Annotated in this window: 101 protein-coding genes, 4 tRNA genes, 3 rRNA genes and 3 pseudogenes (1 of these 111 running past the window's edge); 84 read left to right on the top strand and 27 right to left on the bottom strand. The window is 45.2% G+C overall.

Annotation, left to right across the window (positions count from 1 at the left end):
* The 9 genes from J699_RS03730 to J699_RS03770 all read left to right on the top strand — a co-directional run.
* On the top strand, positions 1–78 hold the 3' end of the coding sequence (locus J699_RS03730) for a sugar transferase (RefSeq protein WP_032870875.1). It extends 528 nt beyond the left edge of the window; the window shows 78 of its 606 coding nt (coding positions 529–606); its start codon lies beyond the left edge, outside the window; the stop codon is at positions 76–78.
* On the top strand, positions 75–734 hold the full coding sequence (locus J699_RS03735; RefSeq protein WP_032870878.1) for an acetyltransferase: 660 nt from the start codon (positions 75–77) through the stop codon (positions 732–734). Before J699_RS03730 ends, J699_RS03735 begins: the two co-directional genes overlap by 4 nt.
* A 31-nt stretch (positions 735–765) precedes the next feature.
* Positions 766–1,935, top strand: coding sequence for a DegT/DnrJ/EryC1/StrS family aminotransferase (locus tag J699_RS03740; RefSeq protein WP_032870881.1), 1,170 nt, complete (start codon positions 766–768; stop codon positions 1,933–1,935).
* A gap of 152 nt (positions 1,936–2,087) precedes the next feature.
* On the top strand, positions 2,088–3,962 hold the full coding sequence (locus tag J699_RS03745; protein WP_032870884.1) for a polysaccharide biosynthesis protein: 1,875 nt from the start codon (positions 2,088–2,090) through the stop codon (positions 3,960–3,962).
* 12 nt (positions 3,963–3,974) lie between these two features.
* Entirely contained in the window at positions 3,975–4,850 is an 876-nt protein-coding gene (gene galU, locus J699_RS03750; RefSeq protein ID WP_032870887.1) for a UTP--glucose-1-phosphate uridylyltransferase GalU, read from the top strand.
* A 20-nt stretch (positions 4,851–4,870) separates the two neighbouring features.
* Entirely contained in the window at positions 4,871–6,130 is a 1,260-nt protein-coding gene (locus J699_RS03755) for a nucleotide sugar dehydrogenase (RefSeq protein ID WP_032882949.1), read from the top strand.
* A gap of 2 nt (positions 6,131–6,132) precedes the next feature.
* Positions 6,133–7,806 (top strand): glucose-6-phosphate isomerase, encoded by a 1,674-nt coding sequence (gene pgi / locus J699_RS03760; protein ID WP_032870893.1) that lies wholly within the window; start codon positions 6,133–6,135, stop codon positions 7,804–7,806.
* A complete protein-coding gene (gene galE, locus J699_RS03765) occupies positions 7,799–8,815 on the top strand; it encodes a UDP-glucose 4-epimerase GalE (RefSeq protein ID WP_032870896.1) in 1,017 nt (338 codons plus the stop codon). Before pgi ends, galE begins: the two co-directional genes overlap by 8 nt.
* A gap of 117 nt (positions 8,816–8,932) precedes the next feature.
* Positions 8,933–10,249: a hypothetical protein gene (locus tag J699_RS03770; protein WP_032870898.1), complete on the top strand. Its 1,317-nt coding sequence runs from the start codon at positions 8,933–8,935 to the stop codon at positions 10,247–10,249.
* A gap of 75 nt (positions 10,250–10,324) precedes the next feature.
* Here J699_RS03770 and J699_RS03775 read toward each other — a convergent pair whose 3' ends face one another.
* On the bottom strand, positions 10,325–11,695 hold the full coding sequence (locus J699_RS03775) for a phosphomannomutase/phosphoglucomutase (protein ID WP_032871046.1): 1,371 nt from the start codon (positions 11,693–11,695) through the stop codon (positions 10,325–10,327).
* Positions 11,696–12,078: 383 nt separating this feature from the next.
* Between J699_RS03775 and lldP the strand changes: the two genes are divergently transcribed.
* From lldP to dld, 4 genes are all read left to right on the top strand, one after another.
* Positions 12,079–13,746: an L-lactate permease gene (gene lldP / locus J699_RS03780; RefSeq protein ID WP_171076942.1), complete on the top strand. Its 1,668-nt coding sequence runs from the start codon at positions 12,079–12,081 to the stop codon at positions 13,744–13,746.
* 19 nt (positions 13,747–13,765) lie between these two features.
* On the top strand, positions 13,766–14,518 hold the full coding sequence (lldR, locus tag J699_RS03785; RefSeq protein ID WP_005228317.1) for a transcriptional regulator LldR: 753 nt from the start codon (positions 13,766–13,768) through the stop codon (positions 14,516–14,518).
* Positions 14,515–15,666 carry an FMN-dependent L-lactate dehydrogenase LldD gene (gene lldD, locus J699_RS03790; RefSeq protein ID WP_032882946.1) on the top strand — a complete coding sequence of 384 codons (1,152 nt, stop codon included), beginning with the start codon at positions 14,515–14,517 and terminating at the stop codon, positions 15,664–15,666. Before lldR ends, lldD begins: the two co-directional genes overlap by 4 nt.
* Before the next feature lie 288 nt (positions 15,667–15,954).
* Entirely contained in the window at positions 15,955–17,661 is a 1,707-nt protein-coding gene (gene dld, locus J699_RS03795; RefSeq protein WP_032882945.1) for a D-lactate dehydrogenase, read from the top strand.
* 59 nt (positions 17,662–17,720) lie between these two features.
* On the opposite strand, the gene J699_RS03800 is transcribed toward dld, so the two are convergent.
* Positions 17,721–18,935: an aromatic amino acid transaminase gene (locus tag J699_RS03800; protein WP_032870908.1), complete on the bottom strand. Its 1,215-nt coding sequence runs from the start codon at positions 18,933–18,935 to the stop codon at positions 17,721–17,723.
* Between the two features lie 453 nt (positions 18,936–19,388).
* Between J699_RS03800 and J699_RS03805 the strand changes: the two genes are divergently transcribed.
* The 13 genes from J699_RS03805 (at position 19,389) to J699_RS03860 (ending at position 32,129) form a co-directional block, all read left to right on the top strand.
* Complete coding sequence (locus tag J699_RS03805) at positions 19,389–20,099, top strand: GntR family transcriptional regulator (protein WP_032870911.1); 711 nt, start codon at positions 19,389–19,391, stop codon at positions 20,097–20,099.
* On the top strand, positions 20,092–20,976 hold the full coding sequence (prpB, locus tag J699_RS03810) for a methylisocitrate lyase (protein WP_032870913.1): 885 nt from the start codon (positions 20,092–20,094) through the stop codon (positions 20,974–20,976). Before J699_RS03805 ends, prpB begins: the two co-directional genes overlap by 8 nt.
* A 270-nt stretch (positions 20,977–21,246) precedes the next feature.
* Positions 21,247–22,404, top strand: a complete 1,158-nt coding sequence (gene prpC, locus J699_RS03815; RefSeq protein WP_032870915.1) for a 2-methylcitrate synthase — start codon at positions 21,247–21,249, stop codon at positions 22,402–22,404.
* Positions 22,404–25,010 (top strand): Fe/S-dependent 2-methylisocitrate dehydratase AcnD, encoded by a 2,607-nt coding sequence (acnD, locus tag J699_RS03820; RefSeq protein WP_032870917.1) that lies wholly within the window; start codon positions 22,404–22,406, stop codon positions 25,008–25,010. The genes prpC and acnD overlap by 1 nt, the downstream gene beginning before the upstream one ends.
* Positions 25,011–25,088: 78 nt before the next feature.
* Complete coding sequence (locus J699_RS03825) at positions 25,089–26,519, top strand: HEPN domain-containing protein (protein ID WP_032882944.1); 1,431 nt, start codon at positions 25,089–25,091, stop codon at positions 26,517–26,519.
* 270 nt (positions 26,520–26,789) lie between these two features.
* Positions 26,790–26,933 carry a zinc ribbon-containing protein gene (locus tag J699_RS19260; RefSeq protein ID WP_004637424.1) on the top strand — a complete coding sequence of 48 codons (144 nt, stop codon included), beginning with the start codon at positions 26,790–26,792 and terminating at the stop codon, positions 26,931–26,933.
* A gap of 127 nt (positions 26,934–27,060) precedes the next feature.
* Complete coding sequence (locus J699_RS03830; protein ID WP_032882943.1) at positions 27,061–27,636, top strand: DUF4126 domain-containing protein; 576 nt, start codon at positions 27,061–27,063, stop codon at positions 27,634–27,636.
* 40 nt (positions 27,637–27,676) lie between these two features.
* A complete protein-coding gene (locus tag J699_RS03835; RefSeq protein ID WP_032870922.1) occupies positions 27,677–28,375 on the top strand; it encodes a hypothetical protein in 699 nt (232 codons plus the stop codon).
* Positions 28,376–28,447: 72 nt separating this feature from the next.
* On the top strand, positions 28,448–29,335 hold the full coding sequence (locus tag J699_RS03840) for a DMT family transporter (RefSeq protein ID WP_032870923.1): 888 nt from the start codon (positions 28,448–28,450) through the stop codon (positions 29,333–29,335).
* Positions 29,336–29,907: 572 nt separating this feature from the next.
* Positions 29,908–30,360 (top strand): hypothetical protein, encoded by a 453-nt coding sequence (locus tag J699_RS03845; protein ID WP_032870925.1) that lies wholly within the window; start codon positions 29,908–29,910, stop codon positions 30,358–30,360.
* A gap of 102 nt (positions 30,361–30,462) precedes the next feature.
* Entirely contained in the window at positions 30,463–31,128 is a 666-nt protein-coding gene (locus J699_RS03850; RefSeq protein WP_032870928.1) for an RluA family pseudouridine synthase, read from the top strand.
* A gap of 25 nt (positions 31,129–31,153) precedes the next feature.
* Complete coding sequence (locus tag J699_RS03855) at positions 31,154–31,627, top strand: GNAT family N-acetyltransferase (RefSeq protein WP_032870930.1); 474 nt, start codon at positions 31,154–31,156, stop codon at positions 31,625–31,627.
* Positions 31,628–31,760: 133 nt separating this feature from the next.
* Complete coding sequence (locus J699_RS03860; protein WP_005228335.1) at positions 31,761–32,129, top strand: ribonuclease E inhibitor RraB; 369 nt, start codon at positions 31,761–31,763, stop codon at positions 32,127–32,129.
* 62 nt (positions 32,130–32,191) lie between these two features.
* Here the strand turns inward: J699_RS03860 and J699_RS03865 are convergent, their stop codons facing one another.
* Entirely contained in the window at positions 32,192–32,659 is a 468-nt protein-coding gene (locus tag J699_RS03865) for an Lrp/AsnC ligand binding domain-containing protein (protein WP_004773316.1), read from the bottom strand.
* A 139-nt stretch (positions 32,660–32,798) separates the two neighbouring features.
* Between J699_RS03865 and J699_RS03870 the strand changes: the two genes are divergently transcribed.
* The 4 genes from J699_RS03870 (at position 32,799) to J699_RS03885 (ending at position 37,183) form a co-directional block, all read left to right on the top strand.
* Entirely contained in the window at positions 32,799–34,055 is a 1,257-nt protein-coding gene (locus J699_RS03870) for a D-amino acid dehydrogenase (RefSeq protein WP_032870935.1), read from the top strand.
* 24 nt (positions 34,056–34,079) lie between these two features.
* Positions 34,080–35,183, top strand: a complete 1,104-nt coding sequence (gene alr, locus J699_RS03875; RefSeq protein WP_032870938.1) for an alanine racemase — start codon at positions 34,080–34,082, stop codon at positions 35,181–35,183.
* A gap of 10 nt (positions 35,184–35,193) precedes the next feature.
* Positions 35,194–35,553, top strand: coding sequence for a RidA family protein (locus tag J699_RS03880; protein ID WP_032870941.1), 360 nt, complete (start codon positions 35,194–35,196; stop codon positions 35,551–35,553).
* A 193-nt stretch (positions 35,554–35,746) separates the two neighbouring features.
* Positions 35,747–37,183: an amino acid permease gene (locus J699_RS03885; protein ID WP_032870943.1), complete on the top strand. Its 1,437-nt coding sequence runs from the start codon at positions 35,747–35,749 to the stop codon at positions 37,181–37,183.
* Positions 37,184–37,249: 66 nt separating this feature from the next.
* Here J699_RS03885 and J699_RS0218855 read toward each other — a convergent pair.
* Positions 37,250–38,132, bottom strand: a pseudogene (locus tag J699_RS0218855) (LysR family transcriptional regulator).
* A gap of 165 nt (positions 38,133–38,297) precedes the next feature.
* On the opposite strand from J699_RS0218855, the gene J699_RS03890 reads away from it, so the two are divergent.
* From J699_RS03890 to J699_RS03920, 7 genes are all read left to right on the top strand, one after another.
* A complete protein-coding gene (locus J699_RS03890) occupies positions 38,298–39,815 on the top strand; it encodes a CoA-acylating methylmalonate-semialdehyde dehydrogenase (RefSeq protein WP_032882941.1) in 1,518 nt (505 codons plus the stop codon).
* An 11-nt stretch (positions 39,816–39,826) separates the two neighbouring features.
* Entirely contained in the window at positions 39,827–40,717 is an 891-nt protein-coding gene (gene mmsB / locus J699_RS03895; protein ID WP_032882940.1) for a 3-hydroxyisobutyrate dehydrogenase, read from the top strand.
* An 81-nt stretch (positions 40,718–40,798) separates the two neighbouring features.
* The gene (locus J699_RS03900; RefSeq protein ID WP_032870951.1) at positions 40,799–42,448 is read left to right on the top strand and encodes an AMP-binding protein; all 1,650 of its coding nucleotides are present in this window, start codon (positions 40,799–40,801) and stop codon (positions 42,446–42,448) included.
* 10 nt (positions 42,449–42,458) lie between these two features.
* On the top strand, positions 42,459–43,586 hold the full coding sequence (locus tag J699_RS03905; protein WP_032870952.1) for an acyl-CoA dehydrogenase family protein: 1,128 nt from the start codon (positions 42,459–42,461) through the stop codon (positions 43,584–43,586).
* A gap of 21 nt (positions 43,587–43,607) precedes the next feature.
* Positions 43,608–44,381 carry an enoyl-CoA hydratase gene (locus J699_RS03910; RefSeq protein WP_032870954.1) on the top strand — a complete coding sequence of 258 codons (774 nt, stop codon included), beginning with the start codon at positions 43,608–43,610 and terminating at the stop codon, positions 44,379–44,381.
* A 12-nt stretch (positions 44,382–44,393) separates the two neighbouring features.
* Positions 44,394–45,419 (top strand): enoyl-CoA hydratase/isomerase family protein, encoded by a 1,026-nt coding sequence (locus J699_RS03915; protein ID WP_032870957.1) that lies wholly within the window; start codon positions 44,394–44,396, stop codon positions 45,417–45,419.
* A 121-nt stretch (positions 45,420–45,540) separates the two neighbouring features.
* On the top strand, positions 45,541–46,896 hold the full coding sequence (locus J699_RS03920) for an MFS transporter (protein ID WP_032870960.1): 1,356 nt from the start codon (positions 45,541–45,543) through the stop codon (positions 46,894–46,896).
* Between the two features lie 188 nt (positions 46,897–47,084).
* Here J699_RS03920 and J699_RS03925 read toward each other — a convergent pair.
* Both J699_RS03925 and J699_RS03930 read right to left on the bottom strand, forming a co-directional pair.
* Positions 47,085–47,160, bottom strand: a tRNA-Gly gene (locus J699_RS03925).
* A 45-nt stretch (positions 47,161–47,205) separates the two neighbouring features.
* Positions 47,206–47,281, bottom strand: a tRNA-Gly gene (locus J699_RS03930).
* Between the two features lie 189 nt (positions 47,282–47,470).
* Between J699_RS03930 and J699_RS03935 the strand changes: the two genes are divergently transcribed.
* The 5 genes from J699_RS03935 to J699_RS03955 all read left to right on the top strand — a co-directional run bounded on the left by J699_RS03935 (position 47,471) and on the right by J699_RS03955 (position 50,305).
* A complete protein-coding gene (locus tag J699_RS03935) occupies positions 47,471–47,779 on the top strand; it encodes a BolA family protein (protein ID WP_005228347.1) in 309 nt (102 codons plus the stop codon).
* A 9-nt stretch (positions 47,780–47,788) separates the two neighbouring features.
* Complete coding sequence (locus tag J699_RS03940) at positions 47,789–48,181, top strand: SirB2 family protein (protein WP_032870963.1); 393 nt, start codon at positions 47,789–47,791, stop codon at positions 48,179–48,181.
* Between the two features lie 82 nt (positions 48,182–48,263).
* Complete coding sequence (locus tag J699_RS03945; RefSeq protein WP_032870966.1) at positions 48,264–49,106, top strand: ParA family protein; 843 nt, start codon at positions 48,264–48,266, stop codon at positions 49,104–49,106.
* Positions 49,107–49,115: 9 nt separating this feature from the next.
* Complete coding sequence (locus J699_RS03950; protein WP_005228352.1) at positions 49,116–49,505, top strand: hypothetical protein; 390 nt, start codon at positions 49,116–49,118, stop codon at positions 49,503–49,505.
* Between the two features lie 209 nt (positions 49,506–49,714).
* On the top strand, positions 49,715–50,305 hold the full coding sequence (locus J699_RS03955) for a LysE family translocator (RefSeq protein WP_005228353.1): 591 nt from the start codon (positions 49,715–49,717) through the stop codon (positions 50,303–50,305).
* Positions 50,306–50,317: 12 nt separating this feature from the next.
* Here the strand turns inward: J699_RS03955 and J699_RS03960 are convergent, their stop codons facing one another.
* Positions 50,318–50,956, bottom strand: a complete 639-nt coding sequence (locus J699_RS03960; protein ID WP_005228354.1) for a DedA family protein — start codon at positions 50,954–50,956, stop codon at positions 50,318–50,320.
* A gap of 236 nt (positions 50,957–51,192) precedes the next feature.
* Between J699_RS03960 and J699_RS03965 the strand changes: the two genes are divergently transcribed.
* A complete protein-coding gene (locus J699_RS03965; protein ID WP_005228355.1) occupies positions 51,193–51,609 on the top strand; it encodes a DoxX family protein in 417 nt (138 codons plus the stop codon).
* 141 nt (positions 51,610–51,750) lie between these two features.
* Positions 51,751–52,119, top strand: coding sequence for a NirD/YgiW/YdeI family stress tolerance protein (locus J699_RS03970; RefSeq protein ID WP_005228356.1), 369 nt, complete (start codon positions 51,751–51,753; stop codon positions 52,117–52,119).
* A 47-nt stretch (positions 52,120–52,166) separates the two neighbouring features.
* Here the strand turns inward: J699_RS03970 and J699_RS03975 are convergent, their stop codons facing one another.
* Complete coding sequence (locus J699_RS03975) at positions 52,167–53,393, bottom strand: DUF445 family protein (protein WP_171062171.1); 1,227 nt, start codon at positions 53,391–53,393, stop codon at positions 52,167–52,169.
* A 443-nt stretch (positions 53,394–53,836) separates the two neighbouring features.
* On the opposite strand from J699_RS03975, the gene guaA reads away from it, so the two are divergent.
* Entirely contained in the window at positions 53,837–55,405 is a 1,569-nt protein-coding gene (gene guaA / locus J699_RS03980; RefSeq protein WP_032882938.1) for a glutamine-hydrolyzing GMP synthase, read from the top strand.
* Between the two features lie 62 nt (positions 55,406–55,467).
* Positions 55,468–56,262, top strand: a complete 795-nt coding sequence (locus J699_RS03985) for an ANT(3'')-II family aminoglycoside nucleotidyltransferase (RefSeq protein ID WP_032870968.1) — start codon at positions 55,468–55,470, stop codon at positions 56,260–56,262.
* A 139-nt stretch (positions 56,263–56,401) separates the two neighbouring features.
* On the opposite strand, the gene J699_RS03990 is transcribed toward J699_RS03985, so the two are convergent.
* Positions 56,402–56,743 (bottom strand): DHCW motif cupin fold protein, encoded by a 342-nt coding sequence (locus tag J699_RS03990; RefSeq protein WP_032870969.1) that lies wholly within the window; start codon positions 56,741–56,743, stop codon positions 56,402–56,404.
* 226 nt (positions 56,744–56,969) lie between these two features.
* Between J699_RS03990 and J699_RS03995 the strand changes: the two genes are divergently transcribed.
* The 6 genes and pseudogenes from J699_RS03995 to J699_RS04015 all read left to right on the top strand — a co-directional run bounded on the left by J699_RS03995 (position 56,970) and on the right by J699_RS04015 (position 60,522).
* Positions 56,970–57,497, top strand: coding sequence for a PadR family transcriptional regulator (locus J699_RS03995; RefSeq protein WP_032870971.1), 528 nt, complete (start codon positions 56,970–56,972; stop codon positions 57,495–57,497).
* A 145-nt stretch (positions 57,498–57,642) separates the two neighbouring features.
* Positions 57,643–57,939, top strand: a complete 297-nt coding sequence (locus J699_RS04000) for a DUF3861 domain-containing protein (RefSeq protein ID WP_005228360.1) — start codon at positions 57,643–57,645, stop codon at positions 57,937–57,939.
* A 51-nt stretch (positions 57,940–57,990) separates the two neighbouring features.
* Positions 57,991–58,260, top strand: a complete 270-nt coding sequence (locus J699_RS04005; RefSeq protein WP_005228361.1) for a DUF2798 domain-containing protein — start codon at positions 57,991–57,993, stop codon at positions 58,258–58,260.
* A 168-nt stretch (positions 58,261–58,428) separates the two neighbouring features.
* Positions 58,429–59,375 (top strand): annotated as a pseudogene (locus J699_RS0218850) (pirin family protein).
* Complete coding sequence (locus J699_RS04010; RefSeq protein ID WP_032870975.1) at positions 59,372–59,770, top strand: OsmC family protein; 399 nt, start codon at positions 59,372–59,374, stop codon at positions 59,768–59,770. Before J699_RS0218850 ends, J699_RS04010 begins: the two are co-directional and overlap by 4 nt.
* A 98-nt stretch (positions 59,771–59,868) precedes the next feature.
* Positions 59,869–60,522, top strand: a complete 654-nt coding sequence (locus J699_RS04015; protein ID WP_032870978.1) for a glutathione S-transferase — start codon at positions 59,869–59,871, stop codon at positions 60,520–60,522.
* A 56-nt stretch (positions 60,523–60,578) separates the two neighbouring features.
* Here the strand turns inward: J699_RS04015 and J699_RS04020 are convergent, their stop codons facing one another.
* The 3 genes from J699_RS04020 to J699_RS04030 form a co-directional block, all read right to left on the bottom strand.
* Entirely contained in the window at positions 60,579–61,187 is a 609-nt protein-coding gene (locus tag J699_RS04020; protein ID WP_032870980.1) for an SPOR domain-containing protein, read from the bottom strand.
* Between the two features lie 141 nt (positions 61,188–61,328).
* Positions 61,329–63,119: an arginine--tRNA ligase gene (gene argS, locus J699_RS04025; protein WP_032870982.1), complete on the bottom strand. Its 1,791-nt coding sequence runs from the start codon at positions 63,117–63,119 to the stop codon at positions 61,329–61,331.
* A 173-nt stretch (positions 63,120–63,292) separates the two neighbouring features.
* On the bottom strand, positions 63,293–64,213 hold the full coding sequence (locus J699_RS04030) for a Dyp-type peroxidase (RefSeq protein ID WP_032870984.1): 921 nt from the start codon (positions 64,211–64,213) through the stop codon (positions 63,293–63,295).
* 154 nt (positions 64,214–64,367) lie between these two features.
* Here J699_RS04030 and J699_RS04035 point away from each other — a divergent pair, with 154 nt between their 5' ends.
* Positions 64,368–64,991: a LysE family transporter gene (locus J699_RS04035; RefSeq protein ID WP_009510468.1), complete on the top strand. Its 624-nt coding sequence runs from the start codon at positions 64,368–64,370 to the stop codon at positions 64,989–64,991.
* 8 nt (positions 64,992–64,999) lie between these two features.
* Here J699_RS04035 and znuB read toward each other — a convergent pair whose 3' ends face one another.
* The 3 genes from znuB to J699_RS04050 are packed head-to-tail and all read right to left on the bottom strand — an operon-like array spanning position 65,000 to position 67,071.
* The gene (znuB, locus tag J699_RS04040; protein WP_032870988.1) at positions 65,000–65,809 is read right to left on the bottom strand and encodes a zinc ABC transporter permease subunit ZnuB; all 810 of its coding nucleotides are present in this window, start codon (positions 65,807–65,809) and stop codon (positions 65,000–65,002) included.
* Between the two features lie 3 nt (positions 65,810–65,812).
* Positions 65,813–66,601 (bottom strand): zinc ABC transporter ATP-binding protein ZnuC, encoded by a 789-nt coding sequence (gene znuC, locus J699_RS04045; RefSeq protein WP_032870990.1) that lies wholly within the window; start codon positions 66,599–66,601, stop codon positions 65,813–65,815.
* Positions 66,574–67,071 (bottom strand): transcriptional repressor, encoded by a 498-nt coding sequence (locus tag J699_RS04050; RefSeq protein WP_005228375.1) that lies wholly within the window; start codon positions 67,069–67,071, stop codon positions 66,574–66,576. The genes znuC and J699_RS04050 overlap by 28 nt, the downstream gene beginning before the upstream one ends.
* A gap of 220 nt (positions 67,072–67,291) precedes the next feature.
* Between J699_RS04050 and J699_RS04055 the strand changes: the two genes are divergently transcribed.
* The 11 genes from J699_RS04055 to J699_RS04105 all read left to right on the top strand — a co-directional run bounded on the left by J699_RS04055 (position 67,292) and on the right by J699_RS04105 (position 76,618).
* A complete protein-coding gene (locus J699_RS04055; protein ID WP_032870992.1) occupies positions 67,292–68,131 on the top strand; it encodes a metal ABC transporter substrate-binding protein in 840 nt (279 codons plus the stop codon).
* 170 nt (positions 68,132–68,301) lie between these two features.
* A complete protein-coding gene (locus J699_RS04060) occupies positions 68,302–68,700 on the top strand; it encodes an ATP synthase subunit I (RefSeq protein ID WP_004773236.1) in 399 nt (132 codons plus the stop codon).
* A gap of 99 nt (positions 68,701–68,799) precedes the next feature.
* Entirely contained in the window at positions 68,800–69,675 is an 876-nt protein-coding gene (gene atpB / locus J699_RS04065; RefSeq protein ID WP_004773235.1) for a F0F1 ATP synthase subunit A, read from the top strand.
* An 82-nt stretch (positions 69,676–69,757) separates the two neighbouring features.
* On the top strand, positions 69,758–70,003 hold the full coding sequence (atpE, locus tag J699_RS04070; protein ID WP_000424060.1) for a F0F1 ATP synthase subunit C: 246 nt from the start codon (positions 69,758–69,760) through the stop codon (positions 70,001–70,003).
* Positions 70,004–70,042: 39 nt separating this feature from the next.
* A complete protein-coding gene (locus J699_RS04075) occupies positions 70,043–70,513 on the top strand; it encodes a F0F1 ATP synthase subunit B (RefSeq protein ID WP_005228377.1) in 471 nt (156 codons plus the stop codon).
* An 11-nt stretch (positions 70,514–70,524) separates the two neighbouring features.
* On the top strand, positions 70,525–71,061 hold the full coding sequence (locus J699_RS04080) for a F0F1 ATP synthase subunit delta (RefSeq protein ID WP_004773231.1): 537 nt from the start codon (positions 70,525–70,527) through the stop codon (positions 71,059–71,061).
* Positions 71,062–71,103: 42 nt separating this feature from the next.
* Positions 71,104–72,648, top strand: a complete 1,545-nt coding sequence (gene atpA / locus J699_RS04085) for a F0F1 ATP synthase subunit alpha (RefSeq protein WP_004773229.1) — start codon at positions 71,104–71,106, stop codon at positions 72,646–72,648.
* Positions 72,649–72,725: 77 nt separating this feature from the next.
* A complete protein-coding gene (gene atpG, locus J699_RS04090; protein WP_004773227.1) occupies positions 72,726–73,595 on the top strand; it encodes a F0F1 ATP synthase subunit gamma in 870 nt (289 codons plus the stop codon).
* 30 nt (positions 73,596–73,625) lie between these two features.
* Positions 73,626–75,020, top strand: coding sequence for a F0F1 ATP synthase subunit beta (atpD, locus tag J699_RS04095; RefSeq protein ID WP_004656517.1), 1,395 nt, complete (start codon positions 73,626–73,628; stop codon positions 75,018–75,020).
* Positions 75,021–75,048: 28 nt separating this feature from the next.
* Positions 75,049–75,468, top strand: a complete 420-nt coding sequence (locus tag J699_RS04100; RefSeq protein ID WP_005228378.1) for a F0F1 ATP synthase subunit epsilon — start codon at positions 75,049–75,051, stop codon at positions 75,466–75,468.
* A gap of 187 nt (positions 75,469–75,655) precedes the next feature.
* Positions 75,656–76,618, top strand: coding sequence for a hypothetical protein (locus J699_RS04105; protein WP_032870994.1), 963 nt, complete (start codon positions 75,656–75,658; stop codon positions 76,616–76,618).
* 81 nt (positions 76,619–76,699) lie between these two features.
* On the opposite strand, the gene J699_RS04110 is transcribed toward J699_RS04105, so the two are convergent.
* The 5 genes from J699_RS04110 to J699_RS04130 all read right to left on the bottom strand — a co-directional run bounded on the left by J699_RS04110 (position 76,700) and on the right by J699_RS04130 (position 81,680).
* A complete protein-coding gene (locus tag J699_RS04110; RefSeq protein WP_032870996.1) occupies positions 76,700–77,296 on the bottom strand; it encodes a hypothetical protein in 597 nt (198 codons plus the stop codon).
* A 173-nt stretch (positions 77,297–77,469) separates the two neighbouring features.
* A complete protein-coding gene (locus J699_RS04115) occupies positions 77,470–78,015 on the bottom strand; it encodes a glutathione peroxidase (protein ID WP_032870999.1) in 546 nt (181 codons plus the stop codon).
* A 118-nt stretch (positions 78,016–78,133) separates the two neighbouring features.
* Positions 78,134–78,907, bottom strand: a complete 774-nt coding sequence (locus J699_RS04120; RefSeq protein WP_032871001.1) for an AraC family transcriptional regulator — start codon at positions 78,905–78,907, stop codon at positions 78,134–78,136.
* Positions 78,908–78,923: 16 nt separating this feature from the next.
* Positions 78,924–80,138 (bottom strand): MFS transporter, encoded by a 1,215-nt coding sequence (locus tag J699_RS04125; protein WP_032871002.1) that lies wholly within the window; start codon positions 80,136–80,138, stop codon positions 78,924–78,926.
* Positions 80,139–80,459: 321 nt separating this feature from the next.
* Positions 80,460–81,680, bottom strand: coding sequence for an MFS transporter (locus J699_RS04130; RefSeq protein ID WP_032871004.1), 1,221 nt, complete (start codon positions 81,678–81,680; stop codon positions 80,460–80,462).
* A gap of 136 nt (positions 81,681–81,816) precedes the next feature.
* Between J699_RS04130 and J699_RS04135 the strand changes: the two genes are divergently transcribed.
* Both J699_RS04135 and J699_RS04140 read left to right on the top strand, forming a co-directional pair.
* Positions 81,817–82,470, top strand: coding sequence for a TetR/AcrR family transcriptional regulator (locus J699_RS04135; RefSeq protein ID WP_165569319.1), 654 nt, complete (start codon positions 81,817–81,819; stop codon positions 82,468–82,470).
* Positions 82,471–82,573: 103 nt separating this feature from the next.
* Positions 82,574–83,494 (top strand): DMT family transporter, encoded by a 921-nt coding sequence (locus J699_RS04140; RefSeq protein WP_032871005.1) that lies wholly within the window; start codon positions 82,574–82,576, stop codon positions 83,492–83,494.
* Between the two features lie 393 nt (positions 83,495–83,887).
* On the opposite strand, the gene J699_RS04145 is transcribed toward J699_RS04140, so the two are convergent.
* From J699_RS04145 to J699_RS04155, 3 genes are read right to left on the bottom strand one after another with little or no spacing between them, the layout of a single operon-like run.
* Positions 83,888–84,457: an L-threonylcarbamoyladenylate synthase gene (locus J699_RS04145; RefSeq protein ID WP_032871008.1), complete on the bottom strand. Its 570-nt coding sequence runs from the start codon at positions 84,455–84,457 to the stop codon at positions 83,888–83,890.
* 37 nt (positions 84,458–84,494) lie between these two features.
* On the bottom strand, positions 84,495–85,625 hold the full coding sequence (gene dprA / locus J699_RS04150) for a DNA-processing protein DprA (protein ID WP_032871009.1): 1,131 nt from the start codon (positions 85,623–85,625) through the stop codon (positions 84,495–84,497).
* Between the two features lie 8 nt (positions 85,626–85,633).
* Positions 85,634–86,785, bottom strand: a complete 1,152-nt coding sequence (locus J699_RS04155) for a LysM peptidoglycan-binding domain-containing protein (protein ID WP_005228394.1) — start codon at positions 86,783–86,785, stop codon at positions 85,634–85,636.
* 123 nt (positions 86,786–86,908) lie between these two features.
* Between J699_RS04155 and def the strand changes: the two genes are divergently transcribed.
* From def to J699_RS04175, 4 genes are all read left to right on the top strand, one after another.
* Entirely contained in the window at positions 86,909–87,439 is a 531-nt protein-coding gene (gene def / locus J699_RS04160; RefSeq protein ID WP_005281196.1) for a peptide deformylase, read from the top strand.
* Between the two features lie 19 nt (positions 87,440–87,458).
* Positions 87,459–87,896 carry a DUF2946 family protein gene (locus tag J699_RS04165; protein ID WP_032871014.1) on the top strand — a complete coding sequence of 146 codons (438 nt, stop codon included), beginning with the start codon at positions 87,459–87,461 and terminating at the stop codon, positions 87,894–87,896.
* A gap of 73 nt (positions 87,897–87,969) precedes the next feature.
* Positions 87,970–90,090: a TonB-dependent copper receptor gene (locus J699_RS04170; protein ID WP_032882937.1), complete on the top strand. Its 2,121-nt coding sequence runs from the start codon at positions 87,970–87,972 to the stop codon at positions 90,088–90,090.
* Between the two features lie 64 nt (positions 90,091–90,154).
* Positions 90,155–91,342, top strand: coding sequence for a hypothetical protein (locus J699_RS04175; protein ID WP_032871019.1), 1,188 nt, complete (start codon positions 90,155–90,157; stop codon positions 91,340–91,342).
* Between the two features lie 47 nt (positions 91,343–91,389).
* Here J699_RS04175 and J699_RS04180 read toward each other — a convergent pair whose 3' ends face one another.
* Complete coding sequence (locus J699_RS04180; RefSeq protein WP_032871022.1) at positions 91,390–92,151, bottom strand: hypothetical protein; 762 nt, start codon at positions 92,149–92,151, stop codon at positions 91,390–91,392.
* A gap of 315 nt (positions 92,152–92,466) precedes the next feature.
* Positions 92,467–95,961 (bottom strand): PAS domain-containing hybrid sensor histidine kinase/response regulator, encoded by a 3,495-nt coding sequence (locus J699_RS04185; RefSeq protein ID WP_165569318.1) that lies wholly within the window; start codon positions 95,959–95,961, stop codon positions 92,467–92,469.
* 184 nt (positions 95,962–96,145) lie between these two features.
* Between J699_RS04185 and J699_RS04190 the strand changes: the two genes are divergently transcribed.
* From J699_RS04190 to J699_RS04195, 3 genes and pseudogenes are all read left to right on the top strand, one after another.
* Positions 96,146–96,478 carry a DUF485 domain-containing protein gene (locus J699_RS04190; RefSeq protein WP_005228407.1) on the top strand — a complete coding sequence of 111 codons (333 nt, stop codon included), beginning with the start codon at positions 96,146–96,148 and terminating at the stop codon, positions 96,476–96,478.
* Between the two features lies 1 nt (position 96,479).
* Positions 96,480–98,196: pseudogene (locus tag J699_RS0218845) on the top strand (cation acetate symporter).
* Between the two features lie 200 nt (positions 98,197–98,396).
* Positions 98,397–99,053, top strand: a complete 657-nt coding sequence (locus J699_RS04195; RefSeq protein WP_005228409.1) for a tetratricopeptide repeat protein — start codon at positions 98,397–98,399, stop codon at positions 99,051–99,053.
* A gap of 230 nt (positions 99,054–99,283) precedes the next feature.
* Here the strand turns inward: J699_RS04195 and J699_RS04200 are convergent, their stop codons facing one another.
* Entirely contained in the window at positions 99,284–100,492 is a 1,209-nt protein-coding gene (locus J699_RS04200; RefSeq protein ID WP_032871028.1) for an oxygenase MpaB family protein, read from the bottom strand.
* 85 nt (positions 100,493–100,577) lie between these two features.
* On the opposite strand from J699_RS04200, the gene J699_RS04205 reads away from it, so the two are divergent.
* Entirely contained in the window at positions 100,578–101,174 is a 597-nt protein-coding gene (locus J699_RS04205; protein ID WP_005281178.1) for a TetR/AcrR family transcriptional regulator, read from the top strand.
* A 46-nt stretch (positions 101,175–101,220) separates the two neighbouring features.
* Entirely contained in the window at positions 101,221–101,904 is a 684-nt protein-coding gene (locus tag J699_RS04210) for an ion channel (protein WP_032882953.1), read from the top strand.
* On the opposite strand, the gene J699_RS04215 is transcribed toward J699_RS04210, so the two are convergent.
* Complete coding sequence (locus J699_RS04215) at positions 101,898–102,854, bottom strand: LysR family transcriptional regulator (protein WP_032871030.1); 957 nt, start codon at positions 102,852–102,854, stop codon at positions 101,898–101,900. The two genes, J699_RS04210 and J699_RS04215, sit on opposite strands and share 7 nt — an antisense overlap.
* Before the next feature lie 229 nt (positions 102,855–103,083).
* Between J699_RS04215 and J699_RS04220 the strand changes: the two genes are divergently transcribed.
* The 9 genes from J699_RS04220 (at position 103,084) to rrf (ending at position 115,336) form a co-directional block, all read left to right on the top strand.
* Positions 103,084–104,292 (top strand): acyl-CoA dehydrogenase, encoded by a 1,209-nt coding sequence (locus J699_RS04220; RefSeq protein WP_005228422.1) that lies wholly within the window; start codon positions 103,084–103,086, stop codon positions 104,290–104,292.
* 225 nt (positions 104,293–104,517) lie between these two features.
* A complete protein-coding gene (locus tag J699_RS04225) occupies positions 104,518–105,834 on the top strand; it encodes an MFS transporter (protein WP_032871033.1) in 1,317 nt (438 codons plus the stop codon).
* A 16-nt stretch (positions 105,835–105,850) separates the two neighbouring features.
* A complete protein-coding gene (locus tag J699_RS04230; protein WP_032871036.1) occupies positions 105,851–107,071 on the top strand; it encodes a CaiB/BaiF CoA transferase family protein in 1,221 nt (406 codons plus the stop codon).
* A gap of 233 nt (positions 107,072–107,304) precedes the next feature.
* Positions 107,305–109,281, top strand: coding sequence for a BCCT family transporter (locus J699_RS04235; protein ID WP_032882934.1), 1,977 nt, complete (start codon positions 107,305–107,307; stop codon positions 109,279–109,281).
* A 713-nt stretch (positions 109,282–109,994) separates the two neighbouring features.
* Positions 109,995–111,531: ribosomal RNA gene (locus J699_RS04240) — 16S ribosomal RNA — on the top strand.
* 59 nt (positions 111,532–111,590) lie between these two features.
* Positions 111,591–111,667: transfer RNA gene (locus J699_RS04245), tRNA-Ile, on the top strand.
* Between the two features lie 54 nt (positions 111,668–111,721).
* Positions 111,722–111,797, top strand: a tRNA-Ala gene (locus J699_RS04250).
* Positions 111,798–112,170: 373 nt separating this feature from the next.
* Positions 112,171–115,063 (top strand): 23S ribosomal RNA (locus tag J699_RS04255).
* A gap of 158 nt (positions 115,064–115,221) precedes the next feature.
* Positions 115,222–115,336 (top strand): 5S ribosomal RNA (gene rrf / locus J699_RS04260).
* Together the 16S, 23S and 5S rRNA genes with 2 tRNA genes alongside form the textbook arrangement of a ribosomal RNA operon.
* The last annotated feature ends 7 nt before the right edge of the window (positions 115,337–115,343 follow it).

Raw genomic sequence — 115,343 nt, 5'->3', positions numbered from 1 at the left:
GCCAAAGATGATATCAATGAAGCTGGTGAAGCAACAATGACAAAATTTACGGGCACTTCATCGGAAGAGAAGGAATGAGCCAATCGATCTATGCGATTTATGGGGCGTCAGGCTGTGGTCGCAGTTTGATGCCTGTGGCACGACAACAGTTACAGCGCTTGAATAGTACAGCCGAAATTTATTTTATTGATGATAGCTTACAAGAAGAAAAAACCATTAATGGTCATAAAGCAATCAATTATCAGGCTTTTAAAAATTTAAATGCTGACAATAAATATGTATTGATCGCAATTGCGAATAGTCAGATTCGTGAAAAAATCGCCAATCAGCTTTTAATGGATGCCATTCACTTATGGACTGTGCAAGCGGATAATATAATTATGATGGACAATATTGAGATAGGTGAAGGTGCTGCATTAAGCCCTTTTGTTTCAATTACATCAAACATAAAAATCGGCAAATGCTTTCATGCTAATTTATACAGTTATGTTGAGCATGACTGTGTGATCGGCGACTACGTTACTTTTGCACCAGGTGTGAAATGTAATGGCAATATTCATATTGAAGACCATGCCTATATTGGGACAGGAGCTGTGATTAAACAGGGCACGCCCGATAAGCCGTTAGTGATTGGTAAAGGTGCGATCGTGGGTATGGGTGCGGTAGTCACCAAAAGCGTGCCGCCAGGTGTAACCGTAATTGGTAACCCTGCAAGAATTTTAGAAAAGAAGTAAGCCGTATTATTTTATAGATCAGGAAATTACAATGTTGAACACAGCATTCGAGCCATGGCCAAGTTTTACGCAAGAAGAAGCGGACGCAGTTAAAAATGTATTACTTTCCAATAAAGTAAATTACTGGACAGGGCAAGAATGCCGGGAATTTGAAAAAGAGTTTGCAACATTTGCCGGTACTCAATATGCAGTGGCTTTAACCAATGGTACCGTTGCGCTGGATGTCGCTTTAAAAGCCTTGGGCATTGGATCGGGTGATGATGTGATTGTCACTTCACGTACCTTCCTGGCTTCAGCCAGCTCAATTGTCACGGCTGGCGCCAATCCTGTATTTGCCGATGTAGAACTGGATTCACAGAATATTTCACGCCGTACCATTGAAGCGGTACTGACTCCAAATACCAAAGCGATTATTTGTGTGCATCTGGCGGGCTGGATGTGTGATATGGACCCGATCATGCAGCTTGCTGAAGAAAAGGGCCTGTATGTCATTGAAGACTGTGCCCAAGCGCATGGTGCCAAATACAAAGGCAAACCGGCCGGTTCGATTGGGCATATTGCGGCCTGGTCATTCTGTCAGGACAAGATCATGACCACTGGTGGTGAAGGCGGTATGGTGACTACCAATGATGAAACGCTATGGAAGAAAATGTGGTCTTATAAAGATCATGGCAAAAGTTATGATAGCGTTTATAACAAGCAACATCCGCCAGGTTTCCGATGGTTGCATGATTCATTTGGTACAAACTGGCGTATGATGGAGATGCAGGCGGTGATTGGTCGTATCCAGTTAACGCGTATGGCAGAGTGGACACAACAACGCACTGAAAATGCAGAGAAAATTTTAAAGGCATTTGAAGGTTCTGCTTATTTTACTGTTCACTTGCCTTCGGCTGACTATGTACATGCTCACTATAAATGTTATGTCCAAGTCAATTTAGCTGCATTGCCTGAGGGCTGGTCACGTGACCGGATCATGCAGGAAATTAATGCGCAAAATGTACCGTGTTTTAGTGGTTCATGTTCGGAAGTCTATCTGGAACATGCTTTTGACGGCACACCATGGCGTCCGCAACAGCGTTTGAAGAATGCACAACAACTCGGTGAGACCAGTTTGATGTTCTTGGTGCATCCGACTTTAAGTCAAGAAAGTATTGATCAAACGATTGATGTGATCAAAAATGTGAAGCAGATCATGTAATCTGCATAATATGAAAGAAGGTAGCAAGAGGGTGATCCAAGGTCAGGCTCTTGCTGCTTATGATTGTGTAATCAATATGTAAAAGTCATTTCTAGTTCTATAAGAAATGCGTATAAAGATCAAACTGTAAAATGGATCATTAGAAGATCATTGTGAAAAAGATTATTCATCAATTCGCCTCAGCGCCAAGATTATATAAACAATTTTTCCTGATTTTTCTGGATGCATTAGCTTTTCCCGTGATTTTATGGTTGTGCTATGTCATCCGTTTATTTGACTTAGGTGCCGACGTTATTCCCGGTATTGATCATGGGATGATTCTGGTTAGCCTGATTACGGTCTTAAGTTTGGCACTCACCGGCGTTTATCATTTTATTGTACGGACATTTAACGAAGTCTTTATCGTTAAGCTGGCGATTGCGGTTGCCTTGACCATGGCTACCTTGTACATCCTGAATGTGATTACGCCAGCCTATATCCCGATGTCGATTCCATTTATGTATGGTTTCATGATGTTTGCCTGGGTATGGCTCAGCCGTGCAGTGATTCGCTTTATGATTAAGGCATCTTACTATTCCGAAATTGGACGTAAACGCATTGCGATTTATGGCGCCGGTGATGCAGGTCAGCAAATTGCTGCCGCATTGCATCGTTCAGATGACCATTTACCGGTATTCTTTATTGATGATTATACTTCTTTACAAGGCCAGACGGTTGGTGGTTTAAAGGTCTATTCGGTTGAAAAAGCCTTACAGCGTTTTAAGAAAGACCGTATCGATGAAATTTTACTGGCGCTGCCTTCAGTGGGGCGGGTGCGCAAAACAGAAATTATCCAGCAGTTTGAAAGCGCACGTTTAAAAATTACTGAACTTCCTGGGTTGACCCGTCTGGTCGATGGCGAAATCCAGGTTTCGGATATCCAGGAAGTGGATATTATCGACTTATTGGGACGTGATCCAGTGCCACCGATTTCACATCTGATTGCCAAAAATATCCAGAATAAAGTGGTTATGGTGACAGGCGCGGGTGGTTCAATCGGTTCTGAGCTATGCCGTCAAATTATTAAAAATAAACCTAAAATGTTAGTGCTATATGAGCTAACAGAATTTGCGTTATATGACATTGATAAAGAGTTAAGACAAACAGCCACCTGTGAAATTGTTCCAATTTTGGGAACGGTACAGGACCAGCAAAAACTTGAACGGATTATTGAACAATACCAGATCCAGACGGTTTATCATGCTGCGGCCTATAAGCATGTTCCTTTGGTTGAATGTAACCCGATTGCGGGATTGAAGAACAACAGCATTGGTACCGCAAACAGCCTGAATGCTGCCGTGAAAAAAGGCGTAGAAACCTTTGTGTTGATCTCAACCGATAAAGCGGTACGTCCGACCAATGTGATGGGGGCATCAAAGCGTATGGCTGAGCTGTATTGTCAGGCCGTGGCTGAAAGCAAACCTGCTACCCAAATCAGCATTGTTCGTTTTGGTAATGTATTGGGCTCTTCCGGTTCGGTTGTTCCACTGTTTAAGCAACAGATCGCCAAAGGTGGCCCGATTACCGTGACTCATCCTGAAGTGACCCGTTATTTCATGACCATTCCAGAAGCTTCGCAACTGGTGATTCAGGCAGGTGCCTTGGGTTCTGGCGGGGATGTATTCCTGCTGGATATGGGTGAACCGGTCAGAATTCAGGATCTGGCGCGCCAAATGATCAAGCTCAGCGGTTTAAAAGTGAGAGAAAGTGGTTCACTGGATGGTGATATCGAAATTGCCTATAGCGGCTTACGTCCAGGCGAGAAACTGTATGAAGAACTGCTGATTGATCAGGACAATACTGAATATACTGAACATACCCGTATCCTGCGTTCGTTTGAGAAGCATTTTGCATTGGACGAAATTCAGGAAGTCTTTGGTAAAATCAGCCAGATGACAGCAATCGATCATGATGTTGACTGGGCCTTAACCCAGCTTGAACATTATGTAGATGGCTATAAGCGTAGTGGCGAAGTTAGAGTAAATTAATCTGAGATAGTAATGATCAAAAAAGCAATTTTACCTGTTGCAGGTCTGGGTACACGTTTTCTACCTGCAAGTAAATCGATTCCGAAGGAAATGGTGACCGTTGTTGATCGTCCTGCAATTGAATATGTGGTACGTGAAGCAGTTGAAGCAGGAATTGAACAAATTATTCTAGTCACCCATTCCTCAAAAGCCTCAATTGAAAACTATTTTGATCGTAATTTTGAGCTGGAAACGACTTTAGAGCAAAAAAAGAAATTTGATTTGCTCAAAGAAATCACCGACATTCTGCCAAAACATGTCAGCGTGGTGAGTGTGCGTCAGCCACAGCCTTTGGGCCTTGGTCATGCGGTACTTTGTGCAAAAGATATTGTCGGCGATGAAGCCTTTGCGGTGTTATTACCGGATGTGCTAGTCAAAAACCAGAGCGCTGAAAATGATCTGTCCTTGATGATTCAGCGCTTTGAAGCATCTCAAGCTGCACAAATCATGGTGGAGGCCGTGCCTGATCATCTGGTTGATCAGTATGGGATTGTGGATGTTGCGGTTTCACCGAATGAAGGTGAGAGTATCGTGATGCAGGGGATTGTAGAAAAACCGGCAGTCGGGACAGCGCCTTCGAATTTATCGGTTGTTGGTCGTTATATTCTGCCTGCCCAAATCATGGAACTGCTGGAAAATACCCCACGCGGTGCTGGCAATGAAATTCAGCTAACAGATGCGATTGCGACTTTACAGCAGACACAAACCGTTGAGGCATATCGCATGAAAGGGCAGACCTTCGACTGTGGTAGCAAGCTGGGTTATCTAAAAGCTGTGTTACATTATGGGATTGAGCATCCAAAACTGGGCGCAGAGTTTAAGGGCCTGATTAAGGAATTGGCCCTGTAATCATTGAGGGCAAGCATGTTATGAAAGTTGCAATCTTTGGCAATACCTTATATGCAGGCGTGATGTCTGCATTATTGTCTGAAACGGGGCATCTGGTGTATTGGTGCTCACAGCTCGATACCAAAGCGGATGATCAGCAATATTCCTTTCATGATGAAAATGTCAGTCATTTACTCGAAAAACAGCTGACCACGGGTTTTATGCGTTATAGCGATTTAGCCAGTATTCCGCTAGATATCGATGCCTATCTGTTCAGTTTTAACCAGACGCAGGAGCAGCAGGTTTTTCAGCTGTTACACTCGCTGAAACAACGTCCGATCATTCATCCAAAACTGATGATCAATGCCTCAACCTTTGGTTTACGCGGAACCGAGAAGTTCCAGCAGATCTTGTCGGATGATGACTGGGTCTATTTGCCGGATACCATGCAGGAAGGTAATGCCTTACAGAGCTTGACTCAGGCCAAGCAGTTGATTGTGGGCTGCACACGCAGCGAAGTGCAGGTCAAGGTCAAAGAGTTGCTTAGACCCTTTTTTCCCTTAGAACAGCAATATCTATTTATGCCTATACTGGATGCCGAGTTTACCAAACTGAGTATTTCCGGCATGTTGGCGACCCGTATTAGTTATATTAATGATCTGGCCGTGGTGGCTGAAAAACTCGGGATTGATATTGCCTCGGTGCGGCAGGGCATGTCTGCAGACAGTCGTATCGGCTCGGCGTATCTGGCACCGGGTGCCGGTTTTGGCGGGGGAAACTTTTCGCATGATATTTTGACCCTTGCCAATACCGTTGCCAATACCGGGGTGAAAAGCCAGTTGCTTGCCCAGGTCTGGGATATTAATGAGCAACAAAAAGAGATCCTGTTCCGTAAGTTGTGGAATTACTATCACGGCGCTTTACAAGCAAAATCCGTTGCCATCTGGGGGGCTTCTTTTAAGGAGAATACCTCCAGCATTCAACACTCTCCAATCCATCAGATGCTTGCCGCCTTGTGGGCGCAGGGTGTCACCGTTCATCTGCATGATCCGCAGGCACTGGATGAAATCGAGATGATGTACGGACAGCGCAGTGACCTGATATTGCATCATGATCAATATGAAGCTGTACACAATGTACATGGGTTATGTGTTTTAACGGCCTGGAAACAATACTGGAGTCCGGATTTCAAACAGTTAAACCAATTGATGCAACATCCCTTAATTTTAGACGGTCGCAATATTTATGACCCGCACTATGTAAAAGCACAAGGTTTTGCCTATATGGGAGTGGGGCGTTAAAGATGACAAAACAGATACATCCTTTTCCGGTCAGGGAACAGACTTCGGTGGTAGAACAGTTAGCGGTTTTACAAAAACAATTTAAAGACCTGCATCTTAATACCCTGTTTGCAGCAGATGAGGCACGTTTTAAACGTTTTTCCGCTGAGTATGACCAGATTGTTTTTGATTTTAGTAAACATCGGATTGATCAGCAGGTTTTAAGCCAGCTGGTAGATTTGGCGCATGCGCAGGATCTGGATGGATGGATTAAACGTCTATTTTCATGTGAGCAGATTAACTACACGGAACAACGCGCTGCGATGCACTGGGCCTTACGTCTGCCTAAATCTAGTCCAACGCTGCCAGTCGTGAATCAGGCGGTCCAAGCGCAACTTGAGCAAATGTATGCACTGGTTGAAAAAATTCATGCCGGCCAATGTCGTGGTGCAACGGGTGAAGTGATTCAGGATGTGGTGAATATTGGGGTCGGTGGATCAGATCTTGGTCCACTCATGGTCACGCATGCACTTTCAGATTTTAAGGTCAAAACCGCAAAGCCCTTAGATATTCATTTTGTTTCAACCATGGATGGCAGCCAGCTCTCTGGGTTGTTGCATCAGCTGCGCCCTGAAACCACCTTATTTATTATTTCTTCCAAGTCGTTCGGGACAATTGATACACTTTCTAATGCTCAGACTGTTCGTCAATGGCTAGAGAAAGCCTTAGGCAATAATGAAAAAATCCTCAAGAATCATTTTGTGGGGGTGTCGACCAAACCGGATAAAATGACCGAATGGGGTATTGCACCAGATAAGCAACTTTTGCTTTGGGATTGGGTCGGTGGCCGTTATTCATTATGGTCGTGTATTGGTCTGCCAATTGCACTGACCATTGGCGTGGAAGGCTTTAAGCAATTCTTGGCCGGGGCATACGCCATTGACCAACATTTCCAGACGGCGCCGTTTGAACAGAATATTCCAGTATTAATGGGGCTGTTAGGGGCATGGAATAATAATTTTCTCGATATCCAGACCCACGCCGTGCTGCCTTATGACGGGCGGCTCAAGTATTTTGCCGCTTATTTGCAACAGCTGGAAATGGAGTCGAACGGGAAATCCATCCAGCGCAATGGCGAAAAGGTCAGTTCAGTGACATGTCCAATTGTGTGGGGTGAAGTGGGGCCGAATGCACAACATGCGTTCTATCAGTTGTTGCATCAAGGCACGCATTCGGTCAGTTGTGACTTTATTGCTCCAGTCAAACGTTATAACGCCAATCAGTTTACCTATGCAGAAAGTGCCGAAGCCTTGGTCGAGCAACATCATCTGGCCTTATCCAACTGTCTGGCCCAGTCACGCCTGCTGGCCTTTGGCAATCAGGCCTTGGCGGCAGATGAGCTGCAAGGACTACCTGCCTATAAGCAATATGAAGGCAATCAGCCGAGTTCAACCATTTTACTCAAAGAGTTGAATCCATATAGCTTGGGGATGTTGATTGCGATGTACGAACATAAAGTGTTTGTGCAGTCGGTATTGTGGAATATCAATCCCTTTGATCAATGGGGCGTTGAAAAAGGCAAGGAAATTGCCAATCAGCTGTTGCCGATTCTTAACCGTGAGCAGGAAGACCTCTCTAACTTTGATGCATCAACGCAAGGCCTGCTTAAAATATTGCTAGGAAAAACAGATGGCTAAAATTTTAGTCACCGGGGGTGCGGGCTATATCGGTTCGCATACCTGTGTAGAATTATTGGATGCAGGCCATGAGGTAGTGGTATTCGATAATCTATCCAATAGCTCGGAAGAGGCTTTACGCCGTGTCGAAAAACTGGCCCATAAAAACCTGGTATTTATACAGGGTGATATTCGCCATGTCCATGAACTGGACCCTGTCTTTCAAAATCATCAGATTGATGCCGTAATTCATTTTGCGGGCTTAAAAGCAGTGGGAGAGAGCCAGCAAATTCCTTTGGCATATTTTGATCATAATATTGCGGGAAGTATACAACTGTTTAAATCGATGCAAAAAGCGGGCGTATTGCGTTTGGTCTTTAGTTCCTCTGCAACGGTATATGGTGAGTTAAATCCTTCGCCCTATCAGGAAGATATGCCGCTGAGTTTGCCGAATAACAATTATGGTTATACCAAACTGATTATTGAGCAGATGCTGGAAAAAATGGCGCTAGCAGATACAAAATGGTCGATTGCCTTACTGCGTTATTTTAATCCGGTGGGTGCCCATAAGAGTGGCCAGATTGGGGAAGACCCACAAGGCATCCCGAACAACCTGATGCCTTATGTGACTCAAGTCGCTGTGGGACGTCGTGAAAAACTATCTATTTTTGGTCATGATTATCCAACCAAAGACGGGACCTGTGAGCGGGACTTTATCCATGTAGTGGATTTAGCTAAAGCCCATGTGCTCGCGGTCACCAACCGGTTAAACAGTCACGGTTGTCGGGCCTGGAATATTGGAACAGGCACACCAATTTCGGTTCTACAAATTAAAGAAACCTTTGAAAAAGTGAACGGGATTCAGATTCCAACCGAATTTGCGGAGCGCAGAGCCGGGGATTTGCCAGCATTTTATGCAGATGCTTCGCGAGCGCAAGCTGAGCTCGGTTGGCAGCCGCAATATACGCTGGAAGATATGTTGGCAGATAGCTGGAACTGGCAAAAGCAAAATCCAAATGGTTTTAACTAAACATTATCTTGTTTCGTCATATTTAAAATGTTTTGCCATGATTGCTTACATTTATCTTGCTCTTTAACCTTAAAAATAGGCGTACCATAGAATAAAAATAAGCCAAGGATGGTTAAGATGAATAGTAAAATACTCTCTTTATTACCTCTCACTGTTCTGTTTTTTCTAAGTTCATGTGGTGATGAAAAGAACAAAAATACTGAAGATAATATCTCTTCAAAATGCATACCAAGCTATGAACAATGGCTACAACTTGAAAAGGGTGATAGCGTTGCTGTAACAGAAACTAAATTAAACTGTAAAGGAACTAAAAGCTCGGAAGAGGTCTATCAAGAATATTCAGGTATTAAGTCGAGTGTCCGTTATAATTGGAATAATCATACGAAAACACCTTTAATAACCATAAATTATGATGACAAAGAGCAACTGGAAAGTAAAAATTATTTTCCTTTAGACAGTAAAAAATCAAGTTGTTTTCCTTCAAAAGATGTAATTGATAGTATCAAACATGGACAAGCTTTAAATGAGGTAGAAAAAGCCATTGGTTGTATAGGCCAATGGGAAGGTAGTTATGTCTCTTATAATGGCGTTGGTAACAAATATTCTGTTGATACCTATAACTGGCAAGACTCAGCAGGTACAAAATTTTTATCATTAATTTTTTATAATGGTGTGTTTTCAGAAATAAAAGAAGATACGCACTGTATTCCTACATATTCAGGATGGGAGAGTGTGAATGCTGGTTGGGGACGCGATGATTATAAAACTGCATTGGAAAAATTAGGTTGTGATGGTGGCTTAAATCGGTACAGTTGGGGTAAAACAGATGGAAGTACAGATTATGTCTCTATATGGGAGCGATATGATGATGAAGGAGTTAAGATTCTGAATAAAGCATTTACACCACAGTGGGGAACAAAAAAAACTTGTACATTTAGATTTGAAGATGTGTGGGATAAACTTACAGATGGTTTAAGCAAGGAAGCGGTTAACCATATCATGGGGTGTCAAGGAATACTTACAGAGGTTCGTTCTTTTGATGATATAGGGCCTTATAGTGGTCGTGAATACTATATGTGGACAGATATAGATGCGGATGGTATCGGGACAAACTATAAATTGGAGCTTGGTGGTTTATTCAGCAAATATTATCGTAATAATATGTCTTCATTTTCTAGTTGTAATCCAACACAAGAAGATTTTGATAAAATAAAAGTAGGTGAAGTATTCAATAGACAGAACGTTTTTGAGTGTAATGGTGTGTTGTCTGAAGCTTTTCATGGTACTTACGAGTCTGCTTCTGGCTTCTCTGACTCGAAAACATATGCCTGGGGCGATGCTGAGGATATTAGGAAAGCTACTAAAAATTATGCAGCAGTTAAGGTAGACAAAGATAATAAGATAGCAAGCAAATATATCTATTTCCGACCTTAGACTAAGATGCTGGATTGGCTATATATATTTATTTTATTCAAAAACCGAGTTAATTTTTTAACTCGGTTTTATTTTTTATCCCTGAATCAACGCAGTCAACTCATCGACATAGTGCTGCATCGGTTGCGGATTTTGATCAGCACGGCTTTCAATATTTAAGCGCAATAATGGCTCGGTATTCGATGCACGAACATTTAAACGCCATGCACCGAAATCTAGGCTGACTCCATCGGTACGGTCCACTTGCGGATTTTGATCGGCATAATGATCAAAGATTTTTTGTACTGTGGCTTGTGTGTCAGCCACTTTAAAGTTGATCTCGCCACTGCACGGGAATTTGGCAATCATGTTTTCAACCAGCGTTGATAGTGATTGACCTGTTTCTGACAGCAGCGCAATGGTGAGTAACCACGGAATCATCCCGCTATCACAATACGCAAAATCACGGAAATAATGGTGTGCGCTCATTTCGCCACCGTATACCGCATTGTGTTCACGCATCACATCTTTAATGAAGGCATGGCCTGATTTCGACTGCACCGCGACGCCTTGGTATTGATCGACGATATCAAAGGTATTCCAGACCAGACGTGGGTCATGCACAATTTTCTCGCCAGCTTGTTTGATCAGGAAGGCTTGTGCCAATAAACCGACAATGTAATAGCCTTCAATAAACTGCCCTTTTTCATCAAACAGGAAGCAACGGTCAAAGTCACCATCCCAGGCAATGCCCATATCGGCCTGATGCTGCAGTACAGCATCACGGGTACTGTCACGGTTTTCAATCAGGATCGGATTCGGAATACCATTTGGGAAATTGCCATCCGCTTCATGGTGGATTTTAATAAATTCCACAGGGATGTTGAGTTGCTGGAATTTTTGTTCAATCGCATCAATCACATGACCTGCTGCGCCATTGCCGGCATTCACTACCAGTTTAAGTGCTTTGATTTTTTTCGGGTCAATATAAGTGAGTAGATGTTCAACGAATTCAGGCAAAATATTATAGTTTTGCGTAGTACCTTTATTCGCAACTTCAGTGAATTGCCCTGATTCCGCTAGTACCTGAATTTCTTTTAAGCCTGTTTCCGCACTGATCGGGCGTGCATTTTCACGCACCAGTTTCATGCCGTTGTAATCCATCGGGTTATGGCTGGCAGTGACTTCAATCCCGCCTTGTACATCGAGATGGAACGCTGCGAAATACACTTCTTCCGTACCGGTCATGCCCAGATCAAGCACTTTGACGCCTGCATCATTCAAGCCTCGAATGGTGGCTTGTTTTAGACTCTCACTGCTTAAACGGATATCACAGCCAATCACGACGGTTTTAGGCTGATAGATCTGTCCATAGGCACGACCAATGTTATAGGCAATCTCTTCATTCAGTTCAGTACCGAGTTTGCCGCGAATATCGTAGGCTTTAAAGCAAGTCAGTTGAGTCATATTGTTCAATTCATGGTGATGTGATTTGAGTTGTGACCACATTATACAGATATCGCCAGCAAGTCATATTTATAGTTCTTTATCAGTAGGTTTAAGTTGAGTATGAAGCTGAATAAAGATCGTAAAGGTAAATCATTTATCAGACTTTAGTCGAATAGCGAATAAAACGGCCAAGCTAAACGGGTTGATTTAATTTAATTATTATTGGTAATACCAATTACTGTGGTTCTGATAGGCTTGATCCTGATAATTCATGTAATTAAGATGCATACAGATTGCAAATGGATAATATTTGCTGGTTTGGTGAATATTGGTCATACCAATATAGAAAGATTCGTTCAAGATCGAAGTGAAAACAAAATGACGCCCAGCATTTCAAGGAGATGAGAATGCTAAATGTGTGGCAACAAATTTATGATCCTTTCAATAATATCTGGCTATCCAGTGCGGTGGCGCTGATCCCAATTATTTTCTTCTTTTTGGCTTTGGCGGTATTTCGTTTAAAAGGCAGTGTGGCAGGGACCTGTACCGTCATCATTGCCCTGCTGATTGCGTTATTTTTTTATCAGATGCCCGCTGAAATGGCATTTGCTTCGGTGATTTATGGCTTTTTTTACGGCTTATGGCCGATTTCATGGATTATTATCGGTGCGGTGTTCCTGTATAAAATTTCCGTCAAAACCGGGCAGTTTGATGTCATCCGTTCCAGTATTTTATCGATTACCGAAGACCAGCGCTTACAAATGCTGTTGGTCGGTTTTGCCTTTGGGACATTCCTTGAGGGTGCGGCAGGGTTTGGTGCGCCTGTTGCGATTACCGCAGCCCTGTTGGTGGGATTGGGTTTTAAGCCGCTTTATGCTGCGGGACTCTGCCTGATCGTCAATACTGCCCCAGTTGCTTTTGGCGCAATGGGCATTCCGATTATTGTGGCGGGGCAGGTCTCGGGTGTCGAGACTATGGAAATCAGCCAGATGGTTGGTCGCCAGTTACCCTTCTTAACCCTTATTGTGCTGTTCTGGATCATGGCGATTATGGATGGCTGGCGCGGGGTAAAAGAGACCTGGCCTGCGGTACTGGTCGGTGGTAGTGCTTTTGCAATCGCGCAATATCTAACCTCTAATTTTCTGGGGCCCGAGCTACCGGATATTACGGCATCGATTGCTTCACTGGTCAGCCTGACCTTACTGTTCCGCGTCTGGAAACCAAAGCATATTTTCCGTTTTGAGGGTGTAGAGCCACAAAATACAAGCTCAGCAGCGCATACGCCACAACGCTATAGCATTGCGCAGATTGCCAAAGCATGGTCGCCGTTTATGATTTTAACCGTGATGGTGACGATCTGGAGTGTGCAACCGTTTAAAGCCTTATTTGCTAAAGATGGAGCCTTGGCGGACTGGATGGTTAAAATCGAAGTGCCGTATCTGCATAAGCTGGTAGAAAAAATGGCACCGATTGTGCCTGAAACCACGGCCTATGAAGCGATCTATAAATTTGACTGGTTCTCTGCCACAGGTACCGCGATTTTCATTGCCGCCCTCATCACCATCATTTTCCTGAAAATGAAAACCCGTGAAGCGGTCAGTACCTTTGCTGAAACCTTGAATGAATTAAAAACCCCGATTTATTCGATTGGTATGGTGTTGGCCTTTGCCTTTATTGCCAATTACTCAGGTCTGTCTGCGACGCTGGCTTTGGCGTTATCGCATACCGGTCATGCCTTTACCTTCTTTTCACCCTTCTTGGGCTGGCTCGGTGTCTTCCTGACGGGTTCGGATACCTCATCCAATGCCTTGTTTTCGGCTTTACAAGCGACTACCGCTCAGCAAATCGGGATTCCGGAAGTATTGCTGGTGGCGGCCAATACCAGTGGTGGGGTAACGGGCAAGATGATTTCACCACAATCGATTGCGATTGCCTGTGCCGCGGTGGGCCTGGTGGGGAAAGAATCAGACCTGTTCCGTTTCACGGTAAAACATAGCATCATATTTACAGTCTTTGTTGGCATCATCGTCACGGTTCAGGCTTATCTGCTGCCGTGGATGATTCCATAACTCTACTCAAGGAAATGTGATGAGAATCTCCGATCAAGTGGTCATGAAATTACAGGCACTCATTGAGCAACGCCAGATGAAACAAGGTGATCGTTTGCCCGCCGAGCGTCAGCTTGCGACCAGTTTAGGGGTCTCTCGTCCGTCCTTACGTGAAGCGATCCAGCAATTGAATAGTCAGGGCGTGCTCAGTAGCCGCCGTGGTGACGGGACTTACATTCAACAGTTACCAGAGCAATGGTCACAACAGTTGATTGTGAATCCGATCAGTAACCTGATTGAAGAAGATCCGTTGTACCGTTTTGATGTGCAAGAAGCGCGTTTGTTACTGGAAGGCGGCACCGCATGGTATGCGGCATTACGCTCAACCGCTGAAGATCGCGCCAAAATCCATCATTATTTTGATGAGATTAGCCGCCATCAGAATGCTGGGGATTCGGCTCAGGCGGCAGTGGCGGATGCTGAATTCCACTTAGCGATTGCTGAGGCCTCACACAATATTGTGCTGATCCAGATGATGCGTGGCTTGTTTGACCTGTTGCAATACAACGTCTTACTGGGACGCAAGAAAGTTTATAACGATCCTGTCAATGGCGACTTGCTCAGTGAGCAGCATTTTCAGGTGATGGATGCGATTGATCGTAAAGATCCCGAAGCTGCACGCCAGGCGGTGTGTGGTCATATTGAATTTGTGATTAATCATGTACGTGCTCTGGATGAAGATGAAGCTCGCCAGAAACGTGCAACACGTTTAAGTAGAGTTGACTCAAAATGATTATTTCTTCTGGCAATGATTATCGTGCTGCGGCACAACGTCGTTTACCGCCATTTTTATTTCACTATATTGATGGGGGGGCCTACTCGGAATACACCTTAAAACGCAATGTACAGGACCTGTCTGAAATTGCCTTACGTCAACGGGTGCTGAATGACATGTCAGCATTGAGTCTGGAAACCAGACTGTTTAATGAAACCTTGTCCATGCCAGTGGCTTTGGCACCTGTCGGTTTAACCGGTATGTATGCACGTCGTGGTGAAGTGCAAGCGGCGGTGGCAGCGGATAAAAAAGGTATTCCATTTACCTTGTCGACCGTGTCGGTTTGTCCGATCGAAGAAGTGGCACCTGCAATCAATCGCCCTATGTGGTTCCAGCTGTATGTGTTGCGTGATCGTGGCTTTATGCGCAATGCCCTGGAACGTGCCAAGGCAGCAGGTTGTTCAACACTGGTGTTTACCGTAGATATGCCGGTACCGGGTGCACGCTATCGTGATGCACATTCAGGCATGAGTGGGCCGAATGCAGCCATGCGTCGATATATGCAATCGATGTTGCATCCGCATTGGGCATGGAATGTCGGGATGTGTGGTCGTCCGCATGACTTGGGCAATATCTCGAAGTACTTAGGTAAACCGACCGGGCTTGAGGACTATATCGGCTGGTTGGGGTCTAACTTTGATCCGTCAATCTCATGGAAAGATCTGGAGTGGATTCGTGAATTCTGGGATGGCCCGATGGTAATCAAGGGCATTCTGGACCCAGAAGATGCCAAGGATGCGGTGCGTTTTGGTGCGGATGGCATCGTGGTCTCCAATCATGGTGGACGTCAGTTGGATGGCGTGATGTCTTCTGCACGGGCTTTGCCTGCAATTGCCGATGCGGTGAAAGGTGATCTGGCGATTCTGGCAGATTCAGGTATTCGGAATGGTCTGGATGTGGTGCGGATGTTGGCGCTGGGTGCAGATACGGTGTTATTGGGTCGTGCCTTTGTGTATGCCTTGGCTGCTGCGGGTGGGCAAGGGGTGTCGAATTTACTGGATTTGATTGATAAGGAAATGCGAGTGGCAATGACATTGACGGGTGCCAAGTCGATTCAGGAGATTAATACAGATTGTTTGGTGCAAGCCATTAAACAAGGTTTTTAAGAATAATTTGCTCAGTGATGCAGTAGGCACTGCCTCATCATTGGGTGACTTGCGTGTTTCTAGTGTAGAGGCGTTTGTCACTTTTGAAAGGTCAAAAGTAACCAAAAACCTTTTGTTGAGCAAACCGTACCTCCCTGTACGGTTGCTCAACAGGCGGCATCCTTGCCGCTAACCGCGATAGCAAATAAAGGGCTGATTCATATTGAAGAATGAGCTACTCGAATGACAGATACTAAGATTCTGCCGTGTTGGTCTAAGTTTATAAATGGATGATCCAAAGGAGCCATCATGCAAACATTTTCTCCCAAAGTGGTGATTGATCGTTTACAGCAGATTGTTGGGCGGCAACATGTACTGAGTGATGACCAAAGTACCCGTCAGTATCGTCAAGGTCGTCGTTTTGGTGAAGGTAAGGTCTTTGCAGTGGTGATCCCTGGGACCTTGCTGGAACAGTGGCAAGTGCTACAAGCGGCGATTGAGGCAGATTGTATTGTGATCATGCAAGCAGCCAATACAGGGCTGACCGGCGGCTCAACGCCTTATGGTGATGATTATGATCGACCTGTGTTGGTGATGAGTACCCGTCGTTTAAAAGGGATTCAGGTGATTCATGAGGGCAAGCAGGTGATTTGTTTGCCGGGGGCGACCTTGGACAATCTGGAGCAGCTATTAAAAGGCTATGACCGTGAGCCGCATTCGGTGATTGGTTCTTCCTGCATTGGCGCTTCGGTACTGGGTGGTGTCTGTAATAACTCAGGTGGTGCCTTGGTTCGTCGTGGCCCTGCCTATACCGAACTGGCGCTGTATGCGCAGGTCAATGCCCAAGGTCAGCTGGAATTGGTCAATCATCTGGGCGTCAACTTGGGCTCAACTCCTGAAGAAATCCTGACTCGTTTAGAACAGCAACGCTATCAAGCCACAGATATTCTGGATGATGCTGAAAAGCAGGCATCCGATCAACGTTATGCGCAAGATGTCACTCAGGTCGATGCCGATAGCCCAGCACGTTTTAATGCCGATCCTTCACGCCTGTTTGAAGCCTCGGGTTCGGCAGGTAAAGTCTGTGTGTTTGCAGTGCGTCTGGATACCTATGAAAAGGTAGAAAGCAGTGTGTTTTATATTGGCAGCAATGATGCCGATGACCTGACTGCGATCCGCCGTTATTTATTGACTTCGTTGCCAAGCTTGCCGATTGCGGGCGAATATATTCATCGTGATGCGTATCATATTGGTGAAAAATACGGCAAAGATACCTTCCTGTTTATTGAGAAATTTGGTACGGCCAATGTACCCAAAGCCTTCGCGCTCAAGGATAAGGTCGATGGCTTTTTAGAAAAGTTTAAAATCAAAGGGCTGACCGATCATATTCTACAGGCGATCACGTCCTTGTTACCGGGCCATTTACCCAAACGAATGACCGAGTATCGTGATCGCTATGAACATCACTTGATGTTACGCGTTGAAAATAATTGTAAGGCCCAGACCGAGCAATTTTTACAAGACTATTTTGCGGTACATGCTTCGGGCAATTTTTTTCTTTGTGATGCCGAGGAAGGACGTAAAGCCTTTTTGCATCGTTTTGCAGTGGCAGGGGGAGCAATTCGTTATCGTGATACCCATCGGGATGAAGTTGAGGATATTGTGGCTCTCGACATTGCGTTACGTCGCAATGACCGTGAATGGGTGGAGCAACTGCCTGTGGAAATGGAACAGCAGATCATTCATAAGCTTTATTATGGGCACTTTTTCTGTCATGTGTTTCATCAGGATTACATTCTGAAAAAGGGCAATGATCCTTTAGTGATGGAACATCAAATGTGGCATTTGCTGGATGCCCGCCGTGCGGAATATCCTGCCGAGCATAATGTCGGTCATCTATATATTGCCAAGCCTGCATTGGCCAATTTCTACCAGAAACTTGATCCGAATAACTGTTTTAATGTCGGAATTGGACAGACCTCTAAATTGAAGTATTGGGGCAAGGCCAAGTCCTGACTTTAAATAAAACAGGCAATAAAAAAGGCGCTTCAAGCGCCTTTTTAAATCGTTACAACTTAAGCGGTTGCAGCAGATTTTGCTAAAACTTCAGCCACTGCTTTGGCAACTTTGTACACGTTATTCATGTTCAGACCAGCAACACAGATACGACCACTACGTACCAGGTAGATTGCATATTCTTCACGAAGAATATCCACTTGCTCAGCAGTTAAACCGGTGTAGCTAAACATGCCTTTTTGATTCACAAGGTAGCTAAAGTCACGGTCAGGAAGGGCTTTGGTCAACTCATCCTTCAAGATGCTACGCATTTTGATAATACGTTCACGCATCTCTTTGACTTCGCCTTGCCATTGTTGATTGAGATCAGCCTCATTTAACACCTGATCAACCAACCATGCACCTGTTGTTGGTGGGCTAGAGTAGATACGACGTACTGTGGCTTTCAACTGGCCGAAGGTGCATTTTGCTGCTTCAGCATCGTCACATACGAACGTCAAACCGCCAACGCGCTCACCGTAAAGTGAGAAGATTTTAGAGAACGAGTTGCTGACAATAAAGTTCAGACCGGCTTGGTCTAAAGCACGGATGGCATAAGCATCCTGTTCCATACCATCGCCAAAACCTTGGTAAGCGATGTCGAGGAACGGAATCAGGTTACGCTCTTTTAATACCACAATCACTTGATCCCATTGTGCCGGATTCAAGTCTGCACCTGTTGGGTTATGGCAGCATGGGTGCAATAACACAATGCTTTGTTCTGGCAATGTTTTTAACGTAGACAACATGCCGTCAAAATCAACGCCACGTGTTTCAGCATCGAAGTACGGGTAGAAGTTGCTCTTGATGCCTGCACCATTGAAGATGGCAACGTGGTTATCCCAAGTTGGCTGGCTGACCCAAACTTCTGAATTCGGGAAGTAGGTTTTCAAGAAGTCTGCACCGACTTTTAATGCACCTGAACCACCAAGCGTTTGAATCGTTGCAACACGGCCTTGTTGAATTGCAGGGCTATTTGCACCAAACAATAAGGCTTGAATCGCATCACGGTAAGGCTTGAAACCTTCCATTGGTAAATAAAGCTTGGTTTGCGTGTTTTTAGGAGCAATACGTTTCTGCGCTTCGATAATGGTATCAAGCTGAGGAACGATACTGTCTTCGTTATAGTACAAACCAATACTGAGGTTTACCTTTTCAGCACGCGAATCAGCATTGAACTGTTCCATGAGTGATAGGATCGGATCGCCTGCATAAGGTGGGATATGTTGAAACATTAACAATGTCCTTTTCTTCAACAAAGTGCATAGATGTCTGGGGAGGTCGGCGCTTCTGAAGCGGAACCTTCGATGCCCAATAATGTATCAATAAAGACTGCATGAAGCACGCTGTTATTTACATTTTGGTGCAGTATTTACTTACAAAATTTGTCGCCATGTGAACATTATAAAGATTGTCTACAATCAGGCTGTCATACCATGGTCGTAGCATGAACAGTCTAAGCCTGCCCAGTCGATCGGATTGCAAGGCTAAATGATACATATGGAGTTGATTAAGTTATTATTTTATCTGTTTTTATATGGGTTTTTTGGCAGTGCATTGATTCGCCGTTAAGTCAGGCTCATACAGTAGGGTTGAAAGCATCAGTCTAATTTATTGTCGACAATCCTATTGCATTTTTTCTTTTACCTCGTTATAAAATCATCAAAACCGTAGAGATTGTCGACAATATGCAAGATACCCTTGTTCCTCAAGCCCTCAGCACCAGTCAGGGAATGACCCTGACGGAACACGTATTCAAGCAAATTCAGTCGGCGATTGTATTGGGACAGATCCCTGCGGGCAGCAAGATTTCAGAACCCGAGCTGGCACGGATGTATGGCATCAGTCGAGGTCCATTGCGTGAGGCGATTCATCGGCTGGAAGGGCAGAAACTGGTGGAACGAACGGCCCATGTCGGTGCGCGTGTGGTATCACTGTCGTTACAGCAGTTTCAGGAACTCTATCAAATCCGTGCGTCATTAGAAGGTTTGGCCTGTAAACTGGCCGCGCAGCATATTGATAAAAAACAGATTCTGGCTTTGCGTGATGTATTGCGTATGCATGCCGAGGATGAAAATTTTAAAGCAGGTAAGGGCTACTATCTGCAAGAAGGTCAGGACGACTTCCATTACTGCATTATCAAAAGCAGTGGTAATAAGACCCTCGAAAAAATGTTATGTGATGAGCTGTATCACCTCATCCGTATGTATCGAATTCAGTTTTCAAATACCCCAGATCGACCCAGCAAGGCTTGGGACGAACATATCCGCATTTTAGATGCGATTGCTGAAGGTGACGGTGAGCTTGCCGAAATGCTGATGCACCGTCACATCAAGGCATCCTACAAAATTGTTGAGCAAACATTGCTGCAAAATCAAGGAGAACAACAACATGGCTAAACAGTCAGCTGGTCAGCTATTCCGCGACGCGGTCGCAAATGAAAAACCATTACAGGTGGTGGGTGCGATCAATGCCAATCATGCGTTACTGGCAAAACGCGCTGGCTACAAGGCGATCTATTTGTCAGGTGGTGGTGTTGCCGCAGGTTCTTTAGGCCTACCTGATTTGGGTATCAGTAACCTTGATGATGTATTGACCGATGTACGCCGTATTACCGATGTCTGTGCCCTGCCGTTATTGGTCGATGTCGACACCGGTTTCGGTGCTTCTGCCTTTAATATCGCACGGACTACCAAGTCAATGATCAAGTTTGGTGCTGCTGCCATGCATATCGAAGATCAGGTGGGTGCCAAGCGTTGCGGTCATCGTCCGAATAAAGCCATCGTGACCCAGCAAGAAATGGTCGATCGTATTAAAGCCGCAGTTGATGCACGTACCGATGACAGTTTTGTGATCATGGCGCGTACCGATGCACTTGCGGTTGAAGGCTTGCAGGCAGCGATTGATCGTGCAGGGGCGTATATCGAAGCGGGTGCGGATATGCTATTCCCTGAAGCGATCACTGAATTGGCGATGTATAAGCAGTTTGCAAATGCGACCAAAGTGCCAGTTTTAGCCAATATCACTGAATTTGGTTCTACGCCATTATTTACCACGGACGAACTGGCTTCTGCCGATGTCAGCATTGCGCTCTATCCACTTTCTGCATTCCGTGCCATGAATAAGGCCGCAGAAAATGTTTATGAGACGCTGCGTAAAGAAGGCACGCAAAAAAATGTGGTCGATACCATGCAAACCCGTCAAGAACTGTATGAACGCATTAACTACCACGCGTTTGAACAATATCTTGATGGAACTTTTGCGAAGAATAAATAAGTAAAACCTTAATTCATAAGAATTTAGGTTGAAATTTGCTATGCAGAAAAGTCATCTGCAACCTGCGCGGTTTAAACAATATATTGTTTCTGCGATAGATTGATTAAATGGTGTTATTGGACAGGTTTTGCAGATGACAATGGTTTTGCCTACTTTTCCCGAATGAAAAGTAGGTCGAACCGAAGGTTTATCCTGAAACAGGATGAGAACTCGGCACGACTCCGTTGAGTTGCTCAAAAATAAATTAAATAGATAGAAAAGGACAATCTTATGAGCAGTAATGAAACAACAACAGGCTTCAAACCAAAAAAATCAGTTGCCCTCAGCGGACAAGTGGCAGGCAACACCGCACTGTGTACCGTAGGCCGCAGTGGCAACGACTTACACTACCGCGGCTATGACATTCTCGACCTTGCAGTCGGCAGCCAGTTTGAAGAAGTGGCACACCTGCTGGTACACGGTAAATTACCAAACAAAGCCGAACTCAAAGCCTATAAAACAAAATTAAAGGCACTCCGTGGCTTACCTGCAGCACTGAAAACTGCACTTGAGCAACTGCCACCATCTGCACACCCAATGGATGTGATGCGTACCGGTGTATCTGTACTGGGTTGCTTAACCCCTGAACATGAAGACCACAACGAAGCAGGCGCAAAAGACATTGCTGACAAATTGATGGCAAGCCTAGGTTCAATGTTGTTGTACTGGTATCACTTCAGCAACAACGGCCGTCGTATTGAAGTTGAAACCGATGATGACTCGATTGCTGCGCATTTCCTGCATCTCCTGCATGGTGAAGCGCCATCGGAAGAATGGATTCAAGCGATGCACACCTCTTTGATTCTGTATGCAGAGCATGAGTTCAACGCTTCAACCTTTACCTCACGTGTGGTGGCAGGGACAGGTTCAGATATGTATTCAGCCATTACTGGTGGTATCGGTGCGCTACGTGGCCCTAAACATGGTGGTGCCAATGAAGTGGCGTTCGTGATTCAACAACGCTATGACAATGCCGATGAAGCCGAAGCTGACATCCGTAAACGTGTTGAAAATAAAGAAGTCGTGATTGGTTTTGGTCATCCGGTGTATACCGTGTCTGATCCACGTAACGAAGTGATCAAGCAAGTGGCGCGTGAACTGGCTGAAGCGCAAGAAAATACCAAGATGTACCTCATCGCTGAGCGTTTAGAAGCGGTAATGAAAGAAGTGAAGAACATGTTCCCGAACCTCGACTGGTTCAGTGCAGTGAGCTATCACTTGATGGGCGTGCCAACGGCAATGTTCACGCCATTATTCGTGATTGCACGTACTGCGGGCTGGTCTGCACACGTGATTGAACAGCGTCAGGACGGCAAGATCATTCGTCCAAGCGCCAACTATACCGGCCCTGAAAACCTTGAATTCAAAACATTGGCGGAGCGTGGTTAATGAACACAAAATATCGTAAACCGCTGGCAGGTACCCAGCTCGAATACTATGACGTGCGTCAAGCCGTTGAAGATATTCAGCCAGGCGCATACGCAAAGCTGCCATACACCTCGAAAGTACTGGCTGAGCAGCTGGTGCGTAAAGCGGATGCCGAAAATTTAACGGCCTATTTAACCCAGCTGATCGAACGCCGTCAGGATCTCGATTTTCCGTGGTACCCGGCACGTGTGGTCTGTCACGACATCTTGGGACAAACCGCACTGGTGGATTTGGCTGGTTTGCGTGATGCGATTGCCGATAAAGGTGGTGATCCTTCTAAAGTCAATCCTGTGGTGCCAACCCAGTTGATCGTGGACCATTCATTGGCAGTGGAATATGGTGGTTTTGATCCGGATGCCTTTGAGAAAAACCGTGCCGTAGAAGACCGTCGTAATGAAGACCGTTTTCACTTTATTGAGTGGACCAAGACCGCCTTTAAAAATGTTGATGTGATTCCTGCGGGTAACGGCATCATGCATCAGATCAACCTGGAGAAAATGTCTCCAGTGATCCAAAACCGTGATGGTTTGGCGTTCCCTGATACCTGTGTCGGTACCGATTCACATACGCCACATACTGATGCATTGGGTGTGATTTCAGTCGGTGTCGGTGGTCTGGAAGCTGAAAACGTGATGCTTGGTCGTGCATCCTGGATGCGTCTGCCGGATATCATCGGGGTTGAATTTGTTGGTCAGCGTCAGGCAGGGATTACGGCAACCGATATCGTGTTGGCATTGACTGAGTTCTTGCGTAAAGAGCGTGTCGTCGGTGCTTATTTAGAGTTCTTCGGTGAAGGTGCTGACAGCATGTCGGTGGGCGACCGTGCCACCATCTCAAATATGACCCCTGAATATGGCGCAACTGCGGCGATGTTCTATATCGACCAAAACACCATCGATTATTTACGCCTGACCGGTCGTGAAGATGCGCAAGTGGCGTTGGTTGAGCAATATGCCAAAGAAATTGGGCTTTGGGCATCGGATATGACCCAAGCTGAATACCCACGTGTCCTTCGTTTTGACCTTTCAACCGTGACCCGTAACATTGCAGGCCCATCAAACCCGCATGCACGTGTCTCTACGGCTGATTTGAAAGAGAAAGGCATTGCCGGTGTGGTTGAAAACCGTACTGATGGCTTAATGCCTGATGGCGCAATCATTATTGCGGCCATTACCTCTTGTACCAATACCTCTAATCCGCGTAATACCGTGGCGGCAGGTCTATTGGCACGTAAAGCCAATGAATTGGGCTTGGTACGTAAACCTTGGGTGAAATCATCATTTGCACCAGGTTCTAAGGCAGCTGCGCTGTATTTAGAAGAAGCGGGTGTGTTGGGTGATCTTGAGAAACTTGGTTTTGGTATCGTTGCCTATGCATGTACCACCTGTAACGGTATGTCGGGTGCACTTGATCCCGTGATTCAGCAAGAAATCATTGATCGTGACCTGTATGCGACTGCGGTGCTTTCGGGTAACCGTAATTTTGATGGCCGTATCCATCCATACGCAAAACAGGCATTCCTTGCATCTCCGCCGTTGGTTGTGGCTTATGCAATTGCAGGAACGATTCGTTTTGATATCGAAAAAGATGCATTAGGTACAGACAAAGACGGTAACCCGATTTACCTGAAAGATATCTGGCCTTCAGATGCTGAAATTGATGCACTTGTGAAAGAAGCGGTGAAGCCTGAACAGTTCCGTAAAGTCTACATTCCAATGTTTGACTTGGGCGAAGTTGAACAAGCCGAAAGTCCATTATACGACTGGCGTCCGCAAAGTACTTACATCCGCCGTCCTCCGTATTGGGAAGGGGCGTTGGCTGCACCACGTACTTTAGCCAATATGCGTCCGTTGGCGATCTTGGGTGACAACATCACCACCGACCACTTGTCACCATCGAATGCGATCCTGATGGATTCGGCTGCGGGTGAATACCTGCACAAAATGGGTGTACCTGAAGAAGACTTCAACTCGTACGCCACCCATCGTGGTGACCATTTGACGGCACAGCGAGCAACCTTTGCCAACCCGAAACTGTTTAATGAAATGGTAGTCCGTTCAGACGGTACTATTAAGCAAGGTTCAAAAGCGCGTGTCGAGCCAGAAGGCGAAGTGATGCGGATGTGGGAAGCGATTGAAACCTACATGAACCGTAAGCAACCGTTGATCATTATCGCGGGTGCGGATTATGGTCAGGGTTCAAGCCGTGACTGGGCAGCGAAAGGTGTACGTCTTGCAGGTGTTGAAGCGATTGTGGCCGAAGGTTTTGAGCGTATTCACCGTACTAATTTAGTCGGTATGGGTGTTTTACCGCTTGAATTTAAGCCAGGTGTGAACCGTAAAACCTTAAAGCTGGATGGGACTGAGCTGTATAGTGTGATTGGTAATATTGCACCGCGTTCGACTTTAACTTTGGTAATTGAGCGTGCTACAGCGGACGGTAAGGAAGAAATTCTGGAAGTGCCTGTGACCTGTCGTTTAGATACAGAAGAAGAAGTGTCTGTTTATGAAGCGGGTGGGGTATTACAGCGTTTTGCACAAGACTTTTTAGAAGGTCAAGTGGCATAATACTTTGATCTGAAAGTGATTGATTCTGTTTAATAAAGACCCTATCTTAATGATGGGGTTTTTATTAAGTGAATTTTTATGGCTATAAACGTAAGTAAAAGAGATAAAGTAACTAAATTAATTTTAGAATGTATAGAGGAAATATTCCCTATCTTAGTTAGCAAAATTCAAAGTGATAAATATATTTCATATTATAGAGATTTTCCTAAACTTAGTTTTGCAGAAAATGGTTTTCCAAGAATTAGTAAAGATTCTTGGGGCGCTGATAGGCCTAAAGATTTTACAAGTTTATTCCAAAGATATGGGGATAAGGCACCTGAAATAGATTGGAATGATATTCTAAAATTTAAAGGGTTATATGATTTTATACGTGAAGATGATGAATTATTAAATTATTTTGGTTCTGGTTTTAACTTAGAAAATTTTAATATTGATTTTGATAAGACTAGTGTCGAACTTCTTGTTGGAAATATTTTAAATTATTATATAAATACGTTTGGTTATGATTTTGATGAAGAAATATTTTTAAGAATAATTGAATTAAGGACTAATTTTGCGTTTTTAGAAAAATTACCAATCAATATTTATGTCCCTATTCTATTTTTGAATTTTGAAATTGAAGAATATGAATTAGCAGATGGAGTTAGTATTCGAAAATTATCTGAGGTAGTACATTTATCTAGAGTTGAAGCTAAATCTACTAACGTTTTAGTACATGACTGTGTATTAGAAGGAGCTACACATGCTTTGGTAATTGAGAATTATTATATTAATAATAAGAGTAGAGACTCATATGAGTGTTTATATTATAAAGAAGCATATCCGACTGATTTAGTTAATAACTTTTTTAGTGCTTTAAGACTGATAACAGATTGCAAAACAGGTTATGCACAAATATTTGCTGAGTCTGCGAATTGGACTACTAGCTTTAGAGAGAAGTTACTTAATATTCGAGGATGTAGTGTTCGTGAGTTTCCTCATGAATTTGAGGTTAATCGATATTGGATGAATAGTAGTTTTCCAATTGTTAATGTTGATCAGTTAAACATAATTAAAGACTTTTATGGGAAATTATCAAGTAATAATCATAAAAGCATTCCAATTGCTTTAAAGCGTTTAAATAGCTGTATGTTAAGGCATGATGAAGAAGATACCGTATTGGATGCTACAATTGCGTTAGAAGTATTACTTTCTGATGATGGGAAAACAGAAATGACACATAAGCTGGCATTGCGTGTTGCAGCTTTATCAAAGTTAGATAGCAATTGTAAAGAAAAACCTAAAGAAATTTTTGCAAAGATAAAAAAGGTTTATACATATAGATCAGGTATTGTTCATGGAACTAAAGACTTGTCTAAATCAAAAGTTATTAAAATACCTGAGAGTCCTGAATTAAAAACAGTAGATGTTGCTATTGAAATGCTAAAAATGGTTCTACGTGTTTTATTATGTAATGATAAATATTTCGATGCTAAAAGTATTGATGAAGACTTATTATTAAACAATTAAAAAATTGATTTAAATATAAAGTATGTTAAAACATAAAAAATCCCGACATCCTGTCGGGCTTTTTTTCATTTGGTTGCTAGATATGATGCCTGCTATATATCTTGCTCCTGATATATGAACGTCTAATTATTGTTTTATATTTCGAAATAATCTGCGGTGTCTATATGGCTTCACCTTTCCGCCATCACCACCCGTCGGAAAGGTCAATAAATAATCAAAACTATCACGCTATAGTATATGTACCATTTCTAAAATCTATGGAGAACAAAGATGGTAACTGCTGGCGAAAAACCTGGAACAGGCTTCTATTTTTGTGTTCAATGCGGACACCGCACCTATTTAGAAATTGGTACTGATCGTTTACCTCCGTGTACCAAATGCCTTGGCAATCAATTCAACAGTAAGAATGCCTAAGCCGCAAAATACCAAACAGTTACCCACTGTTTGAATAAAAGCCCTATCCCTTGATAGGGCTTTTTGTTACCTTAAAAATAAGATGTAAATAACAAGACCTGTCATAGGCATAGAAAGGTAATCCGTGATGGAAACAATTTTAGGACTCTGTATTGGCGTTGGACTCAGCGCAGCCTGTGGCTTTCGTGTCTTTGTGCCGCTATTGGCGATGAGTATTGCTACCCTCATGGGATGGTATCAACCTGCCCAAGGCTTTGAATGGCTGGCACTTCCATCGGTGTGTATGGCATTAGGTTTTGCCACGATCTGTGAAATTGCAGCTTACTATGTGCCGTGGGTAGATAACCTGTTAGATACCATTGCCACACCTGCGGCTGTAGTGGCAGGTACACTGACCACGATGGCGGTGAGCAGTGGTGAAATGTCCCAATTTACGACTTGGGCCGCGGCACTGATTGTCGGTGGTGGAACAGCAGGCGTGGTGCAAATGAGTACGGTAGCGGCACGCGGGGTTTCGACCGCAACCACAGGTGGGCTGGGTAATTTTGTGGTAGCTACCGGTGAACTGGTTGGCTCGATCTTATTATCCATTCTGGCCTTTATCATGCCTGTGGTGATTGCCGTTGTGGTGATCATTTTAGTGATCGTCACGGCACGCTGGATTCGTGCAAAACGCCAGCAGAAACTCAGCCATTCTCTGTAAAGACCATAACAGTAATCACGCCCTAAATGATGAAATAACAATGAATAAGAAATGTATTGCACTTATCTTGGCTTGCTCAAGCCTATCCATATTGCCGCAAACAACGTTTGCTCAACAACAACCATCGGCAGAAGAGCTGAAACTACGCAAAGATAAAGTGATCTATAAAGTCTATATTCCTGCTAAATATCAACTGTTTGAAGCGATTGAAGGCGACCTGAATAAAGATGGTCTGAAGGATGTGGTGCTGATCGTCAAAGCCACCGATCCCAAAGCCTTTGTACAGGATGAATATCGTGGGCGCTTAGACCGCAACCGCCGTGGTGTGATTGTATTGCTGAATCAAAAAGGTACATACAAACCGATTGTGACTAACCTAAATTGTTTTAGCTCGGAAAATGAAGATGGCGGGGTCTATTTCCCACCTGATCTATGGTTTGAAATTAAAAATAATCTATTGAGTGTCTATTATTCGCATGGCCGTTATGGTTATTGGCGTTATCTGTTCCGTCTGGAAGGTAATGATCTACGCCTGATTGGTTATGATGATTCAAGCAATCACGGCCCGCTCATTCAAAGCCAGACCAGTATTAATTTTTTAACGGGTAAAAAACTCATTCGTGAAAATTTAAGCCAAGACCCAGAAGAAGATCCAAGATTTAAAGAAACATGGAGCAAAATCAATCAGGCACCGATCTATCTGTCCAAAGTAAAAGACTTTGATGATTTAAGTTTTTAAGCACGGACGACTATCGAAAAAACAGCCAGAACCGCGTAAATTAGCGGCACTGATAATATTGCGTTCAAGCTTATGATGATCACTTGGATTCTGTTCACCCTGATGGCTGCATTCATGCAGGCTTGGCGCAATGCATTTCAAAAACAACTCAGTACGAGCGTGGATGTCTATGGCACCACACTGGCACGCTTTATCTTTTCACCGATCTTTGCCTTTAGTTATCTGGCCTTTCTCTATTTACACCAGCCTGTCACCGCATCGGTGCATTTTTCCGATAAATTCTGGTTCTATATCGTGATTGCAGGCATGAGCCAGATCTATGCCACGGCCTTGATGGTGAAACTGTTTCAGCAAAAGAACTATGCCATTGGCGTGGGACTCGCCAAAAGTGAAGCAATTCTGGCCGCCCTGGTCGGGGTACTGTTCTTACAGGAACATCTCAGCACATGGGGTTGGATCGGCGTGGTGATTGGGGCACTGGCGGTATTTTTACTCAGTAAAGGTAAGCAACAGTCTGATCTGTCCTTAAAAACCCTGATGATTGGGCTGGGCAGTGGGCTTTGTTTTGCCATCACTTCTTTGTTGGTACGTGAAGCCAGTCTGGAACTGAGCATGTTGCCATTCCTGCATCGTGCCGCTTGGGTGTTGTGCAGTCTGATCAGCTTTCAATGCATGATATTGCTGATTTATCTTGGATTTTTTAGCCGACCGACGCTCTATAAAATGTGGCAGCGCGTTGGGCTGACCTTGAGAGTGAGTATCTGTAGTTTTCTGGCCTCGGTCGGCTGGTTTAGTGCCATGAGTATGCAGACCGTCGCCATCGTCAAAACGCTGGGGCAGGTCGAAATCTTATTTAGTTTGTTGATCTCGGCCTTTTTCTTTAAGGAGAAACTGGCCAAAACCGATCATTTAGGTCTGTGGCTAGTGATTGTGGCAGCGATTATGGTGATTTGGGCCTAAATTACAATCGCTTTTTGAAAAAATACACATGTAAATTTGAATTTATCGGAATATAAATCGTAGTTTTTTGCTGGAAGTGGGAAATCTTTCAATATTTATCTTTTCGCATGCAAAATTATTTCATTGAGCGTTAAAAATAGCAGTTTTTAGGAAAACAATCCCGCCGTGATCTGCCTAAACTATGTCTCAAGGGTGTGAAAGGGATCGAAAAGAGTAGCATGCACCGACGCTTACAAAGCAAGTGTGTACGTACCCAAAAGGTCTCGATTCGGCTTAGGACGCTATAGATCAAAAGTTTATAGGCAAAGGTTATGGCTTACAAAGTCATAGGTGTTGAAGTAAACAACCTCTGTTTTCCCTTGATACCCTAAAAAATTTAACCAAATAGAAAATAATAATCAGCGCCAAATAATAAACACTGCATCAATAAAATCAGAAACGAATGTGATATCCATCCTGTAATCCTGCCATTATGAAGATAAGTCGATATTTTTATATTAAAAAACAAAATGATATAATTTTATTTATACCTAAAAATCAAAACATGATCACAGGAACAGGTCAATACAAGAATGAATCAGTTTGAGCTTAAAATCCGCTATCCCCATCAGATCAATCCTAATGAAATCGATGCGATGGGGACATTTGACCTGGCCTCGATTTTAATTAAATTTGACGAGATGAGCTGGCGTCAGCAACTGGTTCGTCAATTACAGCTCAATGGTGCCGATACCCGTTTTATCGTGACCGATCTTGATACCGGTCAAAGCATTGCCATTACGCTGGATGCCTATGCCAAATCACAACAACTGGAATTTAAACTGGACAGCGATGTTGTGGTGATTGTGCCGAAAAAAGACCTATTTGGACTGGTGACCCGTAAAAGCAAAGACACCATCGCCTTTAAACAGTTGAGTCTGGCGCGGGCAAAAGACTATCTGATCGCCTTTTTAAACCGGGACATTGCCTTGCTGGAACAGAAATATAAAGACAACTTAAGCAAAGGCATCAAAGTTCATTCTTAATTATTCACCACTCTGGCCAATAACATAAGCCTGTTGCGAAACTGTTGTGCAGCACTATAATCGCTGCTGTTTCCGTCCTTGTGCCTGCCTGGCTATTTTCTCATGCCTTTAAATGACAACTTTGTATATGCACCTCCACCACATCCCTTAGAAATCGTCTATGAAGATGAGGACCTGATTGTGGTGAACAAGCCTGCGGGATTATTATCGGTGATGGGGCGTTTACCCGAGCATCAGGACAGTGCCTATTTACGGGTTTTACAACAGCATCCTGCGGCCAAAGTGACGCATCGTCTGGATATGGCGACCTCCGGGCTGTTGATGTTTGCCAAGCATCGTGAAGCAGAAGTCGCCGTCAGTAAAATGTTTCAGGCACGAACCGTCAAGAAATACTATGAGGCACTGGTACAAGGCGAAATTCAGGCCGAGGGCAGTGTTGACGTTCCGTTAATTACCGATTGGGAAAACCGTCCACGCCAGATGGTGCATTTTGAACTGGGCAAGCAGGCCAAGACCTTATTCCAGCGTATCGATTATGATGCGGCAACTGATCAAAGCCGTGTCCGTCTGGAACCGGTAACAGGGCGTTCGCATCAATTGCGGGTGCACATGATGCACATTGGCCATCCGATCATGGGGGATAAACTGTATCATCCTGAGCCTGCCCGCTTTCATTTAACCCGCATGGCACTGCATGCCGCTTATCTGGCCTTTCAGCATCCACTCAGGCAGCATCAGGTTGAAATTCATTCTAAGGTAAACTTTTAAAAGACCATAAAAAACAGGCAAGCTGATGTATTCGATTCAACAGGTGCTTTGGCAGACCTTGCTGCCTACACAACAACGGCAACTTAAAACCTTGTTGCTGGAGGCCGATCCGGATTGGGCGGCGATAGAGGCCTATCTATTTAACTCAGATATATTTGTGCTGCTCAATCAGCAGGCACAGATCATTGCCCAACTGTGTTTATGTAAAAGCGATGCTCAGGCTGAAATTAAAAATCTGGCTGTAGATGCAGGTTATCAAGGCCAGGGTTTGGCTAAAACACTGATTCAGCATGTGATTGCCTATACTCAACAGCTGAAGGTCCATACGTTATGGGTCAAGACGGGCAACTCTAGTCTGGATCAGTTGGCGCTGTATCAAAAATGCGGTTTTAGGTTGTCACATATTGAAGCGGATGTTTTTAAAGATTATCCGGCACCGATTTATGAAAACGGAATTCGCTGCCTCGATCAGGTGGTGCTATCGATTGTATTTGAGTGAGCGAATAGATCATTCACTGAAAGCTATTTATTTTTTCACAACAATAATGTTATTAACACGTCTAAAAACTGCAATAAAAATCGGTTAATCTATAGCCAAATATCAACTCCAAAACACAACAAAGGATATGCATATGACACGTGATTATGACAAATTTCCAGATAATGATAACGGCAACGTACTGTGGCAGATGGTTGAAGATGGTAATGACCTGAATGAACCGCATGAAGTTGAATTTTCGATTGTGTTTGAGACACAGCAACAGATTGAAAAATGTGCCTTACACCTGTTGCATCAAGAACAGAAAATTTCCCTGTTTCAGGAAGAACAGCACTCCGATGGCTCGGATCTGTGGGTATTGAATATTCACGTCAACATGACGCTGGAATACGAAGATATTGCTGATCTGGAAGAATGGATGACCAAGATTGCTCAGGAATTCAATGGTGAATATGATGGCTGGGGCTGTATGAGCTATATTTACGATGAAGAAGATGAGTAATCGGATTACTGTCTGAATAAAAGCCCTGATCGAAGGGCTTTTTTATTGCGTAGGCTTGGATGCTAGACACCCATATCCAGATATAAAGATTCTTTCACTTCCTCCATCACCACATAGCTATGCGAAGAGGCCGAGGCGGGTAGCTTTTTCAATAAATCCCCTAACAGACGACGGTAAGCACTCATTTCTTTAAGACGCGCCTTCACCAGATAATCAAACTCCCCTGAAATCAGATGGCATTCCAGAACCTCTGGAATATCCACCAGATCACGTGCGACCTGATCAAAGACATCGCCCGATTTCGCCGACAGTTTAATTTCCAGAAACACCAACAGGTTTCGGTCGACGTATTCCGGATTGAGGCGGGCGTAGTAGCCCATGATGATGCCTTCACGCTCCAAACGCTTGACCCGTTCTGAACAGGGCGTGGTCGATAAGTTGACCCGTGAAGCCAGCTCACTGATCGCAATACGTCCTTCCCGCTGCAGAATATCTAAAATCAGGCGATCAATCCGGTCTAATTTACGCATCATATATTCCCTTTTATTTTAATTTTTCCGTGACGAAAACATCAAATTACCTGGATTATACCCATAAAATCAGTGAAAAAAACTATTGATCCAAAAATATACTAGTTAAATAAACTAGTGTGTGCGTGAGGGAACGACGATGCGCGTAATCGTTTTAGGAAGTGGCGTCATTGGTGTGGCAAGTGCCTATTATCTTGCACAACAAGGTGCGCAAGTGACGGTACTTGACCGTCAATCAGGACCTGCAAAAGAAACCAGCTTTGGTAACGCAGGCCAAATCTCCCCAGGATATTCAACGCCGTGGGCAGCCCCCGGCATTCCGTTTAAAGCGGTCAAGTGGATGTTCCAGCATCACGCACCGTTAGCGATTAATATTGATGGCAGCATGTGGCAGTTGCAGTGGATGGCACAGATGCTGAAAAACTGTAATCCACAGAGCTATGCAGTCAATAAAGAGCGCATGATGCGTGTCGCAGAATATAGCCGTGACTGCTTACGTGACCTAAGAGCGCAAACGGGCATCAACTACGAAAACCGCGCCAAAGGTACGCTACAGGTGTTCCGTAGCGAAGCGCAGCTTGAAGCGGTACAACGTGATATTGAAGTGCTGAAAGAATGTGGCGTTGATTTTGATTTACTCAATGCCCAGGAACTGGCAAGTGTTGAACCTGCTTTAGCACATACCGACAAACTGGTCGGTGGTTTGCATTTACCGAATGATGAAACCGGCGATTGTTATCTGTTTACCAATGCCTTGGCGAAACTGGCTCAAGACTTGGGCGTAGAGTTCAAGTTTGATCAAAATGTCGAAAACCTGATTGTTGAAGGCGACCAGATCAAAGGTGTTGTAGTCAATGGCGAAGTCCTGACTGCGGATCGCTATGTTCTGGCCTTTGGTAGTTATTCACGTGATTTCCTTAAACCGCTTGAGCTGAATTTGCCTGTGTATCCGGTTAAGGGCTATTCACTGACCATTCCAATTGTGGAACCAAAATTTGCACCACAATCAACGGTACTGGATGAAACCTACAAGGTTGCCCTGACCCGTTTTGACCAGCGTATCCGCGTTGGTGGTATGGCAGAACTGAGTGGTTTTAATCTGGGACTGAAAGAAGACCGTCGTGCCACGCTGGAAATGGTGACGCAGGACCTGTTCCCGGGCGGTGACTTATCTCAGGCTTCATTCTGGACAGGCTTACGTCCGATGACTCCAGACAGTACCCCGATTATTGGGGCAACAAAATATAAGAATCTGTTCCTGAATACCGGTCATGGCACGCTTGGTTGGACCATGGCGTGCGGTTCTGGCAAGTTGATCAGTGATCTGGTCATGAACCATCGTCCAGAGATCAGTACCGACGGTTTATCCATTCAGCGTTATTCACACGCTGCATAACCACGCTTTACAAGGAAGTTTAGTATGCCTCGCCCGATTACTGCGGTGATTCATGCCCAGGCCTTACGCCAGAATCTGGCGGTGGTCAGGCAGTCGGTTCCTAACAGCAAAGTCTTTGCCGTGGTCAAAGCCAATGCGTATGGACATGGGATTGAACGGGTCTATGACGCTTTTAAAAGTGCCGATGGTTTTGCCTTACTCGATCTCGAGGAGGCAAAACGTCTACGTGCTTTAGGCTGGACCGGCCCGATTTTATTGCTGGAAGGAATTTTTTCTCCGCAAGACCTGTTTGATTGTGCGCAGTATCAATTAAGTTTTACCGTACATAGTGAGCAGCAGCTGGCCTGGTTGCAGCAACATCCCTATCCCGCCCAGTTTGATATTTTCCTGAAAATGAACAGTGGTATGAACCGTTTAGGTTTCAAGCCAGCGCACTATCGTGAGATCTGGCAGCAGTTGTCTTCGTCTGCGCAAGTGAGATCGGTGACCCATATGATGCATTTTTCTGATGCCGATGGGGAGCGTTTCGGTCAGAAGGGCATTGACTATCAGCTTAGCGAGTTTGAAGCCACCATTCAGGATTTACCGGGCCAAAGATCGGTCAGTAATAGTGCTGCAATCTTAAGATATCAAACGCAATTGCAATCGGATTATGTACGTGGCGGCATCATGCTGTACGGCAGTTCTCCCGATTATCCCAAACATAGCATTCAGGACTGGGGTCTTGCGCCGACCATGAGCTTGCGCAGCGAAATCATTGCCGTGCAACAGCTCAATGCCAATGAAAGTGTCGGTTACGGCTCCAGCTATGTGGCTGAACAGCCAATCCGGATTGGTATTGTGGCTTGTGGTTATGCCGATGGTTACCAACGCATTTCAGCGACAGGTACGCCGGTACTGGTCAACGGAATCCGAACCCGAACCATTGGTCGTGTCAGCATGGATATGCTGGCGGTGGACCTGACCCCGATCCATGATGCACAGGTGGGCAGTGAAGTGGTGCTGTGGGGCCAATCTAGCACAGGAACAATTTTACCGATTGACGATGTCGCAGCGACCTCAGGCACCATTGGTTATGAACTGATGTGCGGTGTGACGGCACGTGTCAATTTTATCTATCAGGAATAAGGAAATAATCATGTCAAATTCAGATATTCAAAAGATCAACACCAACGAAGTCATGAGTGCGGTAACGGTATTCAATAAAGTGGTGTATTTGTCCGGTCAGGTACCTAAAAATGCCGATCTGGATATTGAAGGACAAACCCGTGAAGTGCTTGCCACCATCGAACAGTTACTGGCTTCAGCAGGAACCGATAAATCTCGCTTGCTCTCTGCGCAACTGTTTTTAAAAAATCTTTCAGACTTCCCTGTGGTGAATACTATCTGGATTGACTGGTTAAAAGGTTATGTTGCGCCTTCACGTGCCACTATTCAGGCAGATCTGGTCAATCCAAAGTGGTTGATCGAAATTGCGGTTGTTGCAGCACAAAAATAAAGCGATCCGCTTTATTTTTGCTTAAAAAATATAAAAAAAGAAGAAAAGTAACGTATTTGCAGTAGATAAAACGTAGTGAGATACGTATTTTCTTGCAATTAAAAATGAGTCAGCCCGCAGGAATGGACGGCTAGTAATAGCACAACAATAACAGGCTGGCTCATGAGGGAAACGTAAAAAGGAACTTTTGGTTATGACGGTTACACATCAACAGTCAGAAGGCGAACAGTCGCCCCATGACTTGCAGCGCAAACTCTCCAATCGCCATTTGCAACTGATTGCAATTGGCGGTGCCATCGGTACGGGCCTGTTCATGGGCTCAGGAAAAACTATTTCACTGGCAGGCCCATCGATTCTGTTTATTTACATGATTATCGGCGGGATGTTCTTCTTTTTGATGCGAGCACTCGGCGAGTTGTTGCTGGCAAATTTACACTATAAATCTTTTGTCGACATGGCGCATGACCTGATTGGCCCATGGGCTGGCTACTATATGGGCTGGACCTACTGGCTGGGCTGGGTACTGGTTGGGATCGCCGATCTGGCCGCCGTGATCAACTATTTAACCTTCTGGCTGCCTGAAGGCACCATGTTTACCCCGATCGGGCAGGCCGCCATCAGTGCCGGTTGTGTGCTGTTTGTTTTGTTCCTAAATCTGCTGACGGTGCGTCTGTTTGGCGAAATTGAATTCTGGTTTGCCCTGATCAAGATTCTGGCCATCCTCGGGCTGATTGGTGTCGGCGGTTATATGATCTTTAGCCATTTCCATGCTCCCCATGGCGCGGTGGCATCACTGAGTAATGTCTGGTCACATGGCGGGATGTTCCCTAAAGGACTGGATGGTTTCTTGGCAGGTTTCCAGATTGCAGTCTTTGCCTTTGTCGGGGTGGAACTGATTGGAACCACAGCGGCAGAAACCAAAGATCCGCATAAGAACCTGCCAAAAGCGATTAATGCCATTCCGATCCGGATTATCCTGTTTTATGTACTGGCTTTACTGGTGGTAATGTCGGTCACGCCATGGAACATTATCCGTGCCGACAAGAGCCCATTTGTGGAATTGTTCATGAATGCCGGGATTGTCACCTCGGCTATTATCATGAATCTGGTGGTGCTGTCTTCAGTAATGTCATCGATGAACAGTGGCGTATTCTCCACCAGCCGTATGCTGTTTGGCCTGTCTAAAGATGGTCAGGCACCGAATGCATTTGCACGGTTATCCAAGAGCGCTGTACCTGCCAATGGTCTGATCTTTTCCTGTGTGTTCATCATGGGTGGGGCCGTACTGCAATACTTTGTACCGAATACTCTTGAAGCCTTTACCTTGGCGAGTTCATTGTGTGTCATTCTGTTCATCAGTGTCTGGAGTCTGATTATGGTGTGCTATATCCGCTACCGTAAGTTACGCCCGGAACTGCATGCGCAGTCGAAGTTTAAAATGCCGGGTGGTGTCTTCATGTCTTATGTGGTGATTGCCTTCTTGCTATTTGCACTGGTGATCTTGGCATTGGAACCAGATACCTTAAAAGCACTGTATGTCAGTCCGTTATGGGTGATTCTGTTGGCGGTGACCTATCAGTTGCTGTATAAGCCAAGAATGAAAAAACTCGGTCGTGAACTGGTGCAATAAATCCTGCCGAGTGGATGAAAGCCGATCTATAGTGATCGGCTTTTTTTATGCTCTGGTTAAATTGGTCTAGTCCACCAGTAGCTGTTGGTATTGATCTGCCTGCTGTCGTAAATAATCCCAGACCAGTTTGATGCGCGGATCATGTTGTAGATCAACAAAAGTCAGCATCCAGAAGGTATGGGTAAAGCGCACCTGTTGTTGCAATACCGCTTCAAGCTCAGGTTTATCATCGGCCAGAAACTTGGGCAAAATCGCCAGTCCTGCGCCTGCACTGACTGCAATCTGTTGCGCCAGAATACTGCTGCTCCGGAAGTTAGCGCTCAATTTTAAGGGTAAGCGTTCCAGACAATACAGCTCCGGGCTATACACCAGATCATCAATATAATTGACGAAACGATGCTGGGTTAAATCATCCAGACCCCGAATCGGCGGGGTTTTGGGCCAGATAGCGCTGGCTGCCATAAATTTTTAAACAATAATCGGAGAGTCGGGTAATGATATAAGGCCCCGAGGTTGGACGCTCAATCGAGACCACAATATCCGCTTCGCGATGGGACAGCTTGATCATTTTCGGTACCGGAATCAGGTCGATGGTGAGCAACGGATACTGGATCGAAAACTCTGCCAGCAAGCGGGCTAAAAACGCCGTACCAAAGCCTTCTGGTGTGCCAATTCGCACACGTCCTTGCAAAGGCTGATCGGGCTTTTCAATCTGCAGAAAAGCCTGTTCCATTTGTTCGACCCGTGGGACCAGCGCCATTCCTTCCAGCGTCAGCTCATAACCTGTGGCTTCACGCTTAAACAGGGTGGTGCCTAAGGTCTGCTCCAAGGCCTGAATCCGTCTGGCGACAGTACTATGTTCGACCCCAATCACGCGTGCTGCATTGGTCAAGGTCTTGGTTCTTGCCAAAACCAGAAAAAATTGTAGATGATCCCAATCCACTTTCATTGTTATTGTATTCCCTGTGCATATTTGCACAACAATCGTGCATGAATTTGCATTGGTGGTCAAAGCTTTCTTTGTTAGTCTCAGATAAAAGCCTAATCAGGAAAATACCACCCAAGCGTATTTCCGATGATGTAACACAATAAAAATACGACCTATGGAGAGGTTATGAACACAATCCAGAACATCCAGTTGGACACCGCCAAATTACTCATTAACGGCAATTTTATCGAGTCTGAAACCCAGCAATGGCAAGACATTGTCAACCCTGCGACGCAGCAAGTGATTGGTCGTGTACCCTTTGCAACGGCGCAGGAAGTTGATGCGGCGATCCAGGCTGCACAAGATGCTTTTGCATCGTGGCGTCAAACCCCGATTCAGGCACGTATGCGTATCATGCTGAAACTGCAAGACCTGATTCGTGCCAACATGAAAGAAATTGCACAGGTACTGACTGCCGAACAAGGTAAAACGCTGGCGGATGCGGAAGGTGATATTCAACGCGGTTTGGAGGTGGTTGAACATGCCTGTTCAGTCGGAACCTTGCAAATGGGAGAATACGTCGAAGGTGTGGCGCGTGGTGTCGATACCTATACCTTGCAGCAACCATTGGGTGTGTGCGCGGGCATTCCCCCATTTAATTTCCCTGCCATGATTCCGTTGTGGATGTTTCCGATGGCGATCGTCTGTGGCAATACCTTTGTTTTAAAACCATCCGAACAAGATCCGCTTTCAACCATGATGCTGGTAGAGCTGGCAATTCAGGCGGGCATTCCAGCGGGTGTGCTCAATGTCGTGCATGGTGGTAAAGAAGTGGTTGATCGCTTATGTACCCATCCTGATATTAAAGCGATTTCATTTGTCGGTTCGACTGCGGTCGGCACTCATGTCTATAACCTTGCAGGACAACATGGCAAGCGTGTGCAGTCGATGATGGGTGCGAAAAACCATGTCGCGGTAATGCCTGATGCCAATAAGGAACAAACCCTGAATGCCTTGGTGGGTGCGGCTTTTGGTGCAGCAGGGCAACGCTGTATGGCGTTGTCAGTGGCGGTGATGGTCGGTGACAGCAAGCACTGGATTCCGGAACTGGTTGAAAAAGCCAAGACTTTAACAGTCAATGCAGGGCATGAGCCGAATACCGATATTGGCCCGGTCATTTCAAAACGTGCCAAAGCCCGTGTACTGGACTTGATCAATAGCGGAGTCGAGCAAGGCGCAGAACTGCTGCTTGATGGTCGTGAGGTTCAGGTGCAAGGTTATGAAGCAGGTAACTTTGTCGGGGCGACGATTTTTAGTGGCGTGAATACTGACATGCGCATTTATAAAGAGGAAATCTTTGGCCCAGTATTGTCGATTATCTGTGTTGATACGCTTGAACAAGCGATTGCGCTGATCAATGCCAACCCATTTGGTAATGGCGTGGGCTTATTCACGCAAAGTGGTGCGATTGCACGGACTTTCCAGAACCTGATTGATATCGGTCAGGTGGGAATCAACATTCCGATTCCAGTGCCTGTACCGTTCTTTAGTTTCACCGGTTCCCGTGGTTCAAAACTCGGTGATTTAGGACCTTACGGCAAACAGGCAGTGCAGTTCTATACCCAAACCAAAACCATTACCAGTCGCTGGTTTGAAGACAGCCACGAAGTTGGCGCTGTCAATACCACCATCAGTTTACGTTAAGGGGATCACGGATGAATATCGCCTTTATCGGTCTAGGTAATATGGGCGGCAGAATGGCCCAAAACCTGCTCAAAGCCGGACTCACAGTCTATGGTTATGACCTCAGCGACGTAGCCATTCAGCACTTTGCCGAGGCGGGTGGCGTAGTTTGCGACAGCCCGCAGGCAGCGGCAAAAAAAGCCGATGTCGTGATCAGCATGTTACCTGCAGCAAAGCATGTTAAAGACGTTTACTTAGGTGACAATGGGGTTCTGGAAGTGCTAAAAGCAGGCAGCTTATGCATTGACAGCAGTACCATTGACCCGCAAACCATCAAGGACATTGCAGCAGTTGCGCAAGCTAAAAACATTCATATTTGCGATGCGCCGGTTTCCGGCGGCACCATTGGCGCACAAGCGGGTACGCTGACCTTTATGGTCGGTGCCAATGATCAGACCTTTGATGAAGTGAAACCGGTACTCGGTCACATGGGCAAAAACGTGGTGCATTGTGGCGATGTCGGTGCAGGGCAGATTGCCAAAATCTGTAATAACCTGATTCTCGGGATTTCCATGGCGGCGGTGGCGGAAGGCATGGCACTCGGTGCCAAACTTGGCATTGATCCGCAGGCGTTGGCTGGTGTGATTAACACCTCAAGCGGTCGTTGCTGGAGCTCGGAAGTCTGTAACCCGTGGCCACATATCAGTGAAAATGCCCCTGCTTCACGGGGCTATCAGGATGGTTTTGCCACCCAGTTGATGCTGAAAGATTTGGGTCTTGCGGTTGAAGCCGCAGGGCAGGTCAAGCAGCCTGTAGTGTTGGGCGGGATGGTGCAGCAGCTATATCAGCAAATGTGCATGCGTGGTCATGCGCATCTTGATTTTTCCAGCATTATTCAGCAATACCTGCCGCCAGAGGCATAAAAACGAAAGCCAAAGGATGGCTTTTATTCAGAAATTAAACCCTGTCATGAATAACAATGAATCCAGACTGAGGGAACACAGATGTTGAATTATAAAGAGATGGTACAGGCTTTCGATCTGGAAAGTACTGCAAAACACATGTTATCCGGTTCAATGGATGCACTGAATGCCTGTTATGAATGTTGTGACCGACATGCGCAAGGCGACAAAATTGCCTTGTACTGGCAAGGCAAAGACGGTCGCAAAGAACAATATACCTTTCGCCAGTTGCAGCAATGGTCGAGTCAATTTGCCAATTTTTTAAAGTCGCAAGGTGTCGAAGCCGGTGACCGTGTTTCAGGTCTATTGCCGAGAACGCCTGAACTGCTGGTGACGATTTTCGCGGCTTGGCGTATTGGCGCTGTCTATCAGCCCTTATTCACGGCCTTTGGCCCAAAGGCAATCGAGCATCGTCTGCAACTGGCACAAAGCAAGTTGGTGGTGACCGATGTGACCAACCGCATCAAACTGGATGAGATTGCACACTGTCCCGCGATTGTCACGGTTGCTGATCCACACGGTGCGCCGTTGAAGTCAGGTGACTTTAACTTTTGGGATGAAGTCAAACAGCAGCCTGATCAATGTGAACTGGTGATGCGAAGCATCCAGGATCCCTTTCTACTAATGTTTACCTCGGGCACCACAGGGCCTGCCAAACCGCTAGAAGTGCCGTTAAAAGCCTTGCTGGCGTTTGGTCGTTATATGCAAGATGCCATTGGTCTAAGAGAACAAGATTCGTTTTGGAATATTGCTGATCCGGGTTGGGCTTATGGTTTGTACTATGCCATTACCGGGCCACTATTCTTGGGTCATGCCACCTTGTTCTATGAAGGCGGTTTTAGTACCGATAGCTTGTGTCAGATCGTCAAGGATTATCAGATTACCAATCTGGCGGGAGCACCAACGGCTTATCGCATGATGATGGCGGCTGATCCTGCTCAGATGGCGCCGTTAAAAGGCCAGTTCCGTGTGGTCAGCAGTGCCGGTGAACCGCTCAATCCTGAAGTGATTCGCTGGTTTAAGCAGGTGCTGGATGCCCCGATTTATGATCATTATGGCCAGACCGAAGTCGGTATGGTGGTGTGTAATCATCATGGTTTAAGTCATAGCATTCGTGCAGGTTCCGCCGGTTTTGCCAGCGCAGGTTATCGCGTTGCCGTAGTCAATGAACAGGGCGAGGAACTGCCCGCAGATACGCCAGGGATTCTGGCCGTGGATATCAGCCAGTCGCCGATGATGTGGTTTGGCGGCTATAAGGAAAGTCGTAAATCGCCATTTGTCGGGCACTACTATCTCACAGGTGATACCGCCGAATTACATGCCGATGGCAGTATGAGCTTTGTTGGTCGTAGTGACGATGTGATCACCACCTCAGGCTACCGGATCGGGCCGTTTGATGTGGAAAGTGCCTTGCTGGAACATGATGCGGTGGTTGAGGCAGCGGTCATCGGCGTGCCTGATCCGGACCGTACTGAAGTAGTGAAGGCTTTCGTGATTTTGGCTGCGGGGATACAACCTCTGGAACAGTTGGCGGAAGAGCTGAGCCAGTTTGTGAAAAAACGCTTATCAGCACATGCTTATCCACGACTGGTCGAATTCGTGACTGAACTGCCGAAAACACCAAGTGGCAAGATTCAGCGCTTTTTATTACGTAATCAGGAAATTGCCAAACAGCAAGCAAAGGCAGGGTAAGGAAGACAAGATGCAATTGACCGAAGAACAAGTCTTAATACGGGATATGGCGAAAAGTTTCGCCCAAGAACAGCTTAAACCCAATGCCAGTGATTGGGATCGACATGGTACCTTTCCCAAAGATGCGCTTGCACAAATGGGGCAGCTCGGTTTTATGGGCATGCTGATTCCCGAGCAATGGGGCGGTTCCGACACCGGTAATCTGGCCTATGTGCTGGCACTTGAAGAAGTCGCTGCGGCCGATGGTGCGACCTCAACCATTATGAGTGTACATAACTCGGTGGGCTGTGTGCCGATTTTAAAATTTGGTAGCGATGAACAGAAAGAACGCTTTTTAAAACCCTTGGCACAAGGTGAAATGATCGGTGCTTTTGCCTTGACTGAACCGCATACAGGTTCAGATGCCGCAGCCATTAAGACCCGTGCAGTAAAAGATGGCGATGACTATATTCTGAATGGCGCCAAGCAATTTATTACCTCGGGTGATAACGCAGGCGTGATTATCGTATTTGCCGTGACTGATCCGAGCGCAGGTAAAAAGGGCATTAGTGCCTTCCTTGTGCCACGTGATACTCCGGGTTATGAAGTGATTCGGGTGGAAGAAAAACTCGGCCTGCATGCTTCGGATACCTGCCAGATTGCCCTGACAGATGTGCGTATTCATAAAAGCCTGATGCTGGGTAAAGAGGGTGAAGGTTTAAAAATCGCGCTGGCCAATCTGGAAGGGGGGCGTATTGGTATTGCCGCACAGGCCGTCGGTCTGGCACGGGCGGCGCTGGAAGAGGCCACCCGCTATGCCAAAGAACGATTAACCTTTGGTAAGCCGATCTTTGAGCATCAGGCGCTGGCATTCCGTCTTGCCAGTATGGCGACCGAAATCGAAGCGGCCCGACAGCTGGTGCACTACGCTGCACGACTCAAAGAAGCAGGGCAACCCTGTCTCAATGAAGCCTCAATGGCCAAGCTGTTCGCTTCGGAAATGACAGAACGGGTCTGTTCAAATGCATTACAGGTATTTGGTGGCTACGGCTATCTGAAAGACTTCCCGATTGAGCGGATCTACCGTGATGCACGTATTTGTCAGATTTATGAAGGCACCAGCGATATCCAGCGTTTAGTGATCGCACGTAGTCTATAAAAGCAAAGCAAGGAATCAAGCATGCAGTGGAACAGTATTTTATTAGAAAAGCGTCATGGGGTTGGGCTGATTCCCCTCAATCGTCCGCAAGCCTTGAATGCGCTGAATAGTGAATTGATTAGTGAAATCAATCAGGCCTTAGACCAACTCGAAAAAGATCGTGAGATTGGCTGCATGGTATTGGCAGGGTCTGAAAAGGCGTTTGCCGCAGGGGCCGATATTAAGGAAATGGCTGATCTGGCATTTCCAGATATCTACTTCGACGACTTTTTCCATCTGGCAGATCGAATCGCGCAACGCCGTAAACCGCTCATTGCAGCGGTAAGTGGCTATGCGTTGGGTGGTGGTTGTGAACTGGCACTGATGTGTGACTTTATCTATTGTGCAGACAATGCCAAGTTTGGTTTACCCGAAGTGACTTTAGGTGTCATACCGGGCATTGGTGGTACACAGCGTTTAACCCACGCGATTGGTAAAGCCAAAGCTATGGAAATGTGTTTTACCGCACGGCAAATGGGTGCGGTCGAGGCAGAACAAAGTGGTTTGGTGGCACGTGTGTTTGGCAAAGAACAATTACTGGAGCAGACCCTACAAGCCGCAGAAAAAATTGCAGCGCGTTCTTTAACCGCCAACATGATGCTGAAAGAAACCATCAATCGTGCCTTCGAGGTCAATCTCACCGAAGGTCTGCGTTTTGAGCGCCGTATGTTCCATTCGATTTTTGCGACCTCAGATCAAAAAGAGGGCATGCAGGCCTTTGTGGAAAAACGGCAGGCAAACTTTAAAAATCAATAAGGGATCAAGAAAATGAATACAGAAAATCACTTAATGATTGAGCAACAAGGTAGCTTAGGCGTCATCAGTCTGGATCGGGTCAAGCATTTGAATGCGTTATCGCTCGATATGATTGAAGGTATCTGCACACAGCTGCAACTGTGGCGCAATGATGCAGCCATTCAGGCGGTCCTGATCAAATCGAATAGCCCTAAAGCCTTCTGTGCCGGTGGTGATATCCGTTATCTGTATGATAGTTATAAGAATGCAACCGCTGATTATAAAGGCTATTTCAGCGCTGAATATAAAATGCTGAATTTGCTACGCGAATATCCAAAGCCCGTGATGGTCCTCCTCGATGGCTATGTACTGGGTGGCGGTTTTGGCTTGGCCCAGGCCTGTCATATTGTGGTGAGTAGTGAAAAGTCCAGATTCGCCATGCCTGAAACCGCGATTGGCTTTTTCCCAGACGTGGGTGCAACCCATTTCCTGTCTCGGCTGGATGATATTGGCGTGTATATGGCGATTACGGGAGAACAGATCAGCAGCAGCGATGCGCTCTATCTTGATCTGATCGATTACCATGTGCCGAGTGAGCAATTGTCTGCCTTACAAGAGGCGTTGATTGCAGCACCCAACCTGAGCAAAGCCAATATTGAACAGATCATTGCCCGTTTTATTCCCCGTCCTGCTGAAAGTGAACTCCAGCAATTGGTCGAGCCGATCCGTAAGCATTTCGGTTTTCAGCATCTGGATGAGATTGAGCACAGTCTTGAACATGAGCAGGAGGAACCGCTCAAAGCTTGGGCCAGCAAGCTGCTGGAGATTTTGCAGCAACGTTCCTTTATTGCCAAACAAACCAGCCTGAAATTACAGTATCTGGGCCGTGGATTGTCTTTGCAGCAGTGTATGCAACTGGAACGGGATTTACAGGATATCTGGTTTGAACATGGTGATTTTATTGAAGGGGTGCGCGCCTTAATTGTCGATAAAGACAAACAGCCAAAATGGCAACAGCGTAACCCTGAACTGGAACAGATACTGGAAAAACTGAGCTAAATTCACTCCCCCTTCTATCTACAAACCTCAAGGAGTATCAACAAGCTGAACATGCTGGTGATCAGGATTGAGCATCAGCACAAAAATATAAAACAAGAATATCCAAGCAAGGAAAATGACGATGCAAACAATACATGGAAACGGTTCATCTCCTAACAAGTCATCTCATCGACTGGCAGGTATCTCCAGTATGGTGGGGACCACCATTGAGTGGTATGACTTTTTTATTTACGGTGCAGCAGCAGCTTTAATTTTCAATAAATTATTTTTCCCGAATCTTGATCCACTGACGGGCGTACTCGCTGCCTTTGCAACCTATGCGGTGGGATTCATTGGCCGACCTCTGGGTGGTCTGGTATTTGGGCATTTTGGTGACAAGATTGGCCGCAAATCGATGTTACTGCTGACCTTGATGCTGATGGGAATACCCACAGTGCTGATCGGTCTGTTACCGACTTATGAATCAATTGGCTACTGGGCTGCGATTGGCTTGGTGATCTTACGCTTTATCCAAGGGATGGCGATGGGTGGCGAGTGGGGCGGTGCAGTTTTGATGGCGGTTGAACATGCCCCAGAAGGCAAAAAGGGCTTCTGGGGCAGTCTTCCTCAGGCCAGCACGGGCGGCGGACTGATGCTGGCTTCGATTGCCTTGGGGCTGGTGTCTTTATTACCTGAACAGGCCCTGTTTAGCTGGGGCTGGCGGATTCCCTTCCTGGCGAGCATTATTTTACTGGTAGTCGGTTGGTACATCCGGGTGAAGGTGCCGGAGTCGCCAGACTTTGAAAAAGTCAAACAACAGGCTGAAGCAATTAAAGTGCCGGCCTTACAGGTATTCAAGCAGCATCCCAAGCAATTGATCAGCATTATTGTGGCACGTGCAGCAGAGAATGCATGGTTTTATATTGCCTCTACTTTTACTTTGGCCTACACCACCACACAACTGGGCATTGCCAGACAGGAAATTTTATTTGCCACCATTTGCGGTGCCGCCGTGATTATGGTGATGACGCCGTTATGTGGACATCTGTCCGATAAGGTTGGGCAGCGCAATATGTTCATGTTCGGTCTGTGTGTGCTGGCGCTGTATTGTTATCCCTTCTTTAGCATGCTCAATAGCAAAGACCCGGTGCTGGTGTGGGCGGCGATTGTGTTAGCAATCGGTGTGGTCTTTCCGCTCATGTATGCACCGCAGGCACAATTGTTTGCACGGCAGTTTCCCGCAGAGATCCGTTATAGCGGTATCTCGATTTCGGTCCAGCTAGCAGGTGTTGTCGGTGGTGGTCTTGCACCGCTGATTGCGACCAAACTATTAAGCGTTGGCGCTGGCAATCCTTATCTCATCATGTTGTATATTGCTTCAATGGCAGTTGTTGCCATTATTGCCACTTCATTTATGCCACGAGATCACCGTCAGCAGGCATTGGCCACGGAGAACAACAAGCAAGGCGGCAAACTGCAAGCCAAGATGACAGAATAGCGGTTTATTCAAAAATGAAAGGAAAAAAGTGTTTCTCGGTGCTGAGGGGCACCTTTTTATTTTTAAGGATTTTTATGCAAGGTGGAGAAATCTAATATTAGCGCTTAATTATTTTTGATGTTCCACGTGGAGCATAATCTTTAGACAAAGAAAAAAGCCCTCATCTTTCGATAAGGGCCTTTTAAATTTGGAGCGGGAAACGAGACTCGAACTCGCGACCCCAACCTTGGCAAGGTTATGCTCTACCAACTGAGCTATTCCCGCATATTGAGCAGTTTTTACTAAAACTTACACTTAAAAAAACCAATCTGGAGCGGGAAACGAGACTCGAACTCGCGACCCCAACCTTGGCAAGGTTATGCTCTACCAACTGAGCTATTCCCGCGTGCCAGCTATAATACATTAAGCAAAACAAGGGTCAACAACTTTATGCAAAGAAATTGTTTAATTGCATAAAATAAAAGCATTTTCATTCAAAAATAACCTAAAAAGCAAAAAAATGGATAAAAGTTTCGCTTCAAGAGAGGTCATGTATACTAATGAACTATCTCAATCTGACCGGACAGCCTGACTCATGAATTTAGAACAACAGTTGATTGAACGTTTACAAACACTGGCACCCACTCATCTCGAAGTGATTAATGAGTCAGCAGGACATGGTGGTTATTTCCCAGGGAAAGAATCACATTTTAAAGTGATTGTGGTCAGCGATGAATTCCAAGGCTTACGTCTGGTACAGCGTCATCAAAAGATTTATGCCGTTGCTGCCGAGCTAATGAGCCCGGGTCGTATCCATGCGCTGGCGATTCATGCCTATATCCCGAGTGAATGGCAAGGTGAAGCCCCTGCCAGTCCTGACTGTGCACATGCACCAAAAGCTTAAGGACGGATCATGGACCTACATCTCATCACGAAAATGCTGCATCTGCTTGCAATGAGCCTGTTGATTATTGCTTTTGTATTACGCGGTTCGACCTTATTTGTGGGTATACAGGATCAGCAGCCCAATCTAAAGGCCCGTAAAGCGATGGTTGGCTTACAGCATTTATCGTTGACCATGATTATTGTTACGGGTGTGATCTTGCTGGCGATGAAGAACTTTGATGTGCAGCCGTGGTTCTATGCCAAAGTGATCCTGTTCTTTGTGTTGTGGTCATCATTGATCAAAACCTATAAGCAAGACAGCAGTATCTTGCTGGAACAACGCCGTGCAGGGTTGCTGATTGGTACAGTGGCCATGGTCGGGATTCTCGGTCTTGTGATGATTAAACCGGTTTTTGCCTGATTGTTGGACATTGTATTTAGAAATTGTTTTTGCACTAGGTTAAACTGCGTGCAGTTTAAAAAAAACAGGGTAGAGGGAAATCATGTTAACGCGTGTGGTGTTTAACCAGAAAGGTGGTGTGGGGAAATCGAGTATTACGGTTAATCTGGCTGCAATTAGTGCAAAACAGGGCCTGAGAACACTGGTCATTGATCTTGATCCACAAGCAAACTCAAGCCAGTACCTGTTAGGTGAGGATGCCACCTATTCGGCGGACAAAGCCGCGTTAGAACCCAATATTGAAAATTTCTTTGATGACGTTTTAGGTCAGACCCAGCAAAAAGGCCTGATTGGCAATGCCATTGGTTCGATTTTAAAAGCACCTCGTGGCAAGGGGCTGGACAGCTATGTGCATCGCTCATCATTCGAGAATCTGGATGTCATTCCGGCCAGTCCAAGACTGGGTAGCTTAGAGCATGCACTGGAAAGTAAACATAAAATCTATAAATTGCGTGATTCGATTCAGTCACTCAGCGCACGTTATGACCGGATCTTTATTGATACGCCGCCTGCCTTTAACTTCTTTACCTTATCTGCGCTGATCTCAGCAGACCGGGTGCTGATTCCATTCGATTGTGATGTATTCTCCAAACGCGCGTTACAAACTTTGATTGAAAATGTGCTCGAAACCCAAGATGATCATAATGATCGCCTTGAGATTGAGGGAATTGTGGTCAACCAGTTCCAGTCTCAGGCAAAGTTACCTCGAGAAGTGGTTCAACAACTCAAAGATGAAGGTTTGCCTGTGCTAGATAGCATGTTGCCGCCATCGATCTTGATGAAAGAATCACATCAAAAGAATTTACCATTGGTTCATCTGGCATCTGAACACAAGTTGACGCTTGCTTATGTCACCCTGTTCAATGAGATTGAATCGAAGCAATAAGAGAACATTATGAAACGTTTATATTGGATGCCTGTTCTGGCGGCAAGTATGCTTTTGGGTGCTTGTGCATCAACGGTTAAGCCAGCTTATGTTTCACCGACACAATATCAGGGCTTGAACTGTCAGCAATTACAGGCCGAGTACAACCGTATTCAGTTGTATATTGAAAACGGGGTTCAAACACCAAAACGTACCGGCATGGGCGTGGGGGTAGGACTCGGTGGTGGCTGGGGCCGTGGTGGTTGGGGCTTCGGTCCATCCATTTCTGTCAACATGGGCCAGTCGATGAATACCAAGAATACCGAACTTGCCAATGTGCTGGGACAGCAAGATGCGATCGTGCAGGCAGCCAAGTTTAAAGGTTGCCCGATTATCGTAAAACAGCGTCCGAAATCTTAATTTCTACCCGTTTATCACCATAATTCGTTATGGTGATAAATAACTAAATTATCGCAAAATGTTTCAAAAAATAATCATAAAAATCAATTTTTTAAAAAATTATCTCGTCTAAATTCCGCTATTTACCCTACTGTTTTTATTGCCGAAATTTGTATTTTTGCCCTAAATTCGTTTAAGGTGGCGCCCATGTATAGTCGTTCGGTATGTGTATGATTGAGAGTTGGTTTTTTGTTTTGGCGATGTTGGCAGTGTTACTGATTCCAGGTCCGACCAACGCTTTACTTGCCAGTGCAACCCACCAACAAGGTGTACCCAAAACCATCAAATTTATTCCAATCGAATGGTTGGGATATATGTACGGCATCAGTTTATGGGCACTGTTGATTCATCTTTTTGATCCGATCTGGCCTGCACTGGGAGCGATTTTACATACCGCAAGTTTGCTTTATGTGCTCTGGATGGCTTTTCATCTCTGGAAAAGTTCACATCTGCAAAAACATGATCAGCATCATCCGCATATCCGCAAGCGACAGTTGTTCATGTCGACCTTAAAAAATCCGAAAACGGTGTTGTTGGCCGCAGGCATTTTCCCTAGTGAAACCTGGAATTCAATCGAAAATGCGCTCATGGTATTTGCCGTGTTTAGCCTGATTCTTTTGCCGGTTAGTATTTTCTGGATGATCTTCGGACGTGCATTAATGGCGGGGAGCTTGATTGGAATTAAAGCCGATCATTTATATAAAGGATCGGCTGTGTTATTGCTGATTTGTATGTTACCGATGATCTTTCGCCTGTTTTAAAGCGGCTATCAATTATTGACCTTTACGGTTACTGAGTTTCTGACGAATAAAACCAATCACACCCGGTAATACACTGATAATAATGATACCGAAAATCAGGTGCGTGAAATTATCCTTTACAATTGGCATGTTGCCGAATAAATAACCCAATGTAATAAAAGATGCAATCCAGCAGAACGCACCAATCACGTTATAAGTCAGGAAGAACTTATAGTTCATGCTGCCTGCACCGGCAACAAAAGGTGCAAAAGTACGGGCAAAAGGCACAAAACGGGCGAAAATAATGGTTTTACCGCCGTGGCGTGCAAAGAAATGCTGGGTTTTGATCAGGTGCTGTTTATTGATAAAGCGGGAATTGGTTTCAAAGACCCGCGGACCAATATAACGTCCAATATGATAATTTACGGTATCGCCGAGTACGGCAGCAATAAATAATAAAATACCGAGTACCCATGGGTCCATGGCACCTGTTGAAGCGGCGAGTGCCCCTGCTGCAAATAACAGGCTGTCACCGGGTAAAAATGGCATCACCACCAGACCGGTTTCAACAAAGATAATTAAAAACAGGATGGCATAAATCCACACGCCATAATTGGTAATAAATTCTAAAAGGTGTTCGTCAACGTGCAGAATAAAATCAATGAGTTCCATGAAGATGTTAACACTGTAAATGTGAGCTAAATCCTAGCAGTGCCTCTATAGAATGTCAGTATAAAAAGCAAATTAATTGGTAACTTTACCGGGGACTGAGGGAAAGGATTACATTGAGATTATGCTTTTATTGTTGCAAATAAAGAACGATATGTTAACTAATTTGGTATTTATTGCATAATTAAAGATACATAAACTTGCTAACATGTTAAAAAACAAACCGTATGGGATCAACCATGTTTAATCCGAATGTTGTTGTAAAAAATATCGTAACGCAAACTGGCGTAGCAAATGGTGTTATTTTGGTTGCACGTTTATTGCTCGCTTATATCTTTCTTGTGGCTGGCTGGGGCAAGATTGTTGGCTATGCAGGCACCGCTGGCTATATGGAATCCATGGGTGTTCCGGGTGCTCTATTACCCTTAGTGATTCTGGTTGAGTTTGGTGGTGGCTTGGCCTTACTATTTGGCTTCCAGACCCGCTTTGCATCATTGGGCTTAGGTATCTTTAGCATTCTCACTGCATTCATCTTCCATGGTGGACCAGATGATGCGATTAATTTTATGAAGAACTTTGCAATGGCAGGTGGTTTCTTCGCGTTAATGCTGTATGGCGCAGGCCGTTTCAGTCTGGACCATCTCATCGAAAAATAATCAAAAAATCCTAAAGCCCGCGCTGAGACGCGGGCTTTATTTTGTCCGTACATAAAGTTCACGCTTGATTACAAACTTAAGCCGACATGCACCTCTATTTCTGTTTAGATCATAAGTCTTGAGAATAAAACAGGAGATGACATGAAAAAATTCATCGCAAGTTGCGGGATTGTGATTTTAGCGGGACTATCAACCACGAGCTGGGCAGGTAAAGATGACCACGTGATTGTGCAGGAAGCGGCAAAGAATGTGGTAACGGTCAGCCAGGTGGCAAAACTTGCCGATGAAACCGGCATTACGCTCACGGGTCAGATCACCAAACAATTAAAAGGTGATCATTATGAGTTTAAAGACAAGAGCGGGACTATTGGAGTCGAAATCGATGATGACATCTGGCGTCAGGCCCAGCTCAAAGTCGGTGATCATGTCCGTTTGGTTGGCGAAGTCGATACGCATCGTTATAAGCCGACCGATATTGAAGTAGTCAAAATTGAAAAACTTGCGCATTAATTAAAAAAAGGAAGCCTAAGCTTCCTTTTTTATTATCTTTCATTACTTTAAAGCATAAAGTGAATCTGCATTTCCCCAACCAGAAAACCCAGTACCGCACCGACAATAATCAAAGACCATTCATCTTCTTTAAAGGCCGGACGCAGCATGCCTTCAAACTCTTCCGGACTGAGTTTTTGCATGCGCTCAACCAGAGTATTACGCACGTTCATGGCATCTTCAGCATAAGATTCCACGTAGCGCATGGTGTCTGGAAGCTGTTTTAAAATCCGCTCCGCCACATCAGCCTTCAGGTTTTGATATTTTTCACCGCCAATGGCGTAGACCACCAGTGGGCGAACAATACCGGCCTGTAAATCAATTTCCTGTTTGACCTGACGGCTGACCAGTTCGATGACTTTGTCGGAATGGGTGCCGGAAAACAGCTCTTCCATCATGTTACGTGAGGTGAGGAGCTGTTTTGAAATCAGGGCTGCATAATCAGCCGCTACTTCATTCTGACGTTTAATGAATAAACCTTGCCAGGTATAGCCCATAATCTTTTTCGGATATAAAGGGCGGAACATCATTTGCAGCGCCATCCAGTCACTAAAGAAACCGACAAAGCCACCAAACATCGGCAACATCCATGGATATTTACCTTGTGTGACGATCCAGCACAGCATCTGCACCACACCAATCGCGAAACCAAATACAAAACCGACATTACTAAAGAACTTGAATTCCTGTTTGCCAACTTTTTTAAAGATTTCATTCAGCAGGCGTTTATCTTTGAGCAGGTTGTTGACCACCATATGCTTGATATCGAAATACTTGGCCACATCTTTCTGAACTTCGCTCATGATGTGTTCAACAATTTCCGGGGCTTTGGCCTGAACCCGCTTGATCAGTCGCTGACGGGCAAACTCTGGCATGCCTTCCCATAACCCCGGCTGATATTGCTGCGCGACTTCTCGGGTAATATCTTCTGCAGCCGCCATTAACGGCTTTTCGATTTCCTGGGCAATCCGTTTGGGGTCGAGTCTGGCAAAGATTTCTTCAGGTTTGATGAGCTTGGAGGTCATCAGCTCAACGGCTGTGGTTGCCATTTTCTCAGCTTTGCGCGGCACGATCCCTTGCCATCCGAGTGGAAGTCCAAATAATCTTAACCCTTTAAATTCGAGGGGAGAAAACATCATTTGAATGGCAATGACTTTGGTCACATAACCAATAAAGCCGCTGATAAAGGGAATGGAAATATATAGCCAGAAATTTTGGTGAAAATCCGCAATCATTTCTTGAAACATTATTTTATTGGTCCTTCAAGTCCTAATTGTTGCTCGTAGTCGGGCAAGCGCTAGATGATAGTAAAATGTTTTAGGACCTTGGTGATTTACCAAGACCTTGTGATGCTTAATTACCTTTTTATTTTTCCTTTCATTCAGGACATCACAATCGCATAAAAAGGCAATGATGCTGTCGATTGAATACCTGTCCGTGGTAATCCCTATTTCGAGTCATCATCTTAGCACCAATTTTTGTTTTGTGTTGAGCAGAATAGGCAAGAATTGTTGATTTAACTCTCCTTATTCTGGAGGTATTTATGGAATTTTACTTTAAATTTCAGTGCCGATTTTCAGGTCCAATTAAAAAACAAGATAGATGATGAATTGCGGTGCGTCAAAGCGTGAAAAATGTTAGAATGTGGCGCTTAATTCATTTGCCTTTAAGATGAACCATGACGACCAATACTCAAATTACTGAAGATCGTATCCTTATTCTGGATTTCGGCTCTCAATATAGCCAGCTCATTGCACGTCGTGTACGTGAAGCGGGTGTCTATTCTGAAATGTATGCATTCGATATGTCTGAAGAAGACATTCGTGCGTTTAATCCGAACGGGATTATTTTATCAGGTGGCCCTGAGAGCGTACATGAAGAGGGAAGCCCACGCGCACCGCAAGTTGTATTTGAATTAGGCGTACCGGTATTGGGTATTTGCTATGGTTTACAAACCATGTCTGAGCAACTTGGCGGTAAGGTAGAGCCGGGCACAGTACATGAGTTTGGTTATGCGGAAGTTGATATTCTGGTCCGTGATAAATTGATCGGTAACTTGCAAGATCGCGAAAACCAGCTCCATGTCTGGATGAGTCATGGCGATAAAGTCAGTGCGATTCCGGAAGGCTTCCAGGTGACTGCAAGCACGCCAAGCTGTCCATTTGCTGCAGTAAGTGATGAAGCACGTCGTTTCTATGGCGTTCAGTTCCATCCAGAAGTGACTCACACCGCCAAAGGTGCTGAATTACTGTCTAACTTTGTTCATCAGATTTGTGGTTGCCGCGGTTTGTGGACCCCTGAGCACATTATCGATCTACGTGTAGAACAGTTACGTGAACAAATCGGTGATGAAAAAGTTCTGTTAGGTTTATCTGGTGGTGTAGATTCATCAGTGGTAGCTGCGCTATTGCATAAAGCCATTGGCGACCAGTTAACTTGCGTATTTGTAGACAATGGTTTACTTCGTTTAAACGAAGGTGATCAAGTGATGCAGATGTTTGCAGACAACATGGGCATCCGTGTAATCCGTGCACAGGCTGAACAACGGTTCTTGTCGGCATTGGCAGGGGAAGTTGATCCTGAGAAAAAACGTAAAATCATTGGTCGTGAATTTATCGAAGTCTTTGCTGAAGAAGCGCGTAAACTGGATGGCGTGAAATTCCTGGCGCAAGGTACGATTTACCCAGACGTGATCGAATCTGCTGCAAGCAAGCAAGGTAAGGCACACGTGATCAAATCACACCACAACGTGGGTGGTTTACCAGAAGATCTAGCTTTTGATCTGGTTGAGCCTTTACGTGACCTGTTCAAAGATGAAGTCCGTAAATTAGGTACCACGCTTGGTTTACCGCATAGCATGATTTACCGTCATCCATTCCCGGGTCCAGGTTTGGGCGTGCGTATTTTGGGTGAAGTGAAGAAAGAATATGCTGATATTCTTCGTCTTGCAGATGACATCTTTATGCAAGAACTGCGTGACAGCGGCTGGGACGACAAAACTGCTCAAGCATTTGCGGTCTTCCAACCGGTGAAATCAGTCGGTGTTGTCGGTGATGGCCGTCGTTATGCATGGGTGATTGCACTTCGTGCGGTTGAAACGGTTGACTTTATGACAGCCCGTTTTGCGCACTTGCCATATGAACTGGTTGATAAAATCTCAACCCGTATCATGAACGAAATTAAAGATGTTTCACGTGTTGTATATGACGTGTCATCTAAACCACCAGCTACGATTGAGTGGGAATAATTAAATGAAAAGGCAGGATGAACATCCTGCCTTTTTTTATGCGATTGTTAAAGAGGTAAAGCATGTCCGAAACCTTGCAACTGGAACAGTTAACAGGATATTTACAGCAGCTTTTGGGTGAATCCCTCTTTGCCATTTATCTGTATGGATCAGCTGTTGATGGCGGGCTAGGTCCAGAAAGTGATCTGGATGTTCTGGTTGTGCTGAGTCAAGCAATCACACTTCCGCAACGACAGCAACTGGCAGAAACCTTATTACAAATTTCGCACCCGATTGGTGCTGCACATCGTGCACTTGAAGTCACCATCGTACGCAAAGACCATATTCTTTCGGGAAGTTATCCCCTCAGCTACGAACTACAGTTTGGGGAATGGTTGCGGGATGAGTTAAGCCAAGGCGATATACTTAGCGAACATGCAGACCCAGATCTGAGTATTTTGCTGAAGAAAGCGCAAATGCATCACCAAACCTTGTTTGGGCCAGATCTAAATTCTTGGTCGGTTATGATTCCGGATCAGCAACTCTGGCAGGCGATGGCAGATACCTATCCATCGATAGTGGCGCATTGGGATGAAGATGCGGATGAGCGTAACCAGATTTTGGCCTTATGCCGTATTTATTTTAGTTTGGTGACGAATGAGATTGCACCTAAAGATCAGGCTGCGCAATGGGTGATTGCTCAGTTACAACCGCAACATCAGCCTGTTTTGCAGCGAATGGTGCAAGAATATAAAGGTGGGATTGAAAAGCAAAACTGGCAACAACAGCATCATGCTTTACAACCTGTTGTTGATTTCCTGACTTCAAAAATTGATGAACAGTTTAGACAGAGAGGCTTATTAAGGATTGATGAATAAAGAAGTTATTTGCAATTTCTTAATCAAATTCATTCTAGCAAAAGCACCAAAGTGCTCTTTTTCTATTTTGAAAAATCATCTATTCCTCATTTTATATAATTTAAGACATATCCAACTTGCTGAAGCAGAAGCTTGATGATTAATCAACGATTAACAATTTAGCTCCTTTTGAAGTAAAAGACTGATGAGGTTCTGAATGATCACCCACTTGATAACTCATGCCTGAGGTTAAAATAAATTTCCTTCCATCTTTTAATCTGCTTTCTAACTCGCCTTCCAAACAGAATAAGATATGACCTTTTCCACACCAGTGATCAGCTAAATAATTAGCAGAATACTCAACGAGTCTTACTCTAATTTTATTGCCTTCTTCACCAAAATATTGTGTTCTCCAATATGCTATTCCTGTTTCACCATAATGCTCTGTTTTTTCTATTTGAGCCCAATCGGTTATTTGAAATGGGAAAGGTGCAATATTCATATCATTTTTACTCCATACATTTAATTATTTTTACAGCAATGACCAAAATAGTTCAAATCGTTCTATTCAGCCTAAAAGCTAAAAAACGCAACCTTAAAAATTTTTTATAAAAAATAATTTATTAGATATCAAAATCTTAAAAATTAAAGATATATCTTAACTTGCTATAAGATATATTAAGATATATCTTAATATGCATAAATTAAGCAATCCGAGAACAATAAAGATGAAACAGGCATCAGCTCATCACGGCAGCCAAGGTGATCTTCAGCATGCAGAGCAGCATCGCTCAGGCCGCCGTGGACGCCTTTTTGAATCAGGCCGCATGAAACTTTTGGTCCTGCATCTCATTCAGCAAAGTCCAAAGCATGGCTATGAAATCATTAAAGAAATTAGTGATCTGGTCGGCGATGGCTATTCACCCAGTGCAGGGACTATCTATCCCACCCTGACAGCTTTGGAAGAGATGAATTGCATCTCGTTGCTTGATGCTGAACGTAAGCAATATCAGATTACCGACTATGGCGACAGCTATTTAAAAGAGCAGCAAGACATGCTGTTGGCACTTCTACAAAAGCTGCGACTAAGACGTGAAATTCACAATAATGACCAGCTGATAGATATTCACCGGGCCATGGAAAATCTCAAAACCGCATTACGTTTAAAACTGAATATCGCGGACTTAAAGCCCGAGCAAATTCACCAGATTGCAGAGCAGATCGATCAGGCCGCGATTGCCATTGGGCGGCTATAGACGGGAATGAAAGCTGTGAGCGCGACAGCAAGAAATCAAACAGGTGCAATTGCTACGTTCATTAGAAGTGGTATTTAACCCATATCAGGTTGGCCTGACGCAGGTCGAAATTAAGAAGAGTGCCTAAGCACTCTGGAGTAGAACGATGAAACAACATCAATATCATGTGACTGTACAACACTTAAAAGATAACAAAGGACAGGCGTCGACCTATACCGAACGTCTGGAATTTTATACTGGCAATCATGATGACATTTTCGAGATTGTTGAGCGTTTAAAGAAGGGCGAGTTTTTTGATGATCAAACCACCAAATCATTTGCAGTGGGTTTAAAGCTGTTTAGTGAAGTCATGCTGGAACATCGTGATCATCCACTCTTTGAAGATTTCTGGCCGCAGTTTGGTCAATTTATGAAGCATCTTAAACAGCAAGTGAAGAAATAGAAATGAAACAGTACACCTTGATCAATCTGATTTTATGGAAGCGCGTTTAACATGCAGGAATTGAAAATAACCCCACGCCTGATCAGTAAATTGCCTGCCAAATATGCGGCCTGGATTTTGCCGCTGATTTTATCTTTTTTAATGAGTGGAGCGCTGTCGTTTGTGAATATGTGGATGAGCCTAGGGTTTATTCCAGAGTTTCTGCATAAATGGTCGGCGACATGGATGTTTTCTTGGTTGATTGCTTATCCGTTGGTGCTGGTTTTACTGCCATTGGTTCGGCGTCTAACGGCTTTGATTGTCGACATGCAGCCTAAATAATTATTGAATGGTTCAGTGCTAAAGATAAGTTCTTATGCCATGTGGGACTAAGATTGTCTCATGCATGACACTCTGCGTATTACCAAAAGACTATATTGAATGGGGGTGGTATTGTTAAGATCAATAAAACGACTCATTGCAATGGCATAGGTAGAAGAGAGTAATATCATGAGCAATAATAATGAATACGATATTTCTGATTCAAAAGACTGTGAAACGTATATCAATCAATTTATTCAGGAATTTACCATTCACTCGGCTGAGATTGGGAAAGGAACCGTGATTAAGCGGGCTTTACCGAGCCGCCAAAAGCGCTTGGTGGGTGCCTGGTGTTTTCTTGATCATGCGGGGCCAGTCAGTTTTCCGGCGGGCGATGGTCTGGATGTAGGACCGCATCCGCATATCGGTTTGCAGACCTTTACCTGGATGATTGAAGGCACCATGATGCATACCGACAGTCTGGGTTCAAAACAGTTGATTCGTCCTAAACAGGTGAACTTGATGACTGCCGGCCGTGGTATTTCGCATACTGAAGTGGCGCCTGATAGCGAAACCAAAATGCATGCGGCGCAGCTCTGGATTGCCTTGCCTGATGATAAGCTCAATATGGATCCTAAGTTTGAGCATTACCCTGAATTGCCAGTGGTCAGCCAGGATCAGGTTGAGTTTACCGTGCTGGTCGGTGACTTTCTGGATACCACCTCACCTGTGCAGGTGCATCCCCTTTGGTCGGTGTTGATTTAACTGAAAAAGCCGATACCAAAACCCGTATTCCACTTAATCCAAAATTTGAATATGCCCTTATGGCTTTAGAGGGCACAGCGCGTGTGAATGGGCATGAACTCACCGCTGATAACATGGTGGTACTGGACACTGGATTGACCGAAATTGAGGTCGAGTTAAGTCAAGACCATCGCTTGCTGTTAATTGGTGGTGAGCCGTTTGAGTCACCAATCCTGCTGTGGTGGAACTTTGTAGGACGTACCATGCAAGACTTGCAGCAAGCACGCGAAGACTGGATTAATCATGATGTACGTTTTGGTGAAATTCCTGATTATCAAGGCAAGCGCTTAGAAGCGCCGGTATTACCAGACCAGATGAGGGCATCAAAATGAGCATCATTGCCAGCAGCAAAGTCCTGACCTTGCCTGAACCCTGGAAAGGTGAGGTCAGTAGCGGCACACATCAGTTTCTTACCGATAAGCCCGAACAGTTTGGTGGACATGATACAGGCCCGGCGCCATATGATTTCCTGACGGCCAGTCTGGCCTCGTGTACCATGATCACCTTGCGTATGTATGCGCAGCATAAGCAGATCGATTTGGGTGAATTTACGGTTGAGGTTGATTTTCATACCAATCGGGAACAGCAGGAGCGTATTGAACGCCGAGTTGTATTCCGGCAACCTGTGTCACAGGACTTGCAAGAAAAACTTCTCAATGTCTGTAGTAAAACCCCGGTGACTAAAACTTTGTTACGTAGTTTAGACATTCACACCATGATTCTTTAAGACTAAAGTGCTATTGTGCTTGGGCAAAACATAATTCTAAGTGCAATTGTGAGAGGGATCTGAAATCGCAATTGCACAGCAAAAAAGCAGGCACAAAAATGATTACCTTACATTATCTACAATGCTCACGTTCGTTTCGTATCCTGTGGGCATTAGAAGAACTTGGGATGGACTATCAGGTTGAGTATTATCAAAGGCTGCCGAGTTATGGGGCACCAGAGAGTCTCAAGAATATTCATCCTTTGGGTAAAGCACCGATTCTGGTAGATGATGACGAGGTGATTGTAGAGTCTGCCGTGATTCTGGATTATTTACAGCAACAGTATGATTCTCAACAACAATTCAAGCCGACATCCGACAAAGACCAACGGCAGTATGCTTACTGGATGCACTATGCTGAAGGTTCTTTAATGCCTTTGCTGGTGATGACCTTGGTGATGAATAGTGTTAGCAAGCATGTACCCTGGGTAATTCGTCCGATTGCAGAGAAAATTACCGGTGGGGTAAAAGCCAGTTTTGTACGTCCACGAGTAAAAGAACATATTCTGTATCTTGAGCAATATTTATCAGAACATGATTATTTTGCGGGTGACTTTTCTTTTGCGGATATTCAAATGGCCTTTCCACTGATTGCCATTCAAAACCGCTTGCATGGCAAATATCCGAATATTCAGGCTTTTGTTCAACGTGTTCAGCAACGTTCTGCTTTTCAAAGGGCGGAGCAGAAAAGCTTGCATTCGCAGTGCGCCTAAAATTGAAGATGAAAAAAGGGGAGTACATTGCTCCCCTTTTTTTAATCGGTATCTGTTTATCGTTTGATCACAATCGAATCAATGCCACTATGTTGTAAGGTCTGTTGCGCTGCAAGTGCTGAGTCCTGGCTATCATAAGGGCCAGAGAACACACGATACCAGGTCTGACCATTTTCCACACTTTTCACCACATCTGCAGACAAGCCATTCAAGATGATTTCGGCACGACGTGCATCGGCACTGTCCGGATCAGGATAGCTGCGTACTTGTAAAATGTAAGTGGCGTGTGCCGGTGCAACAGGCTCACTTGGGGTGAGACCCGCTGGATCTTCTGCTGCAGGGGCTTCAGGTTTTGGTGATTCAATAATCACCACATTACCTTGTTGCTTGGTTTCTGGCACTGCCTGTTCAGGAATTGGAGTCACTTGCTGTTGAGGCAGCAAATCATAGAAACGGTAATCTTTATTGGTGTTTTCTTCTTGGTAATGCTCGGAAGTAACCTGATTTTTGGTCGGGACAGGTTGCCAAGGCTGCCAAAGCATCAGCATCACAGCTGCACATAGGATCGCAAGAATAGCGACAAGCATTCCTAACCACTTCGGAATGAGCGGTTTTTTAGGCTTGTTTGGTCGTTCAGATACACCACGTTGCGTTTTTCCAAACACCGGAAATTCCTCTTGATCCTATTGATTTATTTGTAACTTGAGTTTACTTAAAAACAAAGCATTATGTTTAAAAATAATGCTTTGTTTACCATATTGTTTAACAACGATGGCTTAAGTTTACATGGCTTTAAGCTTTGCTGATTACATCGTCTCAGGCGCTGATACACCGAGCAATTCCAAGCCATTGCGTAATACTTGCTGGACGTTGATTGAAAGCAACAAACGCGCTTGTGTCAGTGCCACATCATCGCCCAATACTTTATGTTCATTGTACCAAGCATGGAATAGGGCAGCTAACTCTTTAAGATAGTTACCAATCTGATGCGGTTCGTAGGCATTGGCTGCACGTACCAGAATATCTGGATAAGCGGCAAGTTTAGACAAGATCTCGGTTTCAGCATCGAGTTCTAAACGGTTGGCATGTTCGCGTGCTGCGCTGAGGTCGAAATTAAGACCAGTCGTCGCTGCTTTTTCTAACATACGGCAAATACGTGCATGCGCATATTGGATGTAATACACCGCATTGTCTTTACTTTGTGAAACGGCAAGATCAAGATCAAAGTCGATGTGCTGTTCAGATTTACGCATCACATAGTAGAAACGGGCAGCATCGTTACCCACTTCCTTACGCAAGTCACGTAAAGTCACGAACTGACCTGAACGCGATGACATTTGCACCATCTCGCCGCCACGCCATAAGCTGACGAACTGAACCAAAAGTACGGTGAGTTTCTTCGAATCATAACCCATGGCATCAATAGCCGCTTTGACACGTGAAATATAACCGTGGTGGTCTGAGCCCCAGATATCAATCAGGTCTGTATAACCACGTTGTAATTTATTCAAGTGGTAAGCGATGTCAGATGCGAAGTAAGTGGTTTGACCGTTACGACGTTTGACCACACGGTCTTTTTCATCACCAAATTCAGTTGATTTAAACCAGATGTTGCCGTCTTTTTCGTAGAGGTAGCCACGTTGATCCAGTGTTTCAAGTGCTTCATCAATCTTGTCAGTCAATGAGTCTTCGCTGAACCATTTGTCAAAGGTGACACCAAAGTCAGCTAAATCATCTTTAATATCATCCAGAATGGCATGTAAAGCTGCCTGATGGAACACGCGATAAGCTGCACCCAAGTGTTGTTGCGAGTTCGCAATCAAACCATCAATATGCTTTTCTTTATCGCCTGAAAGTATAACTTTATTGCCTTCAGCATCAAGCTCTTCAGCATATTGCACATCTTCTGGTACATCTTTATAGATGTCGGCAACAGCACGAACGTGTGCATTGCCATCTTTATCAATAATTTCCTGTGCGATTTCTTTAACGTAGTCGCCTTGATACGCATTCTTCGGGAAAACCAGTGTTTGCCCAGTCAATTCTAAATAACGTAAATAAGTTGAAGTCGCCAAGATATCCATCTGACGGCCAGCATCGTTGACATAGTATTCGCGATCAACTTTTGCACCCGTTGCTTCGAGTAAGTTCGCAACGGTCATGCCATACGCTGCACCACGACCATGGCCGACATGCAGGCTAGAGGTCGGGTTTGCAGAAACGAATTCGACCTGAATTTTTTTAGTCGCATTGGCTTGGCTGCGACCATATTCATTTTTTTGTGCCTGAATCTGGTCGAGCACAGCATAGCGCTGGTCTGCATTTAAAAAGAAGTTGATAAAACCCGGACCTGCAATTTCTGCTTTGGTAATGTCTGCCACTTCTGGAAGTGCTGCCAGAATTTTTTCAGCCAGGTCACGTGGTTTCATGCCCGCGGCTTTAGAACCGATCATGGCAATATTTGAAGCAAAGTCTCCGTGACTTCGGTCTTTGGTACGGGTTAAATGGCTCGTGTTGGTCCAATCTGAAGGGAGTACACCTTGCTGTTGCAGGGTTTGTACCGCATGATCAAGAGCTGCTTGTATTGCCGTATTCATAGTTACCGAAAATAAATGTCGCGGAAAAACGTCAAATATAGCAAACTTTGCAGGCTTAAGGGGAGAGTGATTTGGCAGGAATTGACATATTCCGGTAAATCTTTTGTCAGTTCTTGTTTTTGTAGTTGCAGAATAGATGCTATGCCATTGAATAACATAGCATCTTTGATTTTTTAATCTGCTAAAATCTGTTCCAGCAATTCATCGCTTGGCGCAAAATAATAAGCACCATCAATCGCCGTGGTGAAATGTAACAAACGGTCATGGATGCCATCTCCGGCTGTTCCAAACATGCGTTTCAGCATTTCATCAATAATGCTTAAATTATTGGTATACGCCACAAAGAAAAGCCCCTGTTCACCTTTGCCATCTCCATAAGGCAGGCTGTGGCGCAAGATTTCCATTTCTTCGCCTTCATCATCTTCCACCACGGTGCGTGCGACATGGGAGTTTTCCGGTTTGATGTCATCATCGAGTTCAATCGATTCCAGTTTGGTACGACCAAATACATGTTCCTGTGCATCGACTTTGAGCTGGCGCCATTTGACCAGATCATGGGTATAACGCTGGGCAAAGATAAAGCTGCCATCTGCAAATGCACCCGCTTGTTCAGGCAGTAAAGCCGCTTCAGCACGATCGTCAGGGAACTGTGGATTCTCTGTTCCATCAATAAAGCCGGTCATGTCGCGACCGTCAAAGAAACGGAAGCAGGCACGCTCATCCAGTACCTCAACTTTATCCTGAATGCCGGTAAAGAAGGCCTGGCTCATGGCAAAGCAGATATCTGCACGGGCGCTGGCAATATGGATAAAGACATCAGCAGGCACCACTGGCATGTTAAATGCGCCACTTTGTGGGTCAAGTTGTTTAAAACCTGCAGGTGTTTGCGGGTAGAGTCGAGCCCAAAGTTCAGGACCAAATGCAATGGCTGTTTTAATCTGGTCATTCGGATGTTGCGTGATTAAACGGTCACGCGTAGAGAGTAGCGCTTCAATCTGTTGTTTTAATTCGGCAATGGTGAGGTCTTTTAAACGTAAAACAATAAAGCGTGCATGATCAGAAGGTAATGGAAGAATGACAGATTGCGCAGTCATTAAAATCTCCTTAGCTTTTAAGGGATAAAAAGAATAATTGTGCCTGATGTCGCTGCAGCTGAGTAGCATATTTGTGCAATTTTATTGCCTGTAATGTCATCTGTTCTTGCTTTAAATCGATATAATTTAGTTTTTATGAGTTGATAACATTGTTATGTCTGTGCAGGTCTGGTTTGCTTTTATGTTGGCGTGCTGGGTGATTAGCATTTCACCGGGCGCAGGTGCCATCGCTTCCATGTCGAGTGGTCTCAATTATGGCTTTCGGCATGGCTACTGGAATGCAATTGGTTTACAAGTGGCATTGATTGTTCAATTCATGATTGTGGCTGCAGGGGTGGGGGTGCTGTTTGCAACCACACCCTGGGCGTTCCAGGCGGTAAAATGGTTTGGCGTGGCTTATCTGGTCTATCTGGCATATAAACAGTGGACTGCACCGATTCAAACCATTGAGATTGAGCAGGAACAATATCAATCCGCTTTCGCCTTAATCATGAAAGGTTTTGTGGTGAACATGAGTAACCCTAAAGCGATTGTGTTTTTGCTTGCGGTGTTGCCCCAGTTTCTGGACTTGAGCCGACCGCAATGGTTACAGTACCTGATCATGGCCATTACCATGGTAAGCATCGACCTGATTGTGATGGCGGGTTATACCGGACTGGCATCCAAAGTTCTCAGATTACTGCGCTCACCAACACAACAAAAGTATTTAAATCGTGGGTTTGCCGTGATGTTTAGTGGTGCAGCACTCCTATTAAGTGCGATCCAACAATCAGGTTAACAGCCTGATTAGGCTGTTTGAGTCTGGCTTTTGAGTTTTTGCACAATGAAAATCGCGGCAAAGCACAACGACATACATAGCACAATGCTTAAGCCGGTGGAAATGTTCAGGGCCGCGCTCGACCAGAGACCGACGGTCACGCCGATCTGAGCCATTACAAAGGCCCAGATCACCATTTGTTTTGGAGAGTGGGCCAGCAGACGAGCGCTTAATGCTGGAATCACCAATAGGGCGCCCATCAGTAAGGAGCCCACTGCACGTAACGCCAGAACGGTAAATAAAGCCAGTAATAACATAAAGATCAGGCGCTGCCAGTTGGCACTGACGCCTTCACTCATGGCAATATCGGGGTCAATCGCAATCTGGATCTGCGCTGACCATGAACGGTACAGCACGACCAATGCAGCTGCAATGACCACAGCGAACATCGGCAAGTCAGCCCATTCGATACTGAGCAGATCACCAAATAAATAGCTCAGCAACTCTGGGCGCAAGCTTGGCACCTGCTGGATCAACAGCAGGCCAGAACAGAGCAGGGTGGCAGAGCTTAAAGCCAGCAACGCATCATTCGGCAGGCGCGAGTCATGCAGCACCCATAAAATCGCCACCAATAAGCCTGCCAGAAAGGCCACGCCGAGCCACAACGGTAAATTCAGGATGCCCGCAATCGCGACCCCAAGCAGGGTGCCATGGGCCATGGTATCGGCAAAGAATGACATTCTGCGCCATAGCATCAGGCAGCCGAGTGGCGCGGTCAGGAACACCAGCAATGACCCCATGATCCAGGCGGGTAACAGGAGTTGTAACCATTCCATCATGGCTTAGACCTTTGGCTCAGGGTGAATATGGGGGCGTGGATCATGTGAGCAGGGCTCGGCATGGTCGCTGTGTCCGCAGTGATTGTGATGATGCTGATAGAACATCCGTTGGGTGCCAAAAATGGCCTGATACTCAGGGTGTTGCTGAATGCTTTCAGGTAAACCGCTACAGCAAATATGTTTATTCAGGCAGACTACACGATGCGTACCTTGCATGACCCACTGTAAATCATGCGACACCATCAAGACGGCACAGCCATAGAGTTCTGGCAGGCTGCGTACATATTCGTAGAGTTCGGCTTCGGACTGGATATCCAGACCTTGCATCGGTTCATCCAGTACCAGAATGTCAGGCTGGCGTAATAGCGCCCGTGCCAGTAAAACCCGTTGCCGTTCGCCACCAGAAAGCTGCTGTACTTTAGATGACTGTAACTTCTGGATGCCCGTATCACGAATAATTTCTGCACGTAAACCTGCTTCGCAAATTTCCAGATCCAGTAAGTCCTGTACCCGTAAAGGCAGGCTGGCAGAAGGATTAAACTTTTGCGGAACGTAAGCCAGCTTTAATTTCTTTGAGAAATGTATTTTGCCTTTGGTCGGCGACATGATCCCGAGCAGCACTTTAATTAAAGTTGATTTACCTGCACCATTGGGACCGATCAGCGTCACAATTTCTTTTGGATGCAGCGAAAAATCGACATTTCTTAAAATATCCCGTTCATCACGTTGAACCGAGATACCCTCCAGTTGAATAAGTGGAGTGCTTACTGAAGTGTGCTGCACTGATGACATTTTCCAGAAATTTCAATAATGCTATGTTGAGCAGAAAACTGGTCTGAGGCAGCAAGTTGGTCCAGTTGTTGAATTAGTCCCTGCGCAGAAGCTTCTTTAACAGAATGGCATTCGGTGCAAATCAGAAATGCAGCCTGATGTCCTTCTCGCGGATGACAACAGGGAATATAGGCATTAATAGAGGTCAAACGATGAATCAGACCTTTTTCCAATAAGAAGTCTAAAGTGCGGTACACCGTTGGCGGTGCAGCAGGGCGATCGGCCTGACCTTTTATCTTGGCCAATAAGTCATAGGCACCCATTGGTGCAGAGGCATTCAATATGAGTTCAAGCACTTCTTTACGCAAAGGTGTCAGGCGTGCGCCAACCGCAGTACATAAAATCTCTGCTTCAGCAAGTCGCGCTTTAATATCGTGATGACCGTGCACACCATGTAAAGCATTGTCATGTTCGTGTGAACAAGAACTCATAGATTGACCTCATTATTTTTGTAGAGCCTATTGATTCTTCACTGGCACCTAATGGCTCGCTGATGTCTCAATAGCCCTATTATCATAACATGCAATTTAGGATAACTATCTATATAAGTGAAAGGCACGACGGATCGCGCGGCAAATCTGAAAATAGACATAGGTATTTTACAACTTTTGTTATATTATAACATGCTTCGCCAAACTGAGTAATCTTGTGATGTCCCGCCTAATCCTTCTCGTCTTGTTTTCAATGTTAAGCACATGGGGCTGGACACAAAGCTTGGTGGTTTCAACACATCCCATTTACCTGATTGCAAAAGAAGTTACAGAAGGGGTAGAAGAGCCGGTTCTTCTGCTAAAAGACCAAAGTGGCCACGATGTACAACTGACCCCGGCGCACCGTAAAGCAATTCAGGATGCCTCTTTGGTGATCTGGCTTGGCAAGTCGCATGAAGCGCCACTGGAAAAGATGTTGAGTCACAATCGTAAGGCGATTGCCTTGCTGGACTCGGGGATCTTGACAGTGTTGCCGCAACGTAACCTGCGTGGCGCATCATTGGCCAATACCGTAGATAGCCATGTCTGGTTAGAACCGAACAATGCAGTGCGGATTGCTTTCTTTATCGCGACCTTGCGTTCACAGCAAAATCCGGAAAGTAAAGCCAGATATATGGCCAACGCCAAAGCATTCTCACAGCAGATGCTGCAGGCATCACAACAATATGAAAGCTCAAGCAAGGCCAAAAGCTACTGGTCTTATCATGATGCCTATCAATATCTGGAAAGAGCGTTAAATCTGAAATTTGCAGGGGCTTTGACCGATGATCCGCATATTGCACCGACCGCAGCGCAAATTAAGTACTTAAGAGACAATCGTCCGCAGAATAAAATGTGCTTATTGGCCGAAACGACAGCAAGTTCGAGTCAGTACCAAAAAATGAACCCGGTAGTTTTCCAGTCCGTTGATGAAAGCATGCGCGGTGAGGACAATTTTGTAACAGCGTGGAAAAAATTGGCTTCAAAAACCGATAAATGCGTAATAAGTGCACAAAATTGATGAAAAAAATAAAAATCAATTGACTCTAGCGTCAAAAAATATGCTAACGAAAAAACCAGACTTAAGTCGAGAAAAGATTGCATGTTCAGGGGTGTAACTCTATAATGCCTGCGATTCGAAACGATCATGATTAAAACTTGTCAAGCAGTTCTGCTGTAAGTGGGTAAAAAATGAGCCAAACTAGTCGCATGATTGACCGACGATTAGCAAAAGCTTTGGTCTTCTTACAAGCATGTATGATTCCCGTTGCCGCTTTGCTGGCATGGGCAATGAAAGACACAACTGCTGCTTTGAGTGCTGCGCTTGGGGCTTTGGTATGTTGGTTGGCACATTGTTATTTTGCTTGGCAGTCGTTTAGAACGGCAGGCGCAAGAGCATCAAAACAAGTCATGCTGAATATGTACCGAGGGATGCTCGGTAAGTTTGCGATTGTGATCGTGGGTTTTATATTAATTTTGAGCAATGTTAAACCGCTGTCACCGGTTGCATTGTTTTGTGGATTTATTCTCGTACAAGCGATGTCGTGGGTCGCGCCATTTTGGGTGGCGCGTCTACAAAAGCGAGTGTAAGACACATTTTAAGATTTTTGGAAGTAGAAGCGGAATCATTGCCATCCGCACGATTCGTTTCTCTTCTTTTTAATGATTGACATTGACCAGGTGTGATTTATGGCTGCTGAAGAACATGCCCTGACTTCGACCGAGTATATCAAGCATCACTTGACCAATATGACCTATGGCAAAATGCCTGACGGTACATGGAAATTGGCTGAGACTGCTGAAGAAGCTCAATCGATGGGGTTCACTGCAATTCACTTGGATTCAATGGGTTGGTCTATCGGACTTGGTGTTATTTTCTGTTTGATGTTCTGGATTGTTGCAAAAGCTGCTAACGCAGGTGTGCCAACAAAATTCCAGTCAGCAATCGAAATGATTATCGAGTTTGTTGACTCAAGTGTTCGTGATACTTTCCACGGCAAATCACGCTTAATTGCGCCATTGGCATTAACCATTTTCGTGTGGATTTTCCTCATGAACTTAATGGACTTAATCCCGGTTGACTGGGTTCCTTACCTAGCTCAACAAATTGGTGCAAGTGTGTTTGGTATGGACCCTCACCACGTGTATTTCAAGATTGTTCCATCTACTGACCCTAACATTACTTTAGGTATGTCTTTGTCAGTATTTGCCTTGATCTTGTTCTACAGTATTCGTGAGAAGGGGATCGGCGGTTTCGTCGGTGAATTGGCACTTAACCCATTCAACCCAAGTAACAAATTTGCAAAAGCGTTATTGATTCCAGTGAACTTAGTTTTGGAATTAGTAACTTTCCTTGCTCGTCCAGTTTCGTTGGCTCTACGACTGTTCGGTAACATGTATGCGGGTGAGTTGATCTTCATCTTGATCGCATTATTACCGTTCTGGATCCAGTGGGCGTTATCTGTGCCTTGGGCTATCTTCCACATTCTCGTAATCACGCTGCAAGCATTTATCTTTATGATGCTGACCATCGTTTACTTGAGCATGGCAAGCGAAAAGCATTAATGGTATTGCCTAACTGTCACCTGATGGTTGGGCTTAAATTTTAGTTTAATTTGGTAATAACCTAACCTCTGAGGAATTTTTCATGGAACTCACTTTAGGTCTAGTTGCAATTGCATCTGCTATCTTGATCGCTTTCGGTGCTTTAGGTACTGCGATTGGTTTCGGTCTTTTAGGTGGTCGCTTCTTAGAAGCTGTTGCTCGTCAACCAGAATTGGCTCCACAACTTCAAACTCGTATGTTCTTAATCGCGGGTCTTCTTGATGCTGTGCCTATGATCGGTGTTGGTATTGGCTTGTTCTTCATCTTCGCTAATCCATTTGTAGGTTAATAGCTTAATTCCTAAATCCACATATTGAGGAATAGCGAAATGAATATCAACCTCACATTGATTGGCCAAGCGATTGCATTTGCGTTCTTTGTCGCATTCTGCATGAAGTTTGTTTGGCCACCACTAATCAATGCGATTAGTGAGCGTCAGCGTAAAATCGCTGATGGCTTAAATGCTGCTGAAAAAGCTAAAGCTGACCTTGCTGATGCGCAAGCACAAGTTAAGGCAGAGTTAGACGCAGCAAAAGCACAAGCGGCTCAATTGATCGAACAAGCGAACCGTCGTGCAGCACAATTGATCGAAGAAGCGCGTACCCAGGCATCTGCTGAAGGTGAGCGTATTCGTCAACAGGCGAAAGAAACTGTTGATCAGGACATCAATTCTGCTCGCGAAGAATTACGTCAACAAGTTGCTGCTTTGGCAGTTGCTGGCGCAGAAAAAATTCTGAACCAACAAGTTGACGCAGAAGCTCATAATGCCATGCTGAATCAGCTGGCTGCTAAACTTTAAGCGAGGCGAATATGGCTGAACTCTTGACGTTAGCACGCCCGTACGCCAAAGCAGCATTTGCTTATGCATCTGAGCAGAATGCAACTGACGCTTGGTCAAATGCGTTACAACTGCTCGGTGCTGCGGTGCAAGACGAAGCATTTTCCGCTTATTTAAATCGCCCTGAGCTGACTCCTGCGGAACAAGTAGGTCTTTTTGCAAAGGTTTTAGGTGAAGATCAATCACAATCAGTGTCTAACTTTTTGACATTGCTTGCGGATAACGATCGTTTGGTTTTACTGCCTGAAATCGCTGCAGAATACGAATTACTTAAATCGCAGAACAACAACACATTGGAAGTAGAGATTGAATCTGCTTTCCCAATGGATGCGACACAAGAGCACATTTTGGCTCATGCGCTTGAAAAACGTTTTAACAGAACCGTTCAGGTCACTGTTAACGTTAATCCGGCGCTCATCGCAGGTGTTGTGATTCGTGCAGGCGACCAAGTGATAGATGACTCTGCGCTTAACAAGCTTGAAAAAATGCGGACTCGTCTTCTTGCCTAACAGCAAAAAGACTGAACTTAAAAAAGATTGAGGAATAGCGCAATGCAACAACTGAATCCATCCGAGATCAGTGCGCTCATTAAACAGCGTATCGGCGATCTGGACACCAGCGCGACCGCTAAGAATGAAGGTACCATCGTCATGGTATCTGACGGTATCGTGCGTATTCACGGTCTTGCGGATGCAATGTACGGTGAAATGATCGAATTCGACGGCGGCTTATTTGGTATGGCACTGAACCTAGAACAGGATTCAGTGGGTGCCGTTGTTTTAGGTAACTACCTAAGCCTGCAAGAAGGTCAAAAAGCTCGTTGTACAGGTCGTGTATTAGAAGTTCCGGTTGGTCCTGAACTTCTTGGCCGTGTCGTAGATGCTTTGGGTAACCCGATTGATGGTAAAGGCCCTATTGATGCAAAACTTACTGATGCTGTTGAAAAAGTAGCACCAGGTGTAATTTGGCGTCAGTCTGTCGACGAACCTGTTCAAACTGGTTATAAATCAGTTGATACCATGATCCCTGTAGGTCGTGGTCAGCGTGAGTTGATTATTGGTGACCGTCAAACTGGTAAAACAGCAATGGCGATCGATGCGATCATCGCTCAGAAAAACTCTGGCATTAAATGTGTATACGTTGCGATTGGTCAAAAACAATCAACAATTGCAAACGTGGTACGCAAGCTAGAAGAAACTGGCGCTATGGCGTATACCACTGTTGTCGCAGCTGCGGCCGCTGATCCTGCAGCAATGCAGTATTTGGCTCCGTACTCTGGCTGTACAATGGGTGAATACTTCCGTGATCGTGGTGAAGACGCGTTAATCATTTATGATGATTTGTCTAAGCAAGCTGTTGCTTACCGTCAAATTTCATTACTTTTACGTCGTCCACCAGGTCGTGAAGCGTATCCAGGTGACGTATTCTATCTTCACTCGCGTCTTCTTGAACGTGCTTCGCGCGTTTCAGCTGATTATGTTGAGAAATTCACGAACGGTGCAGTAACTGGTCAAACTGGTTCTTTAACTGCATTACCGATCATTGAAACTCAAGCTGGTGACGTATCTGCATTCGTACCAACGAACGTAATTTCGATTACTGACGGTCAGATCTTCCTAGAAACATCATTATTCAACGCAGGTATTCGTCCTGCTGTGAACGCGGGTATCTCGGTATCTCGTGTTGGTGGTTCTGCGCAAACCAAGATCATCAAAAAATTGTCAGGTGGTATCCGTACCGCTCTAGCGCAATACCGTGAATTGGCTGCGTTTGCTCAGTTTGCTTCTGATCTTGACGAAGCAACGCGTAAGCAACTTGAGCATGGTCAACGTGTAACTGAGTTAATGAAGCAAAAACAATATGCTCCTTACTCAATCGCTGACCAGGCTGTATCTGTTTATGCATCTAACGAAGGCTATATGGCTGACGTAGAAGTGAAGAAAATCGTAGACTTTGATGCTGCGTTAATCTCTTACTTCCGTTCTGAATATGCTGCGTTAATGCAACAGATCGATGAAACTGGTGATTACAACAAAGACATCGAAGCAGCAATCAAATCAGGTATTGAGAGCTTCAAAGCGACTCAAACTTACTAAGTTTATCTTTAGTTAAGTTTGGTTCACGGATCAACCTTCGGAAGCTCGAAAGAGCTTTCGACTACTAGGTTAAGCGTATGGCAAATTTAAAAGAAATTCGCGCCAAAGTAGCTAGTATCAAGAGCACGCAAAAGATTACTCGCGCGATGCAAATGGTAGCTGCTTCGAAAATGCGTCGTGCGCAAGAGCGCATGGCTCAGGGCCGTCCGTATGCCGATAATATGCGCCGTGTAATTGCTCACTTGGTCCAAGCAAACCCTGAATACAAACACCGTTATATGGTTGAACGCCCGGTTAAGCGCGTTGGCTATATCGTGGTGTCTTCAGATCGTGGCTTGGCGGGTGGCTTGAACATTAACTTGTTCAAGAAAGTTGTGCAGCATGTCAAAGCACAACAACAGCAGTCAATTGAAGTTGAATTTGCTTTGATTGGTCAAAAAGCGGTTTCGTTTTTTAAGAATTACGGCGGTAAAGTGCTTGGTGCAACCACCCAACTTGGCGATGCGCCGAGTTTGGAACAGTTAACAGGCTCAGTACAGGTAATGCTTGATGCATTTGATAAAGGCGAACTAGATCGTATCTATCTCGTTTCAAATGGCTTCATCAATGCAATGACTCAGCAGCCTAAAGTAGAACAACTTGTTCCTTTAGCACCGGCAGAAGAAGGCGATGACCTCAACCGTACTTATGGTTGGGACTATATCTACGAACCAGAAGCAGAAGAATTGTTAAATGGTTTGTTGGTTCGCTATATCGAGTCTATGGTTTATCAAGGTGTGATTGAAAACGTTGCATGTGAGCAGTCAGCTCGTATGGTCGCGATGAAAGCAGCGACAGACAACGCAGGACAACTGATTAAAGACCTACAACTCATTTACAACAAGCTGCGTCAAGCCGCGATTACTCAGGAAATTTCCGAGATCGTTGGCGGTGCCGCTGCCGTTTAACATTATTAAGTTTGAATTGAGGAGACAGCAATGAGTAGCGGTCGTATCATTCAGATCATCGGCGCGGTTATCGACGTCGAGTTTGAGCGCAATAGCGTTCCTAAGATCTATGACGCTCTCCAAGTTGACGGTACTGAAACTACTTTAGAAGTTCAGCAACAGCTTGGCGATGGTGTTGTTCGTACCATCGCAATGGGTTCTACAGAAGGTCTTAAACGTGGCCTTAATGTAACTAGCACAAATGCACCGATTTCTGTTCCAGTAGGTCCAGCGACTCTTGGTCGTATCATGGACGTATTGGGTCGCCCAATTGATGAAGCAGGTCCTGTAGCGACTGAAGAGCGTTTGCCGATTCACCGTCAAGCACCTTCTTATGCTGAACAAGCAGCTTCGACTGACCTTTTAGAAACTGGTATTAAAGTCATCGACTTACTTTGCCCGTTCGCGAAAGGTGGTAAAGTTGGTCTGTTCGGTGGTGCCGGTGTTGGTAAAACCGTTAACATGATGGAGTTGATCAACAACATCGCGAAAGCTCACTCAGGTTTATCTGTGTTTGCTGGTGTTGGTGAGCGTACTCGTGAAGGTAACGACTTCTATCACGAAATGAAAGATTCTAACGTTCTTGACAAAGTAGCAATGGTCTACGGTCAGATGAACGAGCCACCAGGTAACCGTTTACGCGTAGCGTTAACTGGTTTGACCATGGCTGAATACTTCCGTGATCAAAAAGACGAAAATGGTAAAGGTCGTGACGTATTATTATTCGTCGACAACATCTACCGTTATACACTTGCGGGTACTGAAGTATCAGCATTGTTAGGTCGTATGCCATCTGCAGTAGGTTACCAACCGACACTTGCAGAGGAAATGGGTGTTCTTCAAGAGCGTATTACGTCGACTAAATCTGGTTCGATCACATCGATCCAAGCAGTATACGTCCCTGCCGATGACTTAACAGATCCATCGCCTGCAACAACGTTTGCTCACTTGGATGCTACCGTTGTATTGAGCCGTGACATCGCATCTTCTGGTATTTACCCAGCGATCGATCCACTTGACTCAACTTCACGTCAGTTAGACCCGTTAGTGGTTGGTGCTGAGCATTATGAAATTGCACGTTCTGTACAGAACGTATTGCAACGTTATAAAGAGCTTAAAGACATCATCGCCATCTTGGGTATGGACGAGTTAGCAGAAGAAGATAAATTGGTTGTTTACCGTGCGCGTAAAATCCAACGTTTCTTCTCTCAACCGTTCCACGTCGCTGAAGTCTTTACGGGTGCACCTGGTAAATTAGTACCACTTAAAGAAACGATTCGTGGCTTTAAAGGTCTATTAGCTGGTGAATACGATCACATCCCAGAACAAGCGTTCTATATGGTTGGTGGTATTGACGAAGTGATTGCTAAAGCCGAGAAACTTTAATTAGCAACTCTAATTTAAGGAGATTCTCATGGCGACGATGCAATGTGATGTTGTAAGTGTTAAAGAGTCGATTTACTCTGGACAAGTTACGATGTTAATCGCAAAAGGTGCGGGCGGTGAGCTTGGTATTTTACCAGGACATGCGCCACTCGTAACTTTGCTCCAACCGGGCCCGATTCGTGTTCAGTTGGAAAATGGTACAGAAGAAATCGTTTATGTATCAGGCGGTGTGTTAGAAGTTCAACCTCACGTTGTGACCGTGCTTGCAGATACTGCAATTCGCGCTGACAACTTGGATGAAGCGGCAATTATGGAAGCTCGTAAACAAGCTGAACAATTGCTAGCGAACCAAAAGAGTGACTTGGATTCTGCTGCTGCGCTTGCTTCGCTTGCAGAAACTGCAGCTCAGCTTGAAACGATTCGTAAAATCAAAAACCGCGCACTTTAATTATTGCTGGTTCGAGATTAAAAAAAGCCACCGTCAGGTGGCTTTTTTATTTTGTCTTTTCTATGCATAGAAAAGGAATGAAGTTTAGTTTTTGTTAATTCACATCAAATATAGTTAAGTATTACTTCATAGTGAAATAATTTTTTGACATAAAGATGTTATCTAAATTCAAGCTAGATGACTAAATATGTTAGAGATTTATATGATTGTTGGCTTTATGCTAGCCGCCTATTCAATTATTGCAAATGATGCAATTCAAACTTTAGGAACTTTTATTTCATCGAATAGTCAAAGACCTTGGTGGGTTCTTTGGCTTTTTGCCAGTAGTATTTTGATCGTTGTACTATTTTATGGTTGGTATACTTCAGGCGTATGGGATGCTTCATATCAACGCTTAGATAAAATTCCATTTCCTGAGGGTGGGTTGACTTGCTTATATATTGTTCCGCCAATTGTGATTTTGATTCTGACCCGTTTTTCTATTCCTGTGAGTACGACCTTTTTAGTTCTAACCGTATTTGCTCCAAGCAGCTTAGGATCAATGCTCACGAAGTCATTAATGGGATATGCTGTAGCGTTTGTTGTCGCGATCTTGGTTTATCGCTATGTCGTAAAACATTTAACAGAACATTTTGATCGCACAGCAGGAGAGCCTGCGCCACAATATTGGCTTGCATTACAGTGGATATCAACGGCATTTCTTTGGAGCCAATGGCTTATTCAAGATCTAGCGAATATTTTTGTATATTTGCCCCGTCAGGTTTCAGTTGAGTGGATGTCTTTTGCGACTTTGATTTTTGTTGGTTTGTTAGGTTTTATTTTTTATCATAGTGGAGGGGCAATTCAGAAAATTGTTACCTCAAAAACAGGAACAACTGATATCCGTGCAGCAATCATTATTGACTTTATTTATGCGATTATTTTATTAATCTTTAAAGAGTGGAGTAACGTCCCAATGAGTACTACATGGGTATTCTTAGGTTTATTGGCCGGACGTGAATTTGCCATTTCTATGCATATGTTTAAGCCATCTATTTATGAAACGGCTAAAATTGTACGTTCTGATGCAATGAAAGCCATGCTAGGTTTGGTGGTCAGTGTTATTTTGGCTCTTGGATTACCATGGTTGTATAGTATGACCTCAGCCTAACAATCAAATTAAATTTACTCTGAGCGGGAAGAAAGCTTATCTAATTCGAAAGTTGGCTTCCCGTTTCTATGTGTATACCTATTAAGCGTTTGAATCATCTTTATTGCCGAGTACCAAAGTTGCCAGTTTCACCATATCCATTTGAATGGTATTGAACTGTTTCTCGATCTTGGCAAAATCAATTTTGGAAAGATCGGTTTGACCATGCAATAACGGCATATTGAGCAGTTGCTGATTTGCACTCAATAAACTTTGGCGGATCTGATCGACTTCATTACTTTTCAAATTTAACGATAATAAAGCGTCATGTAAGCCATGCAGTTCCTGGTTTAAATCGCCTGTTGTATGCTGTAATTTCTGGACATTTTTATCTTGGATTGCTTGTTCAAGATTACTTTGTGATTGCTTGAGCAGGGTGACATAGTCATCAGTTTCAATTTGCAACTTGGCCATATCGCGGGCGATATTCAGCATATTACCCTTGCTCAGGTTTTGAGTGTCCTGAGCAATACTTGCTTCACGTTCTGTATTTTCAGAAGTTGTGATTGATTGTTCAATCTCAGTGTTTTGCTCAGCTTGCTCATTGTCATGAGGGACCTGATCACAACCTACCAGTGCGAATAGACTCACCAAGGTGGTTACTGAGAGAATGGCTTTGATAGAGAAACGTTCCATCATGGCTGAACTACACCAGATTATGAGAAGAGCGTCACTATAATGAGAAAATGTGGAGAAAAAAGTGATTTTTGCAATTCATCAACAGTTTGATCTAAGAAAATAATAGAAGGAACTGTCTAGGAAGTTAAAAGAAAAGAACAGATAAACTATTCTTTTCTCTATATTTTTAATGCTTATTTTGCTAGTTCAGCTTCAATCGCGCTCACAATGCGTTCATCGTCTGCCGTGATATCAGGTGCAAAACGGGCAACCACTTCACCCTTCTTATTGATGAGGAATTTTTCAAAATTCCATAATACTTCAGGTGGGTTGTTTGGTGTTAAGCCGTAATCAACCAGATCTTTCCACCAAGGGCCTTCACCTGTACGCTCAGGAATGGCTTGAGTCAAGGTTTGATATAAAGCATGCTTATCATCACCCGCAACCGAAATTTTGGCGAAAAGTGGGAAATGCACGTCATAATTTAGTGAGCAGAATTGCTGAATTTCCTCATTGCTGCCCGGTTCCTGTTCCAGAAAGTTGTTGGCAGGGAAGCCAAGAATTTCCAGACCTTGATCTTTCCTGACCTGATAAAGTTTTTCCAAGCCTTCGTACTGCGGGGTTAAACCGCATTTAGATGCAACATTGACGATCAAGAGTACTTTGCCTTGATATTGATCAAGATCAACATCCTGACCTTTAATGTCCTTAACAGGGATGTGATAAACCGACTGACTCATGAGATAGGTCCTAATTTGTTGTTGTGACAATACCCGTTTGTTTTAACTGCTATTGCTGCAGAGTGCAATGCTGTTGTTATGAATCCATACAAATAATCAGAAAAACCAAGCCTTTATTCTAGAGAGAAGCATTCTTTAGCTGAATCGGAGTTTGTCCGGTATAGCGTTTAAAGAACTCAATAAAGCTGGAACTGTGGTGATAACCCAAAGCAAATGCTAACTGTTTAATGGTCATCCCTTGGCGGATCTGATTGATCGCAAAAATGATTTTTGCCCGATTACGCCATTCTGATAATGACAGTTGCAGCTCTTGCTGGCTGAGACGGAGTACATGACGCTCACTGACCGCAAAATTTCCTAAGACTTTCTGCAGGCTGAGTTGAAATAAAGCTGGATCTGACAGTTGCTCCAGAATTGGCGCGAGAACGGGATGGGTACTTTGCGGAAGATAATGCGAATAAGCAGGGGCCTGTTTCAGTTGATCATATAAAACTTGCAGCAGGTGCTCCAGATACTCGGGTGCAGCAGCCAGTTTTTGCTGTTCCAGAATATGGATCACCAGCGCACGGAAAAAAGGTTCAATACTAAAACAGCGGCAAACATCGCCTAAAAAAGCGCCGAGCCGCGGATGTAATCGAATACAGATATAGTGAATTTCATGCTCGACGGGCAGCGACTGATGTTCGGTACGCGGTGGCAGCCACAATCCATAGCTGGGCGGAGACAAGTAATATTGCCCTTCAATATCAAACTCTAAAGTCCCGTTTAAACTAAAGTTAAAATCTCCCCAGATGGAAGAATGCGGGCTGACAATATCATCTTTTTGATATAGAAATTCATGCACTTCTATATCACGTAATAAGGGAAATTGTTCAGCAACATTCTGCTTCATCCGGAGGGACTCACTATTAGTTTTCACATGTCATTTTAGGATTATTCAAGCCTTTGGCTAAAGTAAAGATACTGATCAATGCCAGGGCCACAAAGCTGATGACGCCATAAATCAGGATATTTTCATTGAAATGGTCGACCACATAACCGCCGAGTAAGGAACCGGTCGCAATCATGACCTGGAACATGCCGACAAACAAAGGCATGCCTTTTTCTACCGCATGCGGCGCGTGCACAAACATCCAGATATTGGCTGAGGTAGGGAAAGCGCCGAAGGCAAAGCCCCACAGTGCGGTTAATACAATCGCACCAAACTCATGAATCGCAAAGATCGGGAAACCAAAGAACACAATCGCAAAACAGATCCCGACAAAGGCAAGGGTATAGCGTACATTCAGGTTACCACTATAGCCTGCAAATGCATTGCCGAAAATACCTGCAATTCCATAGAGTAATAACAGCGAGCTGATGGTGGTACCGTTAAAGCCTGCAATGTTTTTAAAGAATGGTGCCAGATAGCTATACGCACAAAAATGCGCGAGACCAATCAGTAATACGATTAACATGCCACTACGGGCTTTTGGCGTGCGCAATAATGCAGGTAAATCACGGAAATGAATGGCAGATTCAGGTTTCAGTTCAGGCAAGCAAATCAGCTGGACCAGCAATACAATCAAACCAATAGCAGCAGTAATACCGAATGCACTGCGCCAGCCATAAAACTCGCTGAGCCAGGTGCCGATTGGAACACCAAGCACAGTGGCAAAAGTCACGCCTGCCATGACGATGGCAGTGGCTTTAGCGATGGGTAAATGAGGCGGCGCCAGTTTGCCACTCAAGGCAATCGCAGTTGCCCAGAAACCACCAATCGAAATGCCTAACACCAAACGGCTTAACAGTAGTACATGGAAGCTCTCTGCAAAGGCGGTAATGGTATTAGCAATCACCATGATTGCGGTGAGTAAGATCAATACATAGCGTCGATCGAGCTGTTTGACCGATACGGGTAACAGTGGTGCTGCAATCGCAGCCATCACCCCGGGAAGGGTAATGATCAGACCTGCTGTACCGACTGAGATCTGCAGGTCGGCTGCGACACTATTGAGTACGCCGACAGGTAAAAATTCGCTGGTGACCAATGCAAAGGCCGCAATGGCAACCGCCAAAATGGCGTACCAGCTTCCTTGTGTGGTTTGCGTGGGCTGCTCGTCTGATGAGGTGGATGCTTGCATGGGATTTTCCTGATTTGTCAGCACAAGGATAAAAGCTAAAGATCAAATTTTATTTTATAACGATCGTTATGAAATAAAATAAAGAATAAAACTGGATCCGTCAATTAATTTTATAGTGATCGTTATGAAAATATCTGGGCCACTTATGCGAATTGTGCATGAGCTGCCATAATAAATACGCAGGAGATTGTTCAAGAAAAATACAGTCGCCCTGAATCATGGGAGTGGGCGAACTGTAAAAGAGGAAAAGTAAATTTCTGGATTGTTCTCACAGATCAAACAGAAGTCGTTTAATTTCCTGTTTGATCTGTAGCTTAAGGATTAATTTTTATAAGTGACTTTGGGATTATTTAAGCCCCGTGCCAGTGTAAAGATCAGCACGAGTGAACAAAGTACCAGTGGGAGCATGGCAAAAAATAAGATGGTGCCATCAAAATGGTCAACAATCAGACCACCGAACATGCTGCCCAACGCAATCAGGATTAAAAAGGTTAAAGTCACCATCGGCATGCCTTTTTCAACCGCTTCAGGCGCATGGGTAAACATCCAGATATTCACCGCAGTTGGAATAATCCCGTAGGCGAAGCCCCATAAAGCCGTTAATACAATCGCAAGCATGACATTGGCCCCGACTAGCGGAAGCGCTAAAAATGCCAGCAAGAACGCAGCGCCACTGACTGCAAAGGCATAACGGATATTGATCTGGCCGAGGTAGCCTGCAAAAACATTCCCGAAAATGCCTGCAATGCCATAGACCAGCAGTAAACGGCTAATCAGGCTATCCGAAAAATCGAGCTCATGTTTAAAGAAGGCTGAAAAGTAGCTATACGCAGCAAAATGCGCAAAGCCCATAAACAGAAAAATGATCAGGCCTTTACGGGCGGCAGGGTGTTGCAGCAGAATCGGCAGTTCTTTCCAGCGCAAAGATGAAGACGGTTTGAGTTGAGGCAGATAAAGGTACTGGAAGATCAAAAGCAGGACACCCATAAGGGAAATCGCCGTGAAAGAGGTTTGCCAGCCATTATATTGAGCCAGCCATGTCCCCATCGGTACCCCTAATACGCTGGCTAAGGTCACCCCGAAAGCCACCCAGGCAGTCGCTTTGGCAATGGGTAAATGCGGTGGTGCCAGTCGACCGCTTAATGCCACGGCTGTTGCCCAGAAGCCTCCCACCGCCACACCCAAGATGACACGTCCAAACAATAAAATCATGAAATTAGGTGCAAATGCAGTCAGCAGATTGGCAATAATCATCAACAGGGTAAGCATCAACAGCAAGGTACGCCGATCGAGTGTCTTCGCCGAAACTGGAATCAGTACCGCAGCAAACATGCCGACGATCGCAGTTAAAGAAACGGTAAGACCAGCTGTTCCAACCGAAATTTGAAAGTCACGTGCGATGTCATTGAGGACACCAATGGCCAGGAATTCACCTGTCACCAAGGCAAATGCACTAAAGGTGACGGAAAGTAAGGCAAACCAGTTCCCTTGAGATGGATTGGATTCAAGTGCACTGAGGTCTGCCGGAGTGGAGTTTTCCATAATAATTCCCTTTATTGTTATAGGGATAACAATAAAATTGAAAAAACATTAGTTTTTATAACGATCGATATAAAATAAAATAGTTGATTAAAGTTGAGTCGTCAATTAATTTAATAATGATCGTTATGAAATATTTGTGACAGCTATGACCAATGCACATGAGCCAACAGTAGCACCCTGTGATGACAGCTTGAAAAAAAAGCGTGGTCGTCCGAAGTGTTTTGACGAACAGCAGGCGCTGGAAAAAGCGATGTTATTGTTCTGGGCGCATGGCTATGAAGCGACCTCGATCAGTGATTTGACTCAGGCTCTGGAACTAACTGCGCCGAGTCTATACAGTAGTTTTGGTGATAAAGCCGGGCTGTTTTATAAATGTATTGATTATTATCTGGCCCATGAAGCCTGTCCGATTGTTCCTATCTTTTTAGAAGCCAAAACCGCCAAAGTTGCATTTGAGCTGTATCTATATGACAACGTCAAACGTTTGGCGCAACCCAATAAACCTGCAGGCTGTATGCTGGTGGTGGCGACCATGAACTGCTCGGATAATGCGCAGGCAGTGCAACACAATATTCTGGAAAAACGTTTACAGACCAAGCAAAAACTGTTGGAGCGTTTAGAGCAGGGTGTGGCGGATGGTGATCTGGCGGCAACCGCGCCTTTACAGGAAATGACCGACTTCTATGCAACGGTTGTGCAGGGGCTAACCATTCAGGCTCGAGATGGGGCAACGGTTGAGCAACTGCATAAAGTAGTGGAACATGCGATGCGAGCCTGGGAGCTGTTCTAAGCAGCAATGTCGTGAGCGCGATATAAATGTCTGAAATACGATATTTCAATTATTTTGGACATCTACCACAATACATCCATTGCTGAGATATTGTGAGAAAATGATGGGTCAGTTTAGCAAATACCAAAAATGGGCATTTGTATTGCCTTTGATTGCGGTGTTGATTTGGTCACTTAACATCGCGGTAACGCGCTACGTGGCCGATTATATTTCACCGGTCAGTATCAGTTTTTATCGCTGGTTTGTGGCCTTCCTGATCTTGACACCCTTTATGTTGCCCAAGGTCTGGAAGCAACGTGCTTTGATCCGCCCCTTCATCCCCAAGCTGGCGGTACTCAGTGCATTTGGTATGGTGCTTTATCAAGGTTTGTCTTATACCGCAGCACATTATACCACCGCGACCAATATGGGCATTGTGAATGCCTTTGTGCCTATTTTTACCATTTTTATCTCCTATCTCATTTTAAAAGATGCACCGAATCGCTATGCAATTTTCGGCAGTTTACTGTCTTTTGCCGGTCTGATTTATGTGATGAGCCAGGGCCGTATTGCCAGCCTGTTTGAGCAGGGCGGTCACTGGGGCGATGCCGTCATGGTCTTGGCGGTAGGATTTTATGCTTTCTATGGGGTATTTCTGAAAAAATGGCAAGTCCAGCTGCCATTGATGACCAGTCTCTATGTACAGATTGCTTTTGCTTTGTTGTATCACGTCCCATTTTTACTGTGGCTGGGGCTAGATGGCATCAATGCTGACAATGCCGCCAGCGTGCTCTATGCCGGTGTGTTCCCGTCATTAATCGCACCGTTATTGTGGATGGTTGCTGTGCAGGCGATCGGGCCAAACCGGACCAGTATTTTTATGAACCTGATGCCGGTATTTACTGCCATTATTGCCAGTCTGTGGCTGTCGGAACACTGGACCATTTATCATACCATTGGTGGTGTGATGATTCTGGTGGGCATTATCATGGCACAGAAGAAAACCGTAAAAGCTTCGGTGAAATTGGCAGAGTCAGCGTCGTAAAGATGAATTTAAAAGGTGCTTTTGTTTAAAAAATAAACAAACGCACCAATTTATTTTTTAAATGATTGTTCTTTGTATCTGATTTGCAACTATATTTTCAAAGATCAGCAAAGTTTATGCTCAAAAAAAGCTGAATAAAAATAAAAATATAATTTTATTAAAAAGGCGAAAGTGACAAAAAAGGTACGCTTTTCACCTTTTTTGTTAGATAAATAATATATTTGTATAAATGAAATGATTAGCTCATAATACCAGCCACAGCAAGATCATTCATTTTAGAATGAATAAGTTGCTCACCGAATTGATGAACCCTCTGGATGTGATTATACACATCCTTTTTATGCTCAGTTATCCCTATATAACTGAGCTTTTTTTTGTCCGCTATTCACCTAATCAGGCGCGAACAATTTCACCCGTGAGCGCGTTTAAAATGCGACTCGGTTCACGGCTGAGACCCAGATCGCCTTCAAGATAATGTAATGCATCGCCAAAATAGGCTTGGGCCTCTGCCAGACCATGGGCTGGTGTCTGACCTGCGGGATTGGCACTGGTCGAGACAATAAACCCACCAAAATCCTGACACAGTTGCATACATAAAGGATGCGTGGTGACACGCACCGCCACCAGCGGATGCTGGCCTTTGATCCAGGTCGGGATGTGCTGATCGGCAGGCAGTAGCCAGGTGGTGGCACGTTCAGTTGGCTGGCGGTTAGACCAGCTATTGATCACTTGCTGACGAAGCTCGGAAGCTAAACCCTGTAGTAAATGTTCGACCTGATCTAAATGGCCGGCCAGTAAAATCACGCCTTTTTCAACGGGACGATGTTTGAGTTCCAGAATATCCTGAAAAGCCTGCTCATTGTAGGGATCACAGCCCAGTCCCCAGACCGCTTCGGTCGGGTAAGCCAGAACCTGTCCTTGTTGTAAAAGTTGTGCTGCTTCAGCAATAGAGGACGTCATCATAGGGAGAATGAAACGATAAAAGGGAGATGTGAGTAGTTTAATGCATTGGGCGGCAACGTAAATAGCGTCCTGCCTGTTGCATGCTTAAACCGAGTAATTCCAGTTCCATTAATTGGGCAGTTAATTCAGCAATAGGTGCAGAATAGCGTTGCGCCAGCTGATCCAGATCCTGTCCGACCCAGTCTAAAACCTGATACAGCTCAATTAAATGTGCGGGTAGTGTTGGCGGTGCCGAGCTGCTTTCTGTTGCTGGCTGCTGCTGTGCTTGCCATTGCGTCGGCAAAGCCAGATCTTCAATCACCTGTTCAGGATGATCGACCAGAATCGCGCCTTCGCGAATCAATTGATGACAGCCCTGATGATGTTCACTATAAATATGTCCAGGAATGGCGAATACCATTTTGCCCTGAGTGGCTGCTTCATTGGCGGTAATCAATGAACCGCTTTTGAGCGCGGCTTCGACCACCAATCCCCCCAGACTCAAGCCACTGACAATCCGATTGCGTCGTGGGAAATGTTGTTGTAAAGGCATGGTGGTGGGTAGAAATTCAGTCACAATCGCGCCTGACTGGCGAATCTGTTGCGCGAGTTGTTTATGCTGGGCAGGGTAGACACTGTCGAGTCCTGTACCCGTCACTGCGATAGTGCGCTGATGCGCCAGTCCACCCTGATGCGCGGCCTGATCAATCCCATGTGCCAGACCACTACTGATATAAAAACCCTTTTCACTTAAATAGTAAGCAAAATCATAAGCCACTTGTCGCCCATGAGGACTCGGCTTACGACTGCCGACCATGGCAATCTGGGGTTGTAATAGCGCTTGGGCCTGACCCTGTCCAAACAGGATCGGTGGGCGGTCGCTATAAGGCAGTAGCTGCGTCGGATAGCCAATATCGTCGGGCGTTAAAATAAAATCACTATGACGGCAAATCAGTTGTAGCAGTTGTTCAAACTGTTGCTGGCCTTGTGCGGTCTGAAATTCTTTTAGACGTTTTAAATGGTTGGCATGCAGACCCAGTTGCTCCCATTCCGAAAAACGCTGCGGTTGGGTTGCCTGTTCACAGCTGCCAAAATATTGCTGAATTTTGTGAAAGCTGGAAAGCGAATGTTGAACCAAGTACCACACCAGCACGGTAGGGTAGTGATGAGGCGATAATTGATTCAACATTTGAGACCTTAATCGTCGAGACGTGGTGGCTTGATGTCTGAGCCCAGCTTGATCGGTAATTCGCTTTCAAGTACGTAGGCATAGCTGATACGGTCAAAGCTTTTAAAGATCATGGCACTCCCTAAATACTGGCCGGGTAGTTTCACTTGCTCTTTGGTTTTTGGATCACGAACGGTTTCGCCATCTTGATAGATACTGAATACCTGACCGACCTCAATCCCATCCACAGTGCCACGATCAACAGTCACGACACCATTTTTTGCGGCTGTACCGATCGAACCCATCACCCGGATGATTTTACCGCCGTCTTTGACCTGATTGGCATCGGTTGGGTAGAACAGGGTTGGTAACATGGCATCTTGTTCAAGCATGACCCGGTCACCGCGACGCACTTCGCCGTTATAACTGTCGGTCAGTTCAACCGTGGTGATGTCATTTTCACTACGAATGGCCACACCTGAAGCGACTTGGGTCAGCTCAATGCCAAGATTCTGCTTCTTGCCATTCTGATCCAGAACGATATAAGGCTCGCCTTCACGGAATACGCCATAGCGTTGACCATTTTCAAGGCCCTGACCACGCACATAAACACTTTGACCTTTACCGGCCATAACACGGTTATCCGCGGTGCCCAGGATATAAGGGGTGTTGGCAATCGCCTCTGCAGGCAGTACCGAAGTGCGTTCCAGCCATTGCTGAATATGGGTCAAGGGGATAACCGGGACGCTATTGTTCAGTGCTTCAATACGGACTTGCGGGCGCAGGGTCGCGGTATTGCCGGTATAGCGACGAATGATACCGTCACAACCGTCACCTTCATCTTTACCAATCAATGGTTTACCGTTCAGGCTACAGAGTAATAAGCGATCACCCGGATAAATCCAGTGCGGATTCTTCACATGTTTGTTGCTTGCCCAGATTTCAGGCCAGCGCCAGGGCTTCTTTAAAAATTTGCCGGAAATATCCCACAGCGTATCGCCTTTTTTCACCACATAAACATGCGGAGCGCCTACTTTAACTGCAGGTGGGCTGACATTCGGGCTGGCAGCATGGGCAAAATTGACAGTCATTCCCAATCCCGCACAAATTGCAGCCGCAATCAGTTGTTTTTTTAACCCCAAGGCATGAAAAGATGGTATGCCGTTTAAAACCTTTTTCATTATCATAATTCCTAAAAATTATGTGTGTAGTTGCGCTATAATAACGACTTTACACACAATTTTTTTGATCAAGCATTCCCTTCAGTTGGTTTTTTGATCAATGGCATAAGTGAGGACGACAGTATGGCCTTATTACCTATTTTAAGTTTTCCTGATCCCCGCCTTCGTACCATTGCCAAGCCAGTCGAAGAAGTCACTGATGAAATTCGTCAGCTTGCAGCAGATATGTTTGAAACCATGTATGAAGCACCAGGTATCGGTTTGGCGGCAACTCAGGTTGATCATCATATTCAGCTTATTGTTATGGACATCTCGGAAGAGAAAAACCAACCGATGGTGTTCATTAACCCCAAAGTCATTCCACTGACCGAAGAAACTCAGCCTTATGAAGAAGGCTGTCTCTCTGTGCCTCAAATATACGACAAAGTTGAGCGTCCGTCACGCGTAAAAATCGAGGCAATTAACCTTGAAGGTCAAGCATTTGAGTTAGAAGCTGACGAACTTCTCGCTGTTTGTATCCAACATGAAATGGATCACTTAAATGGCAAACTTTTTGTCGATTATTTATCGCCTTTAAAACGTCAGCGTGCCCGTGAGAAAGTGGAAAAAGTGGTGCGCCAGCGTGATAAAGAGAAAGTCGCTGTTAAACGTTAAGTGATCGATACTGTTTAAGATGTTGTCTTTGTTTCGTTGTGGTTTGCTGCTGGCTTTGACCGCGGTCTGTTTACAGATTGCGGTTTTCTTGCAGCCGCTGCTCCCGAAGCAATATCAGATTGCGCCGGTGTGTGAAACCATCACCCAGGCGCTGCTGTTACCCAAAGTACAAAGTACACAGAACCATTCGGCCCATAGTTCACATTCGCATGAACACCAGCTTGAGCAAGCTCAGGCTCCGCTGCCGCATCATGACCATCATGATCCTAATCACCAATGTCAGTACTGTACGGTCTATGCCAATCTGGTCTTGCCGCCTGAATTGGGTGTGAAAGAAGTACTGGTCCGGATTCAAATCCGTTTAGTGGCTTATCAGCAAGCGTTTAAGCATGTTTATTTTGCGCTGCAACGCTTATTTCTATTGCCCCAAGGGCGTGCCCCACCACTCTTTGCATAAATAAAACATTATTTTCATTAGGGTTTTTCAAAACTCTAGCCTAGTTTTACTTATGTTTTAAGAGAGACCACTCATGGCTCAACCTAAATTTTTATTACAACCGCTCACGGTTGCGATTCTTGCTGCCTCAAATACTGCAATGGTGTGGGCAAATCCAGTCGATCCGTCTGTATCTACACATGCCCATGTGTCACTGGCACCGATTGTAGTGACGGCTCAACAACCGAATGAGCGCAATGGTCTGGTGGTGCAAGCCGATCCCAAACAACCGATTCAGCCGATTCCTGCAACGGATGGTGCTGACTATCTGCAAAGTATTATGGGTTTTAATGCCATACAGAGTGGCGGAACCAATAGTGATGTGACCTTCCGTGGCATGTTTGGCTCACGCATCAAGATCCTGACCGATGGTACAGAAAATCTGGGTGCCTGCCCAAATCGTATGGATGCACCGACTTCTTATATTTCACCTGAAAGTTATGACCGTATTTCGGTGATTAAAGGACCACAGACCGTTCAATATGCCAATACCGGTTCAGCGGCAACCGTGATCTTTGAACGTCAACCTGAGAAACTGACTCAGGCCAAACCGTATCGTGGACAAGCCAGTGTACTGTGGGGTTCATTTGGGCGTTTAGATCAGAATGTTGAAGCTGCGGTGGGGGATGAGAAAAAATATATCCGTTTAAATGCCAATCGTTCCGAGTCGAACAGCTATCAGGATGGTGACGGTAAAACCGTGCCCTCTTCATGGGAACGCTGGAATGCCGATGTGGCATTGGGCTGGACACCGAATGAAAATACCTGGGTAGAACTGACTGGCGGCAAGGCAGACGGCGAGTCTGAATATGCAGGCCGGGAGATGGACGGTGCTCAATTCGCGCGTGAAAGTTTAGGTCTGCGCTTTGAAAAGAAAAATATCACCGATGTGATCAAGAAAATTGAAGGTCAGGTGAACTATAGCTATAACGATCACATCATGGATAATTTTAGCCTGCGTCCCCCGCCTATGGTTGAAATGAAGCATGGTGATCATGTCATGAAAATGCCGATGCCAATGGACATGCAAGTGACGCGCCGTACCTTGAACTCACGTTTGGCCATGACCTCTGAATGGAATCAGTGGAGCCTGATCACCGGGGTTGACTCGCAGTTCAATAAACATGGCGGCAGTATGTCATCACCGACCATGCCATCCATGAATGTTCCATTCCGTCAGGATATGCGTTTCCAGTCTTATGGTGCTTTTGGTGAGTTGAGCTATCAACTCAATCCGCACAACAAGATCGTGACAGGTGCTCGAGTAGACCAGGTCAAGGTGGATGATGAGCGTGCTGACTCCAAGGCCAAAGGTTTCAATACCCAGCTGGAAAAAACCTTGCCGAGTGCTTTTGTGCGTCTGGAAAATGAAAATGCCGAGCATGGCCTCAATAGTTATGTCGGACTGGGCTATGTCGAACGTATGCCTGATTATTGGGAGCTATTCAGTCCTGAGCACGGCAATGCGGGTTCAAGCAACACCTTTAACGGTGTGCGTCCGGAGAAAACTTTACAGCTCGATCTTGGTTTTACCCAGCAACAGGGCGCATTTAACTCATGGGTGTCTGCTTATGCCGGGCTGATCGATGACTATATCTTGATGAACTACCACGATCATAGCCACTTACATGCAGGTGGACATGGCGGACATGGTAGCGGCGGAATCACCGCAGGTGCCAAGAATGTCGATGCCACCATTGCAGGGGCTGAGGCTGGCGTTGGCTATCAGTTTACCGATCATATTCAGGCCGACCTCAGTGCGATGTATGCATGGGGTAAAAATACCAGCGACAATACGCCATTGCCACAAATTGCACCTTTAGAAGGCCGGGTGAATCTGCGTTATGTTGCTGATAAATATACACTCGGTATGTTATGGCGTGTGGTGGATCAACAAAATCGTGTCAGTTTGCATCAGGGCAATATTGTGGGATATGACCTGAAACCAAGTGCAGGTTTCTCAACCATTTCTTTGAATGGCAGTTATAGTCTGAGTAAAGATGTCGATCTTTCAGTGGGCGTTGACAACCTGCTCGATAAAACCTATACCGAACACCTCAATAAAGCGGGCAGTTCAGGTTTTGGTTTTGCCAGTGAAGAGCAATTCAATAATACCGGTCGCAACTATTGGATGCGGATGAGCATGAAGTTCTAAGCTGAGTTAGAATCAGTCAGCTCAATGATCTGCATTGAGCTGATTGCGTTTTGACGAGGCTTACATGCATCATCTTCAGGATTCCAATACAATTATTCAAGAACTACAACAACAAGGTTATGTCCGTATTCAGGTCACCGAATGGACAGAACAGACGCGTGATAGTCTGGAGCAACGCTTGTTGCAGGCAGGTATTCAAGATTATCAAATACATAAGATCAAGAATGAAGCACACGATTATCTGATTGTACGCAAAGGCACTGACACCCCGCTTCCTTATCAGTTAGAAAAAGTTTATCCATCCAGAACGTCTTTTGTCATGGTGTTGCCTTTAATTGTGGCGATGGGCCTGATAGCGGTGACAGTACTGTTAAGCAGTTATTCGCAAGATCTGATGTCCTTTGTGATTGTCTTGGTTATTCCTGCACTATTGGGCGCATTATTTGAATATTTTATGATTCGAAAACAGCCCAATCCTATTTTCCTGACCAAGCTTTTCAAGATTCAGCCGCTGGTTTTTGTGATCGTGATTGTGTTTTGCGTGATCGTGTTAAGAGAAGGGATTATCTGTCTGATCATGCTGCTCCCGATTTTACTGATCGGCCTGCTGCTGGGGGCAGGTTTTATGCGCTTGATTTGTCATTATTTATGGAAACCCAGCGCCAAAATCTATTCTTTTGCACTGCTGCCGTTGATTTTATGGTTGTTATTACCTGATTTTAGTCGTACCGAATATGGTCAAACCCAGCGCTCGGTTGTGATTCATGCGCCCGCACAGCAAGTATTTCAGGCCATTAACCAGATTGGCACGATCCAACCCGAGGAAGTCAAAGACAGTTTTATTTTTACCATGGGTTTTCCCAAACCGGTATTTGGCATGACCGAACAGCGTCAGGGTGAGCTGGTTCGCACCATCCAGTGGGAACGTGGCATCAAGTTTGAAGAACAGGTGACCGCATCGCATGCGCCGTATCTATTGTCCTGGACATATCGGTTTGCGCCAGATTCGTTTCCGAAGGGATCATTGGATGATCATCTGGAAATGGGCGGGAAATATTTCGATTTGCTGAAAACAGATTATCAACTGGAACAAATCGATGCACACACCACCAGATTGATTCTGAGCATTGATTATCGGTTATCCACCGAATATAACTGGTATAGCCGTTTATGGGTGCATTATGTTTTAAATGAATTTAGTGATGTGGTGATGCAGATTCATAAACAGCGTTTAGAAAAAAATGCTTCTTAAGCTCAATATCAAAGCGAAGCCACAATCTTGATTGTGGCTTCGACTGCTTAGGCCAGACAGTCCTGTTTTGGCATCAGGCTATCGCAATATAACGGATTTAATGCGCATTGCAGATCATCAATCTGTTCTTGGGTGACATAAGCTTTGCTCTTAAGGTATTCCGCCACGCGGTCGTCACGCAGACTTAAAAAGGCGGCATCGTAAACGCCTAAATCAACAAATAAAGCAGCGGTTTCCAGACTATTAAAATGATCGAGGAACACATCATTATCATGCATCAGGAAAATGTGGGTGAATGGCGCATTGACTTCGACTTTTAAACGTTGCGCCAATTGCTCAGGACGTGTCTTGATAAACAGTAAATCGGAAAGTTCATCAAACTGGCTTTTGTCCAGTTGGTTTGCATCACCTTTGACATGGCTTAACCAGGCTTTAAAGACCAGAACGGCACCGCCACGTAATAGCATGCTCCAGATCTGATGACGTGTTTCATGGTCGAGATGGACAGACTCTGCCTCAAGTACATCTAAAAACTTCTGTTCTTGTTGGGCCAGTTTTTCAAATAAGCCCAACCCTTGTGGATGGTAGGCTGCAGGCGTAAACACATCAAAATTCAGTTCATGGAATACATTCAGGGCCAGCGGGACCGCCGCCTGATAAAGCGCATCCAGGGCACGTAAATGTGTATCTTCAAGTTTGCTATGTACAAAAATATGTTGCCAGTCCAGTTGTGGTAATAAGGCGTTGGCACTGTATTGGCGATAAAACTGTTGCGAGCTATGGTCGGTGATGGGGTGACTATTATTCATGATCAATGTCCTTTTCGACAGTCTGTTGCAAGAAACCCAACACGATGAGACACAGGTTTCCATTTATTGATCAATTTATGCGGGATCAACAAAGCAAGTAGAATACGACTAAAGTTGTAGGCTGGTTTTTGGGGGTAAAATTTATAAATAAAAACAAATGCTTAATTAATTGTAAGTAAGTGTACAAACGTTCACTAATGTAAGTGAACGTTTTTGCCATAGTCAAAAATAATTTGAGCATTTTGGTCAATTTATCAGCACTCAAAGTGCTACTTTTTGATGATTTTTGCCTATGGCTGCAAAATATTTGGTCATTTATTGCATCGGCATGATTTTTAAACCGGATAACCAGGCCCTTAAACCGGCAGGCTTGAGTGGCTTTTTCAGCAACACAATATTCTGCTGTTTTAAATATTGTGGTAGCTCTGGATCAGAATCTGCGGTAATTAATGCCACAGGAATATGGGCTGGTCGGTGTTGTTCAATAAAGTCCAGACCCCGTTGATCATGATTCAAATGCTGATCGATCAACCAGACCTGAATGTCTTCCTGCTCAATCAAACGGAGTGCTTCTTCCGGTTCGGTTGCGGTGAAGATCTGATAGCCCCATTTGCTTAGCAAGGTTCGCATGCCTTCCAGAATGGTTTCATCATTGTCCAGACATAGCACTTTATAGGCCGTATGCTGCAATGCCGTTACCTGAGGTGTTGCCATTTGAATTTTGGGTGCTTCGGCTAAAGGCACTTCGATCATGAAACAGGAACCTTTGCCCAGCTCGGAATAGACATGCACGGGGAAATCCAGCAGGCTGGTCATCCGTTGTACGATGGCCAGTCCGAGACCCAGACCCTGTTCACCCCAAGGTGAGGTGTGCCCACAGCGCTCAAATTCCTGAAACAGTTTCAGGCGTTGCTGTTCATGAATACCCGGGCCGGTATCCCAGACCCCGATGCGAATATGATGAGGGCGCTGAGCTGAACGTAGCACACCGACCACCACGCGACCCCGGGCGGTATAGCGTAAAGCATTGCTGACAAAGTTCTGGATAATCCGTCGCATCCATTGCGGATCGGTGTCGACCCAGAACTTGGTATCGTGCACGGACAATTGAATATCACGCTGGGCTGCAATAGATTTGAACTGTAACTCCAGATCATTCAAGAGATCGTGCAAGGAATAAGCCTGACGTTTGGGTTGGATGGTGCCACCTTCTAAACGGGCGATATCGAGCAGGGCAGAGAGCATACTTTCCGCGCCGTACAGTGCCCGATCCAGCTGTTGCAAGGTCTGTTGATCTTCTGCCGAATGGACACTTTGTTCTAGCGCAGTACTAAACAGACGTGCTGCATGCATGGGCTGGAGTAAATCGTGACTGGCGGCGGCCAGAAAACGGCTTTTGGATTGATTGGCTTTATCCGCCTGTTCCAGTGCCAGTTGCTGTTCAGTCAGGGCATTGGCAAGCTGCTGTGTGCGGTCACTGACGCGCTCTTCCAGCACCGCTTCATTTTCACGGAACGCGGTAATATCGGCAAAGGTGGTGACGAAACCACCGCCTTCAATAGGATTCCCCCGCATCTGGATCACCAGACCATCTTTACGAATGCGCTCGAACTCATGGGCGCTACCCACTTTCATCCAGTGCAGTCGTTTACGCACATGTTCTTCGACCGGGCCTGGACCACACTCACCACGTTCCGCGTTATAGCGAATCAGGTCTGCGATCGGGCAACCGACGTAAACCAGATCTTTTGGATAATCAAACAGTTTCAGATATTGATTGTTCCAGGCCACCAGACACATATTTTTGTCTACCACACTGACGCCTTGGGTCATATGGTCGATCATGGTCATTAACAGGTTCTGGTTAAAACGCTGCCATTGCGAGGCCTGGTCGAGAATATTGGCGACTTGTCCCAAGGCCAGACCATTGTTAATCATGGCAGTGGTCAATAAGGTACGCGCAGAGGCTGCCCCAATAATCCCGGCCAGATATTGCTCGGTAAAGCGCCACCACATGCCATTGGCCACATGATTTTCATTTAAAACCACATGATTCTGTTCACAAAATTGCTGAAAAGCCTGTAGCGTCGGTTTATCGCCTGTGACCCGTTTGGCCAGCGCCAGTAAGTCGCCGACTTTCAGGCGGGCGGCATTCAGGTGCAGATCAGTAAGATCGGTATTGGACTGGGCTGATGGCAGCGGTTTGCTTTCATAATAGAAGAAGCTTTCAGCCTGAATTTGTTCCGCTACGCTGGGTCGGTACAGACGCGATACCCAGATATACAACACCACATTCAAACCTAAAGACCACAATACCCCATGTGTCAGCGGAGCAAAGGATTCAAAACCCAGTAAGGCTTCTGGACGCAGGCCATTAATATCAAATGGTCCAAACAGTAAAATATGCTGTGCCAAATCCTGATATTGATCGGGCAGGCTACGCAGGACCGTCGGGAACAGTAAGGTATAACTCCACATGGCGAAGCCCATCAAGAGCCCGACATAAACACCCTGACGGCTTGCACCACGCCAGTATAGACCGCCAATCAAGGCTGGTGAAAATTGTGCCACGGCGCTAAAGGCCAGTAAGCCAAATACCGAGAGCTGGTTAATATCATTAAAGAAATGGAAAAATAAAAAGCCCAGTAACATCACGCTAATAATACTAATGCGCCGGGTCAGTTTGAGCACGCGCGGTAAATGCTGATCATGACGGGAAATAATTTTAAACCGCCACAGGGCTGGCATGATCAGGTCATTACTGAGCATGATCGATAAGGCGACTGAGGCCACTAACAGCATGCCAGTTGATGCGGAAAAGCCTCCGAGAAAGGCCAACAGCGCTAACCAATCCTGCTGATAGCTCATCGGTAAGGCCAGTACGGCAATGTCTGGTGTGCCCAGCGATTCGGGTAGAGAATGCAGCGCCCAGCTGGCAATTGGGATAATTGCCATGACGGTCAGGATCAGATAGGCCGCGAACCAGCGCCGTGCACCACGGATATGTTTTTCATCGCGTAATTCCACCACTGCCACATGGAACTGGCGTGGCAGGCAGATCATGGCGAGACCTGCCAGTAATGTTTGCACCCAGAAAGTTTCAGGCACACCCAGTTGTTGCAGGTCATGAAAATGCTGATGTACATCGGTACTGACCTGTTTAATATTGTCGGGTGACTGTAATAAGAAGAAGGCTGCCACACAGAGCAGGGCAAACAGTTTCACAAAGGACTCAAAGGCCACGGCTAACATTAACCCGCCGTGCTGTTCGGTATGGGCAATATGCCGGGTTCCAAAAATCATCGCCAAAATCGCCAGTACCGCAGTCAGTACCAGAACACTATTGGTGGTGGTATGGATATGCGCGTTTTGCTCCAGAATCACCGAGGCACTGAGTGCAATGGCGCGTAGTTGCAACGCCAGATAGGGCACAATGGCAATCACGGCCAGAATGGTCACCAAGGCGGCCAGACTTCCGCTTTTACCATAGCGGGCAGCCACGAAATCGGCAATTGATGAAATGGCATGATGCTGGCGGATACGACCCAATCGTTTCCAGATGTCATAACCAAACCAGATAAACAGCAATGGCCCCAGGTAAATCGGCAGGAAAATCACGCCTTGGCGAACCGCAGCACCGGTGGCGCCATAAAAGGTCCATGAAGAGCAATATACACCCAAGGTTAAGCTGAACAGCAGCATCCGACCACGCATACTTAAGCGGCTGGCATGCTTTTCACCAAAAAAGGCACAGCCAAATAGCAGCACGATGTACAGGGCCAATACCCCGAGAATAAGCCAACTGTTCATATTGCTCACGTGATCAACTTCCATTTTTAATCATACCCGAAGCACAGGTACAGCAAGGAGTAGAGAATTGCATTTAGAGACCAAAGTCTAAGTTACGAGTCAAGCATAATCTTGTTAAGTTGGATAATGAAAAATCCCACGTAAAAAGGGGTCCATGGTTGGACACAAAAATAAGGAGTTGATTATGGATGATTCTCAGGTAGATCGAATTCTACATAATCCAAAGTTTCAGGAAATGGTCAGCAAAAAGCGTACATTAAGTTGGACATTAACAGCAATCATGCTGTTTATCTACGTTGGATTTATGCTTTTGGTTGGCTATAACAAAGAATTTTTAGCAAGTTCATTTAGCGGTGGTGTGACCACTTGGGGTATTCCCCTCGGTTTAGGCATTATTGTGTTGTCATTTGTGTTATGTGGTGTGTATTCCTACATTGCCAATAACAAGCTTGACCAGTTGAATGAAGCAGCCCTCAAGGAAGTTGAGGCCATTGCACGTGAAAAAGGAATGCACTGAGATGAAAGGGACCTCATTCAAAGCGGTACTGTTCACACTGTTGAGCTTTTGCTGCACAAGTATTGCATTCGCCAGTCCGGATCTAGGTACCGCTGAACAGCAGGCGACCAACTGGCACGCGATCATTATGTTTACGATCTTTGTCGGTTTTACCCTGTTCATTACCAAATGGGCAGCCAAGCAAACCCAGTCTGCACAAGATTTCTATACCGCTGGTGGCGGGATTAGCGGTTTCCAAAACGGTTTGGCGATTGCTGGTGACTATATGTCTGCCGCGTCGTTCCTGGGTATTTCTGCACTGGTATTCAGTTCGGGCTTTGACGGCTTGCTTTATTCACTCGGTTTCATGGTCGGTTGGCCAATTGTACTGTTCCTCGTTGCGGAACGTTTACGTAACCTGGGTAAATATAACCTGTCCGATGTGGTGTCGTTCCGTCTGGAAGAAAAGCCAGTCCGTACCTTGGCAGCATTCAGTTCATTGGTTGTGGTAGCGTTTTATCTGATTGCACAGATGGTCGGTGCAGGTCAGTTGATCAAATTGTTATTTGGTTTGAACTATAACATTGCGGTGGTGATCGTGGGCCTGTTGATGATGGCGTATGTGATCTTCGGTGGCATGTTGGCAACCACTTGGGTACAAATCATTAAAGCGGTGATGCTACTCAGCGGTGCGACTTTTATGGCCTTTATGGTGATGAAAGCGGTTGGCTTTAGCTTCACCAATATGTTTAACCAGGCGATTGGAGTGTATAGCCAGGCGCATAGCATGAGCTGGGATGAGGCTGCTAAGATCATGGGGCCAGGTAAACTTGCCGCCAATCCGATTGATGCGCTTTCACTCGGTCTTGCCTTGATGTTTGGTACCGCAGGTTTACCGCATATCCTGATGCGTTTCTTCACGGTGAAAGATGCCAAAGAAGCACGTAAATCAGTTGTGGTGGCAACAGGCTTTATTGGTTACTTCTACCTGTTAACCTTCATCATTGGTTTTGGTGCGATCCTGTTTGTTGCCAACAACCCGCAATTCCTTGACCTTGCCAAAGCAGCGGTAACAGGCAAATTAGAGTTGGTAGGCGGTAACAACATGGCCGCGGTTCACCTGAGTGATGCGGTGGGCGGTGACTTGTTCATGGGCTTTATCTCGGCAGTAGCATTCGCAACAATCCTTGCGGTAGTGGCAGGGTTTAACATTGTCAGGGGCCTCTGCAATTTCACATGACCTTTATGCCAACGTATTCAAGAAAGGCCAGACCACCCCTGCGTCTGAGTTAAGAATGTCAAAAATCGCAACTTTAGGTTTAGCGATCTTTGCCATGATCTTGGGTATCTTGTTCGAGAAACAAAACGTTGCCTTCATGGTTGGCTTGGCATTCTCGGTAGCCTGTTGTGCAAACTTCCCGGTGTTGGTGTTATCCATGTTCTGGAAAGGCTTAACCACACGTGGTGCAGTGATTGGTGGTGTCGTAGGTTTGGTCGGTGCAGTCAGCCTGATCATTCTGTCGAAAGCGGTTTGGGTAGATACGCTAGCGATTTCTGAAACTGCGCCAAACCCATTCAATGGCCCAGCATTATTTGCAATGCCCCTATCATTCTTCTGCTGCTGGTTCTTCTCTGTAACGGACAAATCAGCACGTGCTGAGAAAGAGCGTAAAGCCTTTGATGCACAGTTCGTTCGCTCAATGACCGGGATCGGTGCGTCTGGCGCGTCAGATCACTAATTCGCTTGAGCCAAAAGAAAGCCCTCATTGATTGAGGGCTTTCTTCATTTGAGGTATATAAAAATATGATTGCAGCATGTGGTGAGGCTAAAAATAAATTTTGAATTGATTTTTATTATTTAGGTTGGATTATAATTTTGAAAAATTTAAAAATTGCGACCATTACTTTATTGGTTGTCAAATTTATATGAGATAGCTTTATGTACTTAATAAAAAATATTTTATTTTTATTAACTCTTGTGTTTTCAATCATTGCATGTGCCGAAAGTTCAAATCTTCCTAAGACTCAACTTGCTCAGATAGACGCAATGTTAGATGAAGATTTTGTGAAAAAAGATATCCAGGTGGCTTATGCAAAATATTTAGAAGAAGCCAAACAAGGAAATCCAAATGCTCAACTTAGCCTTGGGATGATATATAAACGTGGTTCATATGGTATTGAAAGAGACTTTAGCAAAGCTGTAGATTGGTTTCGAAAGTCTGCCCAATCTGCTAATCCTTATGCTCAATACAATCTTGGTTTAGCATACCTTTTTGGACAAGGTGTTGATGAAGATTTTGAAAAAGCATATGCATGGTTTATGAAAGCTGCGATGCAGGGGCATGCAAATTCACAATATGAAATTGCATCAATGTATCGTAGTGGTGAAGGTGTAGCAAAAAATGAAGTCAAAGCCATGGAATGGATGACAAAGGCTGCCGATCAGGAAATGGCTATGGCAGCATATGAACTTGGAGAAATGTATGAGGATGGTTCTGGTGGGGCTGTAAATATTAAGTTGGCCAAAAAGTGGTATAAAAAGGCTGCTGAATATGGCTTATCAAGGGGCGAAGATAGGCTTGTGGAATTACAATAGCAGGCGAGAAACACAAAGCTCCCGATGGAATATCAATGGCATTTAAAAGAAAATGAATTGAGGAATAATTCAGCGAGTTACAAGAAACACCTCCATTAACAACAACAGCTGGATGAATTGTGATTAAAGCTTTTGGTGTAGTGAATAAACAGTGTTGATGAATTTTCTCATTAATTGATATATAAATATTAAAGATGAAGCCCTCATTGATTGAGGGCTTTTTTTATGGCTTATTGATGCATGCTGGCCAGCTGCTGCGACTGATTGCGATATAGTGACAAGCCAATACGTTGCAAATGACGTCCATTTTGTTCAAGAAAGCGATTCAATTTTGGAATATATCGGGCACTGCTATACAACGCTAAATTTCGACCAATCAGATAGTAGGCAAACCAGGAAGCCGATTGTGGCGTTAAACCAAGCTTTTGCATGTTCTTACGGCCAATAAAGAACTGGGTAATTTCTAAGTGTTGCTTATAGGCCAGTTTCTGCTGAAAAGTGCGTAGATAACGGTATTTGCGTTCAAAGGGTTCTTTAGAAAGACTGGAACCAAGCGAAATACTGCTGGCATCGGACTGTGGATGGGCAAATTGCATCCAGTACATCAGTTTCCAGCCTTCTGCTTCCTGATCAACCAGCCATTTCTCTTCAATGCCCATTAACCAGCCCGCATATTTCCAGAAATGTAAAAAGCTGTCGACTTCTTGCTTGCTTGGAAAAATTCCCAAAGCGCGAATGCCGATCAGCACTACACCACTAAAGGCAATATTGGTCATGGCCTGATCATACTGGTTAATCGGGATTCCCCAAGTTTCGGCATCCCATTTCTCGGATTTTTGCAATTGGTGACGAACCAAGGCATGGATAAAACGTACAAAAATGGTAGAGGTAAAGCCTTTGCTAAAACGGGAAAAACCATCCGGTTCAGTAATATCGACCCACCATTTGGTGGTTTCTGCCAGCCGTGTGCCTGCCTGTTTTTTTAATGCGCCGGTCAGGATCAAAGGCTGGTTGAAACCCGGATACAGGTAGCCGGTCATTAAGGATAAATCCCGCAGGATCAGACCATTATTGATGCCGAGACGATAGGTGAATTTAAGCGCCTCATCGATTTTGGCTTGCTCATACCAGACCGGTTTCTGCTCCACCTGCTGGAAGAAAATCGTAAGTTCAGGAATCTCATGCGGTAATTTATCTAAACCTTGATACAGCGCCGTTTCAAAATATTGTCGATGCTGTTTTGGGTTTTGTAGTATCCACAGCAGCAGTTTATCCATGGGTTCATCCCCACTTTGCAAGGCCGTATTCAAGGCCTGATAGTCCTGATAACTCGGTTGAACCTCCTGTTGGGTCATATAACCGAGTATTCTGGTTTTGAGATTACGCTGGGTCATATCTTCAAACGCCGCCAAGCGTTTAGGTTTAACGATGCCGTGCATTGCATAAAGTCTCTGATTGTTATTTAATCAAAGCTTAATATGAATAATTATTCGCATTCAATTCGCATTTTAATTGAGGCTGAGCATGAGAAAACGACCACAGCAACAACGTGCCAAAATGATTGTCGAAAGTATTCTGGAAGGGGCACAGCAATGTATTTCTGAACATGGGGTTTTGCAGGTGACTACACCTAAAATCGCTGAAAAATCAGGCGTGAGTGTCGGATCGATTTATCAGTATTTTGAAAATAAAGAGCAAATCATTGCGGAATTATTGCTACGTAAAAGCGAAAACTTGGGACAGGCGGTAAAGCAACTGGTGATGCTACAACAGCAAACTACTATTCAGGACATCATCACATTAAGTATTGCCTTTGGCTTTGAATCGTTAAAATCTGATCAGGGTTTTTTTATCGAAATTTTAAAAAACTGGCATGCCTATAGTGATTCGGAAGCGGCACAGGTGTTAGAGCAGCACTTTTTAGAAGTCGGCATGTATTTATTTGGACGTTATTATCCGCACTGGGATTTTGAGACCTTAAAACATAAGTCGTTTGTGATTATTAACAGTACCTTATTTACCATGATGCGTTATGCCAGTAAAAATACTTTTCTGATCGAAGAACAACGCCTGCAACAAGAACTGTCTAAAATGATTGTTTCTTTTTTAGATGCAGTATGATGCACTCAACAAAAATGAAAAGCATAACAAGATTCAGGAAAAGCACATGCAAAGCTTAAAACAATTCTGGCGTACCTTTCGTTTGCTGCCATCAGCATGGTTGTTGCTGGTTCAGCTGGCCTTATTAATTCTGTATATGCTGACCTATGGTGATAGTGAATATCGTGCCTTGACCTGGTCAATGGGCGTTTTGGCGCTGTTAATTATTGCCAAGGTGATCCGGCAAACCCCGGTATTTACCTTTTGGGGACTCATCTTTGTCAGTGGTGCCTTTGTCTTTTCGATTATGCTGTTTAATGGCTATAGCACACCGACCATCCAGATCATGGCCTACAGTTTTGAAGCGATGGCCTATTTCTATGCCGCTTATGGCTTTCTTCGTTATATGTTTGCCGACCGCTATCTCACCAAAGATGAATTGTTTGCTGCAGGGGCAGGATTTACCCTGATCGCCTGGGCCTTTGCCTTTTTATACAGTATTTGTCAGCTACTTTTGCCAAACAGTTTCCTGAATCCCAATCAGCCCCAAGCGCTGCAAAGCTGGCTGGATTTACTGTTCCTGAGTTTTAGTTTGCAATCGGCAACCGGTTTATCGGACTTGATGCCGATGAGCCCAGCCGCCCGAGTGCTTGCCATGCTGCAAATGTTTGGCGGGGTCATGTATCTGGCCGTGGTGGTCTCGCGTCTGATTGCACTGCAATATATTGCGCATTTACCCAAAAATCAGTAATTCGTGGTGGTATGGGGACGGGTTGTGGTTTCCTGTTCCAGCCATTCGATGAATTTCAGCATAATCGGGTTATGCGGCTGTTCGGCATAAACAAAATAGTAGCAACGTGAACCACTAAGTTTATGTGATGACACGATCATCAACTCTCCTCGACTCAGTTCTTTCTCAATCAGCATTTGTGGAATCAGGGCCACACCAAGATGGTGGGTTGCCGCCACGGCCAGCATGGAAAACAGTTCATGGCGTTGACCCTCCATCGCATAAGGCGCGTTATAGGCCAGACTGTCGAACCATTCTTTCCAGATTGCAGGACGAGTGGTCTGTTGTAATAAGGGCAGCTGTGAGAGTTGTGCCGGAGACAGATTCAGTGTCGAGGGCGATTGATTTTGAATCAAATCAGGGAAAAACTTTCTAATCAGCGTCGGCGAGCAAACGGCAACCACGTCTTCCTGCATCAAAAAATGAGCAGTCGTGCCAGGCCAGTTTTCTACCTGAGCGGGTGTACCTGCATAGATGGCAGCATCAAAAATCTGCTCGCTGAACAGAAAAGGTTTGGTGCTGGTTTCCAGATGAATAGTAATTTCGGGATATTTTTCATTAAAACGATGCAGGCGTGGCAGCAGCCAGCGTGTCGCAAAGGTGGGTACTACGCCCAGTTTGAGCGTGCCGCCTAAACCTTGATGCGACATCAGGTCGAGTGTGCTGTGTTCCAGCCCGAGCAAATGCGTCTTGATATTTTTCAGATATTGTTCACCCGCAACGGTCAGTTCGACGCCATGTCGTACCCGATGAAACAGCGGCAGATTCAGAAACTCTTCCAGTTGCTGAATCTGTCGGGAAACGGCACTTTGGGTCATGCTCAGTTCCTGCGCCGCATGAGTATAGGTTTTATGTTTGGCAGCGGCTTCAAAACAGATCAATGATTGCAGTGAAGGAATCATACGTCGCATAACAGCGTCCTTGTGTTGCGTGCAAAAATCAGCAATGAGGTTTGGATAGCTCAAGCTTTGTAGATTATTCTCTACTTTATTTTTAACAGAAGCATGCCACGGATTGCAATTGAGCTATGCATAAAACGCATAGCTGTATGAAAAAACATCGTTTGCCTGAGGGCACAATCTGGCCTAGCATCAAGAGCAGAACGTATATCAAAATTAATCAACAGGAAGATCACAAGTCATGGCAAATCAAGGAAAGCGTGTCTCTTTTAACTGGCAAGATCCCTTTTTACTCGAACAGCAACTCAGCTCGGAAGAACGCATGATTCGGGATAGCGCTCAGGCCTATTGTCAAGACAAACTCATGCCACGGGTACTGGAACAATTCCGTCATGAAAAAACCGATCCAAGTATTTTTCGGGAAATGGGCGAGCTAGGTCTATTAGGCCCAACCATCTCGGAGCAGTATGGTGGTGCGGGGCTAAACTATGTCAGTTATGGTTTGATTGCACGCGAGATTGAACGGGTAGATTCGGGCTATCGTTCGATGGCCAGTGTGCAAAGTTCACTGGTGATGGTGCCGATTGCCGAATTTGGTACCGAAGCACAAAAACAGAAATACCTGCCTAAACTGGCGACAGGTGAATACATTGGCTGTTTCGGATTGACCGAGCCGGATCATGGCTCTGATCCGGGCAGTATGCTATGTCGTGCCAAAAAGGTTGCAGGCGGTTATCGCCTCAGTGGTAGCAAAATGTGGATTACCAACAGCCCGATTGCAGATGTGTTTGTGGTGTGGGCCAAAGAAGTCTCGGAAACTGGCAATGTCGGGGAGATTCGTGGTTTTATTCTGGAAAAAGGTTGGGAAGGGCTGTCTGCGCCTGCCATTCATGGCAAGGTCGGGCTGCGAGCATCGATTACCGGTGAAATTGTGATGGATCAGGTCTTTGTGCCGGAAGAGAATGCTTTCCCTGAAGTGCGCGGCCTAAAAGGACCATTTACCTGCCTGAACAGTGCCCGTTATGGCATAGCTTGGGGTGCAATGGGGGCCGCTGAATTTTGTTGGCATACCGCACATCAATATACCATGGACCGCAAACAGTTCGGTCGACCACTGGCAGCCAATCAGCTGATCCAGAAGAAACTGGCGGATATGCAGACCGAAATTGCCTTGGGATTGCAGGCGGCTTTGCGTTTTGGGCAAATGAAAGATGCAGGGATTGCTTCAGTGGAAGGAACATCGCTGATCAAACGCAATAACTGTGGTAAAGCGCTGGAAATTGCCCGTTTGGCGCGTGACATGATGGGCGGCAACGGCATCAGTGATGAGTTTGGTGTGGCCCGTCATCTGGTCAATCTGGAAGTGGTGAATACCTATGAAGGCACCCATGATGTACACGCCTTGATTCTTGGGCGTGCACAAACCGGTATCGCTGCATTTTCTAACTAAAACTTCTGCATTGTTTAAACGCAAAGATACGCTTGCGGGCGTATCTTCGGGCAAATTCATGCCTAAAAAATTGACTTATAGCAATTAAAATCGTCAAGGATTCATCAAACACATTTCCGGTAGAAAATGACACTTTGCCAAAACAATAAATAGTACTGTCGCAAAGGATTCATCACTTGAATGGTTGATGAAAGACCAGACCCATTTGAGAAAATGAGGTGTCAAATGAACAATGATGTTCAAACGGTAGCAAGCTCAGCGATGAGCAAATGGCCTTCTAATCTGGGAACCTATGCGCGGATTACGTCACACACATGGAAATTTGCCTTGCTGTTTGCCTACTTCGCCATGGTGGTAGATGGCATCGATATCATGCTGCTGTCATACAGTCTGACCAGTTTAAAGGCAGAATTTGGATTATCAACCTTTCAGGCGGGAGCGTTGGGGAGTGCCTCTCTCGCCGGGATGGGAATTGGCGGTATTCTGGGTGGCTGGGCCTGTGATAAATATGGACGGGTCAGAACCATTGCCCATTCTGTGACTTTCTTTTCGGTGGCGACCTGTCTATTGGGTTTTACCCAAAGCTTTGAACAGTTTATGTCGTTACGTTTTATTGGGGCTTTAGGGATTGGCGCCCTTTATATGGCCTGCAATACCTTAATGGCGGAGTATGTTCCGACCTCCTATCGCACCACAGTACTGGGCACCTTGCAAACCGGACAAACGGTTGGCTATATTGTGGCAACCTTACTGGCTGGTGCCATCATTCCGGAACACGGCTGGCGGATTTTATTCTTCATTACCGTGATTCCAGCAGCGATCAATATCATCTTACAGCGCTTTGTGCCTGAGCCTAAATCCTGGCAGCTGACGAAAATGAAGAGTTTGACTCCGCAAACGCAGCAAGTTATTACGACGCAACCGCAACCGAAAAGCCAAAGTATCTATCAACAGATTTTTGCCAATTTCAAACATCGCAAAATGTTCCTGCTCTGGATGACGACAGCTTTCTTTTTACAGTTCGGTTATTACGGCATTAACAACTGGATGCCGAGTTATCTGGAAATCGAAGTGAATATGAACTTCAAGTCGCTGACCAGTTATATGGTGGGTTCGTATACGGCAATGATTCTAGGCAAGATTCTGGCGGGTTATCTGGCAGATAAATTTAACCGCCGTGCCATTTTCGTGTTTGGAACGCTGGCCAGCGCAATCTTCCTGCCGATCATTATCTTCTTTAATACCCCTGACAATATTCTGTATTTACTCATTACCTTTGGATTTCTTTATGGGATTCCATATGGGGTCAATGCCACCTATATGGCGGAATCTTTTTCAACGGATGTTCGCGGTACTGCCATTGGCGGAGCCTATAACATTGGTCGGGTTGGGGCGGCGATTGCACCGGCCACCATCGGTTTTTTAGCCTCTGGCGGAACATTCGCTATGGCCTTTATTGTCATGGGTGCCGCTTATTTTATTGCGGGTGTGTTACCGGGACTATTTATACGCGATCGCCAATACGATCCACAACAATCATAAGCAAGGAGGATGGAACATGGGTGCATTAACAGGCTTACGTGTACTGGATCTGAGCCGGGTGCTGGCAGGACCGTGGTGTAGCCAGATTCTGGCTGATCTGGGGGCTGAAGTGATCAAGATTGAACGTCCTCAAACCGGCGATGATACCCGGATGTGGGGTCCGCCGTGGATGAAGGATGATGCAGGACAGCCCACGCGCGAGGCGGGCTATTATCAGTCTGCCAACCGGAATAAATACTCGGTCACCATTGATCTTGCCTCAAAACAGGGCCAGGCCTTGTTACGGGAAATGGTCAAGGACAGTGATGTGCTGATTGAAAATTATAAAGTCGGTTCACTGCATAAATATGGTCTGGACTATGCCAGCCTGCGTGAGATCAATCCGGGACTGGTCTATTGCTCGATTACCGGATTTGGGCAAACCGGACCTCGTGCGTCTGAGCCGGGTTATGATTTTGTCATTCAGGGTATGGCCGGATTGATGAGCATTACCGGTGAAAAGGATGATTTGCCGGGTGGCGGCCCACAAAAGGTGGGGGTTGCAGTCACGGATTTACAAACCGGATTATATGCCACCATTGCGATTCAGGCGGCGCTCTGGTCGCGTCAAAGTACAGGCAAAGGACAACATATTGATCTGTCCTTACTGGATGTACAGGTTGCGGGTTTAGCCAACCATGGCATGAACTATCTGATTACCGGTCAGGCACCGCAGCGTTGGGGCAATGCGCATGCCAATATTGTGCCTTATCAAACCTTTAGGGCAAAAGATAAGGACTTTATTATTGCCTGTGGCAATGATGCCCAGTTTAAAGCCTTGTGTCAGGCCATTGGTCAGGCGGAATGGGCAGCGCATCCCAAGTTTAGATTGAATCAGGACCGGATTGCGCATCGGGGTGAATTGACTACGTTAATGGATCAGCATTTTCTCACGCAATCTGCCCAATACTGGGTAGAGCGGATTCATGTGGTCAAAGTGCCAGTCGGCATGATCAATAATGTGGAGGAAGCATTACAAGAACCGCAAGTACAAGCAAGAGAAATGGTGGTGTCGATTCCACATCCACAATATCGTCACTTTAAAATGATTGCCTCGCCATTAAAGTTGTCTGCCACACCTGTGGAGTACCGTCTTGCACCCCCCCGTTTGGGAGAACATACCCAACAGGTCTTAGCACAATACTGTTCCACAGAGCACTTGGCGGAGTTAACCGAGCAAGGTGTGATTGGGCATTGATCAACAATGCCCAAAGTGATTGCGATGACCAAGAAATTAAAATTTATTTTATTAAATCAATTATTTATAATTTGTTTCATATCCTGTTACAGCATTACAACTGCGTTATTGTTGATATTTTTTATACTAGAGCTCGAGTTTTACATTGCATGAGCTCGCTTTTATTCACGCTGTGAATGTCTTATTTGACCCTTGCGGTCTATCCACTATCATTAAAATAAAGTGAGGGAATTATGCCTTCCAAGCCATCTTCGCAGTTTGCGAATGTGAATCCAAACGTGTTTTTAAGCACGGTCATTATTATTGCGATTTTTCTCGCAATCGTCATTGTCGCACCCAGTTCCTTTGAACTTTTGACCCAACAGCTTAAACAATGGATTACTGATTCGTTTAGCTGGTTTTATGTTTTATCCGTCGCCGTCTTTTTGATTTTACTGATTTATATTGCCTGTTCCGCCAGCGGAAAAATCAAGTTAGGGCCTGATCACAGTCAGCCTGAATACAGTAATGGTTCATGGTTTGCCATGCTGTTTACGGCAGGGGTGGGGATTGGTTTGATGTTCTTTGGTGTGGCAGAGCCAGTGATGCATTATGTCAGCCCGCCCAGTGGTGACCCTGAAAGTGTAGAGTCGGCTCAACAGGCCTTACGCATCACCTTCTTCCATTGGGGATTACATGCCTGGGCGATTTATGCCGTTGTTGGTTTGGCACTGGCCTACTTTGCCTATCGTCATAATCTCCCCCTAAAAACCCGTTCCGCACTTTATCCGATTATTGGTAAGAAAATTTACGGTCCTATAGGTGATGGTATTGATACCTTTGCCACCATTGGTACGGTTTTTGGTGTTGCTACCTCTTTAGGCTTTGGGGTAACCCAGATTAACTCAGGTCTCCATTACTTATTTGGTGTTGAACAGAGTAGCTATATTCAGGTTGGTCTGATTATCTTTGTCAGTATCTTGGCATCAATGTCTGTCTTTTTGGGGTTGGACAAAGGCGTGAAACGTCTTTCCGAGCTGAACCTGATCTTGGCACTGGTGTTGTTGGCCTTTGTCTTTATTGCTGGGCCAAGTATCTATTTGCTACAGACCACTATTCAAAATGCGGGTTCTTATTTCTCCAACCTATTCAGCATGACCTTTAACTTATATGCCTATCAACCGAATGGCTGGATTGGTGGTTGGACTATCATGTATTGGGCATGGTGGATTTCATGGTCGCCATTTGTCGGGATGTTTATTGCACGTGTGTCACGTGGCCGGACCATTCGTGAGTTTATCGTCGGTGTATTACTGATCCCAACCGGTTTTACCATTATCTGGATGGGTTTCTTAGGCAATGCTGCCTTATTCAGTATTATGCAAGAACACAATGTGACCTTGCTGCAAGCTGTACAAAATGATTCATCCGTGGCGTTGTTTGAATTTCTGAATCACTTGCCCTTGGCTGGCGTGATGAGCTTGTTGGCAACCGTACTGGTGATGCTGTTCTTTGTGACTTCAGCTGATTCCGGCGCCTTGGTGACAGACTACCTGACGGCTAAAACAGAAAACTCACCGACATGGCAAAGACTGTTCTGGACCGTATTGATGGCTGTTTTGGCGATTATTCTACTCTTGGTGGGTGGTCTGGCTGCTTTGCAGGCCTCAATCATTATGAGCGCCTTGCCATTTACATTCGTCATGTTACTGATGAGTTGGGGGCTGTTAAAAGCCTTAAAGATCGATGTGACGAAAATGCAGGCGATTCAGGAAGCGCGTATTACACCGCGAGCAATTCATAATCCACGTAGCTGGCAGCAACGTTTGGGGCTAATCATGCATTACCCGCATACTGAAGCTGAGGTCAGGGAATATATAGAGACACAGGTCAGAAAAGCGTTTGAAAGTATTCAGAAAGAGTTTAAACGCCGTCATCTGGAAGTGAATATTCAAAATACTGAACAAGGCTTGCAACTGCGCGTCGATCATCATCATGAGATTAATTTCATCTATACGGTCTATGCGCATGAAACCGTACCGCCAAGTTTTATGCTGGGGCAGGGCGATGCTGATGAGGCGCAATATTTCCAGGCTGAAGTATTCTTGAGAGAAGGTGGACAAAACTATGATGTTATGGACTGGACTCAGGAAGACTTGATTCAGGACATTATTGATCAATATGAACGTCATCTTTACTTCTTGAATATTGTAAGAGGCACATCGTCTTAACAGGGGATGTCGACTGAAAACAATAACAACACCGGTTTTGAGCACCTCAGAACCGGTGTTTTGCTTTTTGGAGATATTTTTTTCAATAAAATTTTTAGTTGGAAGCCTGTTTATTGATAAAAAGTGAGCCTGTGAGAAAGAAATGATCAAAATTAAAAAGATTTTCGCTGATAATTAAAACAAATATAGATAAAAATTTATAGATAACAGTGATTTGGGTGATTTAAATGTTGGCTAAATTAATTTTTAAGATAATGAATAAATTTTAAATTATATAAATCAGTAAATTAGATAAGTTAAAGTTTAAAAATAAAACAACCGAATAATTTAATTTTTAAAAGTGCTTGCGTCTGGTCTGAAATACTGTAGAATGCACATCCATCGGCGGTGATGCAGATAAAAACTTGTTGATAAACAAGGATTTGGCTAAAATGGTTAGATTCTTGAGTTTGTTGATAAGTTTGCTAAATATCTAAATTACCTGTTGACTTTTAAGAAATTGAGAGTAATATAGCCGACCTAGCTTGATGATGACGAATCATCGAGAAGATCATTAAGAGAATAGAAGAACAACTTGTGTGGATTTTTACTGGTTGATCGATCGAAAATATTTCATTGATTAATTGGTTTAAATTTCTCGAAGTTTATTTGAGCAAATATTAAGTCAGTAATTGATGAGCCAAGATTTGTAGCCATAAGCTACTAATGATTTTAAACTGAAGAGTTTGATCATGGCTCAGATTGAACGCTGGCGGCAGGCTTAACACATGCAAGTCGAGCGGGGAAGGTTGCTTCGGTAACTGACCTAGCGGCGGACGGGTGAGTAATGCTTAGGAATCTGCCATTTAGTGGGGGACAACATTCCGAAAGGAATGCTAATACCGCATACGTCCTACGGGAGAAAGCAGGGGATCTTCGGACCTTGCGCTAAATGATGAGCCTAAGTCGGATTAGCTAGTTGGTGGGGTAAAGGCCTACCAAGGCGACGATCTGTAGCGGGTCTGAGAGGATGATCCGCCACACTGGGACTGAGACACGGCCCAGACTCCTACGGGAGGCAGCAGTGGGGAATATTGGACAATGGGCGCAAGCCTGATCCAGCCATGCCGCGTGTGTGAAGAAGGCCTTTTGGTTGTAAAGCACTTTAAGCGAGGAGGCGGCTCTCTTAGTTAATACCTAAGATGAGTGGACGTTACTCGCAGAATAAGCACCGGCTAACTCTGTGCCAGCAGCCGCGGTAATACAGAGGGTGCGAGCGTTAATCGGATTTACAGGGCGTAAAGCGTGCGTAGGCGGCTTTTTAAGTCGGATGTGAAATCCCCGAGCTTAACTTGGGAATTGCATTCGATACTGGGAAGCTAGAGTATGGGAGAGGATGGTAGAATTCCAGGTGTAGCGGTGAAATGCGTAGAGATCTGGAGGAATACCGATGGCGAAGGCAGCCATCTGGCCTAATACTGACGCTGAGGTACGAAAGCATGGGGAGCAAACAGGATTAGATACCCTGGTAGTCCATGCCGTAAACGATGTCTACTAGCCGTTGGGGCCTTTGAGGCTTTAGTGGCGCAGCTAACGCGATAAGTAGACCGCCTGGGGAGTACGGTCGCAAGACTAAAACTCAAATGAATTGACGGGGGCCCGCACAAGCGGTGGAGCATGTGGTTTAATTCGATGCAACGCGAAGAACCTTACCTGGCCTTGACATACTAGAAACTTTCCAGAGATGGATTGGTGCCTTCGGGAATCTAGATACAGGTGCTGCATGGCTGTCGTCAGCTCGTGTCGTGAGATGTTGGGTTAAGTCCCGCAACGAGCGCAACCCTTTTCCTTACTTGCCAGCATTTCGGATGGGAACTTTAAGGATACTGCCAGTGACAAACTGGAGGAAGGCGGGGACGACGTCAAGTCATCATGGCCCTTACGGCCAGGGCTACACACGTGCTACAATGGTCGGTACAAAGGGTTGCTACCTAGCGATAGGATGCTAATCTCAAAAAGCCGATCGTAGTCCGGATTGGAGTCTGCAACTCGACTCCATGAAGTCGGAATCGCTAGTAATCGCGGATCAGAATGCCGCGGTGAATACGTTCCCGGGCCTTGTACACACCGCCCGTCACACCATGGGAGTTTGTTGCACCAGAAGTAGCTAGCCTAACTGCAAAGAGGGCGGTTACCACGGTGTGGCCGATGACTGGGGTGAAGTCGTAACAAGGTAGCCGTAGGGGAACCTGCGGCTGGATCACCTCCTTAACGAAAGATTGGTGACCGGTAAGAATCCACAACAAGTTGTTCTTCGAAGATGTATCTGAGGGTCTGTAGCTCAGTTGGTTAGAGCACACGCTTGATAAGCGTGGGGTCACAAGTTCAAGTCTTGTCAGACCCACCAAATCTGATAGCTGAAGCTGAGATTGAGATATATCGTTCATTATGATTTTAAGCTGGGGACTTAGCTTAGTTGGTAGAGCGCCTGCTTTGCACGCAGGAGGTCAGGAGTTCGACTCTCCTAGTCTCCACCATGAATTACTTAGTAATTCTGAGCTAAATAGATTATAGAGTTTAGTGAATACAGTCCAAGTTGACTGGTTTATTAATCTCTGTGATTTATCACAGTTTACTACGCACCGACGAGGTGGTAGTTAATCATTAACAGATTAGTAGAATTGAGTCTGAAATAAATTGTTCACTCATTCTTTGATTTAAACATTTCGATGTTTAAGTTGAATGAAATGAGAACTAGCAAAAACACTGAATCAAGCGTTTTGGTATATGAATTTAGATTGAAGCTGTACGGTGATTAAGTTCACGAAACAACAAGCTGTATGAATTAATGTTTACATTGATTCTGTTGCTACACCCACTTGTAGGTGTAACGACTGTTTGGGGTTGTATAGTCAAGTAATTAAGTGCATGTGGTGGATGCCTTGGCAGTCAGAGGCGATGAAAGACGTGATAGCCTGCGAAAAGCTCCGGGGAGGCGGCAAATATCCTTTGATCCGGAGATTTCTGAATGGGGGAACCCACCCGCTAAAAGGCGGGTATCATAAGCTGAATACATAGGCTTATGAAGCGAACGAGGGGAAGTGAAACATCTCAGTACCCTTAGGAAAAGAAATCAATTGAGATTCCCTTAGTAGCGGCGAGCGAACGGGGAGCAGCCCATTAAGTTATGTGTGTTCTAGTGGAACGCTCTGGGAAGTGCGAACGTAGAGGGTGATATTCCCGTACACGAAAGGGCACACATAATGATGACGAGTAGGGCGAGGCACGTGAAACCTTGTCTGAATATGGGGGGACCATCCTCCAAGGCTAAATACTCCTGACTGACCGATAGTGAACCAGTACCGTGAGGGAAAGGCGAAAAGAACCCCTGTGAGGGGAGTGAAATAGATCCTGAAACCGCATGCATACAAGCAGTGGGAGCACCTTCGTGGTGTGACTGCGTACCTTTTGTATAATGGGTCAGCGACTTATATTCAGTAGCAAGGTTAACCGCATAGGGGAGCCGTAGAGAAATCGAGTCTTAATAGGGCGTTTAGTTGCTGGGTATAGACCCGAAACCAGGCGATCTATCCATGAGCAGGTTGAAGGTTGGGTAACACTAACTGGAGGACCGAACCCACTGTCGTTGAAAAGCCAGGGGATGACTTGTGGATAGGGGTGAAAGGCTAATCAAGCCTGGTGATAGCTGGTTCTCCCCGAAAGCTATTTAGGTAGCGCCTCGGACGAATACCATTGGGGGTAGAGCACTGTTTCGGCTAGGGGGTCATCCCGACTTACCAAACCGATGCAAACTCCGAATACCAATGAGTACTATCCGGGAGACAGACTGCGGGTGCTAACGTCCGTAGTCAAGAGGAAAACAATCCAGACCGCCAGCTAAGGCCCCAAAATCATAGTTAAGTGGGAAACGATGTGGGAAGGCATAGACAGCTAGGAGGTTGGCTTAGAAGCAGCCACCCTTTAAAGAAAGCGTAATAGCTCACTAGTCGAGTCGGCCTGCGCGGAAGATGTAACGGGGCTAAAACTATGTGCCGAAGCTGCGGATGTATACTTTAGTATACGTGGTAGGGGAGCGTTCTGTAAGCCGATGAAGGTGTATTGAGAAGTATGCTGGAGGTATCAGAAGTGCGAATGCTGACGTGAGTAACGACAAAACGGGTGAAAAACCCGTTCGCTGAAAGACCAAGGGTTCCAGTCCAACGTTAATCGGGGCTGGGTGAGTCGACCCCTAAGGCGAGGCCGAGAGGCGTAGTCGATGGGAAATTGGTTAATATTCCAATACTTCTGTGTAATGCGATGAGAGGACGGAGAAGGTTAAGTCAGCCTGGCGTTGGTTGTCCAGGTGGAAGGCTGTAGGCATGCATCTTAGGCAAATCCGGGGTGCTCTATGCTGAGAGCTGATAGCAAGCTGTACTTGTACAGTGAAGTGGCTGATACCATGCTTCCAGGAAAAGTCTCTAAGCTTCAGTTACACAGGAATCGTACCCGAAACCGACACAGGTGGTCAGGTCGAGTAGACCAAAGCGCTTGAGAGAACTCTGCTGAAGGAACTAGGCAAAATGGTACCGTAACTTCGGGAGAAGGTACGCTGCTGACGGTGATGGGACTTGCTCCCTGAGCTGTTGGCAGCCACAGAAACCAGGCCGCTGCAACTGTTTATTAAAAACATAGCACTCTGCAAACACGAAAGTGGACGTATAGGGTGTGATGCCTGCCCGGTGCTGGAAGGTTAATTGATGGGGTTAGCGTAAGCGAAGCTCTTGATCGAAGCCCCAGTAAACGGCGGCCGTAACTATAACGGTCCTAAGGTAGCGAAATTCCTTGTCGGGTAAGTTCCGACCTGCACGAATGGCATAATGATGGCGGCGCTGTCTCCAGCAGAGGCTCAGTGAAATCGAAATCGCTGTGAAGATGCAGTGTACCCGCGGCTAGACGGAAAGACCCCGTGAACCTTTACTGCAGCTTGACATTGAACTTTGACCTTACTTGTGTAGGATAGGTGGGAGGCTTTGAAGTTAGAACGCTAGTTCTAATGGAGCCGTCCTTGAAATACCACCCTGGTAATGTTGAGGTTCTAACTCTGCCCCGTAATCCGGGGCGAGGACCATGTCTGGTGGGTAGTTTGACTGGGGCGGTCTCCTCCTAAAGAGTAACGGAGGAGTACGAAGGTGCGCTCAGCGTGGTCGGAAATCACGCGTAGAGTATAAAGGCAAAAGCGCGCTTAACTGCGAGACCCACAAGTCGAGCAGGTACGAAAGTAGGTCTTAGTGATCCGGTGGTTCTGTATGGAAGGGCCATCGCTCAACGGATAAAAGGTACTCTGGGGATAACAGGCTGATACCGCCCAAGAGTTCATATCGACGGCGGTGTTTGGCACCTCGATGTCGGCTCATCTCATCCTGGGGCTGAAGCAGGTCCCAAGGGTATGGCTGTTCGCCATTTAAAGAGGTACGCGAGCTGGGTTTAGAACGTCGTGAGACAGTTCGGTCCCTATCTACCGTGGGCGCTGGAAATTTGAGAGGATCTGCTCCTAGTACGAGAGGACCAGAGTGGACGAACCTCTGGTGTACCGGTTGTGACGCCAGTCGCATCGCCGGGTAGCTATGTTCGGAAGGGATAACCGCTGAAAGCATCTAAGCGGGAAGCCTACCTCAAGATAAGATTTCCCTAGGAATTTATTCCTCTAAAGAGCCGTTCGAGACTAGGACGTTGATAGGTTGGGTGTGGAAGCACGGTGACGTGTGAAGCTGACCAATACTAATTGCTCGTGAGGCTTGACTATACAACACCCAAACAGTTGTTGTATTCAAGATAAATTCAATACATAACTTGATTTAGTGTCAAAACTAGTTACAATACGACTCAATTAACTAATCCGTTAATAACTCTTTCGGTACTAAGTGGCAAAAAACGTAAGACCACCCAAAACCAAAACAGTTTGCTGGCGACAATAGCAAGAGTGAACCACCTGATCCCTTCCCGAACTCAGAAGTGAAACCTCTTAGCGCTGATGGTAGTGTGGCACTTGCCATGTGAGAGTAAGTCATCGCCAGCTTTTAAAT

The sequence above is a fragment of the Acinetobacter sp. 1000160 genome, assembly GCF_000588715.1.
GTDB classification, from domain to species: Bacteria; Pseudomonadota; Gammaproteobacteria; order Pseudomonadales; family Moraxellaceae; genus Acinetobacter; species Acinetobacter courvalinii.
Note: the sequence above shows the minus strand (reverse complement) of the source record. Positions and strands in the feature narration are given on the sequence as shown.

What these genes read in the sequence shown, in the direction of transcription:
- J699_RS03735 (WP_032870878.1), top strand. Translation starts at nt 75, where the DNA reads ATGAGCCAATCGATCTATGCGATTTATGGGGCGTCAGGCTGTGGTCGC.
- J699_RS03740 (WP_032870881.1), top strand. Translation starts at nt 766, where the DNA reads ATGTTGAACACAGCATTCGAGCCATGGCCAAGTTTTACGCAAGAAGAA.
- galU (WP_032870887.1), top strand. Translation starts at nt 3,975, where the DNA reads ATGATCAAAAAAGCAATTTTACCTGTTGCAGGTCTGGGTACACGTTTT.
- J699_RS03755 (WP_032882949.1), top strand. Translation starts at nt 4,871, where the DNA reads ATGAAAGTTGCAATCTTTGGCAATACCTTATATGCAGGCGTGATGTCT.
- pgi (WP_032870893.1), top strand. Translation starts at nt 6,133, where the DNA reads ATGACAAAACAGATACATCCTTTTCCGGTCAGGGAACAGACTTCGGTG.
- galE (WP_032870896.1), top strand. Translation starts at nt 7,799, where the DNA reads ATGGCTAAAATTTTAGTCACCGGGGGTGCGGGCTATATCGGTTCGCAT.
- J699_RS03770 (WP_032870898.1), top strand. Translation starts at nt 8,933, where the DNA reads ATGAATAGTAAAATACTCTCTTTATTACCTCTCACTGTTCTGTTTTTT.
- J699_RS03775 (WP_032871046.1), bottom strand. Translation starts at nt 11,695, where the DNA reads ATGACTCAACTGACTTGCTTTAAAGCCTACGATATTCGCGGCAAACTC.
- lldP (WP_171076942.1), top strand. Translation starts at nt 12,079, where the DNA reads ATGAGAATGCTAAATGTGTGGCAACAAATTTATGATCCTTTCAATAAT.
- lldR (WP_005228317.1), top strand. Translation starts at nt 13,766, where the DNA reads ATGAGAATCTCCGATCAAGTGGTCATGAAATTACAGGCACTCATTGAG.
- lldD (WP_032882946.1), top strand. Translation starts at nt 14,515, where the DNA reads ATGATTATTTCTTCTGGCAATGATTATCGTGCTGCGGCACAACGTCGT.
- dld (WP_032882945.1), top strand. Translation starts at nt 15,955, where the DNA reads ATGCAAACATTTTCTCCCAAAGTGGTGATTGATCGTTTACAGCAGATT.
- J699_RS03800 (WP_032870908.1), bottom strand. Translation starts at nt 18,935, where the DNA reads ATGTTTCAACATATCCCACCTTATGCAGGCGATCCGATCCTATCACTC.
- J699_RS03805 (WP_032870911.1), top strand. Translation starts at nt 19,389, where the DNA reads ATGCAAGATACCCTTGTTCCTCAAGCCCTCAGCACCAGTCAGGGAATG.
- prpB (WP_032870913.1), top strand. Translation starts at nt 20,092, where the DNA reads ATGGCTAAACAGTCAGCTGGTCAGCTATTCCGCGACGCGGTCGCAAAT.
- prpC (WP_032870915.1), top strand. Translation starts at nt 21,247, where the DNA reads ATGAGCAGTAATGAAACAACAACAGGCTTCAAACCAAAAAAATCAGTT.
- acnD (WP_032870917.1), top strand. Translation starts at nt 22,404, where the DNA reads ATGAACACAAAATATCGTAAACCGCTGGCAGGTACCCAGCTCGAATAC.
- J699_RS03825 (WP_032882944.1), top strand. Translation starts at nt 25,089, where the DNA reads ATGGCTATAAACGTAAGTAAAAGAGATAAAGTAACTAAATTAATTTTA.
- J699_RS19260 (WP_004637424.1), top strand. Translation starts at nt 26,790, where the DNA reads ATGGTAACTGCTGGCGAAAAACCTGGAACAGGCTTCTATTTTTGTGTT.
- J699_RS03830 (WP_032882943.1), top strand. Translation starts at nt 27,061, where the DNA reads ATGGAAACAATTTTAGGACTCTGTATTGGCGTTGGACTCAGCGCAGCC.
- J699_RS03835 (WP_032870922.1), top strand. Translation starts at nt 27,677, where the DNA reads ATGAATAAGAAATGTATTGCACTTATCTTGGCTTGCTCAAGCCTATCC.
- J699_RS03840 (WP_032870923.1), top strand. Translation starts at nt 28,448, where the DNA reads ATGATGATCACTTGGATTCTGTTCACCCTGATGGCTGCATTCATGCAG.
- J699_RS03845 (WP_032870925.1), top strand. Translation starts at nt 29,908, where the DNA reads ATGAATCAGTTTGAGCTTAAAATCCGCTATCCCCATCAGATCAATCCT.
- J699_RS03850 (WP_032870928.1), top strand. Translation starts at nt 30,463, where the DNA reads ATGCCTTTAAATGACAACTTTGTATATGCACCTCCACCACATCCCTTA.
- J699_RS03855 (WP_032870930.1), top strand. Translation starts at nt 31,154, where the DNA reads ATGTATTCGATTCAACAGGTGCTTTGGCAGACCTTGCTGCCTACACAA.
- J699_RS03860 (WP_005228335.1), top strand. Translation starts at nt 31,761, where the DNA reads ATGACACGTGATTATGACAAATTTCCAGATAATGATAACGGCAACGTA.
- J699_RS03865 (WP_004773316.1), bottom strand. Translation starts at nt 32,659, where the DNA reads ATGCGTAAATTAGACCGGATTGATCGCCTGATTTTAGATATTCTGCAG.
- J699_RS03870 (WP_032870935.1), top strand. Translation starts at nt 32,799, where the DNA reads ATGCGCGTAATCGTTTTAGGAAGTGGCGTCATTGGTGTGGCAAGTGCC.
- alr (WP_032870938.1), top strand. Translation starts at nt 34,080, where the DNA reads ATGCCTCGCCCGATTACTGCGGTGATTCATGCCCAGGCCTTACGCCAG.
- J699_RS03880 (WP_032870941.1), top strand. Translation starts at nt 35,194, where the DNA reads ATGTCAAATTCAGATATTCAAAAGATCAACACCAACGAAGTCATGAGT.
- J699_RS03885 (WP_032870943.1), top strand. Translation starts at nt 35,747, where the DNA reads ATGACGGTTACACATCAACAGTCAGAAGGCGAACAGTCGCCCCATGAC.
- J699_RS03890 (WP_032882941.1), top strand. Translation starts at nt 38,298, where the DNA reads ATGAACACAATCCAGAACATCCAGTTGGACACCGCCAAATTACTCATT.
- mmsB (WP_032882940.1), top strand. Translation starts at nt 39,827, where the DNA reads ATGAATATCGCCTTTATCGGTCTAGGTAATATGGGCGGCAGAATGGCC.
- J699_RS03900 (WP_032870951.1), top strand. Translation starts at nt 40,799, where the DNA reads ATGTTGAATTATAAAGAGATGGTACAGGCTTTCGATCTGGAAAGTACT.
- J699_RS03905 (WP_032870952.1), top strand. Translation starts at nt 42,459, where the DNA reads ATGCAATTGACCGAAGAACAAGTCTTAATACGGGATATGGCGAAAAGT.
- J699_RS03910 (WP_032870954.1), top strand. Translation starts at nt 43,608, where the DNA reads ATGCAGTGGAACAGTATTTTATTAGAAAAGCGTCATGGGGTTGGGCTG.
- J699_RS03915 (WP_032870957.1), top strand. Translation starts at nt 44,394, where the DNA reads ATGAATACAGAAAATCACTTAATGATTGAGCAACAAGGTAGCTTAGGC.
- J699_RS03920 (WP_032870960.1), top strand. Translation starts at nt 45,541, where the DNA reads ATGCAAACAATACATGGAAACGGTTCATCTCCTAACAAGTCATCTCAT.
- J699_RS03935 (WP_005228347.1), top strand. Translation starts at nt 47,471, where the DNA reads ATGAATTTAGAACAACAGTTGATTGAACGTTTACAAACACTGGCACCC.
- J699_RS03940 (WP_032870963.1), top strand. Translation starts at nt 47,789, where the DNA reads ATGGACCTACATCTCATCACGAAAATGCTGCATCTGCTTGCAATGAGC.
- J699_RS03945 (WP_032870966.1), top strand. Translation starts at nt 48,264, where the DNA reads ATGTTAACGCGTGTGGTGTTTAACCAGAAAGGTGGTGTGGGGAAATCG.
- J699_RS03950 (WP_005228352.1), top strand. Translation starts at nt 49,116, where the DNA reads ATGAAACGTTTATATTGGATGCCTGTTCTGGCGGCAAGTATGCTTTTG.
- J699_RS03955 (WP_005228353.1), top strand. Translation starts at nt 49,715, where the DNA reads ATGATTGAGAGTTGGTTTTTTGTTTTGGCGATGTTGGCAGTGTTACTG.
- J699_RS03960 (WP_005228354.1), bottom strand. Translation starts at nt 50,956, where the DNA reads ATGGAACTCATTGATTTTATTCTGCACGTTGACGAACACCTTTTAGAA.
- J699_RS03965 (WP_005228355.1), top strand. Translation starts at nt 51,193, where the DNA reads ATGTTTAATCCGAATGTTGTTGTAAAAAATATCGTAACGCAAACTGGC.
- J699_RS03970 (WP_005228356.1), top strand. Translation starts at nt 51,751, where the DNA reads ATGAAAAAATTCATCGCAAGTTGCGGGATTGTGATTTTAGCGGGACTA.
- J699_RS03975 (WP_171062171.1), bottom strand. Translation starts at nt 53,393, where the DNA reads ATGATTGCGGATTTTCACCAAAATTTCTGGCTATATATTTCCATTCCC.
- guaA (WP_032882938.1), top strand. Translation starts at nt 53,837, where the DNA reads ATGACGACCAATACTCAAATTACTGAAGATCGTATCCTTATTCTGGAT.
- J699_RS03985 (WP_032870968.1), top strand. Translation starts at nt 55,468, where the DNA reads ATGTCCGAAACCTTGCAACTGGAACAGTTAACAGGATATTTACAGCAG.
- J699_RS03990 (WP_032870969.1), bottom strand. Translation starts at nt 56,743, where the DNA reads ATGAATATTGCACCTTTCCCATTTCAAATAACCGATTGGGCTCAAATA.
- J699_RS03995 (WP_032870971.1), top strand. Translation starts at nt 56,970, where the DNA reads ATGAAACAGGCATCAGCTCATCACGGCAGCCAAGGTGATCTTCAGCAT.
- J699_RS04000 (WP_005228360.1), top strand. Translation starts at nt 57,643, where the DNA reads ATGAAACAACATCAATATCATGTGACTGTACAACACTTAAAAGATAAC.
- J699_RS04005 (WP_005228361.1), top strand. Translation starts at nt 57,991, where the DNA reads ATGCAGGAATTGAAAATAACCCCACGCCTGATCAGTAAATTGCCTGCC.
- J699_RS04010 (WP_032870975.1), top strand. Translation starts at nt 59,372, where the DNA reads ATGAGCATCATTGCCAGCAGCAAAGTCCTGACCTTGCCTGAACCCTGG.
- J699_RS04015 (WP_032870978.1), top strand. Translation starts at nt 59,869, where the DNA reads ATGATTACCTTACATTATCTACAATGCTCACGTTCGTTTCGTATCCTG.
- argS (WP_032870982.1), bottom strand. Translation starts at nt 63,119, where the DNA reads ATGAATACGGCAATACAAGCAGCTCTTGATCATGCGGTACAAACCCTG.
- J699_RS04030 (WP_032870984.1), bottom strand. Translation starts at nt 64,213, where the DNA reads ATGACTGCGCAATCTGTCATTCTTCCATTACCTTCTGATCATGCACGC.
- J699_RS04035 (WP_009510468.1), top strand. Translation starts at nt 64,368, where the DNA reads ATGTCTGTGCAGGTCTGGTTTGCTTTTATGTTGGCGTGCTGGGTGATT.
- znuB (WP_032870988.1), bottom strand. Translation starts at nt 65,809, where the DNA reads ATGATGGAATGGTTACAACTCCTGTTACCCGCCTGGATCATGGGGTCA.
- znuC (WP_032870990.1), bottom strand. Translation starts at nt 66,601, where the DNA reads ATGTCATCAGTGCAGCACACTTCAGTAAGCACTCCACTTATTCAACTG.
- J699_RS04050 (WP_005228375.1), bottom strand. Translation starts at nt 67,071, where the DNA reads ATGAGTTCTTGTTCACACGAACATGACAATGCTTTACATGGTGTGCAC.
- J699_RS04055 (WP_032870992.1), top strand. Translation starts at nt 67,292, where the DNA reads ATGTCCCGCCTAATCCTTCTCGTCTTGTTTTCAATGTTAAGCACATGG.
- J699_RS04060 (WP_004773236.1), top strand. Translation starts at nt 68,302, where the DNA reads ATGAGCCAAACTAGTCGCATGATTGACCGACGATTAGCAAAAGCTTTG.
- atpB (WP_004773235.1), top strand. Translation starts at nt 68,800, where the DNA reads ATGGCTGCTGAAGAACATGCCCTGACTTCGACCGAGTATATCAAGCAT.
- atpE (WP_000424060.1), top strand. Translation starts at nt 69,758, where the DNA reads ATGGAACTCACTTTAGGTCTAGTTGCAATTGCATCTGCTATCTTGATC.
- J699_RS04075 (WP_005228377.1), top strand. Translation starts at nt 70,043, where the DNA reads ATGAATATCAACCTCACATTGATTGGCCAAGCGATTGCATTTGCGTTC.
- J699_RS04080 (WP_004773231.1), top strand. Translation starts at nt 70,525, where the DNA reads ATGGCTGAACTCTTGACGTTAGCACGCCCGTACGCCAAAGCAGCATTT.
- atpA (WP_004773229.1), top strand. Translation starts at nt 71,104, where the DNA reads ATGCAACAACTGAATCCATCCGAGATCAGTGCGCTCATTAAACAGCGT.
- atpG (WP_004773227.1), top strand. Translation starts at nt 72,726, where the DNA reads ATGGCAAATTTAAAAGAAATTCGCGCCAAAGTAGCTAGTATCAAGAGC.
- atpD (WP_004656517.1), top strand. Translation starts at nt 73,626, where the DNA reads ATGAGTAGCGGTCGTATCATTCAGATCATCGGCGCGGTTATCGACGTC.
- J699_RS04100 (WP_005228378.1), top strand. Translation starts at nt 75,049, where the DNA reads ATGGCGACGATGCAATGTGATGTTGTAAGTGTTAAAGAGTCGATTTAC.
- J699_RS04105 (WP_032870994.1), top strand. Translation starts at nt 75,656, where the DNA reads ATGTTAGAGATTTATATGATTGTTGGCTTTATGCTAGCCGCCTATTCA.
- J699_RS04110 (WP_032870996.1), bottom strand. Translation starts at nt 77,296, where the DNA reads ATGATGGAACGTTTCTCTATCAAAGCCATTCTCTCAGTAACCACCTTG.
- J699_RS04115 (WP_032870999.1), bottom strand. Translation starts at nt 78,015, where the DNA reads ATGAGTCAGTCGGTTTATCACATCCCTGTTAAGGACATTAAAGGTCAG.
- J699_RS04120 (WP_032871001.1), bottom strand. Translation starts at nt 78,907, where the DNA reads ATGAAGCAGAATGTTGCTGAACAATTTCCCTTATTACGTGATATAGAA.
- J699_RS04125 (WP_032871002.1), bottom strand. Translation starts at nt 80,138, where the DNA reads ATGCAAGCATCCACCTCATCAGACGAGCAGCCCACGCAAACCACACAA.
- J699_RS04130 (WP_032871004.1), bottom strand. Translation starts at nt 81,680, where the DNA reads ATGGAAAACTCCACTCCGGCAGACCTCAGTGCACTTGAATCCAATCCA.
- J699_RS04140 (WP_032871005.1), top strand. Translation starts at nt 82,574, where the DNA reads ATGGGTCAGTTTAGCAAATACCAAAAATGGGCATTTGTATTGCCTTTG.
- J699_RS04145 (WP_032871008.1), bottom strand. Translation starts at nt 84,457, where the DNA reads ATGATGACGTCCTCTATTGCTGAAGCAGCACAACTTTTACAACAAGGA.
- dprA (WP_032871009.1), bottom strand. Translation starts at nt 85,625, where the DNA reads ATGTTGAATCAATTATCGCCTCATCACTACCCTACCGTGCTGGTGTGG.
- J699_RS04155 (WP_005228394.1), bottom strand. Translation starts at nt 86,785, where the DNA reads ATGAAAAAGGTTTTAAACGGCATACCATCTTTTCATGCCTTGGGGTTA.
- def (WP_005281196.1), top strand. Translation starts at nt 86,909, where the DNA reads ATGGCCTTATTACCTATTTTAAGTTTTCCTGATCCCCGCCTTCGTACC.
- J699_RS04165 (WP_032871014.1), top strand. Translation starts at nt 87,459, where the DNA reads ATGTTGTCTTTGTTTCGTTGTGGTTTGCTGCTGGCTTTGACCGCGGTC.
- J699_RS04170 (WP_032882937.1), top strand. Translation starts at nt 87,970, where the DNA reads ATGGCTCAACCTAAATTTTTATTACAACCGCTCACGGTTGCGATTCTT.
- J699_RS04175 (WP_032871019.1), top strand. Translation starts at nt 90,155, where the DNA reads ATGCATCATCTTCAGGATTCCAATACAATTATTCAAGAACTACAACAA.
- J699_RS04180 (WP_032871022.1), bottom strand. Translation starts at nt 92,151, where the DNA reads ATGAATAATAGTCACCCCATCACCGACCATAGCTCGCAACAGTTTTAT.
- J699_RS04185 (WP_165569318.1), bottom strand. Translation starts at nt 95,961, where the DNA reads ATGAACAGTTGGCTTATTCTCGGGGTATTGGCCCTGTACATCGTGCTG.
- J699_RS04190 (WP_005228407.1), top strand. Translation starts at nt 96,146, where the DNA reads ATGGATGATTCTCAGGTAGATCGAATTCTACATAATCCAAAGTTTCAG.
- J699_RS04195 (WP_005228409.1), top strand. Translation starts at nt 98,397, where the DNA reads ATGTACTTAATAAAAAATATTTTATTTTTATTAACTCTTGTGTTTTCA.
- J699_RS04200 (WP_032871028.1), bottom strand. Translation starts at nt 100,492, where the DNA reads ATGCACGGCATCGTTAAACCTAAACGCTTGGCGGCGTTTGAAGATATG.
- J699_RS04205 (WP_005281178.1), top strand. Translation starts at nt 100,578, where the DNA reads ATGAGAAAACGACCACAGCAACAACGTGCCAAAATGATTGTCGAAAGT.
- J699_RS04210 (WP_032882953.1), top strand. Translation starts at nt 101,221, where the DNA reads ATGCAAAGCTTAAAACAATTCTGGCGTACCTTTCGTTTGCTGCCATCA.
- J699_RS04215 (WP_032871030.1), bottom strand. Translation starts at nt 102,854, where the DNA reads ATGCGACGTATGATTCCTTCACTGCAATCATTGATCTGTTTTGAAGCC.
- J699_RS04220 (WP_005228422.1), top strand. Translation starts at nt 103,084, where the DNA reads ATGGCAAATCAAGGAAAGCGTGTCTCTTTTAACTGGCAAGATCCCTTT.
- J699_RS04225 (WP_032871033.1), top strand. Translation starts at nt 104,518, where the DNA reads ATGAACAATGATGTTCAAACGGTAGCAAGCTCAGCGATGAGCAAATGG.
- J699_RS04230 (WP_032871036.1), top strand. Translation starts at nt 105,851, where the DNA reads ATGGGTGCATTAACAGGCTTACGTGTACTGGATCTGAGCCGGGTGCTG.
- J699_RS04235 (WP_032882934.1), top strand. Translation starts at nt 107,305, where the DNA reads ATGCCTTCCAAGCCATCTTCGCAGTTTGCGAATGTGAATCCAAACGTG.